This window comes from Pseudomonas sp. USTB-Z (genome assembly GCF_019691255.1).
GTDB lineage: Bacteria > Pseudomonadota > Gammaproteobacteria > Pseudomonadales > Pseudomonadaceae > Aquipseudomonas > Aquipseudomonas alloputida.
The window spans coordinates 1-81797 of sequence record NZ_JAECZP010000027.1; the positions used below are offsets into that span (position 1 = coordinate 1).

The following is an 81797-nucleotide window of genomic DNA, read 5'->3' on the forward strand; positions in this document are numbered from 1 at the left end:
TTACAACCATGACCGCATTAAAATGAAACTCAACGGCCTGAGTCCTGTGGCTTACAGAACTCAAGCTGAGGTAGCCTAGCACCGACCGTCCAACATCTGGGGCGCAGCTCAATATCGCAGAGCCAGAGGGTGGCGCTGGCCCCGTAGGAGCGGGTTTACCCGCGAAGCAGACGACGCGGTTTAGCGGCGTGCGCCACGCACCCCTTCAGCCAATGCCGAGCACAGGCTCAATACATCGGTCACCGCCTGATCGGCGCTTTTGGCCTGGGCGATCTTGTCGACCAGTGCCGAGCCCACCACCACGCCATCGGCCAGGCGGGCAATGTTCGCAGCCTGTTCCGGCGTGCGAATGCCGAAGCCAACGCTGATCGGCAGATCGGTATGCCGGCGCAGGCGGGCAATGGCTTCGGTCACATGCTCGGTGGTCGCCGAACCTGCACCGGTTACACCAGCCACCGACACGTAGTAGACGAACCCGGAGCTGCGCTCCAGCACGCGCGGCAGGCGCGCGTCGTCGGTGGTCGGGGTGGTCAGGCGGATGAAGTCGATGCCTGCAGCCTGGGCCGGGGTAGCCAGTTCGGCGTCGTGCTCTGGCGGAAGGTCGACGATGATCAGGCCATCGACGCCCGCGGCCTTGGCTTCAGCCACGAACGTGTCCACGCCAAAGCGGTGGATAGGGTTGTAGTAGCCCATCAGCACGATCGGCGTGGTCTGGTTATCCACACGGAATTCGCGAACCATCTGCAGGGTCTTGGCCAAGGTCTGACCAGCCTCAAGGGCGCGCAGGGTGGCCAGCTGGATGGCCACGCCATCGGCCATCGGGTCGGTGAACGGCATGCCCAGCTCGATCACGTCGGCGCCAGCAGCCGGCAGGCCCTTGAGGATCTGCAACGAGGCGTCGTAGCCCGGGTCGCCAGCTGTGACGAAGGTGACCAGTGCCGAGCGGCCTTCGGCCTTCAGCTCGGCGAAGCGTTGTTCAAGACGGCTCATGCGTGTTTCTCCTGGGCGGCCATGTGGTTCATGACGGTTTGCATGTCTTTGTCGCCGCGGCCCGACAGGCACACGACCATCAGGTGGTCCTTGGGCAGCTTCGGTGCGCGCTTGATCGCTTCGGCCAAGGCGTGGGAGCTTTCCAGGGCTGGAATGATGCCTTCCAGACGGCAGGTTGCGTGGAACGCATCCAATGCTTCGTCATCGGTGATGCTGACGTACTCGACGCGCTTCACCTCATGCAGATAGGCGTGCTCCGGGCCGATGCCCGGGTAGTCCAGGCCTGCGGAAATCGAGTGGGCATCGGTGATCTGGCCGTCTTGGTCCTGCAGCAGGTAGGTGCGGTTGCCGTGCAATACGCCCGGTACGCCGCCGTTCAGGCTGGCGGCATGCTTGTCGGTGTGTACGCCGTGGCCACCGGCTTCAACGCCGATGATCTGCACGCTCGGCTCTTCGAGGAACTCATGGAACAGGCCCATGGCATTGGAGCCGCCGCCGACGCAGGCAACCAGGCTGTCTGGCAGACGGCCTTCCTTCTCTTGCAACTGGGCACGGGTCTCTTTGCCGATGATCGACTGGAAATCGCGGACCATGGCGGGGTACGGGTGTGGGCCAGCCACGGTGCCGATCAGGTAGAAGGTGTCTTCGACGTTGGTAACCCAGTCACGCAGGGCTTCGTTCATGGCGTCTTTCAGGGTGCCGGTGCCGGCGGTAACCGGCACGATCTCGGCGCCCAGCAGCTTCATGCGGAATACGTTCGCCTGCTGGCGCTCGATGTCGGTGGCGCCCATGTAGATCACGCAAGGCAGGCCGAAGCGCGCGGCGACAGTGGCGGTGGCGACACCGTGCATGCCGGCGCCGGTTTCGGCGATCAGGCGCTTTTTGCCCATGCGCTTGGCCAGCAGCACCTGGCCGATGCAGTTGTTCACCTTGTGCGCGCCGGTATGGTTGAGCTCTTCACGCTTGAAGAAAATCTTCGCTCCGCCGCAATGCTCGGTCAGGCGCTCGGCGAAGTACAGCGGGTTGGGGCGGCCGATGTAGTCGCGCTGAAAATAAGCCAGCTCTTCAAGGAACTTGGGGTCTGCCTTGGCCGCTTCGTATTCGCGGGCCAGGTCCAGCACCAGTGGCATCAGGGTTTCGGCCACGTAGCGGCCGCCGAACGAGCCGAACAGGCCATTGGCGTCGGGGCCGGGGCGGTATTGGGACTGGGTCATGGGGCGCTCCAAGGCGTAGTGAATGAGTGATGGGCTTTACTCTAACCACGGCAAGCTCGGCTGAAAACCGATAAGATTGCGTAAACTTGTCAGAAAAACTCACAGGTAAAATGGCCCACGACCTCCCTCCCCTCAATGCCCTGCGCGCCTTCGAGGCTGCAGCCAGGCTCAACAGCGTCAGCCAGGCGGCGGAAGCGCTGCACGTGACCCACGGCGCTGTCAGCCGGCAGATCAAGGTGCTTGAGGAGCATCTGGGCGTAGCCCTGTTCGTCAAGGACGGGCGTGGCATCAAACTCACAGATGCCGGTGTGCGTCTGCGCGATGCCAGCGGTGAGGCCTTCGACCGGCTGCGCAGCGTGTGTTCCGAGCTCAGCCGTGATGTGAGCGAGGCGCCATTCGTGCTGGGCTGCTCGGGCAGCCTGCTGGCGCGGTGGTTTATCCCGCGGCTGGGGCGGTTGCAGGCGGATTTGCCTGAGCTGCGCTTGCACCTGTCGGCGGGTGAGGGTGACCTTGACCCGCGGCGGCCCGGGCTGGATGCGTTGCTGGTGTATGCCGAGCCACCGTGGCCGGCGGACATGCAGGTGCACGTGCTGGCCGAAGAATGCATCGGGCCGGTGCTCAGCCCACATTTCGCAGGTTTCCAGCGCTTGCAGGGGGCGCCCGCCAAGGCATTGTTGGGCGAAGCCTTGCTGCACACCACTTCACGCCCGCAAGCGTGGCCTACCTGGGCGGTGCAACAGGGCCTGGACCCGACGGCCATTCACTATGGCCAGGCTTTCGAGCACCTGTATTACCTGCTGGAGGCTGCCGTGGCCGGATTGGGCGTGGCGATTGCACCGCAGCCACTGGTCGCCGATGACCTGCGGGCGGGCCGTTTGAGTGCGCCTTGGGGCTTTTCACCTACCCAGGCGGCGCTGGCACTGTGGGTGCCACGGCGCGCCGCAGACGGGCGCGCCGAGCAGTTGGCGCAGTGGTTACGGGCGGAACTTGCGCGGCAGAGCGCTTAGTTTCGCTTGCATATCAGGTAGGCCGCCAGCAGGCCCAGCGCACCAATGGCCACACCGGCGGTGGTGTATGGGTGCTCCTGGGCGTAGTCCCGGGTGGCTATGCCGGTCTGGCGAGTGCGCTGCTTCACTTCCTCATACGCATCGCTCAGTAGGCTGCGCGAATGACGCAGTGCGCTTTCAGCGTTGCTGCGGATTGCCTTCACCGACTTCTGGGACTCTTCCGACGCATCATGCTTGAGGTGTTCCAAGCTTTTCAGAAGGCTCTCGATCTCCGCTTCCATGCTTTCCAGGGATGTTTTACGCAGCGAGTTGCGGTGCATGTTGACTCTCCTTTGCAGTATGGGCTGTAAGGATTGCGACCCTTGGGCTGCGTGAAAGTGCGATCGAACTTTCGCTGACAGTGACCGCTCGCAGGTAAACCAGGCCTGCGCTGCTAGGCTGAATCTCACCGTCAACCATGGAGAGCACTCATGACCGATCATCACACCTACAAGAAAATCGAGCTGGTCGGGTCTTCGCCCACCAGTATCGAAGAGGCGATTAACAATGCTCTGGCCGAAGCCGGTAAAAGCATCAAGCACCTGGAATGGTTCGAAGTGGTCGATACCCGCGGCCATATCCGCGACAACAAAGCGGCGCACTTCCAGGTCACGCTGAAGGTCGGCTTCCGTATCGCCAATAGCTGAAACAACGTTGGGTTGTATGATCCCGGCGTGATGAGGTATTCAGAAAAGGGGCGCCTTGGTGGGGCCCCTTCTGATTTCATCTGCACAAGGAACGCGAGTGATGAACAAACTGATTCTGGCGCTGGGCCTGATGACCCTGGCCGGTGGTGCGCTGGCAGCGGGCAAACCGTGCGAGGAACTGAAGGCGGAAATTGCGGCCAAGCTGGATGCCAAGGGCGTCACTGGCTACAAGCTGGAGATCGTCAAGAAAGGCGACCCGGCGGGCAAGGTCATTGGTAGCTGTGAGGCCGGGACCAAGGAGATTGTTTACCGCCGCGGCTGATGCGTTTGCCCTTTCGCGGACTTGCCCGCTTCCACAGTCAACCTATGGGAGCGGGCGAGCCCGTGTCGAGGGTCACTCGGCCTTGAGGGCCTGCGCCATCAGCTCATATGACCGAATGCGGTCCGCATGCTCATACAGGTCACAGGTAAAGATCAGCTCATCCGCACCCGTCTGTTCCAGCAGCACTTCTACCTTGGCCTTTACCTTCTGCGGGCTGCCGATCATGGCCAGCCCCAGGAAGCTGGCCACCGTCTCCCGTTCATGGGGCAACCACAGCCCATCCATGCTTTCCACGGGTGGCTTCTGCATCAGGCTCTGTCCGCGAATCAGCGCCAGGATGCGCTGGTAGACCGAGGTGGCCAGGTATTCGGCCTTCTCGTCGGTCTGCGCCACCACCATGGGAATGCCCAGCATCACATACGGCTTGTCCAGCGTGGTCGAGGGCTTGAAATGGTTGCGGTACACGCGAATGGCCTCGTGCATGTAGCGTGGCGCGAAATGCGAGGCGAAGGCGTAGGGCATGCCGCGCATGCCCGCCAGCTGGGCACTGAACAGGCTGGATCCCAGCAACCACATCGGCACGTCGGTGTCGTGCCCCGGCACTGCGATCACTTTTTGATCATCAGTGCGTGGCCCGAGGTAGCGCGAAAGCTCCTCGACATCGTCCGGGAAGTCATCTGGGCCGCCAGCGCGGTCGCGTCGCAGGGCATAGGCCGTCATCTGGTCCGAACCCGGCGCGCGGCCCAGGCCAAGGTCGATACGCCCCGGATACAGGCTGGCCAAGGTGCCGAACTGCTCGGCGATCACCAGTGGCGCATGGTTGGGCAGCATCACCCCGCCAGAGCCCACGCGAATACGTGAGGTGCCACCGGCCAGGTAGCCGATCAGCACCGATGTCGCCGAACTGGCGATGCCGTCCATGTTGTGGTGCTCAGCCACCCAGAAGCGGTTATAGCCAAAGCGCTCGACATGCTGCGCCAGGTCCAGCGAGTTGCGCAGCGATTGCGCGGGGCCGGCGTCGGCACGTACGGGCACCAGGTCCAGGGTGGAAATCTTCAGGTCACGCAGCTGCGTCATGGAGCCTCCGCAAAAGTGATTGGCCAGAGGCCTTTTTGATTCTGTATGGGCGCGTTCGTTGGATTCAATGCCTGTAAGCATATTGCGCTGAACTTGCAGCAGGCGGCAGGCCTCTGAACCGTAGGTAAGCAACCCAGTGACCAGGAGGCATCATGAAAAAGACAGCATCGGCGATCTGGCAAGGTGGCCTGAAGGATGGAAAAGGTCTGCTTTCTACCGAAAGCGGTGCACTCAAGCAGAACCCTTATGGCTTCAACACACGTTTCGAGGGCACGCCCGGTACCAACCCGGAGGAGCTGATTGGCGCGGCCCATGCCGGTTGTTTCTCGATGGCGCTATCCATGATGCTCGGCGAGGCGGGGCTGACTGCGGAGCGGATCGACACGGCTGCAGAGGTGACGCTCGACAAGCAAGCTGACGGTTTTGCCATTACCGCTGTGCACTTGGTGCTCAGGGCCAAGGTACCGGGGGCCAGCGAGGCTCAATTCCTGGAGATTGCCAACAAGGCGAAGGAAGGCTGCCCGGTGTCCAAGGTTTTGAATGCGAAGATCAGCCTGGATGCGGCGTTGGTGGGGTGAAACGGTGCAACGGTGGTGGTTTGCTGTAGTCTAAAGAACGTCGGCAGCGCCACTGCCCTTTCCAGGAGCCGTTCCATGATTCGCGTAGCTATCGCTGTGTTGGCTTCCCTTGTCGCCACGTCTGCGCTGGCGGCCGTCAAGCCTTGCGAGGAGCTGAAAACCGAGATCGAGGCCAAGATCCAGGCCCAAGGGGTTTCGTCCTATACGCTGGAGATCGTGCCCAACAGCGAGGTCAAGGACCAGAACATGGTTGTCGGGACCTGCGATGGCGGGACGAAGAAGATCATCTATCAAAAGAATGATCGATAAGCACCAAGGCCCGGGGCTGCAAGGCAGCCCCACATTCACGGTATGCAGAACACTTCGCTAGGCTCGTTCACCACCACCTTGCGGTTGGCGTCATACAGCAGCACCTGCGGCTCCATTACCGGCGCCCGCGCTTCCAGGCGATAGCGTTCGCCGGCCTTGAAGTTGTCAAAGCGTACGGTCAGGTAGCAGGTTCGGTCCCTGGGCTCGGACATGATGCCGCCCGAGTAGATTTCATAATCGAAGCGCACCACCAGTTCGTGCTTGCCCGGCGTCACCTGAAAATATCGGCCATCGTCCAGACGCTTGCCGTCGAGGCGGTCGGCCATGATCACCCGGCCGGGGGTCATGGTGTACAGATCGACCCAGGCCTGCTTGGGGTCGACGGGCGGCAAGGGGCTGGCGCAAGCCCCCAGTGCACTGAGGGCGATCAGCATCATGGGCTGGCGCATGGCAAAACTCCCACTTGCGATTTACAAGTAACAAGCATAGCGCCGTTTGTGCGGTTCAGGTGCGCTGACAACCCGCCGGCAGCCCTTGACCCAGCAGTTTTTGCTGGTGGTCGTAGAGTTTGATCCAAGGGCGGAAGCCAATGCTGCCGGCTTGCAGCTGATAACGCTGCCCGGCGCTGAAGTCCTTGAAGGTCAGCTTGACCTGGCAATCGCGCCACAATGGCTCCTCGACGGGGCCGATATTGCTGGGGTTAACCGGAAACTGATAGCGCACGGTCAGTTCGTGGCTGCCGGGTTGAACCTCGAAATAGCGGCTGTCAGCCCAGTCACGCTCATCTACCTGCACGGCGTCCAGCGACGTATTGTCGTAACGGGTGAGGTCGATCCAGGCCTGGTTCGGGTCTGGGTCTGGCAAGGTTGAACAGGCAGAGATCAACAACAGTGAGCCGGCGACCAACAATGCACGCATGGCGAAACTCCCCCTTGGCGAGATAGTCTTGGAGCGAAATGGTGTTGAGCGAGTCAGACAGTCCCGGATGCTTCGACTTTTTCTTATGCAGCGCTCAGGCCTTGGGGCACTCGACCGCATTTTCACCCGTTTGGTTCCGCTGCTTGCGGCGCTCCTGCTGAACGGTTGCAGCAATGCCGCCTACTACGGGCAGCTGGCGCAGGGCCAGTGGCAGTTGCTGCGGGCGCGGCAGCCTGTAGAGCAGGTATTGGCCGACCCTGCTACCCCTGCACCCTTGCGCGCGCACCTGCAACAGGCCGAACAGGCGCGGCTGTTTGCCAGCCAGCAATTGAAACTGCCAGACAACCGCAGCTACCGGGTATACGCCGACCTTGGACGCCCCTACGTGGTGTGGAACGTGTTCGCCACGCCCGAGTTGTCGTTGCAACCGGTAACGCACTGCTTTCCGATTGCCGGGTGCGTGGCGTACCGCGGCTACTACCAGCAAGGCGCGGCGCGAGGCGCGGCGGCGTTGATGCGTCAGGATGGCCTGGATGTGTACGTGGGTGGCGTGGAAGCTTATTCGACCCTGGGTTGGTTCGATGACCCGATTTTGTCGTCGATGGTGGGCTGGGGCGATGAGCGCCTGGCTACGTTGATCTTTCATGAATTGGCCCACCAGCGCTTCTATGTGCAGGACGATACCGAGTTCAATGAGTCGTTTGCCTCGTTCGTCGAGCAGGAAGGCACGCGGCAATGGCGTGCGGCGCGTGGGCTGACGGCGGTTGGCGGGGATCAGGGAAAGCAGCGCGACCAGTTTATCCGCCTGGTGTTGGCCAGCCGTGAGCGATTGCAGGCGATCTATGCGGAGCCGTTGGATGATGCACACAAGCGCCGGGCCAAGCAGGCCGAGTTTGAGCGTTTGAGGCGTGAATACCGGCAGGTGCGTGATGGCCAGTGGGGCGGTGACAAGCGCTATGACGCCTGGATGTATGGGCCGATGAATAATGCCAAGTTGTTGCCGTTCGGGCTATACGACCAGTGGGTGCCGGCGTTTGCGGCGCTGTTTCGTGAGGTGGGTGGAGATTGGGTTCGGTTCTACGCGCGGGTCGAGCATTTGGGGCGGTTGCCGATTGAAGCAAGGAAGGCGGCGCTGCAGCATCTGATGGTTAGCCGTTGAGATTTTGGGGCCGCTTTTGCGGCCCCTCGCGCCACAAGGCCGACAAAGGCCCTGCGTACGCCGATCGATGTGGGAGGGCCGGCTGCAAAGCGGCCCTGCTGGCCCTCAAGCCTTGCTAAAAGCCTGGTGCAAATCGGCTACCGTGGCGAAGTGGAAAGCGGGTTCTTCTGCCATCAGCTCTTCCCGGCTGCCAAACCCGTACCCCACCGCGACGGCCTGCAGCCCGTTGCTGCGCGCGCCGATCAGGTCATGCTTGCGGTCCCCGATCATCAGGGTGTGCGCCGGGTCCAGCCCTTCTTCATCCAGCAAATGGCGAATCAGCTCGACCTTGTTGGTGCGCGTGCCGTCCAGCTCACTGCCGTAGATCACCTTGAAGTGGTGATCGAAAGCAAAGTGCCGAGCGATTTCGCGGGCGAACTCCCACGGTTTGGAGGTGGCAATGTACAGCGTGCGGCCCTGCCCGTTCAGGGCCTCAAGCAACTCCGGCACACCTTCGAACACGAGGTTTTCGTAAAGACCGGTCACGCGGAAGCGCTCGCGGTAGAAGTTCACCGCATCCCAGGCCTTGGCTTCGTCGAAGCTGTAGAACTGCATGAAAGCCTGCAGCAGGGGTGGGCCGATGAAGTGTTCGAGGCGGGCCAGGTCCGGTTCGTCGATGCCCAGCTTGGCCAGGGCGTACTGGATCGAGCGAGTGATGCCCAGGCGTGGGTCGGTCAGGGTGCCGTCGAGGTCGAAGAGGATGTTTTGCTGGTGCATGTACAGGGTTCCACTTGATTGCTGCGTGGCCTTCTTCGCGGGCATGCCCGCTCCCACAGGTAAAGCGCAGGCCTTGAAGGGGCCACTCAACCTGCGGGGGCGGGCATGCCCGCGAATGCGGTCATTCAGGTTGATCGTAGCCTTCGGCCAGGTGCTGGTCCTTGAGCTTCACGTAGTTGCCGGCGCTGTAGGAGAAAAATGCGCGCTCCTTGTCGTTCAGCAGCCGGGCCTGTTTTACCGGGCTGCCCATGTACAGGTAGCCACTGACCAGGCGTTTGCCCGGCGGCACCAGGCTGCCGGCGCCAATGATCACTTCGTCCTCGACGATGGCACCATCCATGATGGTGCTGCCCATACCCACCAGGATACGGTTGCCCAGGGTGCAGCCATGCAGCATCACCTTGTGCCCGATGGTCACTTCGTCGCCGATGATCAGCGGGAAACCGTCCGGGTTGAAAGGCCCGGCGTGGGTAATGTGCAGCACGCTGCCGTCCTGCACGCTGGTGCGCGCGCCAATGCGGATGCGGTGCATGTCGCCGCGCACCACGGTCAACGGCCAGACCGAACTGTCTTCACCGATCTCCACGTCGCCCAGCACCACCGCCGAACGGTCGACGAAGGCCCTGGGCCCAACTTTCGGAGTGTGTTGCTGGAAGCTGCGAATGGCCATGATAGCGTCTCTCATCTGTGCCGATAGGCAGGCTGCCTGCTGCGGTCGGCGTCGATTGTAATTAAGATGGGGCAGTGTTTCTTCTGCCAAGGTATCCAAACCGTGACTGCGAACAACCCGCTTCTGCAATCCCACGATCTGCCGCCCTTCTCGCAAATTCGTGCCGAACACGTGTTGCCGGCGATCGAAGCGATCCTGGCCGACAACCGTAAAGCCATTGCCGAGATCCTCGAAAAGCAGGGCAAGAACCCTACATGGGCCGGCCTGGTGCTGGCCATGGACGAACTGAACGACCGCCTGGGCGCCGCCTGGAGCCCGGTCAGCCACCTCAATGCGGTGTGCAACAGCGCCGAGCTGCGCGAGGCTTACGAGTCTTGCCTGCCAGCCCTCAGCGCCTACTCTACCGAACTGGGCCAGAACCGCGCGCTGTTCGAAGCCTACCAGGCGCTGATCAACAGCCCTGAGGCTGCCGGCTTCGACGTGGCGCAAAAGACTATCCTCGAGCACGCCCTGCGTGACTTCCGCTTGTCGGGTATCGACCTGCCGGCGGACAAGCAGCAGCGTTACGCCGAAGTGCAGAGCAAGCTCAGCGAGCTGGGCAGCCGTTTTTCCAATCAGCTGCTCGACGCCACCCAGGCATGGACCAAGCATGTTACCGACGAAGCTGCGCTGGCCGGCCTGACCGATTCGGCCAAGGCGCAGATGGCCGCTGCAGCCCAGGCCAAGGGCCTGGACGGCTGGCTGATCACCCTCGAGTTCCCCAGCTACTACGCGGTGATGACCTACGCCAGTGACCGCGCCCTGCGCGAAGAGCTATACGCCGCCTACTGCACCCGCGCCTCCGACCAGGGCCCGAATGCCGGCCAGTTCGACAATGGCCCGGTGATGCGCGAAATCCTCGACCTGCGCCAGGAGCTGGCCGAACTGCTGGGCTACAAGAACTACGCCGAGCTGAGCCTGGCCACCAAGATGGCCGAGTCCAGCGACCAGGTGCTGAGCTTCCTGCGTGACTTGGCCAAGCGTTCCAAGCCGTTCGCCGCCCAGGACCTGCAACAGCTCAAGGCCTACGCTGCCGAACAAGGCTGCCCCGAGCTGGCCAGCTGGGATGCCGGCTACTTTGGCGAGAAGCTGCGCGAGCAGCGCTACAGTGTGTCGCAGGAAGCCCTGCGCGCCTACTTCCCGATCGACAAGGTGCTGGGCGGCCTGTTCAGCATCGTGCAGCGCCTGTATGGCATCGAAATCGCCGAGCTGAAGGGCTTCGACAGCTGGCACCCGGACGTACGCCTGTTCGAGATCAAGGAAAATGGTCAGCACGTTGGCCGTTTCTTCTTCGACCTGTACGCCCGCGCCAACAAGCGTGGGGGCGCCTGGATGGACGGCGCCCGTGACCGTCGCCGCACTGCCGGCGGCCAGCTGCAGAGCCCGGTGGCCAACCTGGTGTGCAACTTCACCCCGGCCGCGCCCGGCAAGCCCGCCTTGCTGACCCATGATGAAGTCACCACCCTGTTCCACGAATTCGGTCACGGCCTGCACCACATGCTGACCCGCATTGAGCATGCCGGCGTGTCCGGCATCAACGGTGTGGCCTGGGATGCGGTCGAGCTGCCCAGCCAGTTCATGGAAAACTGGTGCTGGGAGCCGGAAGGCCTGGCACTGATTTCTGGTCACTACGAAACCGGCGCCGCCCTGCCCCAGGACCTGCTGGACAAGATGCTGGCCGCGAAAAACTTCCAGTCGGGCATGATGATGGTGCGCCAGTTGGAGTTCTCGCTGTTCGATTTCGAGCTGCACGCCAGCCATGGCGACGGCCGCAGCGTATTGCAGGTGCTCGAAGGTGTGCGTGACGAGGTGTCGGTCATGCGCCCGCCGGCTTACAACCGCTTCCCCAACAGCTTTGCGCACATTTTCGCGGGCGGTTACGCGGCGGGCTACTACAGCTACAAGTGGGCCGAAGTGCTGTCGGCTGACGCCTTCTCGCGCTTCGAGGAAGAAGGCGTGCTGAACGCCGAGACCGGCCGCGCCTTCCGCGAGGCGATCCTGGCCCGTGGTGGTTCGCGCGAGCCGATGGAGCTGTTTGTCGACTTCCGTGGCCGTGAGCCTTCCATCGATGCATTGCTGCGCCACAGTGGTCTTACCGAGGACGCTGCAGCATGAGTGAGGTAGCTGTGAACAAGACCAAGAAGCGCTTCATTGCCGGTGCCGTGTGCCCGGCGTGCAGCGAGCCCGACAAGCTGATGATGTGGAACGACGACGGCGTACCGCACCGCGAGTGCGTAGCTTGCGGCTTTACCGACACCCTCAACGAGCAGGGCTTGTCGGTGCCGAAGGAACTCGGCACCCGGGTCAACCACCTGGCGCCGAAAGCAGCGCCGGCCAAGGTGCAGACCGTGCAGTTCTTCCCAAATCCGAAGCTGAAAAAGCCGGCTGAGTAATCCTGTCATGCCGCCCGGGTGCAATGCCCGGGCAGGCATGGACAGGTGTTAGATAGTCAGGCCACCTGGCGCAGGCTGGCCATGCAAGCTCTCTTGCTCATTTCTATCAGCAAGGTGATGCACCATGGCCAACCCTCTTCTGCAAGATAGCCATATCCCCGTCGATTACTCTTCCATCACCCTCGAAAACATGCAGGCGGCATTCGCTCACGTGCTGCAGGCACACGAGAACGGTGTCGAACGCATCATCCGTGATCAACGAACCATGCCCACCTGGGATGACATGGTGCTGGCGTTGGATGGGCTGGATAGCCGGCTGCTGGCAGTGTTGTATGCCGCCTCACCACTGGTCGGCCGGGATACGGCGTGGGCCAACGTCATCATTGATTTCTACCGGAAAGTGACGGCGCGCTTCGAGCAAAAATTCGCCAACACGGGTTTGCATGACCTGTATGCACGCTTGGCCGGCAGTGACATCGGCAAGCAACTGGATGTCGGGAAGCGTGCCACTTTGCGTTGGCACCTGGACAAGTTCGCCGCTAGCGGGGCGTTACTCGACACCGCAGGCAAAGCGCATCTGGCAGACCTTCAAGCGCAGATTGGCACTGCACGCGAGGCGTTCCGCAGCAACATCGACCGGCCTGGGTTGAACATCACCGATGAAGCGGAGCTGAGCGGCATCCCGCAGCGGGTACGTGACGAATTGGCTGCAAGCGCACAGCAAGCAGGTAAGCAAGGGTGGTTGATTGCGTGTGACACGGTGACTACGCGTGAGGTGCTCAAACATGCTGCCAACCGCCAGTTCCGTGAGCGGGTGTACCGGGCTTTTCACGCCCGCGGCGTCAGCCATGATCGGCAACAGGACAATAGCTGGTATCTGCAGCAACTGGCGCAATTGCTTGAGGAGAAGGCCCTCCTGCTCGGTTATTCCGGCCATCTGGAGCAGAGCCTGCAGGTGAAGAGTGCCGGTTCGGTAGACCAGGTGCGGGGCTTTCTCCACGATCTGGCCGATCATGTGCGACCTGCCATGTTGCGGTGGCGTTCGCAGGTGGAGTGTTGGGCTGCCGAGCAGGGCCTGGGCAAACCCCAACCCTGGGATTTCGAGTACCTGCGGTGTGCTTCGCGCAGCGTGTTTCCTGCCGAAGCGCTGCGCGATTACTTCCCGCTGAATACTGTTGTCAGTGCGTTGCAGCAATTGGCGCAGACGTTGTTTGGTGCAGTGCTGCAGCCCAAAGCGCTGCCTGTCTGGGATGACAGCGTGCAGCCGTTCGAGGTGTGGCAGGACAGCGCTTTCATTGGCTTTCTGTATCTGGATGCCGTGCAACACGCAGGCAAGCAGCCAGACGCGGTGTTTACCACCTATGTAAGGAATCGCCGGGTCGATGCAGAGGGTATCTGCCAGGCAGCCTCGGTGGTGGTGTTCAGTGATGTGCCGCAAGCGCTGTCAGGTTCGCAGCCGTTGCTCGATCATTTGTCACTGCGCAAGCTGTTCCATGAATTCGGCCATGCCCTGCACCACCTGCTGGTACGTACGACGAACCACGTCATGTCCAATGTGACTGAGCTGGGCACCGATGGTGTGGAGTTGTTCGGCAAGCTGTTCGAACGTTGGGTCTGGGACGCGGACTACCTGGTAGCGATCTCGGCGCGCACGCACGACGGCCGCCAACTATCCCGCAAGCAAGCCAATGAGTGCCTGCGGCAGCTACGGCAGCAGGGCGTGGAGGAGATCGCGGGTGATCTGTGCCTGGCGCTGTTCGACATGGACCTGCATGGCACACCAAACGATGGCAGGACCTTTGAACAGCGACTGGGTGATGCCCGCGCGCGTTGCGGTTACTGGCCACTCGCTGACTTTGAACATCCGGCGCATGCCTTCGACCACCTTGTGAACGGCTACGATGCGGGTTACTACGCCTACCTGTGGTCGGATGTGCATGCCTTCGATGTGTTCACCCGCTTCGAAGCCGAGGGCCTGTTGAACGGAGCCACGGGGCGGGCACTGCAGGAAGCACTGTTCGCCCCAGGGGCATCGCGCCCATTGCGTGAAGGCATCGAGGCGTTTCTCGGGCGGCAATCGAGCCAGGCAGCGTATCTCAGCTGGCATGGCCTGAGGTAGTCAGACCAGAGGTGCTGGAAAGATCACGGCATGCACGATACTGTATATGAGTACAGTGTTCAGGTGAGCCATGATTCCTCCAGCACCGCAAAAGGGCCGTGGCACGGCGCACAACCCACACAACCGCTTTGCCCCTGGTCATTCGGTGGCGGAAGATGATGGCTGGTATCAGGAAGTGCCGCAAACCCAGGGTACCGAGGTGAGGATCGAGACAGCCAAGTCGGTGATCAGCCGCAACACTTCACCCGACCTCCCTTTCGATCGCTCCATCAACCCCTACCGTGGCTGCGAACATGGCTGTATCTACTGCTATGCCCGCCCCTCACACGCCTACTGGGACCTTTCTCCCGGCCTGGATTTCGAGACCAAACTGATTGCCAAGACCAACGCCGCCGAGGTGCTGGCACAGCAATTGAGCAAACCGGGCTACGTGTGCGCGCCGATCAATCTGGGCTCCAACACCGACCCGTACCAGCCGATTGAGCGGGAACAGTTACTGACCCGGCGCTTGCTCGAAGTGTTACTGCGTTTTCGTCACCCGGTGACCATTGTCACCAAGGGTTCACTGGTACTGCGCGACCTCGACCTGCTGGCCGAGATGGCCCGCCAGCGCCTGGCACGAGTGATGATCAGCCTGACCACGCTGGACGACGGCCTCAAGCGCGTGCTCGAACCCCGAGCGGCCTCACCCGGTGCGAGGTTGAGGGCCATCCGGGTATTGCGTGAAGCGGGCGTACCGGTGGGTGTTTTGTGTTCGCCGATGATTCCGATGATCAACGACAGTGAGCTGGAACGCCTGTTGGAGGCGGCCAAGGAGGCCGGTGCGCAAAGTGCGGCGTACATGATGCTGCGCCTGCCGCTGGAGGTGGCGCCGTTGTTTGAGCAGTGGTTGCAGGACCATTACCCGCAGCGGGCAGCGCATGTGTTGAGCCTGATCCGCCAGAGCCGTGGTGGCGAGCTGTATGACAGCCGGTTCGGTGTGCGCATGCGTGGTGAAGGGGTGTTTGCCGAGTTGCTGGCGCAGCGCTTTGCCAAGGCAATGAAACGGCTGGACTTCGAAGGGCGCGAGGCGCAGGCGCTGGATTGCTCGGCGTTCTGCCCGCCGGGTGGGCAGATGGCGCTGTTCTGACATGAACCCGCCCCACCAAGGGCTGCGCATTGCTCACAACGCAACTAATAACAACCAATAATTGCGCTAATACATATTGGCAGCTGATGTTTTTTTGCTATTATCCAGTTCCCGCCTTTTTCATCTGGAACGCCCGTTCTAGAGCCTTCGAATTAAGTTTCAGTTAAGTTTTCCCCGCTAGCGTAGGTAATAAGTCCACAGCGACTGTGATCTATGGCCCGTGCGTGTCATCTAAAACCCTGCATAGCCTGAATCTTTCACCGGTAAAATGGATTTACCTACACACCGTCAAGAGGATGAATCATGCCCGTCAAGGACCCATCCAAGGTCGTACCGCAGGTCCCCGCGGAAAGCGCCGATGCTGCCCTTAAGCACATCGTCGACGGCTTCCTGCGCTTTCACCATGATGTTTTCCCAGATCAGCAAGAGCTGTTCAAGAAGCTCGCCACCGCGCAAACACCACGCGCCATGTTCATCACCTGTGCCGATTCGCGCATCGTTCCCGAGCTGATCACCCAGAGCTCGCCAGGCGACCTGTTCGTGACCCGTAACGTGGGTAACGTGGTACCGCCTTATGGCCAGATGAACGGCGGCGTTTCCAGCGCCATCGAGTACGCCGTAATGGCGCTTAAAGTTCACCACATCATCATCTGTGGCCACTCCGACTGTGGCGCCATGCGTGCGGTACTCAACCCGCAGTCGCTGACCAAGATGCCTACCGTTGGCGCTTGGTTGCGCCACGCGGAAGTGGCCCGCACCGTGGTCGAGAACAACTGCTCCTGCGGCAGCGAACACGAGACGATGCAAGTGCTGACCAAAGAGAACGTCATCGCCCAGTTGCATCACTTGCGCACCCATCCTTCGGTGGCTTCGCGCCTGGCAGCCGGTGAGCTGTTCATTCATGGTTGGGTGTACGACATCGAGACCAGCAAGATCGAAGCCTACGACGCCGCCAGCGACAGCTTCCTGCCCTTGGCCGCGGGTGAACCCGTTCCCTGCGCCACTCCGAGAGGCCGCTACTAAGCGACCCGTCCGCTGCTAGAACCTTGATAGCCGGCTGCACCCTGCAGGGGTGTGGCACGGCATTCGGCTGCCTTGAATTCCCTGACTGCCCTGCCGGCGTGCTCGCTGGCGGCCCGCGCCTGCGCGCTTGTCAGGGGCAAACGTGCCCACGGCCAGGGGAATGGCCGTGCGACTAGTGAAAGGAGAAACACGGTGAACATTACACAGTTGAAAGCGGCCCTGCCGCGTGAGTTGCTGGCGTCGGTGGTGGTCTTCCTGGTGGCCCTGCCGTTGTGCATGGGCATTGCGATCGCTTCTGGCATGCCGCCGGCAAAAGGCCTGATTACTGGGATTATCGGCGGCATTGTCGTCGGTTTCCTTGCTGGGTCGCCGCTACAGGTCAGCGGCCCCGCTGCCGGTCTGGCGGTACTGGTGTTCGAGCTGGTACGCCAGCACGGCATGGCCATGCTCGGGCCAATCCTGTTGCTGGCCGGCCTGTTGCAGTTGCTGGCCGGTCGCTTGCGTCTGGGCTGCTGGTTCCGCGTGACTGCGCCGGCGGTGGTTTACGGCATGCTCGCCGGGATTGGCGTGTTGATCGTGCTTTCGCAGGTGCATGTGATGTTCGACACCGCGCCGCAACCGTCGGGCCTGCAGAACCTGCTGGCGTTCCCGGCAACGTTGTCGGCAGCCCTGCCACAGGAGAGCACCGGCGCCGGCTGGATGGCCGGTGCGCTGGGCCTGGGGACCATCGCCATCATGTGGGGCTGGGAGCGCTTGCGGCCGCAGCGGCTGCGTTTCGTGCCGGGTGCATTACTCGGCGTGGCCAGCATGACCGCTATCAGCCTGTGGCTGGCCTTGCCGGTGAACCGCGTACAGGTACCGGCCGACCTGTCCGAGGCCATCGACTGGCTTCGTCCGGCGGACCTGATGCAGCTGGCCGACCCTGCTCTGTTGGTCGCCGCTTTTGCCCTGGCGTTCATTGCCAGCGCCGAAACCTTGCTGTCGGCCGCAGCAGTGGACCGCATGCACAGCGGCCAGCGTTCGGACTTCGACCGCGAACTGTCGGCTCAGGGCATCGGCAACATGCTGTGCGGGGTGCTGGGTGCCCTGCCAATGACCGGGGTAATCGTGCGCAGCTCGGCCAACGTCCAGGCCGGGGCGCAAACCCGGGCCTCGGCAATCTTCCATGGCTTGTGGTTGCTGGCCTTCGTGGTGGCGCTGAGCAGCGTGCTGCAGCAGATCCCGGTGGCGAGCTTGGCGGGGGTGTTGGTGTTTACCGGGGTCAAACTGGTCGACTTCAAGGCGTTTCGCGGGCTGGGCCGTTATGGGCGCATGCCGATGTTCACCTACGCGGCGACTGCGCTGGCGATCATCTTTACCGACCTGCTGACCGGTGTGCTGCTGGGCTTTGCCCTGACCTTGCTGAAGCTGGCGTTCAAGGCGGCGCGGCTGAAGATCAACCTGGTGAGCCTGGCCAAGGATGGGCACATGGAACTGCGCCTCAGTGGCGCGGCGACCTTCCTGAAGGTGCCGGCGCTGACCCAGGTGCTGGATACCGTACCGGCGGGCACCACGCTGCATGTGCCGCTGGGGAACTTGAGCTATATCGACCACTCGTGCCTTGAGTTGCTGGAGGACTGGAGCCGCAGCAATTCTGCCAATGGGTCACGGTTGCTGATAGAGCAGCGGCGCCTGAAGCGTCGGATCGAGGGCCGGTTGCGGACTACAGCGGGGGTTGGGGCGTAGGAGCGGGATTACCCGCGAATACGGTAGCGGCGGCAACGGTGATCGGCGGGTGGAGATTGGCCAGCAGGGCTGGCCCTTTCGCGGGTGAACCCGCTCCTACGACGGCCTGCGCCGAACCACCGATGCACCTAGGCCGTTACAGGTCTATCAGGCCGGCTGACCCAGCTCGACACCCAGTTGGCGCGAAAGGCACGGCCAGCGCTTCCACGCCTCGCCAGTTGCCGGGCTGCTCAGCTTCTCTCGATAAGCCTCCACCGATTCAACCGCAAAGCTCTCGTCATTGAGCATTTCGTCGACCGAGTGGTGCACCACTTCATCCAGCTGGTTGGCAAAGCTTTCGCCAATCAACTGGTGGGCAATCAGGTTGGCGACCGTGGTGTCGACCGGGATCAACGGCTGCTGGAAGTGGCGAATGTACAAGTCATTCACCTCTTCCACCAGGCGGTGCGCCAGGTACGCTTCATCCAGCAGGCAGTCCAGGCCTACATGCCCTTGCATCACGCTGGGCGGCTGCAGGAAGTAGGCTTCGGCAATTTTCAGTACAGGTTTGATCTGCGATTCGATCCCGGCTTCGCGGGCGACCTCGTGGGCGGCCTCCAGCAGTTCCGGAACCTGATCGATGTAGGCGCTGACGAAGCGCGCCAAAGTACCCTGGGCGTCCTGCTCAGGCAGTTGGATCGAGGGGTGCAGGTGGGGCAGTTGCAGCTCGAGACGCTGTTTCAATTGGCCGGTCTGGCCTTCATGTTGATGGGCTTGGCTTACCTGCTCGCGTACAGCAGCGATGTTCATGACAACTCCAGGGACATTACGTTTCAAACGGAAGACACTAAATTAGCTCGGTATACAGAATACCTAAGACGTATTTGTTATAAGCCGCGCAAACGTGTGCCATGTCTGGCATAACCAGATGCCATTGTTTCGCCATGACCTCTCAAGCGCGCGGTTTTCGGGCTATCTGGCCATTTCGTGAAGTTCATTTCACAGGCTTCATTGCGTGCCATTGGTCGCTGTCTATACTCCCGGTGAACGTGATTCGTTGATGAGGCCCGACTGCTTTTAGCAGGGGCTCGGTCGTCGAAGCCATGCAGTCTTGACCGCCGTTCCCTCTTGCCGCAGGCCACGCCTCCGGGACAACAAGAATTAGAAGGGGAACCCGCAATGATGCGACATCCACATGTCTGGATGGGCCTCCTGTTGTGGTCGGTTTTTGGCCAGGCAAACGCCGCCTGGACCGTGAACATGCACCCAGGGGCGACGGAAGTCTCCAACGCCGTCTTCGACCTGCACATGACCATCTTCTGGATCTGCGTGATCATTGGCATCGTGGTGTTTGGCGCGATGTTCTGGTCAATGGTCATCCACCGCCGCTCCACCGGCCAGCAGGCTGCGCATTTCCACGAGCACACCTGGGTGGAAATCCTCTGGACGGTAGTTCCCTTCCTGATCCTGGTGGCCATGGCCATCCCGGCCACCAAGACGCTGATCGACATCTACGATGCCAGCGATTCGGACATCGACATCCAGGTCACGGGGTACCAGTGGAAATGGCACTACAAGTACCTGGGCCAGGACGTGGAGTTCTTCAGCAACCTGGCCACGCCCACCGACCAGATCCACAACAAGGCGCCCAAGGATGAGCATTACCTGCTGGAAGTCGACCAGCCGCTGGTGCTGCCGGTGGGCGCGAAAGTGCGCTTTCTGGTCACTGCTGCCGACGTGATCCACTCCTGGTGGGTGCCAGCCTTCGCGGTCAAGCGCGACGCCATCCCAGGCTTTGTCAACGAAGCCTGGACCCGGATCGAAAAGCCAGGCATCTACCGCGGCCAGTGCACCGAGCTGTGCGGCAAAGACCACGGCTTCATGCCGGTGGTGGTCGAGGTCAAGTCCAAGGCCGATTACGACACCTGGCTGGGCGAGCGCAAGGCTGAAGCCGCCAAGCTCAAGGAGCTGACCAGCAAGGAATGGACCCTGGAAGAGCTGGTGGCGCGAGGCGACAAGGTCTACCACACCACCTGCGTGGCCTGTCACCAGGCCGAAGGCCAGGGCCTGCCGCCAATGTTCCCGGCGCTCAAAGGCTCGAAGATTGCCACCGGACCGAAGGAAGACCACCTGAGCATTGTCTTCCATGGCAAGCCCGGCACGGCCATGGCCGCTTTCGGCAAGCAGCTGTCGGAAGTCGACATCGCTGCTGTAGTCACCTACGAGCGCAATGCCTGGGGCAACAACAAAGGCGACATGGTGACGCCGAAGGACGTGCTGGCGCTGAAGCAGGCAGAAGCCAAGTGAACCGGGTTACTCGCGGCAATCAATGGATTGCAGGAGACAGGACATGAGTGCAGTGATCGACGACCACGCCCACGGCCACGACCATGCGCACGGCCCGGCCAAGGGCCTGATGCGCTGGGTGCTGACCACCAACCATAAAGACATCGGCACGATGTACCTGTGGTTCAGTTTCATCATGTTCCTGCTCGGTGGCTCGTTTGCCATGGTGATCCGCGCTGAGCTGTTCCAGCCGGGTTTGCAGATCGTGGAGCCGGCGTTCTTCAACCAGATGACCACCATGCATGGCCTGATCATGGTGTTTGGCGCGGTGATGCCGGCCTTCGTCGGCCTGGCCAACTGGATGATTCCGCTGATGATCGGCGCGCCCGACATGGCACTGCCACGGATGAACAACTTCAGCTTCTGGCTGCTGCCGGCGGCCTTCCTGCTGCTGGTATCGACGCTGTTCAGCCCGGGCGGAGGGCCGAACTTTGGCTGGACGTTCTACGCGCCGCTTTCCACCACCTATGCGCCAGCCAGCGTCACCTTCTTCATCTTCGCCATCCACCTGATGGGTATCAGCTCGATCATGGGGGCGATCAACGTGATTGCCACCATCCTCAACCTGCGTGCCCCCGGCATGACGCTGATGAAAATGCCGCTGTTCGTCTGGACCTGGCTGATTACCGCGTTCCTGCTGATTGCGGTGATGCCAGTACTGGCCGGCGTGGTAACCATGATGCTGATGGATATCCACTTCGGTACCAGCTTTTTCAGTGCCGCAGGTGGCGGTGACCCGGTGCTGTTCCAGCATGTGTTCTGGTTCTTCGGTCACCCTGAGGTGTACATCATGATCCTGCCCGCCTTCGGTGCGGTCAGCTCGATCATCCCGGCGTTCTCGCGCAAGCCGCTGTTCGGTTATACCTCGATGGTGTATGCCACCGGCGCCATTGCCTTCCTGTCATTTATCGTCTGGGCCCACCATATGTTCGTGGTCGGCATCCCGGTGGTCGGCGAGTTGTTCTTCATGTACGCCACCATGCTGATTGCCGTGCCCACCGGGGTGAAGGTATTCAACTGGGTCAGCACCATGTGGGAAGGCTCGCTCACCTTCGAAACGCCGATGCTGTTCGCCATCGCCTTTGTCATCCTGTTCACCATTGGTGGCTTTTCCGGGCTGATGCTGGCGATTGCCCCGGCGGACTTCCAGTACCACGACACTTACTTCGTAGTGGCGCATTTCCATTACGTACTGGTGCCTGGTGCAATTTTCGGCATCTTTGCCTCGGCCTACTACTGGCTGCCGAAATGGACCGGCCACATGTATGACGAAACCCTCGGCAAACTGCACTTCTGGCTGTCGTTCATCGGCATGAACATGGCCTTCTTCCCCATGCACTTCGTAGGCTTGGCCGGCATGCCACGGCGCATCCCCGACTACAACCTGCAGTTCGCCGATTTCAACATGGTGTCGTCGATCGGCGCGTTCATGTTCGGCGCCACGCAGATCTTCTTCCTGTTCATTGTCATCAAGTGCATCCGCGGTGGCGCGCCGGCACCGGCCAAACCCTGGGATGGCGCCGAGGGTCTTGAGTGGTCGATACCCTCGCCTGCGCCCTACCACACCTTCCAGACACCCCCGGAAGTGAAATAGGAACCCGCCATGAACGGCCTGTCGGTGAAACGCCTGGTAACGCGCCTGTTGATGCTGACGGTGGTGATGTTCGCCTTCGGCTTCGCGCTGGTGCCGATCTACGACGTCATGTGCAAAGCGTTCGGTATCAACGGCAAGACCGGCGGCCAATACGAAGGTAGCCAGGTCAGTGACCCGACGCGTGCTGTGCGGGTGCAGTTCATGTCGACCAATGCCAGCGACATGGTCTGGGACTTCTACTCCACTGCCGACCAGCTGGAGGTCAACCCGGGGGCGGTGAACCAGATGATCTTCATTGCCCACAACCCGACCGACCGGCCGATGAGTGCGCAGGCAATACCCAGCATTACCCCGGCCGAGGCCGCGGCCTACTTCCACAAGACCGAGTGCTTCTGCTTTACCCAGCAGGTGCTGCAGCCCGGCGAACGCATCGAGATGCCGGTGCGCTTCATCGTCGACCGCGACCTGCCGGCCAGCGTGAAGCACCTGACACTGGCCTACACCTTGTTCGACATCACCGCTCGCCACCCGCCGGTCGCGCACGTTGCGGCGCAGGACGTCCAGGGCGCCCGTTAAGGGAAGGAGAACAGCAATGGCAAGTCATGAGCACTACTACGTTCCGGCGCAGAGCAAATGGCCGATCATCGCCACCATCGGCATGTTCATCACGGTATTCGGCCTGGGCACCTGGTTCAACGATATGAAGGCGGGCCACCCAGATTCGCACGGGCCGCTGATTTTCTTCGTGGGGGCGTTGTTTCTGGCCTACATGCTGTTCGGCTGGTTTGGGGCAGTGGTCAAGGAGAGCCACGCCGGGTTGTACAGCCCGCAGCTGGACCGCTCGTTCCGCTGGGGCATGAGCTGGTTCATCTTCTCCGAAGTGATGTTCTTCCTGGCCTTCTTCGGTGCGCTGTTCTATGTCCGCGTACTGGCGGGGCCGTGGCTGGGAGGCGAAGGGGCCAAAGGTGTTACGCACATGCTGTGGCCAACGTTCGAATTCACCTGGCCGCTGCTGCACACCCCCGATCCCAAGCTGTTCCCGCCGCCCAAGGAAGTGATCGACCCGTGGCATCTGCCGCTGATCAACACCATCCTGCTGGTCAGTTCCAGTGTGACAATCACCATTGCCCACCACGCCTTGCGCCGTGACCACCGCGGGCCGCTGAAATTCTGGATGGCACTGACCATTGTTCTGGGCATCAGCTTTATCGCGCTGCAGGCCTTCGAGTACCACGAGGCCTATACCAAACTGGGGCTGACATTGGGCTCAGGGATCTACGGTGCGACGTTCTTCATGCTTACCGGGTTTCACGGTGCCCACGTGACATTGGGCACGATCATTCTGATTGTGATGTTCGTGCGTATTCTGCGCGGGCATTTCAACCCGGAAAAACACTTCGGCTTCGAGGCAGCCAGTTGGTACTGGCACTTCGTCGATGTGGTGTGGGTGGGGTTGTTCATCTTTGTCTATGTGTTGTGAATACGAAACCCTGTAGGGGGGAGCGCTTCAGAAAGGGGCGTGGGAGACCAGTTGACCGCTGATCAAGCCCCAGGCGACCAGGCCTATGGTCAAGGCTGCCAGGGTGACCCGTACGGTCAGGGCCTTGAGCAGGCGGGTCGAGTTTTCATCATCCTTGACCAGAAACACCAGGCCACTGAACAGACTGGCAATCGTGGCCAACAGCATCAGGACAATCGCGGCCTTGAGCATGGCGTTACTCCGGGGGGATGCGGTGATGTGGATAAGTATAGCGAGGCGCCCGTGAGGCCGTTTCGCCCAGGCTGGGTACCGACGCTGGTGGTGCTTGCACTGCTGCCAGGGTTGATTGCGCTTGGTTGCTGGCAACTCGGCCGTGCCGAGGAAAAGCGCGTGCTGCTGGCCACCTATGCGGAAAGGCGGATTGAAGCGCCGATCGCCACCGCCCAGCTCCTCTCGAAAGAAGACAACGCCTTCCGCCGTGTGCACCTGTATGGCCGCTTCGACGCCGAGCACAGCGTGCTGCTGGACAACCGCATGCGCGACGGCAAAGCCGGTGTCGAGCTGCTGCAGCCCTTCCACGACCAAGCCAGCGGCCTGTGGTTGCTGATCAATCGTGGCTGGCTGCCATGGCTGGACCGCCGGGTGCCGGTGCACTTCGAAACCCCTGCCCAGGCCTTGGCGCTGGATGCCTCTGTGTATGTCGCGCCCGGTAGCACCTTCCAGCTGCACCCGGACCCCATCGGCGGGCAATGGCCGCATCTGTTGACCGCTATCGATGTCGCGCAGCTATGGCAACAGCTTGATCGCGAAGGCTTTGCCCAGGAATTGCGCCTGGAGCCGGGCCCTGCGAGCTATCGCCTGGACTGGCCGGTTGTCGCCATGAGCCCCGAAAAACACGTCGGCTATGCCGTGCAGTGGTTTGCCCTGGCTACCGCTCTGGTTCTGCTCTACCTCTACTTCGGCTGGCACCAAAACAAGGAGAAACGCCATGGCCACCGCCACTCCACTGGACGCGCCTGAACGTAGCAAACCCAGAGCCCGTGGGCGTTTGCAGCTGTTGCTGATCCTGCTGGTGGTGCTTGGGCCGATGGTTCTGGCCACCAGCATGTACAAGCTCAAATTCTGGGTGCCGGAAGGCCGCAGCTACCATGGCGCCATGATTGGCAATGGGGAAAGCCGTGCCGATCTCGGCGTGGCGGGCCAGGACGAGCGCTGGCAGTTGCTGGTCAGCGCGCCCCAGGCCTGCACCGAAGACTGTCAGCGCCTGGTGTACCTGGCTCGGCAGATTCAGGTCGGGCTGGGGCGTGATGCCAGCCGCGCCAGCCATGCGCTGGCCGCCGCCCAGCCGCTGAGTGCCGACTATCAGGCACTGCTCGGCCGCGAGTACCCGCAGTTGCAGCGCTACCCGCTGGATGCGCAACGTTATCAGCAGAAGGTTGTCGAGCCCGGCCCGCAGCTGTGGATCGTCGACCCGCACGGCAACCTGGTGCTGCGCTACGACGGCAAGGTCAACGGCAAGCATGTGCTGGATGACCTGCGCCACCTGCTCAAGCTGTCCAACATCGGCTAGGAGCCTGCCATGGCCAGACCTGGATTTCGCCTTGCTGTGTTCGCCACCCTGCTGGCACTGCTGGTCGTCCTGCTTGGTGCCTATACCCGCCTGACCCACGCCGGCCTCGGTTGCCCCGACTGGCCGGGGTGCTATGGCTTTATCAGCGTGCCCAAGAGTGAAGCGCAGTTGGCCCATGCCGAGCTGCACTTTCCGGAGCACCCGGTGGAAGCCGCCAAGGGCTGGGCGGAGATGGTCCACCGCTACTTTGCCGGTAGCCTGGCCGTGGTGATCGCCCTGCTCGCGTTCCAGGCAATGCGCCGGCATGCACGCGATGGGCAGCCTTATCGCCTGCCGATGCTGCTACTGGGTGTGGTGTTGGCCCAGGCAGCCTTCGGAATGTGGACGGTCACCCTGAAGCTGTGGCCGCAGGTGGTCACGGCGCACTTGCTGGGTGGCTTTACCACGTTGAGCTTGCTGTTCCTGTTGTCTCTGCGTCTGTCCCGGGCTTTTGCGCCCTTGCCGAAACTGCCGCTGAGCCTGCGCCGGATCGCTGCACTGGCGCTGCTGGTGGTAATCGGCCAGATTGCTCTGGGCGGTTGGGTCAGCGCCAACTACGCAGCCGTGGCCTGCATCGACCTGCCGACCTGCCATGGCCAGTGGTGGCCAGCGGCGGATTTCAGCAACGGCTTCCACCTGACCCAGCATGTCGGCCCCAATTACCTTGGCGGGCAGTTGGACAGTGATGCGCGCACGGCCATCCACATCAGCCACAGGTTGGGCGCGCTGCTGGTGACCTGTGTGCTGTTGATGCTCAGCTGGAAGCTGCACCGCTGTGGTCTCCCCGGCCTGGCGCGGCTGGTGCTGCTGGCGCTGGCCTTGCAAGTGGGCCTGGGCATCAGCAACGTGGTGTTCCACCTGCCGCTGGCGGTGGCTGTTGCGCACAATGCCGGCGGGGCGATGCTGCTGCTGAGCATGGTGCTGGTGAACTACCGCATTCGAGTGGTCGACAAGGTTCGTATGGGTGTCGGCCATGGTTGGCGTCTGCGGCCGGTGGTCGGGGTGGGCATTTCCCATCACATGAGGAACGACTCGTGGCGACGCTTCTAAGCGTACGACGGGCCCGCTGGCGCGATTACCTTGAGCTGACCAAGCCCAAGGTGGTGGTGCTGATGCTGATCACCTCGCTGGCGGGCATGTTCCTGGCCACCCGGGCGGGCGTCAGCTGGAGCGTGCTGTTGTTCGGCAACCTGGGCATCGGCCTGTGCGCGGGTGGCGCAGCGGTGGTCAATCATGTGGTGGATCGGCGCATCGATGCGCTGATGGCACGCACCCACAAACGGCCTTTGGCCCAAGGCCGAGTCGAGCCCCTGCCGGCGCTGTTGTTCGCCTTGGCCCTGGCGCTGCTGGGCATGGTCCTGCTGCTGGTATTCACCAACGCCCTCACCGCCTGGCTGACCCTGGCCTCATTACTCGGTTATGCGGTGCTCTACACCGGCTTTCTCAAGCGCGCCACGCCACAGAACATCGTCATCGGTGGCCTGGCCGGTGCCGCTCCGCCGTTGCTCGGCTGGGTGGCGGTAAGCGGCCATGTCAGCGCCGAACCCTTGCTGCTTGTGCTGATCATTTTCGCCTGGACCCCGCCGCATTTCTGGGCGCTGGCCATCCACCGCAAGGAGGAATACGCCAAGGCCGATATCCCGATGTTGCCGGTGACCCACGGCGAGCGCTACACCAAACTGCATATCCTGCTGTACACCCTGATCCTGCTGGCGGTGAGCCTGCTCCCGTATGCCATCCACATGAGTGGCCCGCTGTACCTGGCCTGTGCCCTGGGCTTGGGCCTGCGCTTCCTGCATTGGGCCTGGGTGTTGTACCGTAGCAGCCGGCCGCACGCGGCGATCGGCACCTTCAAGTACTCTATCGGCTACCTGTTCGCGCTGTTCATCGCGTTGCTCCTTGACCACTACCTGTTGCTGAGCCTATGACCCGAACCCAGAAAACCGTCTTCATCCTCGTTGCCCTGGTCGCGTTGATCCTGGGCCTGACCGTCAACAAGGTGCTTAATGGTCGTGACCAGCCCAACCCTGCCGAGCTGATTGATGCGGGCATCATCCTGCTGCCGCAGAGCCGCGCCGTGGCTGATGTCACCATGACCAATCAGGACGGCCAGCCGGTGCAGATGGATGACCTCAAGGGCAAATGGTCGCTGCTGTTCTTTGGCTACACCTACTGCCCGGACATCTGCCCGACCACCCTGGCCCAGTTGCGCCAGGTGAAGAGCGAGCTGCCCAAGGATACCGTCGACCGGCTGCAGGTGGTGTTGGTGAGTGTGGACCCTAACCGCGATACGCCGAACCAGCTGAAGCAGTATCTGGGCTATTTCGACAAGGACTTTGTCGGCGTGGCGGGGTCGATCGAGGATACCCAGAAGCTGGCCAATGCCTTGAGCATTCCGTTCATTCCGGCGGATACCAGCAAGCCGGGGTATACCGTGGATCACAGCGGTAACCTGGCGATTGTCGGGCCGGATGGGCGACAGCGTGGGTTCATTCGGGCGCCGTTCAACAACCAGAAGCTGGGGGCGCAGTTGCCGGGGCTGGTCAAGCGGGATTGAGAGTGCTGGGCCTCCTGCGCAGGCCTTTCGCGACACAAGGCCGCTCTCACATGGATCGGCGTACGCCTTACTTTGTGGGAGCGGCCTTGCGTCGCGAAAGGGCCGCAAAGCGGCCCCGGGGATGTTGGCTCAGAACGCCGGAACCACAGCGCCTTTGTACTTCTCGATGATGAACTGCTTCACCTCAGGCGAGTGCAGTGCAGCCGCCAGTTTCTTCATGTCGTCCGAGTCCTTGTTGTCCGGGCGGGCAACCAGAATGTTCACGTAAGGCGAGTCGCTGCCCTCGATGGCCAGCGCGTCTTTTTCCGGGTTCAGCTTGGCTTCCAGCGCGTAGTTGGTGTTGATCAGGGCGGCATCTACCTGGGTCAGCACACGCGGGATGGTGGCGGCTTCCAGCTCGCGGAACTTCACGTTTTTCGGGTTCTCGGCAACATCCTTCACGGTCGACAGGATGTTCTTGTTGTCCTTGAGCTTGATCACGCCAGCCTTGTCCAGCAGCAGCAAGGCGCGGCCGCCGTTGGTGGCGTCGTTGGGGATGACCACGGTGGCGCCGGAGGACAGCTCGTCCAGTTTCTTGATCTTGGACGAATACACGCCCAGTGGCTCGATGTGCACGCCTGCCACGCTCACCAGCTGGGTACCCTTGGCCTTGTTGAACTCATCCAGGTAAGGCTGGTGCTGGAAGAAGTTGGCGTCCAGGCGCTTTTCGGCCACCTGCACGTTCGGCTGGATGTAGTCGGTGAATTCCTTGACCTTCAGCTCTACGCCTTCTTTGGCCAGTTGTGGTTTGACGAAGTTGAGGATCTCGGCGTGCGGCACCGGGGTGGCGGCGACGGTAAGGGTATCGGCCTGGGCCGAGAAGGCCGCGACAGCGGCAGCGACAGCAAGCAGCTTCTTCATTGATCACTCCTTGTGAGGGCCGCGACGGCCCCCGAACGGGTCGGCCAGGCCGACCCCATTGGGGTTACTTACGGGAAAAATGCACGACCAGTTTGTCGCCCACGCTCTGCAGGACTTGAACCAGTACCAGCAGCAGTACCACGGTCACTACCATCACATCGGTCTGGAAACGCTGGTAACCGAAGCGGATAGCCAGGTCACCAAGGCCACCGGCACCCACCACACCGGCCATGGCAGTGTAAGAAACCAGGGTGATGGCGGTTACCGTTATGGCCGCGAAGATGCCCGGACGGGCTTCCGGCAGCAGCGCACTGGTGATGATCTGGCGAGTGGTGGCGCCCATCGACTGGGTGGCTTCGATGATGCCGCGGTCCACTTCACGCAAGGCGGTTTCAACCAGGCGCGCAAAGAACGGCGTGGCACCCACCACCAGCGGCGGGATGGCGCCTGCAACGCCCAGGGAGGTACCGGTGATCAGCACGGTGAACGGGATCATCACGATCAGCAAGATGATGAATGGCAGCGAGCGCAGGATGTTGACCACCAGCGACAGCAGCGCATAGACGCCCTTCTGTTCGAACATCTGCTTTGGCCCGCAGAGGAACAGCAGCACGCCCAGTGGCAGGCCCAGCAGCACGGTGAAGAACAGCGAGCCGAACAGCATGATCATGGTATCGACGGTGGCCAGCCAGATTTCGGCCCAGTCGACGTTGGCAAAGAAATTCAGGGCGTCCATCAACGCAGTACCTCCATATGTACGTCAGCTGCCTTGAAGCGGGCGAACGCCGCTTCCATGTCTCCGCCGATCAGGGCGAGAGTGAGCTGGCCATAGGGGACATCCTTGATGCGGTCGATACGCCCGGCGAGGATACTGTAGTCCACACCGGTTTCGCGGGCCACGGTGCCCAGCAGCGGCGCGTAGGTGGCGTCGCCCTGGAAGGTCAGGCGTACGATGCGGCCTGGCACGTGGGCAAAGTCGTCGCGCTGCTCGCCTTCGTCGACCTGCTCGTCTTCCTGGACGAAGCGCTTGGTGGTGGGGTGCTGCGGGTGCAGAAACACCTCGGCCACCGAGCCTTGCTCGACGATCTGACCGGCGTCCATCACGGCCACGCGGTCGCAGACACGGCGGATCACGTCCATCTCGTGGGTAATCAGCACGATGGTCAGCTTCAGTTCACGGTTGATCTCGGCCAGCAGTTGCAGGACCGAGGCCGTGGTTTGCGGGTCGAGGGCACTGGTGGCCTCGTCGCATAGCAGAATCTTTGGGTTGGTGGACAGGGCGCGGGCGATGCCGACGCGCTGCTTCTGGCCGCCGGACAGCTGCGCCGGGTACTTTTTGGCGTGGTCCGACAGGCCAACGTGAGCCAGTAGTTCGGTGACGCGCTTGTCGATTTCGCTGCGCGACAGCTCACCGGCCAGGGTCAGTGGCAGGGCGACGTTGTCGGCGACGGTCTTGGAAGCCAGCAGGTTGAAGTGCTGGAAAATCATCCCGACCTGCTGGCGGAAGCCGCGCAACTGGCTGGCGTTGAACGCGGTGACGTCTTCGCCGTCGACGATGATCGTGCCGCCGGAGGGCTCCTCCAGGCGGTTGATCAGGCGCAGCATGGTGCTTTTGCCAGCGCCGGAATGGCCGATCAGGCCGAACACCTGGCCATCTTCGATGGTCAGGCTGGTCGGATTCAGTGCGGGGATTTCCCTACCGGCAACGCGGTAGGTTTTATGTACCTGTTGGAACTCGATCACGTAGCGAACCTTGTGGGGCGCATTGAAATTTGGGTCAGCGGTTAGCTGGGGTCGCGCATTTTAGCCTTTTCCTATAGCTGTTCTTAGCATTTATTTCGTCATGCACCAATCCATCGGGCATATCGCGACAACCGGTAATCCTGATTGAACGCTCGGCAACGCCCTCCAGTCACTACTTGGACAAGCCCTGAACGGGCACGCCTTAAGACTGATGAGGAGAGCCGATCATGCCCAGCAAGAAAACGGATGCGCCCAAGCACAGCGAGGCCGCCGGTACCCAGACCCCTGACAGGGCCAACACCAATGCCAAGCTGCAGAGCCTGGAGGCCGACCGTAGCGATGCGACCGGGCATGCGCTGCGAACCAACCAAGGCGTGCGCATTGCTGACAACCAGAACTCCCTCAAGGCGGGTGATCGCGGGCCTTCGCTGCTTGAAGACTTCATCATGCGCGAGAAAATCACCCACTTCGACCATGAGCGTATCCCCGAACGCATCGTGCACGCACGCGGTACCGGGGCACACGGGTTTTTCCAGAGCTATGGCAACCACGCCGAGCTGACCAAGGCCGGCTTCCTGCAAGATCCGGAAAAGATCACCCCGGTTTTTGTCCGCTTTTCGACGGTTCAGGGCCCACGCGGTTCTGGCGACACGGTTCGAGATGTACGGGGCTTTGCCGTCAAGTTCTATACAGATGAAGGCAATTTCGACTTGGTCGGTAACAATATGCCGGTGTTTTTCATCCAGGATGCCATCAAGTTCCCCGATTTTGTCCACGCGGTGAAGCCAGAGCCACACAACGAGATACCGACCGGCGGTTCGGCTCACGACACCTTTTGGGATTTCGTCTCGCTGGTGCCGGAGTCGGCCCATATGGTCATGTGGGCCATGTCTGACCGCGCCATCCCGCGCAGCCTTCGAATGATGGAAGGCTTTGGCGTGCATACCTTCCGCCTGATCAATGCCGAGGGCGTGGCCAGCTTCGTAAAGTTTCATTGGAAACCACGCCAGGGCGTGCATTCCCTGCTGTGGGACGAAGCCCAGAAGCTGGCGGGCAAGGACACCGACTTCCAGCGCCGTGACCTATGGGAAGCCATCGAAACCGGTGACTACCCGGAATGGGAACTGGGCGTGCAGATTGTGCCTGAGGCTGACGAACACAAATTCGACTTCGACCTGTTGGACCCGACCAAGATCATCCCGGAGGAACTGGTACCCGTCACGCCGCTGGGCAAGATGGTGCTCAACCGCAACCCGGACAATTTCTTTGCCGAGGTCGAACAGGTGGCGTTCTGCCCAGGCCATATCGTGCCAGGTATCGACTTTACCAACGACCCGCTGCTGCAGGGCCGGCTGTTCTCGTACACCGATACCCAGATCAGCCGCCTGGGTGGGCCGAACTTCCACCAGATCCCGATCAACCGGCCGGTAGCGCCGAACCACAACAACCAGCGTGATGCCCTGCACCAGCACGTCGTGCACAAGGGCCGGGCTTCCTACGAGCCCAACTCGATTGATGGCGGCTGGCCGAAGGAAACCCCGCCTGCGGCGCAGGACGGCGGCTTCGAGAGCTATCAGGAGCGTATCGATGCGCACAAGATTCGCCAGCGCAGTGAGTCGTTCGGCGATCACTTCTCGCAGGCTCGGCTGTTCTTCCAGAGCATGAGCCCGACCGAGCAACAGCACATCATCAAGGCTTACAGCTTCGAGTTGGGCAAAGTGGAGCGTGAACATATCCGCGCCCGGGAAGTGAATGAAATTCTCGCCAACATCGACCTGAAGTTGGCGGCGGCGGTTGCGGCCAACCTGGGCCTTCCTGCGCCGAAAGCGGGTACGGTGAAGGTGAAGGGTAGCCAGCTGGCGCAATCGCCTGCGTTGAGCCAGATGAACCACCCAGGTTCGGTGGGTATCAAGGGGCGCAAGATTGCTGTGCTGGTGGCAGATGGCGTGGACGCTGCCAGCGTGGACAAACTGGTCAAGGCCCTGGAAGCGCACAGTGCCCGGCCGATGCTGCTGGGGCCGACCTCGGCGCCGGTGAAGGCGGCGGATGGCAAACAACTGCCGGTAGCGGCGTCGATGGAGGGGATGCCTTCGATCATGTTCGACGGGATTGTCGTGCCTGCGGGCAAGGCCTCTACGGATGCGCTGGCGGCTAGCGGATTGGCCAAGCACTTCGTGCTGGAGGGCTACAAGCACCTGAAGGCGCTGGTGCTGACCAAGGAATTGGCGAAAGCGTTGGGGCTCAAGGAGGACAAGGGGCTGTTGCTCGGGGATGAGCAGAAGGCAGTGGATGCCTTTGTCAAAGCGGTTGAAGGCCACCGAGTGTGGGAGCGGGAGGCGGCAGCTGAAGCTGTTCCTGCCTGATAAGGCCTTTTTGCGGGTAAACCCGCTCCTGATGTAGGAGCGGGTTTACCCGCGAAGCGTTTACTGCTGATGCGGGACCAGCACCACCTGTGCCGGCAGCGAGCGCTGGATCTGATGCTTCTGCTTCAGCTCGAACCCACTGTCAATCTTGCGCACGCGCTTTTCCAGCAAGGTCTTCAGCCAAGGTGCATCCTCGGTGCGCGGTACCTGGAATACCACTTCGCACTGGTAACTCACCACATCGGCGGCAATGTCGTCCAGTTGGCGGCGCAGCGCGCGGCTGTCAGTGGTCTTCAAGGCCACCACGGTACTGGGCGCTGTCGGGTCGATGATGCGTGCCTTGGGCTTGGCTTCGGCGGCTTTCAGCGCAGCTTCAGCCTTTTCCAGTTCGGCCTTGCGGGCCTGGGTCACGGCATCCCCGCCGGTCACCGCTGGCGCCTGCGGCATCAGTGCCCGGGCACGGGCCAGCGCGGTAGCTGCCGCGTTTACATCGCCCTTCTGCAGAACGATCTGGCTACGTTGCAGGTAAGCTTCGGCCAGTTGGCGCTGGTATTGCTCCAGGCGTGCATCATCCGGCGACTGGGCCTGCAGTGCAGCAAGCTGGTCTTCGGCGGTAGCCAGCTCATTGCTGGCGATGTTCTGTTGCAACTGCTGCCAGGCATCTGCTTGAGCAGGTGCGGTGGCCTGTTCGACCGGCGCATTGGAACAGGCAGCCAGGATCAGGGAAAACGCGGCAACAAGCAGATAACGGGAGGCGAACGGCTTCATTCCTGCGACTCTCTATTTGCGCAAAAAGCGAGCAAGTCTACACCCAGGTGCGCACGCTCGAAAATAGGCCTTACAGACCCTTTACGGGCCGAAGGTTGCAAGGCGTGCCTGCACACGCCTTGCTTTTCAGCGTTTTGGCAGAGCCAGGCTCAGCAAGAATAGCACCGCGGCGCAGACCACGATCGAGGGCCCGGCGGGGGTGTCCTTGAACCAGGACATGGCCAGGCCGCCGCACACTGCGGTGACACCCAGCAGGCTGGCACCCAGGGCCATCTGCTCTGGTGAGCGGGCGTGGCGCTGTGCCGCAGCGGCAGGAATGATCAGCAGTGAGGTAATCAGCAACACGCCAACGATTTTCATGGCAACCGCAATTACCACCGCGATCAGCAGCATCAGCGCCATGCGCAAGCCGGCCACGGGCAGGCCTTCAACCATGGCCAGTTCTTCGTGCACGGTAACCGCCAGCAGCGGCCGCCACAGCACAGCGAGCAGCAGCAGGACCAGTGCACTGCCGCCGAGGATCCAGGCCAGGTCGGTGGTGCTGATGGCCAGCAGATCGCCGAACAGGTAAGCCATTAGGTCAATGCGCACATCGTGCATGAAGCTCAGCACCACCAGGCCCAGCGACAAGGTGCTGGGGGCCAGGATACCCAGGAGGGTGTCGGAGGCCAGCGGCTGGCGTTGCTGCAATGTCACCAGCAGAATCGCCAGCAACAGGCAGCCCACGGTTACCGCCAGCGCCGGGCTGACATCCAGGGCAAAGCCCAGGGCCACACCGAGCAGCGCGGCGTGAGACAGGGTGTCGCCAAAATAGGCCATGCGCCGCCATACCACGAAGGAGCCCAGTGGGCCTGCAACCAGTGCCAGGGACAAGCCGGCAAGCAAGGCGTAGAGAAGAAAATCAGCCATGCTTGCAGTGCTCTCCGTGAACATGGGTGCCAGGGGCGACCACCGAGCCATGCAGGTCGTGGCTGTGGTCGTGATGGTGGTGGTAGATGGCCAGGCTCGGTGCGGTCTTGCCGAACAGCTCGACGAACGCCGGATCACCGCTGACTTGCTCAGGGTGACCCGAGCAGCACACGTGGCGGTTCAGGCACACCACCTGGTCGGTAGCGCTCATGACCAGGTGCAGGTCGTGGGACACCATCAGTACGCCGCAGCCGTGGCGGTCGCGCAGGCGGGTGATGAGGTTGTAAAGCTCGGTCTGGCCGACCACGTCCACACCTTGTACCGGTTCGTCGAGCACCAGCAACTGGGGTTCGCGCAGCAAGGCGCGGGCCAGCAGCACGCGTTGCATTTCGCCGCCGGAAATAGTCTGGATCGGGCTGTCGATGACCTGCTCGGCGCCCACTTCCTGCAGCGCCGACAAGGCTGCCACGCGGTCTACGCCGGGCACCAGGCGCAAGAAGCGCAGCACCGACAGCGGCAGCGTGGCATCAACCTGAATTTTCTGCGGCATGTAGCCAATGCGCAGCTTGGGTTTGCGCCATACCTTGCCGCGATGTGGCTTGAGCAGGCCAAGTACGGCCCGCACCAAGGTCGTCTTACCCGCCCCGTTGGGGCCAATCAGGGTGACGATCTGGCCTGGGGCGACCGACAGGTCGATGCTGTCGAGCACCGCCTCACCGCCAAAGGTGACGCCGACCTGCTCCAGGCGAATCAGGGCGTCGCTCATGCCGCGCTCCGGCAGTTACCGCACAGGCCGACCACTTCCACGGTCTGGGTCTCGACCGTGAAACTCACGCCTTTGGCGCTGTTGATGATGGCCTCGCTGATGCTGCTCTGCTCGAGCTCGATGGCCACATGGCAGGCCCGACAGATCAGGAACTGGCCTTGGTGCACGTGCTCGGGGTGGCTGCAGCCGATGAAGGCGTTGAGCGATGCGATGCGATGTACCAGGCCGTTTTCCAGCAGGAAGTCCAGCGCACGGTACACCGTGGGCGGCGCGGCGCGGCGGCCGTCCTGCTCACTGAGCACAGCGAGGATGTCGTAGGCGCCCAGTGGCTTGTGGCTCTGCCACACCAGCTCCAGCACACGGCGGCGCAGGGCTGTCAGGCGCAGGCCCTGGCGGGTGCACAAGGCGTCGGCTTCAGCCAGTGCGCTGTGTACGCAATGGGAGTGGTCGTGAGGACGGTTGGCCAGCGGTGTGATGGACATGGGCAGCGACGGTTCTGGACAGAGACGTTATTATGTTACCTGTTTCTGAAGATTCGAGTATCCACCGTGTCCCGATTCCTGGCTCTGTTTGTCGCTTTCATCGCATTATCCGCGCAGGCCGACGTGCGTGTGCTCACCAGTATCAAGCCACTGCAGCAGATTGCCGCTGCCGTGCAGGAGGGTGTTGGCAGCCCTGACGTGCTGCTGCCGCCCGGCGCTTCACCCCACCACTATGCGCTGCGCCCCTCGGACGTGCGGCGGGTAGGCGATGCCGACCTGCTTTACTGGATCGGCCCTGACATGGAGAATTTCCTTCCGCGTGTGCTGGGAAGCCGCAGCAAGGCCACAGTGGCTGTGCAGTCGCTGCCGGGCATGAAGCTGCGCCACTTTGGCGAGGACAGCCATTCCCATGAGGAAGCAGACCATGACGATCATGACCACGATCACCGCCCAGGCAGCCTGGATGCGCATTTGTGGCTATCGTCGGTCAATGCGCGAGTAATCGCGGCAAAAATGGCAGCTGACCTGGCCCAGGTCGACCCGGCCAATGCGGCTCGCTATCAGAGCAACCTGAAGGCCTTCGATGAACGCCTGGATGCGTTGGATGGGCGTATCAAGGCGCGCGTGGCCGGTATTGCCGGCAAGCCGTACTTCGTCTTCCACGAAGCTTTCGACTATTTTGAAGCTGAATATGGCTTGAAGCACGCGGGCGTGTTCAGCGTGGCATCCGAGGTGCAGCCTGGGGCGCAGCATGTGGCGGCCATGCGCAAGCGTCTTCAGGAAGTGGGCAAGACCTGCGTGTTCAGCGAGCCGCCACTGCGGCCGCGATTGGCCGAGACCCTGACTGCCGGGTTGCCGGTACGCCTTGCCGAGCTGGATGCCTTGGGTGGCACCGATCCGGTGGATGGCAAAGGGTATGAGCGCTTGCTGGAGAAGTTGGGCGGTGACCTGGCAGGCTGCCTGGAACAGCTGTAAGCCTGTACCGGCCCCTTCGCGGGTGAATCCGTGCCCACAGGTACTGCGCAGGCCTCAAGGCCGTCGCTATCCCTGTGGGAGCGGGTTCACCCGCGAAGAAGCAGACGCGGTCTACAGCGCGAACGGCAGGTGCAAAGCCACCTGCTGGCGCTGCGCCAGACGTACTTCAAACTCGCTCGGATCGTGGATCATCACATCCATCCCGGCAAACGATTCGGCGGCAATCAGGCGCGACAGCCAGAAACGCACGCAGCCTACCCTCAACATTTCCGGCCACAGCTCGGCTTCGGCTGCAGTGAACGGCCGTAGCGCCGCATAGGCTGCCAGCAGCGCCTGGGCGCGTGGTACATCCACCGCTCCCTGCTCATCCAGGCACCAGTCGTTCACGGTGATGGCAATGTCATACAGCATCGGCCCGGAGCAGGCATTGTAGAAGTCGATCACACCGGTCAGGTGGGTGCCTTCGAACATCACGTTGTCGCGGAACAGGTCGGCATGCAGGTTGGCCCGCGGCAAGGCCAGGATCTGCGCCTTATGTGCGCTGATTTCGTCCAGCGCCGGCTGCAGCAATGCGGCTTGCTCCGCAGTCAGGCGTGGCAGTAGCTCGACACCCGAGGCCAGCATCCAGTCCAGGCCGCGGTCGGTGCGGCGCTCGATGATGTGCTCTCGGGTGGCCAGGTGAATGTGTGCCAGTAGCTCGCCGACCTGGGCGCAGTGCTGGTTGTTGGGTGCCTTGATGTGTTTGCCCGACAGCCTGGGCTGCAGCAATGCCGGCTTGCCGCACAGCTCGCGCAGGCCGTTGCCGTCGCGATCACGAATGGCATAGGGCACCGGCATGTCGGCACCGTGCAGGGTATCGAGCAGCTCGATGAAGAACGGCATGTCCTCGCTGGGCCCACGCTCGATCAGCGTCAGGACGAACTCCCCCTGTTCGAGGCTGACGAAGAAATTGCTGTTCTCGGTACCGGCGGCAATGCCCTGGAAGTCGAGCAGACGGCCCAGCTCGTACGGCGCCAGAAAGGTTTCCAGCTCAGGCCGGGTCACGGGGGTGAAGACTGACATGATGAAAAATTGCCCATACGGGCACTTCCGCCGGGAAGTGCCGGGTTGATGTGAACGGTGCGCGTCAGCTTACCACTCGAAGATCTTCCAGGACGGAATCAGCATGTCCGGCTGGTCGGATCGAATGAAATTGGCATCAGTGCCATCAGCGCGTACCAGGAAGTAAGGCTTGCCGTTTTTCGGCGTGATCTTGATCGCATACAGGAAGCCGTTTTGCCGGTATTCCTGGATGGTTTTATCGCCTTCCGTGCGAATGGTCACCTCGGGATCGGCCGAGGGGGCGTCGTCCGCCGCCAGGGTGACGACAGGCGTGGTTGCCAACAGGCCGAGCAGTAACAGGCGATTGAGTGTGCGCATGATAACCTAGTCCCTTTGTCGTCAATGATTCTGGCTATTCTAGCGCCGGACCCGTCGAAAAGGTTGATTCTGCTCATGAGCCAAGCGCCCCTCGTCCTGGTGGACGGTTCCTCCTACCTTTATCGCGCCTTCCACGCGCTGCCACCGCTGACCACGTCCAAGGGCATGCCGACCGGTGCGGTGAAGGGTGTGCTGAACATGCTCAAGAGCCTGCGCAAGCAATATCCCGACAGCCTGTTCGCCGTGGTGTTCGACGCCAAGGGCGGCACTTTCCGCGATGCCATGTTCGCTGAGTACAAGGCCAACCGCCCCAGCATGCCGGATGACCTGCGGGTACAGATCGAGCCGCTGCACGCCAGCGTCAAGGCGCTGGGCTACCCGCTGCTGTGTGTGGAGGGTGTCGAGGCTGACGACGTGATCGGCACCCTGGCGCGCAGCAGTGCCGCCCTGGGTCGCCCGGTGATCATCTCGACCGGTGACAAGGACATGGCGCAGCTGGTGGACGGGCACATTACCTTGGTCAACACCATGACCGGAAGCGTGCTGGACGTGGCTGGCGTGCACGAGAAGTTCGGCGTCGGCCCGGAACACATCATCGACTTCCTGGCCCTGATGGGTGACAAGGTCGACAACATCCCGGGCGTGCCGGGCGTGGGCGAAAAAACGGCGGTGGGGCTGCTGACCGGCATCGGCGGCGGTCTCAGCGACCTTTACGCCAACCTGGACAAGGTGCCAACGCTGGCCATTCGCGGCGCCAAGACCTTGCCGGCCAAGCTGGAGGAGCACCGCGACGCGGCATTCCTGTCCTACGAGCTGGCCACCATCAAGGTTGACGTGCCGCTGGATGTCGAGGTCGAGGCGCTGGTGTGCGGTGAACCTGACCGCGAGGCGTTGCTGGCATTGTACACCGAGATGGAGTTCAAGAGCTGGGTCGCCGAAGTGCAGCGCGATGCGGCCAAGGCTGGTGATGATGTCGGCCCGGCTGTGGAGCCTGCGGCCAAGGTCGAGCCCAAATACGAAACCATCCTCGACCAGGCCCGTTTCGACGCCTGGCTGGAAAAGCTGCGCCAGGCACCGCTGTTCGCCTTCGACACCGAGACCACCGGCCTGGACGCCCAGCAGGCGCAGTTGGTCGGCCTGTCCTTCGCTGTCGAGCCGCACGAAGCAGCCTATGTGCCGCTGGCCCACGATTATGAAGGCGCGCCGGCCCAGCTGGACCGCGAGGCCGTGCTGTTGGCGCTGAAGCCCTTGCTGGAGGACCCGGCCAAGGCCAAGGTCGGGCAGAACGCCAAGTACGACATCAACATCCTCGCCAATGGCTCCCCCGCCATCGAGATGCGCGGTGTGGCCTATGACACCATGCTCGAGTCGTACGTGCTGAACTCCACGGCCACCCGTCATGACATGGACAGCCTGGCGCAGAAGTACCTCGACCACACCACGATCGCCTTCGAGGACATCGCCGGCAAGGGTGCCAAGCAGCTTACCTTCAACCAGATCACTCTGGATAAGGCCGGCCCCTACGCCGCCGAAGACGCCGACATCACCCTGCGCCTGCACCATGCATTGCAGGCCCGCCTGGCACAGACGCCGAGCGTGCAACCGGTGCTGACGGATATCGAGATGCCGCTGGTGCCGGTGCTGGCCAGGATCGAGCGCCAGGGTGCGTTGGTCGATGCCGAGCTGTTGAAAGTACAGAGCGGTGAGCTGGGCGTGAAGATGGCTGAGCTTGAGCTGCGTGCCTACGAGCTCGCCGGTGAGACGTTCAACCTCGGTTCGCCCAAGCAGCTGGGCACGATTCTTTACGACAAGCTGGGCATGCCGGTGCTGAGCAAGACCGCCAAGGGCCAGCCATCCACCGCCGAAGCAGTGCTCGACGAACTGGCCGAACAAGGCTACCCGCTGCCAGAGGTGCTGATGCAGTACCGCAGCCTGAGTAAGCTCAAGAGCACCTACACTGACAAGTTACCGGGGCAGATCAACCCGCGCACCGGGCGCATCCACACCTCCTACCAGCAGGCGGTGGCGGCCACCGGCCGGTTGTCGTCGAGCGACCCGAACCTGCAGAACATTCCGATCCGCACCGCTGAAGGGCGGCGTATTCGCCAGGCGTTCATCGCCAGTCCGGGCTACAAGCTTCTGGCGGCGGACTATTCACAGATCGAGCTGCGCATCATGGCCCACCTGGCCAAGGACGAAGGCCTGCTGCATGCCTTCCGCAATGACCTGGACGTGCATCGCGCCACGGCAGCCGAAGTGTTCGGTGTGGCCCTGGAAGACGTGACCACCGACCAGCGCCGCAGCGCCAAGGCCATCAACTTCGGCCTGATTTACGGCATGAGCGCCTTTGGCCTGGCCAAGCAGATCGGCGTCGACCGCAAGCAGTCACAGGACTACATCGACCGTTATTTTGCCCGCTACCCGGGCGTGCTGGCCTATATGGAGCGCACCCGCGCCCAGGCGGCCGAGCAAGGCTTTGTCGAAACCCTGTTTGGCCGCCGGCTGTACTTGCCAGACATCAATGCCAAGAACCCTGCCCTGCGCAAGGGCGCCGAGCGCACGGCGATCAACGCCCCGATGCAGGGTACTGCTGCCGACATCATCAAGCGGGCCATGGTCAAAGTAGATAACTGGTTGAGCGAGAGCGGGCTGGATGCCCGGGTGATCCTTCAGGTGCACGACGAACTGGTGCTTGAGGTACGCGAGGACCTGGTGGAGCAAGTGAAAGATGAAATTCGCCAGCACATGAGCCAGGCCGCGCAGCTGGATGTGCCGCTGCTTGTCGAAGCAGGCGTTGGTGCGAATTGGGACGAAGCTCACTGATTGAGCAGGTAAAACTGTGTAGGATCTGCGGCGTAGTGACGCGGATCCGAGCACCGCTCAGTGCTGTGGGTGCTTAAGTTTCATGAAACTATCGCAAATAGTTTTGTGGGCTTCGGAACTAAACCGGTGAAGCGGAACTCAGAGTAACTGAATGGCTGGTGAAGCCCTTCGATGCTCCTATGTTGTGTTAAGTGTTGGCAGATATCTGGACCCCGCCCTAGCGGTCCGGACTTGGACCCCGAACTTCCCCCTCCCCATACGAAGTCCGGGGTTTTTTTTGCCCGGAATTTGCCGGATGGCTTGTACTGAGCCTCCGTAGGCGCGGGTTTACCCGCGAATGCGATGTCGAATTCACCGCTGCATTCGCGGGTAAACCCGCTCCTACGGGTCAGGCGCAAAGCATTAAACGACCGGCTTGTCTTCCAGTTCCATCCAGTCCGCCAGCACTCGGTAGGCGTCTTCCACGCCCAGGCGCTTGGGTGCCGAGAACAGCTGGATGGTCACGCCATCCCCCCAGCCCTTGCGGATTTCCGACTGTACTTTCAGCAGTGTGTTCTTGCCCGCGCCGTGGGTCAGCTTGTCGGCCTTGGTCAGCAGGATGTGCATCGGCATGCTGCTGGCCTTGGCCCAGTCGAGCATCATCTTGTCGAAGTCGGTCATCGGGTGACGCACGTCCATCATCAGGATCACGCCACGCAGGCACTCACGGCTGCCCAGGTAGGCTTCCAGGTGTTTCTGCCAGTGCTGCTTGAGCGGAATCGGGACTTTTGCATAACCATAGCCCGGCAGGTCGACCAAACGCCGTTCATCGTCCAGACTGAAGAAATTCAACAGTTGGGTGCGTCCGGGAGTTTTCGAGGTACGCGCCAGGCTGGCATGAGTCAGGGTATTGAGGGCGCTGGATTTGCCGGCGTTGGAACGGCCGGCAAAAGCCACCTCGTAGCCCTGGTCGTCCGGGCATTGTTCGACCTTGGCTGCGCTGAGGGCGAATTTGGCTTTCTGGCAGAGGCCGAGGATGGGGTTCTTGACTTGCATGGGATATCCGATGTGGGTGTTGCCTGACTTTGTAGAGCCAAGCCTGGCAAGCGGTGTCGTTTCCGTTTGGATGGCGGAAGTATATAATGCCCCAGTTTTTGTGTGCTCATTCTCCCAGCGAAGGAGAACGGGCATGGGGTGTCGAACAATAGCTCGCGCAACAGAACGCAGCGCGGCCCCCAACCCTGAAGGTCGTTCCGCATGGCGAAATGGCTGCTTGCTGTCGGTATGTTCCTGCCGTTTTTCAGCGCACAGGCTACACAGGATCCCGAGGTGTTGTACAACCGCACGTGTGCGGCCTGCCACACCGGGCAGTTGCCACAGGCACCCAGACGGGGTGACCGGGCAGCATGGGAGCCAAGGCTGGCGCAAGGCATGGATGTACTGGTGAAGCACGTGACCCAGGGTTTCAAGGCTATGCCGCCGCGTGGATTGTGCATGGACTGCAGTGCCGAGGACTACCGTTTGGTCATCCTTTGGATGAGCGGCAGTCCCGATACATAACATTTCACCCTTAGCCGTGTTGGATTAGCTGATGAACAAACTAGTCGTGAGTCTGCTGTTGACCCTGGGTGTCGCTGGTGCGGCCACTGCTGCGCAACCTATCAAAGGCGATGCCGCCGCTGGCCAGGCCAAGACCGCCGTCTGTGGCGCCTGCCACAATCCTGACGGCAACAGCCTGGCACCGAACTTCCCGAAACTGGCCGGCCAAGGCCAGCGCTATCTCGAAAAACAACTGCACGATATCAAGTCGGGCAAGCGTACCGTGCTGGAAATGACCGGCATGCTGGCCGCATTCAGCGACCAGGATCTGGCCGATATCGCCGCCTACTTCTCCAGCCAGAAAGGCAGCGTGGGTGCCGCCGATCCCAAACTGGTCGAGCGCGGCCGTGCGCTGTTCAATGGTGGCGACCTGGAAAAGGGCATGCCGGCCTGCACTGGCTGCCACTCGCCTAACGGCGCGGGCATCGCCCTGGCTGGCTTCCCGCACCTGGGCGGGCAGCACTCGCAGTACGTGGCCAAGCAGCTCACTGATTTCCGCGAAGGCAACCGCACCAACGATGGCGATGCCATGACCATGCGCACCATCGCTGGCAAGCTGAGCAACCATGACATCGAAGCGTTGGCCAGCTACATCCAGGGCCTGCATTAACTTTCGGTTAATGTTGTAGGCCAATGATGAAAGGGCGGCCGGGCTGCCCTTTTTTCTGCCCGCAGCCGTTACACTACAGAACTCGAGCCCTTCCCGGCCTGTCTCAGTGCAGGTCGCGTCGTGGCGACCCATGACTGCTCAGGAGTAAAGCATGCGTAAACTGATTCTCAGCGCTGCGCTGGTCGCCGCCAGCGTATTCGGTATGACTGCCGTTCAGGCCGCCGAGCCTGTCGCCGGCAAGGAATACATCGAGCTGAGCAACCCTGTTCCGGTTTCCGTGCCTGGCAAGATCGAAGTCGTCGAGCTGTTCTGGTACGGCTGCCCACACTGCTACCACTTCGAGCCGACCATCAACCCTTGGGCTGAAAAGCTGCCGAAGGACGTCAACTTCAAGCGCGTACCGGCCATGTTCGGTGGCCCGTGGGATGCACACGGCCAGATGTTCCTGACCCTCGAAGCCATGGGCGTCGAGCACAAGGTTCATGCTGCGGTGTTCGATGCCATCCAGAACCAGCACAAGCGCCTGACCGACAAGAACGACATGGCCGATTTCCTCGCCACTCAAGGTGTGGACAAGGACAAGTTCCTCGCCACCTTCGACTCGTTCGCCATCAAGGGCCAGGTCAAACAGGCCAAGGAATTGGCGAAGAAGTATGAAATCACCGGCGTACCGAGCATGGTCGTCAACGGCAAGTACCGCTTCGACCTGGGGACTGCCGGCGGACCGGAAGGCGTGCTGAATGTCGCCGACCAGCTGATCGACAAGGAGCGCGCTGCCAAGTAGGCGGCGTCACCCATGCCCCGCTTCAGAGCTACGCGTGGCATTGGCCTGCACGAGCCGCAGGTCAACGAGCATCACCTGCAGGCCCCGGGCCTGCCCGAGGATGGTCGTCTGCGGCTGCTCAGTTTCAACATCCAGGTGGGCATCAGCACCGAGCGCTACCGCCATTACCTGACGCGTAGCTGGCAGCACCTGCTGCCGCATAACGGCCGTGCCGGTAACCTGCAGAAGATCGGCAGGTTGCTGGGCGACTTCGACCTGGTGGCCCTGCAGGAAGCCGATGGTGGCAGCCTGCGCTCGGGCTACGTCAACCAGGTCGAACACCTGGCCCATTTGGGGGCCTTCCCCTATTGGTACCAGCAGCTCAACCGCAACCTTGGGCGTTTTGCCCAGCACAGCAACGGTGTGCTCAGCCGCCTGAAGCCGCAACTGCTCGAAGACCATCCGTTGCCTGGCCCGGCCGGGCGAGGTGCGATTCTGGTGCGGTTTGGCGAAGGCGAAGATGCGCTGATAGTGGTGATGATGCACCTGGCATTGGGGGCCAAGACCCGCGCCCTGCAGCTGGGTTATATCCGCGAGCTGATAGGCGGCTACCGTCACCAGGTGCTGATGGGTGACATGAACACCCATGCCACCGACCTGCTGGAGCATTCGCCACTGCGCGATTTGGGCCTGGTCGCCCCACAAGTCGAGGCCACCTTCCCCAGCTGGCGACCGCAGCGTTGCCTTGATCATATTTTGCTCAGTTCAAGCCTCACGCTGGAGCGTGTCGAGGTGCTGGCGCAGCCAATTTCGGACCACCTTCCCGTTGCTGTCGAGATTCGATTGCCTGATGCATTGACTGTGGATACGCTGCCGGTTTTGAGCTAATTGCCATCACCGTTTGCGGACCCGGGCATGACTGAAGACGCTGAGCGCTGGAAAGAAAAATACCTTAAAAGCATCGAGCAGCAAGAAAAGCTCGAACGCCGTTGGGATGCCCGTCTTGACCTGCTGCGTCGAGGCCTGGTGCGCAGCACCCTGGCTGCTGAAGGCAGTGACAAGGTGGTAGACGCGTGCATGAAGGAAATGCGCGATGTCATTCGCAGCGACAACATGGACGCCGGCCTCGCCGGCTTGATTCCGCGCCTTGAGAAAGCGGTACTGGATTCCGAACAGCGTCGCGAAACCCGCATGAACCAAGTCAGCGATGCGCTGACCGCACTGGTTGGCCAACTGCAAGGCCTGCCCCTGCCCAGTGATATCTCGCGGCCATTGAAAAAACTGGCGAAGAAGCTCGACGGCGGGGTTGCCCAGTCACGCGAGCTGCCGCCGCTGTTGGGCGAGTTGAGCGGCTTGCAGGGGCGCGCGCTGTCGGCCCTTGGCAAGCCGGGTGAAGAAGCCCGACCCGGGTTTCTGCAGCGGTTGTTCGGAAGCCGCGAGGAAGATGCACAGGCAGGAGCAGAGCTTGCGCCGGTGGCGTTGCCTGCTGCCGAGGTTGTGCCCCAGGCAGCCGGCAGTGCCGAGCCCTCGCGGCCCGATGACGTCGATGCGCTACAACCGTTGCCGGCCCCTGCTGCTCCGACTGCCGAGGTGGCCGAAGCGCCCGAGCTTGAGCTGGAGGCATTTGGCCCGGCGCTGATCGAAACGGCCGAAATGGCGCCAGCCCCGTTGCCAAGGGACAAGGCGCCATTGCCGGAAGCTGCAGTTTCCGTCAGCGAGCCGTTGGCTGAGGCAGAACCCTTACATGCCCTTGAAGAAACCTTTGGTGAAGACGGCCCCTATGCCCTGCCCTACGCAGTGGAGCCGCCTTACAGCCAGGTTGCCGCGCACATTGAGCAGACCCTGATCGGTCTGCTTGATGACCTTAGCCTGCCCGAGCGCCACAAGGCTCAGGCGTTGGAAATGCGCGAGCGGGTTGCGCGCGGCTTGAACTGGTATGAGCTGATCCCGGTGCTGGATGACTTGGCAGTCCTCATGCTGGCGATCACCGACAGCGGCCAGCACGAATTCGAAACCTACCTGCAGCAGCTCAATGAACGCCTGGAAGGGTTCCAGAGCCACCTGCACGAGGCCAGTGCCGGTCACGCGGACAACAGCACCGCTGCCCGCGAGCTGGATAGCCAACTGCGTGAGCACGTCGACGGCCTGCAGAGCAGCGTGCAAGGTGCCGCCGATGTAGACAGCCTCAAGCACATTCTGGAAAACCGCCTGGAAGGCTTGCTGCTGACCATGGACGAGCACAAGCACGAGCGTGATCGCCGCGAGCAGGAACTGGCCGGTCGCCTGCAAGGCTTGTCGGAGCGGGTGGCGAGCATGGAGCATGAGGCGCTTGGCTATCGCGAGCACCTGGAAGAACAGCGCCAGAAAGCGCTGCTGGACCCGCTCACCGGCCTGCCCAACCGTGCGGCCTGGAGCGAGCAAGTCGAACGCGAAATGCTTGACTGGCAGGAAAACGGCGGTCATCTGGCGATGGCGATTCTTGACCTGGACCATTTCAAACGCATCAACGACAACTATGGTCATCTGGCTGGGGACAAGGTCCTCAAGATCGTGGCCGACCAGTTGCGCAAGCGCCTGCGGGGCCGGGATTTCATCGCCCGTTTTGGCGGCGAGGAATTCGTCTTGCTGTTGCCGCAGACTACGCCCGCAGTCGCTGCGCAAATGGCCGAGGTGTTGCGCGCCACAGTCGAAGCCTGCCCATTCCACTTCAAGGGTGAACGGGTAGTGATCACCACCTCCATCGGCCTGGGTGCATTCCGTTCTGGCGAACGCAGCGACCAGGTGCTCAAACGAGCCGATGCAGCGCTGTACCGGGCAAAGGAGCAGGGGCGTAATCGCGTCGAGCATGGTTAGCCAGTCGCTGTCCGGCAGGCACAGCGCAGGTGAGCACGTTATACTGTAGCGCTCATACGCTGAGGCCACTGACGTGCTTTCCACGCTTAAAAAAACCCTGATTTCCTTTTTGCTGTTGTCTGTCGCCGGTTGCTCGACGGGCCTGCGCATCGACCGCAGTCACCCTTCGGCCAATCAGGACAACCGCATCCAGTTCGTTGTCCTGCATTACACCAATGCTTCGCTGGAGCGCTCCCTGGCGCTGCTTACCCAGGGTGAAGTCAGCAGCCATTACCTGATCGGCGATGGCCCGGCAACGGTGTATCAGCTGGTGGATGAAAACCGTCGTGCCTGGCATGCCGGTGATAGCCAGTGGCAGGGGCGCACCTGGCTGAACTCCTCGTCCATTGGTATCGAGATCGTCAACCCGGGCTTTACCGACACCCCGAACGGCCGGGTCTGGCACCCTTACAGCGAGGCGCAGATCCAGTCGCTGATCGCGCTGCTCAAGGACATTGTCAAACGCAACAACATCGAACCACGCCATATCATCGGCCACAGTGACATCGCCCCGCTGCGCAAGCTGGACCCGGGGCCATTGTTCCCGTGGAAGCGCCTGGCCGATGCCGGGCTGGGTATCTGGCCGGATGCTAACGCCGTGGCACGGCAGCAAGCCTACTTCAGCGTCAACCCGCCAAGCGTTGGCTGGTACCAGCAGGAGCTGGCACGGTTTGGCTATCAGATCGAGCAGACCGGCGTGCTGGATGTCGCCACACGTCATGTGATTGCCGCCTTCCAGATGCGCTTCCGCCCGCAGCGCTTCGACGGCATGCCGGATGCACAGACAGCAGCGATGCTGCAGGTACTTAACCGCATGCGTTGAGTCGTGGCGGGCGAGGTACTTGTTGCAGCAGCCTTGCGCTACGAAGAGGCGGGTTTGGTCGACGCGGTTTATTAACGTTCTCATCGCAGCCACAAGGCTGCCTCTACAAAGAGCGTGGGTGGATTGCAGCGAAGCGCCAAACGGTGAGGGTGATTATTGATTCCGTTGCTATACCTTGGTTATCAACTGGATGCCTTCGATGTCAGCCTTCATTGCCTTGCTGCGCCAAATTTTTTACCGCCCCTGGATGCTGGCCACTTTGGCAGCGCTGGCCAGCGCCGCGGTGTTGCTCTCTGCCAGCATTGGCATTGCCCTGCAACAAATGAAGCAAAGCGAAAGCGAACAGATGAATGCCCAGGGCGAGCGTTTTCTGGACCGGCTCGAACAGGTGTTCGGCCAGTTGCGCGAAGGGGTCGACCTGCTGCAGGCCCAACCCTTGCGCGGCTGCAGCCCGGCGATGCTGGCAGCCCTGCAACAGGTTGGCCTGAGCTCGCGGTTCATCTATGAAGCGGCTTATGTAGATGACAATGTTGCCTGCTCCAACCGCGGTGATGAGCGAGCGTTCGTTCCCTTGCGGGCGCCAGATATCCAGGGGCCGACGTACAGCTACTGGCTTAACACAACCACCGAGCCGAACGAGAACCTGGCAGCACTGATGCTGGGCCGGGGCAAGTTTCTGGTGTCCACCTCCCGTGGGCATTTGACCGATGTGGTGGACCTGCCCCCGGGCGGCAGCCTGGTCGTGGTGCTGGATAACGGCGCCCGGGCCATTCCGGTGCTTGGCCCGCCACAGGTATGGCCTCCGCCCTCGGCCTGGTCGACCAGCCACAAGTCGCTGCTGGAACTCAGTGATCGGCTGATCTACCGAATGCCGACCAAGTCGCCGGATTACCAGTTGGTGCTGATTGCCCCGAGGGCCAGTCTGCCGCTGAGGATGAACGGCATGCTCTGGTTGCTGTTCCCCGGCAGCGTGCTGGCGGCCTGCTGCATCGGTTGGTTGGTACTGCAGTTGATTCTGCAACGGCGGTCGATGAGCTCAGAGTTGCAGAATGCCTTGCGTCGAGGAGAGCTGCAGGTGCTCTACCAACCCATCATCGAGCTCGACAGCCGGCGCTGTGTGGGCGCCGAGGCCTTGGTGCGCTGGCGCCGCCCGGACGGCACCCTGACCAGCCCGGACCTGTTCATTCCGCTGGCGGAGAATACCGGGCAGATTCGCCAGATCACCGACTTTGTCCTGCAGCGTGTGCTTGAACAGCTTGGCCAGCTATTGCGCTCGCACCCCAAGCTATACATATCGATAAACCTGGCGGCCTGCGATGTGATGGTGCCACGTATTGGCCGGGTGGCGGCGCGTTTGTTGGCTTTGCATCGAGTGGCGCCCAGCCAGATTGCCTTCGAGGTGACCGAGCGCGGCCTGATCGACGTGGTGGTCGCCCGTGACAATCTGCAGGCGCTACGCGCCGTGGGGCACCAGGTGCTGATCGACGACTTTGGTACCGGTTATTGCAGCCTGGCCTACCTGCAAACCCTGCCAGTGGACTGCCTGAAGATCGACAAGGCATTCATCGACGCTCTGGGCCACGATGCCGCCAGTAGCGGCGTGGCCCCGCATATCATCCGCATGGCCCATGACTTGCACTTGCGGGTAATTGCCGAAGGTATCGAGTTCGAGGACCAGGCAGTGCTGCTGAACAGCGAGGGGGTCAATTATGGCCAGGGCTGGTTGTTCGCCCGCCCGCTGAACGCCCGGCAGTTTGCCGAGTTGGTGACTCGCGGGCACCTGCCGCGGCGGGTGTAGGCGCGTTTAAGCAATCAGACCGGCAACGCCATGTAGAACTGTGTCCCCTGCCCCGGCCGGGAAAACACGCCCATACGCCCTCCGTGCAGCTGCACAATCTCCTTGCACAGCGCGAGCCCCAGCCCAGCACCGCCTTTCTTGCGACCTACCTGCACGAAAGGCTCGAAGATGCGCGCTTGCTGCCCATAGGAAATGCCCTCTCCATTGTCCTCGACGCTGATGATCACCCGTTCCGCATGCCGTCGGGCATGCAGGCGAATGCGCCCACCGTTGGCGGTATGGCGGATGGCGTTGTGCAGCAGGTTGTCCAGCACTCGATCCAACTGGGCGACGTCGGCCTGGATGCGCGGTAGCGGCGGGTCCAGTTCCTTGATCAACTCGATCTGCTTGTGCGCAGCGTGTTCGGCAAAGCGCAATTGCGCATGCTCCAGCAGGTCGTCGATGGCACAGGGGGCCAGCTCGAGCTTTTGCAAACCGCTCTGATAACGGGAGAAGTTGAGCAGGTCGTTGATCAGTTGGGTCAGACGCTGCATTTCTTCGCCGATGGTTTCCAGCAGGTCGTTCTCGCGGGCTTCAGGCGGGAACTTGACCCGCTCGCGCAGCAGGCCGAAGGCCATGTGCATGCCGGTCACCGGGGTGCGCAGTTCGTGGGAGGCGCGCAGCACGAATTCGCTGCGCACTCGCTCGAAGGCCCTTTGCTCGGTCACATCGTGCAGCACCATCACTGCGCCGAGGATTGGCCCCTGCGGGTGGCTGACCGGGGTCAGGCTGTAGGTGAGCAGACGTGATTCGTCATCGACCTCCATGTTCAGGTCGTCCGGTGGGCGGTCGAGGCTGCCCCCGCGCAGAACCTGGCGCAGTTGTTGCTCAAGCTCGGGTCGCTGCAGGGCTTCGACCAAGCTGCTGCCCACGCGGCTATCGTTCCAGCCCAGCTGGCGCTGCGCTACCGGGTTGAGGTGCTCGAGGCGGCCCTGGCGGTCGATGATCAGCAGGCCGTCGTCAATGCTGTCGAGTACGGCCTGTAAACGCTGCTGGCCGGCCAGCAGCTCGTCAACGTTGGTGGCCTGGTGCTTGCGCAAGGCATCGGCCATCAGACCAAAACGGCGGGTCAGCTGGTTAAGCTCGGCGGCCTGGGTAACCGGCAACGTAACGTCGAAATTGCCCTTGCCTAGCTGGTCGGCCGCCTTGGCCAAGGCTTCGATCGGCTGGCCGAAACGCCTGGCGATGTTGTGCGCGGTGATAAACCCCAGTACCAACACCACCAACCCCATCAGGCCGAGTACACCACTGACCAGCAAGGCGCGGTCACGGGTGCGCTCCTCGCTACGGGTAATCAGGTCCAATGCCTGCTTGTGGGAATCGATCAGGTCGGTGCGCACCTGATTGAACGCGGCCCCAAGCGGCTGATCGGCACCCATGCTGCGAGCGGGTGTGGCGCTGTCGCGATAGGTCTGGAGGAAGGCCTGGTAGTTGCTGCTGGCCTTGCTGAAACCGGTGCGCTCACCGCCTTGCTCCAGCCCTTGGTTGAGCAGGTCCTGGAAGTTTTCCTGCAGCAGCCGCAGGCTTTCCGGGGCGGTGTCTTCATCGAGAATCAGCATCAGCTGTTCGCCCAGGTTCTGGCGCAACTTCAGCCCCACTTCCAGGACATGGGTGGTATCGCGCACCAGTTGCTGTTGCACTGTAGCCATCTGCAGCATGCTGACCAGACCCAGCAGCAGCCCCAGCAACGCCACCGTGACGAGCGTCGATATGCTGAGGAAAAGCCGCGTCCGCAGCTTCATGGGCGGCCATTTCATAGGTTGTACTGCTTGCGCTTGCGGTACAGGGTAGAAGCATCGATGCCCAAGGTCTTGGCGGCTTGATCAAGGGTATCGCTGGCGGCCAGTACGGCACCGATATGGGCACGCTCCAGCTCATCCAGGCTGAGCGCGGCACCTACGCGCGGGGCATTGCCGGCGGGTTGTTCACCCATGCCCAGGTGGCTGATTTCCACTCTTTCCTGCGGGCAGATGATGCTGGCCCGTTCCACTACGTTGCGCAGTTCGCGAATGTTGCCAGGCCAGCGGTAGTTGAGCAGGGCGGTGCGCGCCTCGTCACTGAAACCGCGGGCGGGGCGGGAGTATTCCTTGACGAAGCGGGCAAGGAAGCGGTCGGCCAGGATGAGGATGTCTTCACTGCGCTCGCGCAGCGGGGGCAGGTGCAGGGTAATCACGTTCAAGCGGTACAGCAGGTCTTCGCGAAAGCGGCTTTCGCGCACCATCTCTTCAAGGTTGAGGTTGGTGGCAGCCAGGATGCGTACATCGGCACGCCGGGTAACCGGGTCGCCGACGCGTTCATATTCCTTGTCCTGGATGAAACGCAGCAGTTTGGGCTGCAAGGTCAGCGGGAAATCGCCGATCTCGTCGAGGAACAATGTGCCCCCGTCAGCCTGGCTGACCCGCCCCAGGGTGCTTTCGCTGGCGCCGGTGAAGGCGCCGCGGGTGTGGCCGAATAGCTCGCTTTCCATCAGCTCGGCGTTGAGCGACGGGCAGTTGATGGTCACGCAGGCTTTGCGTGCACGCTTGCTCCAGCCATGGATGGCCCGTGCCAGTTCGCCCTTGCCGGTACCAGATTCGCCAAGGATGAGGATGTTGGCGTCCGTGATGGCGACTTGGCGGGCGGTTTCCAGCACCGCCATCATGGCCGGGCTATGGGAATCGAGGCCGTCCTTGGGTTTGCGTACTTCACCTTCCAGGGCTTCCAGGCGCGCAGAAAGCTGGCGCACCTCCAGTTGCTTGGCAGTGGCCAGGCGCAACTGGTCGGGGCTGCACGGCTTGACCAGGTAGTCGGCAGCGCCGGCCTGGATGGCATCCACTGCGGTGTCGATCGCTGAGTGCGCGGTGACGATCACCACCCGCATCCACGGGGCCTGGATACGCATCTGTGCCAGCACGTCGAGGCCGTTGTCTTCACCCAGGCGCAAATCGAGGAAGCATAGGTCGAACACCTGGCGCTGCAGTAGGGTTTCTGCCTGAGCGGCGCTGTTGGCCGTGGCCACGCTGTAGCCCTCGTCTTCCAGGCAGTAGCGGAACGTGCGCAGGATCGCGGACTCGTCATCCACCAGTAGAATGCGGCCTTGGTTGTCCTGGGCTGATTCCATTTCCTGTGCTCCTTAGGGAAAGATCTTTATTTAGTGTGGGAAAAATCGGGCAAGTTGCATGGTCAATTCTGAAGGATTCTGTCCTTTGCATGCTAGCCAGTGGCCGAACGATGTCTACAAGCCGTGATTCTTCAATGATTTGCTTAGAGACACGCGCTGGCACATTGGTTGCGATGTTTTTCAGATTTTGCCCACGAAGGAGGCACTGCCATGCCCTTTTCCCTGCGTACCGCCGTTTTGGCCGCCACCCTGCTACCCATGGTTACCCCGGCATTCGCCGACCCTGTGCAGGACGCGCGCCTGGAAGGCGCCCTGCAAACCGCTTTATCACTGAACCGCATGCTTGATTCATTTCGTATCAAGGTTGAAGTGGACGGCAAGCAGGCGCGGCTTTCCGGTGAGGTGGAGAACGAGGTCGAGCGGCAGCTGGCCGAGGACGTGGCCCGCGCTACCCGGGGCATCGAACAGGTGGAGAACCTGCTGCAGGTCAATACCCAACTGGTGGAGCGTCCACTGGAGCTGCGTGCCTACGCCCAGCGCCTGGAGGATGTGACCCTGGCGGCGGTGATCCGTGCTCGGCTGTTGTGGAGCCGTACCACCGAAAAGGCCCCGATAGAAGTACAAAGCAGTGAAGGTGTGGTGACGTTGCGTGGCAAGGTCGACAGTGCCGAAGCCAAGGAGTTGGCGGGCGTGGTAGCGCGTACCACCGACGGCGTGTACTTGGTCAACAACCTGGTCAGCCTCGATACCGCTGCCATGGCCAAGGCGCGAGAAACGCCGGCGGGTGCGCCAACCGGGCCGCAGCCAAGCGACAGCTGGATCGTCGACAAGATCCAGAGCAGCTATCGCTTCAGTCGCAACCTCGATGGCCTGAACCTGAAGGTGGCCAGCGAAGCAGGCATGGTGCGGCTCTCGGGCGAAGTGGTTAGCGCGGAGCAGAAAACCATCGCCGTGGAGATCGCCCGGCAGATCATCGGCGTACGGGGCGTGGACGCTGACCTGCTGAAGGTGGCGACCAAGGTTGAAGGCTGATCGTGCAATTCGCACGACCGTACAGGCGCCATCGTGCAGGATACGTCCTCACGATGCATTCGTTTATTCGTTAAGTCATTGATTTATAAGGATTTTATTTAAATCAAAAGGCTGGCATGCAGGCTGCAATTACCTGTTCAGGTTGAACAAAAATTACAGCAGGAGAGCCAGCATGAACCGCCAATCCGTCAACCGCTCGCAGAGCGCCGCACTGCCTTTGCGCCAGATGCTGACACTCGGCATGGCGATGCTGCTGACCTTGGCCGCTGGCCTCTTCTATTACAGCGTGCAGACGGCGCGTCTGGCTGAGCAAGTGGCAGCTCAGACTGCCCTGTTGACGCAGATTCAGGCAACCCGTGCCAACACCTTGGTCAAGGCTGCTGACTGGCAGCCAGCTGGCCAGGCCATTGCCTCACCGGCCACTGTGGAAAAAGTTGTTCCCCAGGAACGCTGGGTTTTCTGACCAGGCGGCCGGATCGATTCCGCAAAAAGAAAGGAGAACTACCATGCTGAGTTGGGCTATCACTTTCCTCATCATCGCCATTGTCGCCGCCGTATTGGGCTTCGGTGGTATCGCGGGCGCTGCTACAGGTATCGCCAAGATCCTGTTCATTGTCTTCCTGGTATTGTTTGTAGCCTCCTTCTTCTTTGGACGCGGACGAGGTTGAAGATGAGCAGGAAGCTTCGTTCAGCCGTGGTCGCCGCCCTGTTGCTGGGCGGCAGCGCGGCGGCCATGGCGGCCAATGACGGTCAAGTTCGGGTCGACCAGTTGCTCGGGTCGGACCCGGAGTACCGGGAAACCTGGCAGGACACCCTCGAAGGCGAGGAACGCCTGCCCGATTGGGTGGTCAATCTGACCGGCAGTGCCCAGGAGCAGATGTCTGCCGTTACGGAAGACGGCGACAAATACCTGGTCGGCCCGCTGTGCGAAAAACAGGACAACTGTACCTACAAGCGGCTGATCGTGGCGTTCAGTTGGGACAAGGATGATGCCTACGGAATGCTCGTGGAGGTACCCGAAGGTTTGCCGAGCGACAAGTCGCCCACCCGTCATGCGCAGTACCGCTGGCTGGGCAAACCTGACGACGGCATGAAGGCAATGCTGCAGGAGCAGCTCAAACGTGACCCGAACTGGTACTGAGCATTATTGCCGGCACGGATGAAAGGTCACTCACTGTCACGTAATAGAAGCTGAAGCTTTCTATAGTTCAGCCTTCTATGATGCGCCGCCCCGAGGAGGGGTAGCACATGACCAAGGGGTCGGGCTGTTCTGATTGTTGCAGGATCGGAGTGGCCTAGGGGTACAGGGAGTGCCTCCAGTAATGGGCCGGGTCAGGAAAGGCGGAATCGGAAGCCTCAGGTCGGCGGTGTCACAGGGATGCCTTGCCAGACCTGACTTCCGAGGAGCCATGTAGGAAACGTCGCTTCCCTTGCGCGTTTTTTCCCCTGGGACACATTTTGTCTCGACCGTACATCAAATTTTTTTCGACCTTCTTGGTGCTGCTACAAGTGGCATTTACGCCATTCGGATTGTCGAACAGGCCATCTTTCATGTACTACCTGTCCCGCCAAATCTGCCGAAATATGGCGGTTTGGTCTTGTTCGGGATTCCGAATGTTATAAATCAAGCACTTGCGAAGCTGCCGGCTAGGTCGAAAACAGTATGCATAAACGGCATGGGCTATGCGTTTCAGGCATTAGCTTTCGCCCCTTGCCGTCGCAATAGTTGCCGCCTTTTTCGCTGGCCAGAGCGCCCGGTCGCTCGCCTGCGGTGTCCTTACATGACGTCGCCTGACGGAACCCTTACTGCCCGTGACCTTGCCTATGGCGCTGTTACGCGTGTTTCCGCCAGGTGCCATGACCACTAAAACAAAGGGTAAAGACATGAAGAAGGCAAAACTGAGCCTCGCCTGGCAGATCGTCATCGGTCTGGTCCTGGGTGTTGCAATCGGCGCGCTACTGAATCATTTCAGTGCAGAAAAGGCATGGTGGATCAGCAACGTCCTTCAGCCCGCTGGTGACATCTTCATCCGCCTGATCAAGATGATCGTCGTCCCGATCGTGATTTCGTCGCTGATCGTGGGTATCGCCGGTGTTGGCGACGCGAAGAAACTGGGCAGCATCGGCCTGAAGACCATCATCTACTTCGAAGTGGTGACCACGATCGCCATCGTCGTAGGCCTGGTGCTGGCCAACCTGTTCCATCCAGGTGCCGGCATCGACATGAGCACCCTGGGCACGGTGGACATCTCCAAGTACCAGGCGACAGCGGCCGAAGTGCAGCATGAGCACGCGTTCATCGAAACCCTGCTCAACCTGATTCCGTCGAACATCTTCGCAGCGCTGATGCGTGGCGAAATGCTGCCGATCATCTTCTTCTCGGTGATGTTCGGCCTGGGTCTGTCGAGCCTGCAGGCAGAGCTGCGTGACCCGCTGGTTCGTACCTTCCAGGCTGTTTCGGAAACCATGTTCAAGGTCACTCACATGATCATGAACTATGCCCCGATCGGCGTGTTCGCCCTGATTGCCGTGACCGTGGCCAACTTCGGTTTCAGCTCGCTGCTGCCGCTGGCCAAGCTGGTGCTGCTGGTGTACTTCGCCATCGCCTTCTTCGCCTTCATGGTATTGGGCCTGGTTGCCCGCCTGTTCGGCTTCTCGGTGATCAAGATCATGCGCATCATGAAAGATGAGCTGATCCTGGCCTACTCCACCTCCAGCTCGGAAACCGTGCTGCCGCGGGTGATCGAGAAGATGGAGAAGTACGGTGCGCCAAAGTCGATCTGCTCGTTCGTGGTACCGACCGGCTACTCGTTCAACCTCGACGGTTCGACCCTGTATCAGAGCATCGCGGCGATCTTCATTGCCCAGTTGTACGGTATCGACCTGTCGTGGAGCCAGCAGCTGCTGCTGGTACTGACCCTGATGGTCACTTCCAAAGGTATCGCGGGTGTGCCGGGCGTATCGTTCGTGGTACTGCTGGCCACCTTGGGCAGCGTGGGCATTCCGCTGGAAGGCCTGGCCTTCATCGCTGGCGTGGACCGCATCATGGACATGGCCCGAACTGCGCTGAACGTTGTGGGCAACGCCTTGGCTGCATTGGTCATTGCTCGCTGGGAAGGCATGTACGACGCGGTCAAGGGCGAGCAGTACTACGCCTCGCTGCTGGCCGAGAAGCAGGAAGCTGCAGTGGTTGGCGAAACCGCCAAGCGCTGAGCCTGATGGCTGTTTGACCAAGAGCCCCGACTTGTCGGGGCTTTTTGTTATCTGCGAGATCTTGAGCCGCGCCTACAAAGGCTCGCGATCGCCAGTCACAGGCTGCGATACGCTATTATTCGGGCACTTTTCAGGGGGAACATACGGATGCTCAACGGCCTTTGGCTCGGCTTTTTCCTGGTGGCGGCGGTGTCCGCCATGGCCCAATGGCTGGTGGGTGGCAACGCAGGCATCTTCGCGGCAATGGTCGAAAGCATCTTCGCCATGGCCAAGCTGTCGGTCGAGGTGATGGTGCTGCTGTTCGGCACACTGACCCTTTGGCTGGGCTTTCTGAAGATCGCCGAGAAGGCCGGTATCGTCGAGTGGCTGGCCAAGGTGCTAGGCCCGCTGTTCGCCCGCCTGATGCCGGAGGTGCCGCCCGGCCACCCGGCCCTGGGCCTGATTACCATGAACTTCGCCGCCAACGGCCTGGGACTCGACAACGCCGCTACGCCGATTGGCCTGAAGGCCATGCGCGCGCTGCAGGAGCTGAACCCTGGCAGCACCACCGCGAGCAACGCGCAGATCCTGTTCCTGGTGCTCAACGCCTCGTCGCTGACCCTGCTGCCGGTAACCGTCTTCATGTACCGGGCGCAGCAAGGCGCACCAGACCCGACCATGGTGTTTCTGCCAATCCTGCTAGCGACCAGCGTCTCGACCCTGGTAGGTCTGCTGTCGGTGGCAGTGATGCAGCGTTTGCGTCTGTGGGACCCGGTGGTGCTTGCCTACTTCATCCCCGGCGCTTTGCTGCTGGGAGGCTTCATGGCTTTTCTTGGCACCCTGTCGGCCGCCGCGCTGGCCAGTCTGTCGTCGCTCATGGGCAACCTCACGCTGTTTGGCGTGATCATGCTGTTCCTGGTGGTGGGCGCCCTGAAACGGGTGAAGGTGTATGAAGCCTTTGTCGAAGGCGCCACGGAAGGCTTCGATGTGGCCAAGAGCCTGCTGCCCTACCTGGTGGCGATGCTGGTGGCGGTGGGTGTGCTGCGCGCCTCTGGTGCCCTGGAGCTGGCCCTGGACGGTATTCGCCATGCGGTGAACTGGATGGGCCTGGACACGCGCTTCGTCGAGGGCTTGCCCACCGCGCTGGTCAAGCCGTTCTCTGGCAGCGCAGCGCGGGCAATGCTGATCGAGACCATGCAGACCCAGGGCGTGGACAGTTTCCCTGCCTTGGTGGCGGCGACGATTCAGGGCAGCACCGAAACCACCTTCTATGTACTGGCCGTGTACTTTGGTGCCGTGGGCATCCAGCGCGTGCGCCATGCGGTCGGTTGCGCACTGCTGGCCGAGTTTTCAGGGGTGGTCGCGGCGATCTTCGTCTGCTACTGGTTCTTCGCCTGAACCTTCAGCTGTGCCTGGTTGGCCTGGGCAATGGTCCAGCTCACCACCTGCCCCACCAGCTGGTCGCTGGCCTGACCAAAGCCGGCGACTACCGCTGACACTTGCTTGTCGGCAAGCGGCTGGCGAATCTCGAAGCGCTTGCTGGCCTGGATGCGCTGGTCGCGCCCCTTAACCAGACGCGCATCGTAGCGGATCACCACCTCCACCGCCCCGCCCGGGCGGTACTCACTCTGAAACGCCTGCAGCTCGCCAGCCAGCTCGTAGTCGGCTTGCAGGTTACTGTCGTCAGCGCTCAGGCGCTGCACCTGGCCGTCACGCTGGAATCCATCAAGCAGGCGGTTGCGCAGCAGCACCGGAGCCGCATCGCTCCAGCGTGCGCCCTTGTAACTGCTTATCACATCGCCTTGGGGAATGACGGCAATGCGCGGCCCGGCCAACACTTCACTGGCCAGCGGCTTGTTCAGGCGCAATGACCACTCCAGCGGCGGGGCTGTGCGGCTGGGCTGGTTTACCGGCAGGCGATAAAGGTCCACAGGTTCGCTCTTCGGCAGGATCGAGCAGGCACTGACCAGGCTCATCGAGGCCGCCAGGGTCAGCAGGCGCAGCGACAGATTCATGGCTGGAACTCCTTGTTGTTGTCGCGGCCAAGCAGGTAGCCGCTCGGGTCGGCCTCCAGTTGCCGGGAAATGCCTTTGAGCGCGTTAAGGGTTTCGCGCAGTTCACGAATGGCCGGGGCGAGCTGGTTCAGGCTCTGGGCGCCGTCACCGATAGCCTCGCTGTTGTTCTTGAGCAGGCTATTGATGGTTGCCGTGCTTTGGGCCAGTGACTGCATGGCCTGTTCGGCGCTACCGATCGCCTGTTTGCCTTCGCTACCCAGCAGGCCGTTGGCATTGCGCATCAGCGCCTGGGTTTCGGCCAGGGTGGCGCTGGCCTGATTACCCACCTTTACCAGCTGTTCGATGGCCTCGGCGATGCTGCCGTGCTGGCCGGCAAAGGCGCCGGTGGTCTTGTCGAGGTTGGCCAGCGTGTTGCTGAGGTGGCCTATGTTGTCCTCAGAGAACATCTGGTTGGCGTTATGGAGCAGCATGTTGATGTTGGTCACCAGGTCGCTGCTGTCGTTGAGCAGGCGCGAGATTGGCGATGGCGAAGCGATGATCACCGGCAGCTTGCCATCCTTGCCTTTAAGCTCGGGGCTTTGCGGCGTGCCGCCACTGAGCTGGATGAATGAGTTGCCGGTGACGCCGGCCAGGGTCAGCTTGGCCTGGGTGTCTTCCTTCACCGGGGTATCGGCGCTCAGGCGCACCCGTGCCAATACCCGGCGCGGGTCTTTCGGGTCCAGACGCAGGGTCGACACGTCGCCCACCTTGATGCCGTTGTACTGCACCGTGCTGCCTCGGGAAAGGCCAGACACGGCTTCGTTGAACACTACTTCGTAATCCTTGAAGGCGTCGTCGACACTGGACTTGGCCAGCCACAGGCCGAACAGCATGGCCCCGGCCACCACCAGAACGGTGACCAGGCCGATGAGGACGTGATGGGCTCGGGTTTCCATTGCTCAGCGCTCCTGCCCGGCACGGGTGGCAGCCTGTTCGGCGGCGCGCCCGCGAGGGCCGTGAAAGTATTCTTGGATCCAGGTGTCGTTGGTCTTCTCGACCTCGGCCAGCGGGCCGGCCACCAGGACTTTCTTTTGCGACAGCACCGCGATGCGGTCGGTGATGGTGTACAGGGTGTCGAGGTCGTGGGTGATCAGGAACACCGACAGCCCCAGAGCATCGCGCAGGGTAAGGATCAACTGGTCAAATGCCGCGGCACCGATCGGGTCCAGGCCAGCCGTGGGTTCGTCGAGGAACAGGATGTCCGGGTCCAGGGCCAGGGCGCGGGCCAGCGCTGCGCGCTTGATCATGCCCCCCGACAACGAGGCCGGGTACTTGTCGGCAGCCGAGATCGGCAACCCGGCAAGGGCCAGTTTCACCCCGGCCAAGTGCTCGGCATCATTGCGCGACAGCCCGGCGTGCTCGATCAGCGGCAAGGCCACGTTTTCGGTCACCGTCAGCGAAGAGAACAGCGCCCCCTTCTGGAACAGCACGCCAAAGCGCCGCTCGACCAGTGAACGCTGTTCTTCGCGCAGGCCGGTCAGGTCCTGGCCGAGCACCTTGATCTGCCCTTCATTGGGCCGGCGCAGGCCAATGATGCTGCGCAGAAGCACCGACTTGCCGCTGCCTGAGCCGCCTACCACGGCGAGGATTTCGCCGCGGTACAGGTCAAGGTCTAGGTTTTCATGTACCACCTGGCGGCCGAAGCGGTTGCAGATGCCGCGGGCTTCGATTACGCAATCCTGGCCACTCACCAGCCCATCTCCATGAAGAACAGCGCTGCCACCGCATCCAGCACGATGACCACAAAAATCGACTGCACCACTGCCGAGGTGGTGTGTGCCCCCACCGACTCGGCGCTGCCGCTGACCTTGAAGCCTTCCAGGCAGCCGATGGCGGCGATCAGGAAGGCGAAGAACGGTGCCTTGGCCAGGCCTACCAGAAAGTGCTGCACGCCAATGTCGCTTTGCAGCAGCGACAGGAACATGGCCGGCGAAATATCCAGCGTCAGGGCGCATACCACCGCACCGCCAACGATGCCGCAGATCATCGCGACAAAGGTGAGCAACGGTAGCGAAATCAGCAGGGCCAGTACCCGCGGCACCACCAGCAGTTCCATGGGGTTGAGGCCCAGCGTGCGGATGGCGTCAATTTCTTCGTTGGCCTTCATCGAGCCGATCTGCGCGGTGAACGCGCTGGCAGTGCGGCCGGCCATGAGAATGGCGGTCAGCAGCACGGCGAACTCGCGCAGGAACGAGAACGCAACCAGGTCGACGGTGAAAATGGTCGCGCCGAAGTCGGCCAGCACCGTGGCGCCGAGAAAAGCGACTACGGCGCCCACCAGAAAGGTCAGCAACGCAACGATGGGCGCGGCATCCAGGCCGGTCTGTTCAATGTGTGCCACCACAGGAGTGAAGCGCCAGCGATGTGGCTGGAAGGCGCGGCGCAGCAGGGTTTCTAGAATCACACCAACGAAACCAAGCAGTTGCATGCTGTCCTGCCACAGCGTGCCGACGGCGCAGCCGATGCGCTCCAGCAGCAACAACAGCACATTGCGCTCGGGCTCCTTGACCGGGATGCAGTAATCCTGGACCGAACAGTAGACATTCTTCAGCAGCGCCTGGCTGGCTTCAGGCAGCGCGTGGGTGCAGCGCGACAGGCGCTCGGAGCCTAGCAGTTCGGCCAGCAGCGAAGCACCGGCGGTGTCCAGGCGGCCCAGCTGGCTGAGGTCGGCGATCGTGTTGGCAGCGCACTGCGTGCGCAGGCGCTCGCTCTCGCGCTTGAGGTTGGCGTAGTGTGCCAGGGTCCAGTCACCGGTAATACGCAGGCAGGCCGGTTGGCAGCTGGTGTCCAGGGTGGCGCTAGGGGTGGTCATAGGCTCCATGCAATTGACTCGGCGCTAAGGCTTAGGGGCTGATCATAGCGCAGGGGGCATGGGCTGTTTGGTGATTATGTGCTGTGTGTGCGCTTGGTAGCAGTGCCTTGGCGCAGGCTTGTGCTGCGAAGAGCTCGTAAGTGCCCACGGAAGTGGTGTGCTGTACCGGCCCTTTCGCAGCACAAGGCTGCTCATGCGCAAGGCAGGGGGTCAACTACCCGCGGGTGCATCATTGACCACCTTGAAGCGCAGCACGCCAATCACTTGCCCATCCTCGGTCAGCACCCTCACCTGCCACTTGCCTACCGGGTTGGGTGGGAAGTTCTGCTTGTGGGTCCAGGCCCGATAGCCTTCCTTGCGCCCGCCGTGGATGTCCAGGGCAATGCGGTCGACCTCTTGGCCGTCCTTCTGCCACACGTGGTAGATCCGCTCGTTCAGGCCGCGTGGCGCGTTGATGGCGGTGTAGGCATACAGGCCACTGCTGCGAATGCGGCTGGCGGCAATTTCGTCCAGCGAGTCGCCCGGTTGGCGGTTCATGACTTCGGTACTCACCGCCACCTCGGTCATCCACAGGGTTGCCGGCGGTACCCAGGAGCGCAGCAGCCAGCCACCGGCACCGACCGACAGGGTAACCAGCACCAGAGCCACGGCGCGGCGCCAGTTGTTGATCGGGAAGCTGCTGGCCAGGCTGGGGAATGACAGGGCCATGGCTGCGATCAGGGCCAGCTTGAAGCTTTGTGCGGTGGTCAGGTGCAGGATGATCGGTAGCGCGGTCAGCAGAGCGGCAAACAACGTCAGGGTATGCAGCGCCAGGAATAGCCAGCGCCGTGGTGCCAGCCACTTGTAGTACAGCGGGTCGGTGATCGAAACCAGGCCGGCGGCGCCGAGCAAGCCGGTGAACACCAGCTGACCGCTGTTCCAGGTGGTGGTGATGAAAAAGAACGGCAGCACGAAGAACAGCGTTTCCTGGTGGATCATCTGCGTTGCATAGCGCAGCAGCGGCTGAGGGATCTCGCGGTTGAACGTGCGCGCGAACAGCCCGGTGAGGGTGTTCTCCAGCATCAGCCAGACCCAGCTGACCAGCATGAGCACGGCGACCCAGCTGGCCAGGCCAGCCTGGCGGTCGACCAGGATGAAGCTGCCGATACCGGAGAGGAAACCGCCGAGCGCAATGATGCCGGGGTAGCGCTTGAGGAGTTCGATGACGCGCTGGACGATATGGGGGATTTGGGGCATTGGGGGCTACAACAGAAAAGTGAGGTGGCTGTGCCAGCCTCTTCGCGGGCAAGCCTGCGAAAGGGTCGGTACTGGCAAAAGGATACCGCCGATTTACCGCTGCCGTGTAGCACCACTGGGCCGTTCAGGCCCATGCCGCCGCCAGCGCAACAGCCCCGCCGCCAGGCACAGCCCCACAAGCAAGGCCATCAGCCCGTAAAGCTCGTCATAGCCTAGCAACGGCTTTTCGACGCGCACATAGCCATCTTCCTTGAGTAGATCCTTCAGTGCCTCGTTGGCCTGTTCCAGGCTGACCTGGCGCAGCTTGCGCACCGGGCTGGCAAAGCGCCCGTCGGTATAGTCGTTCAGCGCCCCCCAGTAGTAGTCGGCCAAGGCGCTGTTGCCTTGGGTGCTCCAGCTTTCCTTGGCGATGCTGGCTTCCTTGATGCGGGCGAAGGTGTCCGGGTCCAGGCCTTCCTTACGCAGGTGGTCGAACAGGGCCTGCATCACCTTGACAGCCTTGTCGATGTCATCGCGCTCAAGGTCTGCATTGAGGCTGAGCAGGCCGGTGTCGCCAAAGCTTTCACGTTGCACGGAGGGGCCGTAGGACAGCCCGTTGCGCAGACGCAGCTGGTCGTACAGCGCCCAGTCCAGGTAGCGCGAAAGCAGGTCGAGGGTGGCTTGATGGTCGTTGTCCAGCACCGGCTCGATGAACAGCCAGTGCAATTTGACACTATCACCCAGCCAGCCGCGGGTCAGGTTGCGACGCTGTTCGGCCTGTTGGCTGATGCTTTCAAGGTTGCGGCGCTCTTCGGGTTCAGTGGCGGGCAGTTCGCCGAACGACCGCTCCAGATAGGCCGGAAGCAGGCGATCGAGGCCACCGACCATGATCAGGGTCATGTTGTTGGCCGCGTACCAGCGGTCACGCAACGCCTGAACTTGCTCCAAGGTCATGTCGTCGAGGTTGGAGCGCTCCGGGCATTTCAGACCCAGCTCGGTGGCCAGCTGGTCGTTGGCCGGATGGCCGATATCCTGGCGGTCGAGCCAGCGCTGCAGGTGGCCATAGTGGCCGCCATCCTCGCGCTCTATGATGCGCTTGGCGGTGGTCAAGGCCTTGGCGTCGATGGTGGTATCGCGGATGACTGCCAACAGCAGGTCGAGGACCTTGCGCTGGTTGCGCGCCGGGGCCTCGATGACAAAGGTGGTGTCGGCACTGCTGGTATAGGCGTTCCACTCGCCGCCGAGCGCTTGCAGGCGCTCTTCCAGCCCGCCTTCGCCTGTTTCGTCGATGCCACTGAACAACAGGTGCTCAAGCAGGTGTGGCAGCTCTTTCTGCTCGCAGTCGAAATCATCCAGGCCCACGCCGACCACTAGACGAATCGCCACATGGTCCCGTTCGTAGCCGTTTTTCAGGATGACCTGCAGACCATTAGGCAACAGGTAGCCTTCAACCCGCGAGCGGTCGAGGGCGAACGAGGGCAGGCTGCAGATCAGCAGGCAAACGAACATCAGGCAACGCATGGGCGAGCGAGGGTCCTCAGCTAGGAGAAATCACGGCTGGCGGGCTTCATCGGGCACACTGTCGAGCATCAGCCCTCCGGTGTCCGAGCCGCCCAGTACCACATAGGCACTGCTACAGAACAAAGAGTTCAACCGCTTCATGTCGGCGATCAGCTCCAAGTGTAGCGAACTGGTCTCGATACTTTGCACGACCTTGCGCTGCAGGCGGCTGACATGGGCGTGTGCGAGGCGCCGTTCCTGGGCACGGAACCGGCGTTTTTCCCGCAGCAGCAAGCGGGCGCTTTCCGGGTCGGCACTGAGGAACACCGACAGGCCCAGGCGCAGATTGGCCAGCAATTGCTCCTGCAGGCCGGTCAGCTCTTCCAGGCCTACCTGGGAAAATTCCCGACGCTGGCTGGTTTTCTGCTGCTGGACCTTGCGCAGCATGCGTTCGATCAGGTCACAGGCGAGTTTGAGGTTAATTGCCAGCTCGATGATTTCGGCCCAGCGGCGGTTGTCCTGTTCGCTGAGGTCTTCCCGTGACATCTGCGCCAGGTACAGCTTGATTGCGCTGTACAGGGCTTCGGCGTCTTCGCCCAAGGCGCGAACTTGCTGTGGCAAGGCGGTCTGGGTGCCACGCAGGGCTCCAAGCATCGCTTCGAGCAGGCTGTCGACGATATCCCCCAGGCGCAGCGTTTCGCGGGCGGCGTTGGCCAGCGCCAGGCTGGGCGTTTCCAGGGCCGAGGCATCAAGGTGACGGGGGCGGACCTGACCATTGCCGTTTTCCCGTTCAGGCAGCAGGACGTTGCACAGCCGACCCATCGGTTTGACTGTGGGCAGCATGATCAGACAGCGCAGCGTGTTGTAGAGCAGGTGAAAGCCGATGACCAGCTCCTGCGGGCTGAAACTCAGCGAGTCCATCCATGCCACCAGCGGGTGCAGCACAGGGATGATCAGCACCAGGCCGATCAGCTTGTACAGCAGGCTGCCCAAGGCCACCCGACGCCCGGCGGCGTTCTGCATGCTGGTACTGATGAAGGCCAGCAGCCCGCTGCCGATGTTGGCGCCGACCACCAGCCCGATGGCTACCGGCAAGCTGATCAGTTCGGCGCCGGCCAGTGTCGCTGTGAGCAGAACGGCGGCCAGACTGGAATAGGAAATCATGGCGAACATTGCCCCGACCAGAGCGTCGAGCATGATGTCGCCGGTCAGTGAGGCAAACAGCACTTTCACGCCCTGGGCATGGGTGATCGGCGCGGCTGCCTGCACGATAAGCTCAAGTGCCAGGATGATCAGGCCAAGCCCGATGCCTACTCGGCCCAGTTGGCCGGCCCGTGTCTGCTTGCGCGAAAGGAAGAAGATCACGCCAAGGAAGATCAGCAGCGGCGACAGCCAGGACAGGTCGAAGGTCAGTACCCGGGCCATCAGTGCGGTACCCACGTCGGCACCCAGCATGATCGCCAAGGCCGGGGTCATGGCCATCAGGCCTTGGCCGACGAAAGAGGTGACCAGCATGGCCGTGGCGTTACTGCTTTGAACCATGGCTGTGACCAGAATACCGGCGATGAATGCCAGCGGGCGCTTGTCCATGTTCTGGCTGATGATGCGTCGCAGGTTCGAACCGAATACCCGAAGGATGCCGGTACGCACAATGTGGGTACCCCAGACCAGAAGCGTCACGGCCGAGAGCAGGTTGAGCAGGGTCAGCATGGCGAAGGCCCCCTGTTGCATAGGCCCATCGGGCCAAGAAAAGAAACGTGAGCGTTTGAAGAATTTTCGGTGCTCACTCAAAGCTTTAGCTGTTTTGCCAAGCTGTCGCCAGCTTCGCATGGCAGTCATTTATTTGAAACAGATCTTGAAACGAATGACGGCCTGGCGGGGCCGCTTCGCGGGCAAGCCTCCACAGTGACAACGCGCAGGAAAAAACGCACAGAAAAAAGGCATGAAAAAGGGCCCTGCGAAGGGCCCTTGTTGTGCAGCACTTCCTTGGCCTTATTGACCCGGAATGTCCTTGCGCAGTTTCACCGGTTCATGATCTTTGCCTTCCTTGCGGGCCATGGCGGTGCGCATGCGTATGTTGATGGCTTCCACCCCCAGCGAGAAGGCCATGGCGAAGTAGACATAGCCCTTCGGCACATGCACATCGAACGCTTCAGCGATCAGTACAGTACCGACCACGATCAGGAACGACAGCGCGAGCATCTTCAGCGACGGGTGCTTGTCGATGAAATTGCTGATGGCGCCGGCGCACAGCATCATCACCAGCACGGCCACGACGATGGCGGCGATCATCACCGGTACGTGGGAAACCATGCCCACAGCGGTGATCACCGAGTCCAGCGAGAACACGATGTCGATGATGGCGATCTGGATGATGGTGTAGAAGAACTTGCCACCTGCGCCTTTGGGCTCCTCTGCGTTCTCGTCCTCGCCTTCCAGGCCGTGGTAGATCTCTTGCGAGCTCTTCCATAGCAGGAACAGGCCACCGAAGAACAGGATCAGGTCACGCCCGGAGATGCCTTGGCCAAAGACCACGAACAGGTCTGCGGTAAGGCGCATCACCCAGGTAATCGACAGCAGCAGCATGATACGGGTGACCATGGCCAGGGCCAGGCCGAAGATCCGGGTGCGTGGCTGCATGTGCTTGGGCATGCGGCTGACCAGAATCGAGATCATGATGATGTTGTCGATACCGAGGACGATCTCAAGCGCGGTAAGGGTGAAAAAGGCAACCCAGATTTCCGGGCTGGTCAGCCATTCCATGTATTTTCCTTCGAGCGGTAATGGCAACGCGCCCCGGTCAGGGCGCGTCGCGTACGTGATACGGATGTATTAAAGACTACTGAACAGCGGGAAAATCCCCATCAGCAGTGCGCCGAGCATTATGCACAGGCATACCAGCACTGCCCACTTGAGCGTGAAGCGCTGATGATCGCCGAACTCGATACCGGCCAGGGCCACCAGCAGGTAGGTGGAGGGTACCAGCGGGCTGAGCAGGTGTACCGGCTGCCCGACGATCGACGCACGGGCCATTTCCACCGGGGTGATGCCATAGTGGCTGGCGGCCTCGGCCAGCACCGGCAGTACGCCGTAGTAGAACGCGTCGTTGGACATGAAGAAGGTGAACGGCATGCTCACGATCGCAGTGATTACGGCCAAGTATGGGCCCAGTGCCTCGGGGATGACCGCCAGCAGGCTCTTGGACATGGCGTCGACCATGCCGGTGCCGGACAGGATGCCGGTGAAGATGCCGGCGGCGAAGATCAGCCCGGTCACGGCCAGTACGCTGCCGGCGTGGGCGGCGATGCGGTCCTTCTGCTGTTGCAGGCACGGGTAGTTGACGATCATGGCGATACTGAAGGCAATCATGAACAGCACTGGCAGCGGCAGCAGGCCGGCGATCAGCGCGACCATCAGGGCGGCGGTCAGGGCACCGTTGAAGTACAGCAGCTTGGGCCGGCGTGCGTCCGGGTACTGCGAGACGGTGATTTCGCTGTGGTCGATGTCGTCGGTAGGCAGATGCAGTTCGCCCAGGCGGGCACGCTCACGCTTGCCATACATGTAGGCAATGGCCAGGATCGCCAACACACCGAACAGCATGGCCGGGATCATCGGCACGAAGATGTCTGACGGGTCTACGTGCAGGGCGCTGGCAGCACGCGCGGTCGGCCCACCCCAGGGGGTCATGTTCATCACGCCGCCGGCGAGGATGATCAGGCCGGCCATGATCCGCGGGCTCATGCCCAGGCGGCTGTACATCGGCAGCATGGCGGCGCAGCAGATCATGTAGGTGGTGGCTCCGTCACCGTCGAGCGAGACCACCAGGGCCAGTACAGCGGTACCGACCGAGACTTTCAGCGGATCGCCCTTGACCAGCTTGAGGATCTTGCGAACGGCCGGGTCGAACAGGCCGGAATCGATCATCAGGGCGAAATAGAGGATGGCGAACATCAGCATCACGCCGGTAGGTGCGAGCTTGCTGATGCCCTCTAGCATCATGGGGCCGATCTTGGCGGAAAAACCACCGAACAGGGCGAACAGGATCGGTACCAGAATCAGCGCGATCAAGGCCGAAAGGCGCTTGGTCATGATCAGGTACATGAACGTGATGACCATGGCAAAGCCGAGGAAGGTCAGCATGGCAATACTCCAGGCGTGGCGCGGCGAAAGAACAGTCGATTCGGGCGTATCAGCGCGTAGGGCGCTGTGCGGGGAGCATGCGGAGGGGGACTACGAAAAGGCGGGCACAGGAATACATCAGAATCACCATTGTTGTTGTTGATTGGGCCGGGCGCGGTATTGACCGGGTGCCCTGGCTGACCGGTCTTGTGCCGGTAGTGGGCGCTATCCTAAAAGGGCAAGCTTTCAGCCAGCTTTCGCTGAAGCAAAGGTGACGAGAGGTAGGTGATGCAGGATGTAACCGAAGGTGGCTGCCATTGTGGAGCCCTGCGTTATCGACTGGAGGGCAACCTGACGGACATTGCCCACTGTCATTGTTCGATCTGCAGGCGGGTCAGCGGTGGACTGGTGGTCACCTGGCTTACCCTGCCCCGTTCTGGGTTCCAGTGGTTGACGGGCGAGCCGAACTGCTATGTGGCGCCTGCCAGTTGCAGCCGCTACTTCTGTGGGCAGTGTGGGGCGCATGTGGCGCTGGTGACCACGCATAGCCCGCAGACGATCGATGTGACGGTGGCCACGCTGGATCACCCTGAGCGGGTACGAGCCAACCGGCATATCTGGGTGGGCAGCCGGTTGCCCTGGTTGCATCTGGATGAGGATTTGCCCTCGGAAGATGAGGAGCGCCTGTAGGGGGGGCTTGCCCGCGAAAGGGCCAGCCCGTCATCCATCACAACTGCAGGCCACCAGCAGCCTTGTGCAACGCCCGCAAGTGCTCGCCGATCTGCTTCACGTTGGCCTCGACCGCTGCAATTTCCTTGGCTCGCGACGGCTCCAGCAGCGCCCTCACCTCTTTGTCCAGGCTGGTGCTCAAGCGCAACAGCTGTGCCTGCCGCTCTCTGCTCACCTGCTCCAGGTGCTTGCGCTCTTCTGGCTGCGGCAGCCCGTAGCCTTTGGAATCGAGCAGCTCTGCCGGGCGGCTGAGAAAACCGCTGTTGGCAAGCATTTGCTTGAGCGTGGCATCAGCTTTGTTGATGCTGCCATCCTTCAAGGCTGCGGCATTCAGGTAACGCTGCTTGACCTCGTCCTGGGCCAGCAGAAGCTGCCGGCGCAGGCTGGCCTGCTCAAGCAGAAGCAGTGCCGCGCTGGTGCGCAGGTCAGCCTTGGCGAACCAGCTACGGCGCTGCTCGGCATTGAGGGCCAGCCAGTCTTCAACCAGAGCTTGCTTGATTGGCAACTGTTTTCTCAGCACCTCGAACATGGCCTGGTACCGGTCGCGGTAAGAATCGAAGCGGTAGCCCAGGCGTAACGCTTCGCGCGGGTTATCAAGCACGCTGGTATCTGCCAGCCCCCTGCCCTTGAGCACGGCCAGCAAACCGTTGGGCATGATGCTGTCCAGGTCGTTGAGGCGTGGATTGGCGGTGCCGCTGCGCAGCAGCTTCAACGACTCCACTGCACAGTTGTTGGACAGGAACCAGTAGTTGCCGTCATAGCTCCAGTGCATCTCGGCGGCCTGGCGCACCAGGTTCTCGATTTCGTCGCGGTTGAGCTTCAAGGGCACCGAGGCCAGGCTGCGCAGCTCGGTCTTGGTGTATTCGTCGATCACCTGGCCCAGCGGAAGCACGAATAGCCGCGACGGGTAGTTGCCGACCAGGCCGTCCCAGCTGGAGAGTTGCACGTCGTTGACGAAGGCGCGGTACGAAAGCACCAGGCTTTGATCAAGGTCCAGGCGGCAGTCTGGGCCGCGTGGTCGGCCCGGCTTGCAGATCACCAGGCGCAGCATGCTGTGCCCCCAGCGGCTGACCAGGTTCTGATTGGCTTCAGCCAGCAGATAGTCCACTTCGTAGACCCGCTCTGGGTCGATTTCACCTAGCGGCTGGCGGGCGAAGTCGCTGCCGGCATTGATGAATGGCAGGCCTTTGGCACAGGTGTCCTGTTGGGGTGCCCAGCCGAAGTGTTCGCGGAGGTACTGATACAGCGCCGGGCGACGGCAGCTGTAGCTCGGGTCGAGGAGGAAATACTCCATGTTGACCGCGATGTATTCCTTGGGGCTGCTCAACTCATAGCTGTCGGGGCTGCGCACGAATTGGCCATTGTGCTGTTCGCGCTCGCCTCGTCGGCCCACGTACTGCTGCCACCCGGCCAGGTCGAGCAGGCGTGGGTCGTCGCTCAGGGTGAAGCGGCGCTCGGCCTGCCCGCGGCATTCTTCCGGCAGGCCGACCTTGCCCAGCGTGCCTTGCTGGCGCTTGCAGCGTGCAATCAGCGAACTCTCGACGCTGGGCCACAAGCGGGCACGGTCGTAGAGATGGGTGAGCTCGTGCAGCACGGTGGCCAGCAGCTCTTCTCGCACCGTGCCATGTGGGCGGTCGGTGCGCTCAGTGGCGGCGCTGCCATCGGTGAGGCTGGTCAGCAAGCTGCGGTTGAGCTCGAGGGTGGATATCAGTGAAGCCTGCCCATAGGCGTCGGCAGGCATGTTGTCGCTCCAACTGACCCGCACGCGACGGTCCAGCTGTTGCTTGAAGCGCGGTGGCAGCTTACCCATGGCCTCGTTGAGCAGGGCTTGGGAAGCTTGTGCTTGTTGCGGGTCCAGGCCGGACGACTGCAGCTCAAGCTGCAGGTCGGCCAAGGCGGGCGTGCCGAGCAGCGTCAGGGCGCAGCCGAGCAGCCAGGCGCGCACGCGCGTCACAGTGCGAGTATGGCTTCAGCCAGCACCTGGTCGCTGGCGCCTCGCGCTTCCGGTACGCGCTCGCGCAGGGTATTGAAGGCTGCCTCGAGTTGGACGCCGCGGATATCACCGTTGCTGGCGACAAAGCTTGCAGCGTCGTCGTGGGCTTCACGCACCACTTTGGAGTCGCGGATCGAGGTGGTGGTGTCTGAGGTGAAGTCGATCGAACGGCCAAAGGCACGCACGATGATGTTGCTGGTGGCCACCAGGGTCTGTGCCTGGGCCAGGTCGGCCAGCAGCAGCATGCCGAGGGAAGCGGCAATCAGCGGTTTACGCATGGAGCATCTCCGAAAAATACAGGGAGTCAGATGTAGTTATTGGACGAGAATTGCCTGCGCCAGTTCCAGATCGCCGACGGCATGCCGTGCGCAATTGTGGCGTAATGATTCAAGGGCGGCTTCCAGGCGTGCACCACGGATCAGGCCGTCGCTGGCAACGAATGCGGCGGCATCGTCGCGGGCCTGTCTGACCAGTTTGCGGTCGAATGGTGCGGCTGTGACCTGGCTGGTGACATAGCCGGTGATGACCAGGCTTTGTGTGGTCGTATCCATGGCATGGGCGCTGGCCATGCCTGCGGCGGCGAACAGCAACGGCAACAGATAACGCATGAGCTTTCTTGAAGGCTGGAAAAATGAACGGCGAAGCCTACCTCAGGTGCGAGGGCAGAAGCCAACGCACCTGTCTCGCATGGGGTGTATCAGAGTGCCAGGATGGCCTGGGCCAGCTGTGCATCGCTGGCTTGCAGGGCAGGCATGTTCGAACGGATGTGTACAAAGGCGCTTTCCAGTCGGGCGCCGCGGATAGCGCCCTGGGTACCGACGAAGCTGGCTGCGTCATCGCGGGCTGCCTGGACGATCTTGTCGTCGCGGAACGAAGAACTCACGTCGGATGTGGCGTCGGTGGAGGCAGCAACGGCGCCCACTACCGCGTCGGTGGTGACAACGAAACTGGTGGCATTGGCAGTGCCAGCCAGGCCAAGCAGCAGGGCGGCGCCAAGCAGGTGTTTACGGGACATGATCGTGGACTCCTGGGGTAGGGTCAGGTTGGTTCTGCTTTATCGGACGTTTGCAGGGATCGTCACGGTACGTTTCAACAACGGGTTCCAGCAGACGGTTATGCCAAGCGTATCACGCAGTGCTGCGTAGGGATGATAACGAGTGCTACGCCAGGCAACTGTTAAGGCATTTTTTTGTATTTGTAAAACTGTACTGGTCGTGATCTGAAGTGCTCTACAGCGTATCTCTCGGGCAATAAAAAACCCGCTGCAGTTACCTGCAACGGGTTAGGGGAATTCACGGTGCCGGCCGAAGCCGGCAAGCCGGGAGCTTAGCGCCAGAAAGGCTTGCTCAGCTCTTCGTAACGCTGCGACTCGCTGATACCGGCGTCTGCCAGCAGGCGGGAGTCCAGGCGAGCCAGTTGACGACGGCTGGTCATACGGCGCTGCCACAGCAGCAGGGTCGACAATGCGCGCAGCGGCAGCGAGGTGTTGGATTGCTGGGCGTTGCTTTCAAAAACCAGACCGGAACTGAGGGTACGTTCCATGATGCTTCATCCTTCCGCTTATGGCGGCATTAGGTAGTGATTTAACTGATGCCAATGATCCTCCTCTGTCGTCCATAACAGTAGATACAGTTCAGTTGAAAGACGATGGCTCAGTTAACTGTGTAACCCTACTGTTGCACTCGAAATAGGCGCAACTGTACTGGTCCGCACTTCTTTGGTGCGCTTTGATTCGAGAAAGGGGATTTATCAGTCGGGAAGGTCTGAAAACACCAGTACAGTAGTACAGATTGTGCGGCTGATGGCGGAAAGGTGTAATGATAGAAGGGGGTGACTGTTATGGCCCATTCGCGAGCTTGCCCGCTCCCACAGGGAAAGTGCTGCCCTTGAGGGTTGCACATCACCTGTGGGAGCGGGCAAGCCCGCGAAGAGGCCGGAACAGCGGAGGCAGGGCCGCCGTTCCGTACCACATCTGGATCAGCTAGCCAGCATGCGCCCGGTTTCTTCCAGGTTTTCGTGCCAGCTCAAGGCTTCACGCAGGATGTGCGGGGTATGGCCGCCACGCTGGCAGGCGCGGTCGAAGTAGTCGTTCAGCGCAGCGCGATAGTCTGGGTGCACGCAGTTGTCGATGATCGCTCGCGCCCGCTCGCGCGGCGCCAGGCCACGCAGGTCCGCCAGGCCCTGCTCGGTGACCAGGATGTCCACGTCGTGCTCGGTGTGGTCGACATGGCTGACCATTGGCACCACGCTGGAAATCGCCCCGCCTTTGGCAATCGACTTGGTGACGAACACCGCCAGGTGGGCGTTACGGGCGAAGTCGCCGGAGCCACCAATGCCGTTCATCATCCTTGTGCCACAGACGTGGGTGGAGTTGACGTTGCCGTAGATATCGAACTCCAGTGCGGTGTTGATACCGATGATGCCCAGGCGACGTACCACTTCCGGGTGGTTGGAAATTTCCTGCGGGCGTAGCACCAACTTGTCCTTGTAACGCTCCAGGTTGCCGAACACATCGGCATTGCGGCGCGTTGACAGGGTGATCGAGCTGCCCGATGCGAAGCTAAGCTTGCCGGCGTCGATCAGGTCGAAGGTGGAGTCCTGCAGCACTTCGGAGTACATGGTCAGGTCTTCGAACGGCGACTCGATCAGGCCGCACATCACCGCATTGGCAATGCTGCCAATGCCAGCTTGCAGCGGGCCGAGCTTGTTGGTCATACGGCCTGCATCCACTTCCTTCTTGAGGAAGTTGATCAGGTGGTCGGCGATGCCCTGTGTTTCATCATCTGGCGGCAGCACAGTGGACGGCGAGTCTGGCTGGTCGCTGATGACGATACCGACGATCTTGGCGGGGTCGATCGGGATCGCGGTGCTGCCGATACGGTCGTCTACCTTGACCAGCGGGATTGGCGTGCGAGTCGGACGGTAGGTTGGGATATAGATGTCGTGCAGGCCTTCGAGGTTGGTGTTGTGCGAGAGGTTGATCTCCACAATCACCTGCTTGGCGAAGATCGCGAAGCTGGCCGAGTTGCCCACCGAGGTGGTTGGCACGATGTGGCCTTGCTCGGTGATGGCCACAGCTTCGATGACCGCGATGTCCGGCAGCTTCAGCTGCTGGTTGCGCAGTTGCTCGACGGTTTCCGACAGGTGCTGGTCAATGAACATCACCTGGCCGTCATTGATGGCTTTGCGCAGGGTGCTGTCGACCTGGAACGGCATGCGGCGGGCCAACACACCGGCCTCGGTCAGTTGTTTGTCCAGGTCATTGCCCAGGCTGGCGCCGGTCATCAGGCTGATTTTCAGTGGCGATTGCTTGGCGCGTTCGGCCAGTGCATGCGGTACGGCCTTGGCTTCGCCGGCGCGGGTGAAGCCGCTCATGCCGACAGTCATGCCGTCCTCGATCAGACCAGCGGCATCAGCCGCACTCATTACCTTGCTGTGCAGGGAGGACAAGCGGATACGATCACGGTACATGGATTGTTATCTCGGGCTACTGAAACTACTGCAGCGCAGTCTAGAGATTTCGCCCATTGCCGTCCCACGACCATGGTCGTATGAGAAGCCTTGTATTTGAGCCGTTGATCCGGATCAATAAAAGAAAAGCCCCGGCAGATTCTGACCGGGGCCTCCTTTATATCAGCTGGTTTGCAGCGGCGGGTGTCACTCCACTGCCTTGACCATGTCCTCGATGACCTTCTTGGCGTCACCGAACACCATCATGGTCTTGTCCAGATAGAACAGTTCGTTGTCCAGGCCGGCATAGCCGCTGGCCATCGAGCGTTTGTTGACGATGATGGTCTTGGCTTTGAACGCTTCGAGGATCGGCATGCCGGCGATTGGCGACTTGGGATCGTTCTTCGCCGCCGGGTTGACCACGTCGTTGGCGCCCAGCACCAGCACCACGTCGGCCTGGCCGAACTCGGCGTTGATGTCTTCCATCTCGAATACCTGATCGTACGGCACTTCAGCCTCGGCCAGCAGTACGTTCATGTGCCCGGGCATACGGCCCGCCACCGGGTGAATCGCATACTTCACGGTCACGCCGTTGTGGGTCAGCTTCTCGGTCAGCTCTTTCAGCGCGTGTTGTGCGCGGGCCACCGCCAGGCCGTAGCCCGGAACGATGATCACGCTGTCGGCGTTGCTGAGCAGGAAGGTGGCATCGTCAGCCGAACCGGACTTCACCGGCCGCTGTTCTTGCGAACCTTGCGCCGCGCCAGTGTCGGTATCGCCACCGAAGCCGCCAAGGATGACGTTGAAGAACGAGCGGTTCATCGCCTTGCACATGATGTACGAGAGGATGGCACCGGACGAACCTACCAGGGAACCCGCGATGATCAGCATCGAGTTGTTCAGCGAGAAGCCGATGCCGGCCGCTGCCCACCCCGAGTAGCTGTTGAGCATCGACACCACCACTGGCATGTCGGCGCCGCCGATCGGAATAATGATCAGCACACCCATGATGAAGGCCAGGACCAGCATCAGGGTGAAGGCACTGTAGTGGCCAGTGAAAGTGAAAAGCAGGCCAAGGGCGATGGTGGTCAGGCCAAGGATCAGGTTCAGTTTGTGCTGGCCAGCGAACTGTACCGGTGCGCCTTGGAAAAGGCGGAACTTGTACTTGCCCGACAACTTGCCAAAGGCGATCACCGAACCGGAGAAGGTAATGGCACCGATGGCAGCACCGAGGAACAGTTCCAGGCGGTTGCCGGTGGGGATCGGATCGCTGATGGCAGCCACAATGCCCATCGACTGTGGCTCCAGCACGGCGGCGATGGCAATGAACACCGCGGCCAGGCCGATCATGCTGTGCATGAAAGCGACCAGCTCGGGCATTTTGGTCATTTCGACGCGCTTGGCCATGATCGAACCGGCGGTGCCGCCGACCAGCAGGCCGACGATGACATAGCCGATACCGGCTGTGGCAAGTTCAGCCCCAAGCTTATAAATGAGGCCGACCGTCGTGAGGATGGCGAGCCCCATGCCGATCATGCCGAACAGATTGCCGCGCCGCGAGGTAGTCGGGTGCGACAGGCCCTTGAGCGCCTGGATGAAGCACACCGAGGCGACGAGGTAGAGGAGCGTTACCAGATTCATGCTCATGCTTACTTCTTCGCCTCGTTCTTGGTTTTCTTCTTGAACATTTCAAGCATGCGGCGGGTGACCAGGAAGCCACCGAACACGTTGACTGCGGCAAGGGCCACAGCCAGGGTGCCCATCAGCTTGCCGGCCGGGGTCACGGTCAGGGCCGCGGCCAGCATGGCGCCGACGATGACGATTGCCGAGATGGCATTGGTGACCGCCATCAGTGGGGTGTGCAGCGCCGGGGTGACGTTCCACACCACGTGGTAGCCCACATAGATGGCCAGCACGAAAATGATCAGGTTGTAGATGCCGTGGGAAATCAGCATGTCTTCCATTGTCGTGCTCCTTAGCCGTTCTTGCGGACGATCTGACCATCACGGCACATCAGGCAGGCCGCGACGATGTCGTCTTCGAGGTTGATGATCAGCGCGCCATCCTTGTCGAACAGCAGCTTCATGAAGTCCAGCAGGTTGCGTGCATACAGTGCCGAGGCATCGGCACTCACCTGGGCCGGCAGGTTGGTCGGGCCGACGATGGTCACGCCGTTCTCCTGCACCACCTGGTCTGCGACGGTCAGCGGGCAGTTGCCGCCTTGGGCTGCAGCCAGGTCGATGACCACCGAGCCAGGCTTCATCTGCGCCACTGTTTCGGCGCTCAGCAGGGTCGGCGCCTTGCGCCCGGGGATCAGCGCGGTGGTGATGACGATATCGGCCTGCTTGGCGCGCTCGTGCACGGCCTGCGCCTGGCGCTGCATCCAACTGGCCGGCATTGGTCGGGCATAGCCGCCAACACCTTCGGCGCATTCTCGCTCCTCGTCGGTCTCATATGGCACGTCGATGAATTTTGCACCCAGTGATTCGATCTGCTCTTTCACCGCCGGGCGAACGTCGGATGCTTCGATCACCGCACCCAGGCGCTTGGCGGTGGCGATAGCCTGCAAGCCGGCAACGCCAGCGCCCAGTACCAGGACGCGTGCGGCCTTAACGGTACCGGCAGCGGTCATCAGCATTGGCATGAAGCGTGGGTAGTAATGGGCTGCCAGCAACACGGCCTTGTAGCCGGCGATGTTGGCCTGCGACGACAGCACGTCCAGGCTCTGCGCCCGCGAGGTTCGCGGCGCGGCTTCCAGGGCGAAGGCGGTAATACCGCGTTCGGCCATCTTGCCGATCAGTTCACCGTTGAAGGGGTTGAGCATGCCCACCAGAAGGCTGCCGCTGTTGATCAGGGCCAGTTCCTGGTCGTTGGGGGCGACCACTTTGAGTACCAATTGGGCGCCGTAGGCATCGGCGGCGCTTCCAAGGGAAGCACCCACGGCTTCATAGGCACTGTCCGGAATGGCGGCGTTGAGCCCTGCCCCCCGTTGAACGGTGACCTGATGGCCCTGGCCAATCAGTTTCTTGATGGTTTCGGGGGTCGCAGCGACCCTTGTCTCACCGGTCTGCGTCTCGAGAGGAACACCAATGTGCACGACTATTTCTCCTGCGGTGACCTTTTGTCTTTGTAGAAGCCAGCACACTTCGGATGGTGCGCTGGGGCGGCTGTGGAGCGCCAACCCGCCGGATCCCGGGCGGGGCGAAGCATTTTGCAGACGAACCCGAAGGCCTTCAACCGGTTCTGAAGCGAAACGAAGTCAAAACTACAAGTCACCCTGTGACCGCTTGTCGCAGCAATAGGGTTGCAGCCCGTCAAACATGCGCCATTGGCAGATTAGGAGAAAAAATCAAAAAAAAAGCGGCCAATTCGCTTACGACTAGTTGGATGTCGCAAAATAACCCGCAAAGCCGCGTACTGAGCACGGTTAAAGGGTGTTTTTATGCTTGCGTTACAGTTTGCGAATATGCGACATATACATATATCTGTAGGTGTTTAAAATAATTGACTACAGGGTCAATTTGTCGCGCTTGCCCCTGATCTATTCAGGTAGGCCTGAGCCTGGCTTACCAGCCAGTCGCGAAAGGCGCGTAGCGACGCCGACTCCACCTTGCGCTCTGGAATCATCAGATAGTAGGCCTTGTCGCTACTCAGGGCATGCCTGTTAGCGACCACCAGCCGTCCCTCCTCCAACTCCCGCTGGATCAGGAACGGCGGTATCAGGGCAATGCCCATATCGTGCATGGCCGCCTGGGCGAGCATCGAGAATAGTTCATAGCGCGGGCCTGTCATGTCGCGCTCCACATTCATGCCCACACTGCCGAACCATTGCCGCCAGGCATACGGGCGCGTGCTCTGCTGCAGCAGTGGTAGCTGCGCGATGTGGCGTGCCTCGAGCATGCCCTGGCCGTTCAGCAGTGCCGGGCTGCACACGGGTACTGGGTTTTCACCCATCAGTTGGTGCGACTGGGTGCCTGACCAGTCCGCATCACCAAAATAGATGGCGGCATCGAAGGTAGTGTCGGCGAACAGGAATGGCCGGGTGCGGTTGGTGAGGTTGACTGTGACCTCCGGGTGGCGCTGCTGGAAGTCCTTGAGCCGTGGTAGCAGCCATTGAGTGCCAAACGTCGGCACTACCGCCAGCTCGATCACATTGGCGCCTTGCTGGCGCATGACCGACAAGGTATCGCGCTCCACGGCGTCCAGTTGGGCCGCCACCTGGCGACTGTAGGACAGGCCGGCTTCGGTCAGCCTTACGCCGCGGCGCGAGCGACGGAACAGTTCCACATTAAGGAAGGCTTCCAGGCCACCGATCTGCCGACAGACGGCACCCTGGGTCAGCGCGAGTTCCTGGGCAGCCTTGGTAAAGCTCTCGTTACGGGCTGCCGCCTCGAAGCAAATCAGGGCGGCGGTACTGGGGATCTTCCGGCGCATGTACATCAACCTCACTTGTAAGGCTGTCAATAAGGCGTTTTGCCGATTTACGGAGTGACAAAATATCACTAATTGGTGCGCAATCCTCGTTTGTCCCGGCGGCCGATCAGGCCTAGGCTCAAAGGCACAAGAAACTGACCCCTATTTCGAGGATTCGCTCATGGCCGGTAAAGCAAGCTTCAACTGGATCGACCCGTTGCTGCTGGATCAGCAGCTCACTGAAGAAGAGCGCATGGTGCGTGACAGCGCTTATCAGTTCGCCCAGGACAAGCTGGCCCCGCGTGTGCTTGAGGCCTTCCGCCATGAGCAGACCGATCCGGCGATCTTCCGCGAGATGGGTGAAGTCGGCCTGTTGGGTGCAACCATTCCCGAGCAATACGGTGGCAGCGGCCTGAATTATGTGTGCTATGGCCTTATTGCTCGCGAAGTGGAACGTATCGACTCAGGTTACCGCTCGATGATGAGTGTGCAGTCGTCGCTGGTGATGGTGCCGATCAACGAATTTGGCACCGAAGCTCAAAAGCAGAAGTACCTCCCCAAGCTGGCCAGTGGCGAGTGGATCGGTTGCTTCGGTCTGACCGAGCCTAACCATGGCTCCGATCCTGGTTCGATGATTACGCGCGCGAGGAAGGTCGACGGTGGCTACCGGCTGACCGGCAGTAAAATGTGGATCACCAACAGTCCTATCGCCGATGTGTTCGTGGTGTGGGCCAAGGATGATGCGGGCGATATTCGTGGCTTCGTACTGGAAAAAGGCTGGCAAGGCCTCAGTGCCCCGGCAATCCATGGCAAGGTTGGCCTGCGCGCGTCGATCACTGGTGAAATCGTCATGGACAATGTGTTCGTGCCAGAAGAGAACATCTTCCCGGACGTGCGTGGCCTCAAGGGCCCGTTCACCTGCCTGAACTCGGCTCGCTATGGTATTTCTTGGGGGGCGCTGGGTGCCGCTGAAGCCTGCTGGCACACCGCTCGCCAGTACACCCTGGACCGTCAGCAGTTTGGTCGTCCACTGGCCGCCAACCAGTTGATTCAGAAGAAGCTTGCCGACATGCAGACAGAAATCACCCTGGCGCTGCAGGGCTGCCTGCGTCTGGGGCGCATGAAGGATGAAGGGACGGCTGCGGTGGAAATCACCTCCATCATGAAGCGCAATTCCTGCGGCAAGGCGCTGGATATCGCTCGTATGGCGCGTGACATGCTGGGCGGCAACGGCATCTCCGACGAGTTTGGTGTGGCCCGCCATCTGGTTAACCTGGAGGTGGTCAACACCTATGAAGGTACCCATGATGTGCATGCACTTATCCTGGGTCGTGCGCAGACCGGTATCCAGGCGTTCTATTGATAAGGAGCAAACCATGGGCGCGCTATCACATCTGCGGGTGCTAGACCTTTCGCGCGTGTTGGCCGGCCCGTGGTCTGGTCAGATTTTGGCTGACCTTGGCGCTGACGTGATCAAGGTCGAGCGCCCTGGCACTGGCGACGATACCCGCTCATGGGGGCCGCCTTTTCTCAAGGATGTCGAAGGTGAGGACACCAGTGAGGCGGCCTATTACCTGTCGGCCAACCGCAACAAGCGCTCAGTGACCATCGACTTTACCCAGCCGGAGGGACAGCGGCTGGTGCGTGAACTGGCGGCGAAGTGCGACATCGTCATAGAGAACTTCAAGGTAGGTGGGCTGGCTGCGTATGGCCTGGACTACCAGAGCCTGAAGGCGATAAACCCGCAGCTTATCTATTGCTCCATTACCGGCTTCGGTCAGACCGGGCCCTATGCCAAGCGCGCTGGCTATGACTTCATGATCCAGGGCTTGGGTGGGCTGATGAGCCTGACTGGTCGTCCGGAGGGTGAAGAGGGCGCCGGGCCGGTCAAGGTGGGGGTGGCGCTTACCGACATTCTGACCGGGTTGTATTCCACGGTCGCCATGCTGGCTGCCCTCGCCCACCGGGATCAGGCCGGGGTCGGCCAGCATATCGACATGGCATTGCTCGATGTACAGGTGGCCTGCCTGGCGAACCAGGCAATGAACTACCTGACCACGGGCAGCCCTCCTCGTCGGCTGGGTAATGCGCATCCTAATATAGTCCCTTACCAGGACTTTCCGACGGCAGATGGCGATTTCATTCTTACCGTGGGCAATGACAGCCAGTTCCGCAAGTTCGCTGAGGTGGCCGGGCAGCCGCAATGGGCGGAAGACCCTCGATTCATTACCAATAAGCTGCGGGTGGCCAACCGGGCCGAGCTGATTCCATTGATTCGCCAGGCTACGGTGTTCAAGACCACGGCTGAGTGGGTGGCCCAGTTGGAGGCTGCAGGAGTGCCATGTGGGCCTATCAATAACCTGGCGCAGATGTTCCAGGATCCCCAGGTGCTGGCGCGCGGGTTGGCGTTGAATATTCCGCATCCATTGGCGGGTAGTGTGCCGCAAGTTGCGAGCCCGATACGGTTGTCGGAGACGCCAGTGGAGTATCGCCGGGCACCACCCTTGTTAGGCGAGCATACCGAAGCGGTGCTGGGGGAGGTGCTGGGGCTGGATGTCGGCGAGGTGCAGCGCCTTCGTGGTGCTGGTGTGCTCTAGATGAATAGCGGGGAGGCCGTCAGGCCTCCCCGCTTTGTTTTTTCTGCGCTATCAACGGTTATTGAAATTAAAGGTTGACGCCCTCTCGAATCCCCTTATAATGCGCCCCACTTCCAGCGACATCGGAACGAAAAACTCCTTGAGATTCAATGGGTTAAGTAGTGAAGGCAAAAGCTGAAAGGGCTACGATCGAATGATCGAAAGCGGTTGAAAATGGTGGTTGACAGCGCTTCCAAGTGCTGTATGATTCGCCTCCCGCTACGA

82 protein-coding genes are annotated in these 81797 nt (G+C 61.5%); 41 read left to right on the top strand and 41 right to left on the bottom strand.

Annotation, left to right across the window (positions count from 1 at the left end; all coding sequences use genetic code 11):
• Positions 1–79, top strand: a 79-nt coding sequence (locus I8746_RS27680) for an IS3 family transposase (RefSeq protein WP_221100889.1), incomplete at its 5' end; no start/stop codon positions are given.
• A gap of 101 nt (positions 80–180) precedes the next feature.
• Here the strand turns inward: I8746_RS27680 and trpA are convergent.
• Positions 181–990 (bottom strand): tryptophan synthase subunit alpha, encoded by an 810-nt coding sequence (gene trpA / locus I8746_RS23620; RefSeq protein WP_011953131.1) that lies wholly within the window; start codon positions 988–990, stop codon positions 181–183.
• Positions 987–2204 carry a tryptophan synthase subunit beta gene (gene trpB, locus I8746_RS23625; RefSeq protein ID WP_004575268.1) on the bottom strand — a complete coding sequence of 406 codons (1218 nt, stop codon included), beginning with the start codon at positions 2202–2204 and terminating at the stop codon, positions 987–989. The genes trpA and trpB overlap by 4 nt, the downstream gene beginning before the upstream one ends.
• A gap of 110 nt (positions 2205–2314) precedes the next feature.
• On the opposite strand from trpB, the gene I8746_RS23630 reads away from it, so the two are divergent.
• Positions 2315–3211: a LysR family transcriptional regulator gene (locus I8746_RS23630; RefSeq protein ID WP_011953132.1), complete on the top strand. Its 897-nt coding sequence runs from the start codon at positions 2315–2317 to the stop codon at positions 3209–3211.
• On the opposite strand, the gene I8746_RS23635 is transcribed toward I8746_RS23630, so the two are convergent.
• A complete protein-coding gene (locus I8746_RS23635) occupies positions 3208–3531 on the bottom strand; it encodes a YqjD family protein (protein WP_003253078.1) in 324 nt (107 codons plus the stop codon). The genes I8746_RS23630 and I8746_RS23635 overlap by 4 nt on opposite strands.
• A 150-nt stretch (positions 3532–3681) precedes the next feature.
• On the opposite strand from I8746_RS23635, the gene I8746_RS23640 reads away from it, so the two are divergent.
• Positions 3682–3897 (top strand): dodecin, encoded by a 216-nt coding sequence (locus I8746_RS23640; protein ID WP_003253076.1) that lies wholly within the window; start codon positions 3682–3684, stop codon positions 3895–3897.
• Between the two features lie 100 nt (positions 3898–3997).
• Positions 3998–4219, top strand: coding sequence for a DUF1161 domain-containing protein (locus I8746_RS23645; RefSeq protein ID WP_003253075.1), 222 nt, complete (start codon positions 3998–4000; stop codon positions 4217–4219).
• A gap of 72 nt (positions 4220–4291) precedes the next feature.
• Here I8746_RS23645 and I8746_RS23650 read toward each other — a convergent pair whose 3' ends face one another.
• Entirely contained in the window at positions 4292–5296 is a 1005-nt protein-coding gene (locus I8746_RS23650; protein ID WP_014754954.1) for an LLM class flavin-dependent oxidoreductase, read from the bottom strand.
• A gap of 152 nt (positions 5297–5448) precedes the next feature.
• Here I8746_RS23650 and I8746_RS23655 point away from each other — a divergent pair, with 152 nt between their 5' ends.
• On the top strand, positions 5449–5874 hold the full coding sequence (locus tag I8746_RS23655) for an OsmC family protein (protein ID WP_003253070.1): 426 nt from the start codon (positions 5449–5451) through the stop codon (positions 5872–5874).
• Positions 5875–5949: 75 nt separating this feature from the next.
• Positions 5950–6183 carry a DUF1161 domain-containing protein gene (locus I8746_RS23660; protein WP_003253067.1) on the top strand — a complete coding sequence of 78 codons (234 nt, stop codon included), beginning with the start codon at positions 5950–5952 and terminating at the stop codon, positions 6181–6183.
• A 35-nt stretch (positions 6184–6218) separates the two neighbouring features.
• Here the strand turns inward: I8746_RS23660 and I8746_RS23665 are convergent, their stop codons facing one another.
• Both I8746_RS23665 and I8746_RS23670 read right to left on the bottom strand, forming a co-directional pair.
• Positions 6219–6632 (bottom strand): hypothetical protein, encoded by a 414-nt coding sequence (locus I8746_RS23665; protein ID WP_011953134.1) that lies wholly within the window; start codon positions 6630–6632, stop codon positions 6219–6221.
• 55 nt (positions 6633–6687) lie between these two features.
• On the bottom strand, positions 6688–7101 hold the full coding sequence (locus tag I8746_RS23670; RefSeq protein WP_003253063.1) for a hypothetical protein: 414 nt from the start codon (positions 7099–7101) through the stop codon (positions 6688–6690).
• An 85-nt stretch (positions 7102–7186) separates the two neighbouring features.
• Between I8746_RS23670 and I8746_RS23675 the strand changes: the two genes are divergently transcribed.
• Entirely contained in the window at positions 7187–8260 is a 1074-nt protein-coding gene (locus I8746_RS23675; protein ID WP_221101112.1) for an aminopeptidase, read from the top strand.
• A gap of 105 nt (positions 8261–8365) precedes the next feature.
• On the opposite strand, the gene I8746_RS23680 is transcribed toward I8746_RS23675, so the two are convergent.
• A complete protein-coding gene (locus I8746_RS23680) occupies positions 8366–9016 on the bottom strand; it encodes an HAD family hydrolase (RefSeq protein WP_004575264.1) in 651 nt (216 codons plus the stop codon).
• Positions 9017–9137: 121 nt separating this feature from the next.
• Positions 9138–9686: a gamma carbonic anhydrase family protein gene (locus tag I8746_RS23685; RefSeq protein WP_004575263.1), complete on the bottom strand. Its 549-nt coding sequence runs from the start codon at positions 9684–9686 to the stop codon at positions 9138–9140.
• Between the two features lie 66 nt (positions 9687–9752).
• On the opposite strand from I8746_RS23685, the gene prlC reads away from it, so the two are divergent.
• From prlC to I8746_RS23715, 6 genes are all read left to right on the top strand, one after another.
• Entirely contained in the window at positions 9753–11840 is a 2088-nt protein-coding gene (gene prlC / locus I8746_RS23690; RefSeq protein WP_011953137.1) for an oligopeptidase A, read from the top strand.
• Positions 11837–12118 carry a YheV family putative zinc ribbon protein gene (locus I8746_RS23695; protein WP_003253053.1) on the top strand — a complete coding sequence of 94 codons (282 nt, stop codon included), beginning with the start codon at positions 11837–11839 and terminating at the stop codon, positions 12116–12118. The genes prlC and I8746_RS23695 overlap by 4 nt, the downstream gene beginning before the upstream one ends.
• A 124-nt stretch (positions 12119–12242) precedes the next feature.
• Positions 12243–14237: a M3 family metallopeptidase gene (locus I8746_RS23700; RefSeq protein ID WP_014754957.1), complete on the top strand. Its 1995-nt coding sequence runs from the start codon at positions 12243–12245 to the stop codon at positions 14235–14237.
• 70 nt (positions 14238–14307) lie between these two features.
• Complete coding sequence (locus I8746_RS23705; RefSeq protein ID WP_003253048.1) at positions 14308–15366, top strand: PA0069 family radical SAM protein; 1059 nt, start codon at positions 14308–14310, stop codon at positions 15364–15366.
• A 303-nt stretch (positions 15367–15669) separates the two neighbouring features.
• Positions 15670–16389 (top strand): carbonic anhydrase, encoded by a 720-nt coding sequence (locus I8746_RS23710; RefSeq protein WP_003253046.1) that lies wholly within the window; start codon positions 15670–15672, stop codon positions 16387–16389.
• Between the two features lie 192 nt (positions 16390–16581).
• Positions 16582–18114, top strand: a complete 1533-nt coding sequence (locus I8746_RS23715) for a SulP family inorganic anion transporter (RefSeq protein ID WP_004575261.1) — start codon at positions 16582–16584, stop codon at positions 18112–18114.
• 147 nt (positions 18115–18261) lie between these two features.
• On the opposite strand, the gene I8746_RS23720 is transcribed toward I8746_RS23715, so the two are convergent.
• Positions 18262–18903 carry a hypothetical protein gene (locus I8746_RS23720; RefSeq protein ID WP_003253042.1) on the bottom strand — a complete coding sequence of 214 codons (642 nt, stop codon included), beginning with the start codon at positions 18901–18903 and terminating at the stop codon, positions 18262–18264.
• Between the two features lie 369 nt (positions 18904–19272).
• Here I8746_RS23720 and coxB point away from each other — a divergent pair, with 369 nt between their 5' ends.
• Genes coxB through I8746_RS23740 form a run of 4 tightly spaced genes read left to right on the top strand, consistent with a single transcriptional unit; the run spans position 19273 to position 23513 of the window.
• The gene (coxB, locus tag I8746_RS23725) at positions 19273–20400 is read left to right on the top strand and encodes a cytochrome c oxidase subunit II (RefSeq protein ID WP_011953140.1); all 1128 of its coding nucleotides are present in this window, start codon (positions 19273–19275) and stop codon (positions 20398–20400) included.
• Positions 20401–20443: 43 nt separating this feature from the next.
• Complete coding sequence (gene ctaD, locus I8746_RS23730) at positions 20444–22033, top strand: cytochrome c oxidase subunit I (protein ID WP_003253037.1); 1590 nt, start codon at positions 20444–20446, stop codon at positions 22031–22033.
• Positions 22034–22042: 9 nt separating this feature from the next.
• Positions 22043–22609 (top strand): cytochrome c oxidase assembly protein, encoded by a 567-nt coding sequence (locus tag I8746_RS23735; RefSeq protein WP_003253035.1) that lies wholly within the window; start codon positions 22043–22045, stop codon positions 22607–22609.
• 16 nt (positions 22610–22625) lie between these two features.
• A complete protein-coding gene (locus I8746_RS23740; RefSeq protein WP_011953141.1) occupies positions 22626–23513 on the top strand; it encodes a cytochrome c oxidase subunit 3 in 888 nt (295 codons plus the stop codon).
• A 27-nt stretch (positions 23514–23540) separates the two neighbouring features.
• Here I8746_RS23740 and I8746_RS23745 read toward each other — a convergent pair whose 3' ends face one another.
• A complete protein-coding gene (locus I8746_RS23745) occupies positions 23541–23744 on the bottom strand; it encodes a twin transmembrane helix small protein (protein ID WP_003253030.1) in 204 nt (67 codons plus the stop codon).
• A gap of 51 nt (positions 23745–23795) precedes the next feature.
• Here I8746_RS23745 and I8746_RS23750 point away from each other — a divergent pair, with 51 nt between their 5' ends.
• Genes I8746_RS23750 through I8746_RS23770 form a run of 5 tightly spaced genes read left to right on the top strand, consistent with a single transcriptional unit; the run spans position 23796 to position 27679 of the window.
• Positions 23796–24533 (top strand): SURF1 family protein, encoded by a 738-nt coding sequence (locus I8746_RS23750; RefSeq protein ID WP_088512657.1) that lies wholly within the window; start codon positions 23796–23798, stop codon positions 24531–24533.
• Positions 24502–25083, top strand: a complete 582-nt coding sequence (locus I8746_RS23755) for a hypothetical protein (protein WP_017147855.1) — start codon at positions 24502–24504, stop codon at positions 25081–25083. Before I8746_RS23750 ends, I8746_RS23755 begins: the two co-directional genes overlap by 32 nt.
• Before the next feature lie 9 nt (positions 25084–25092).
• Positions 25093–26172, top strand: coding sequence for a heme A synthase (locus I8746_RS23760; protein ID WP_011953144.1), 1080 nt, complete (start codon positions 25093–25095; stop codon positions 26170–26172).
• Complete coding sequence (gene cyoE, locus I8746_RS23765) at positions 26157–27050, top strand: heme o synthase (RefSeq protein WP_004575259.1); 894 nt, start codon at positions 26157–26159, stop codon at positions 27048–27050. Before I8746_RS23760 ends, cyoE begins: the two co-directional genes overlap by 16 nt.
• Positions 27047–27679: an SCO family protein gene (locus I8746_RS23770; protein WP_011953145.1), complete on the top strand. Its 633-nt coding sequence runs from the start codon at positions 27047–27049 to the stop codon at positions 27677–27679. The genes cyoE and I8746_RS23770 overlap by 4 nt, the downstream gene beginning before the upstream one ends.
• Before the next feature lie 129 nt (positions 27680–27808).
• On the opposite strand, the gene I8746_RS23775 is transcribed toward I8746_RS23770, so the two are convergent.
• From I8746_RS23775 to I8746_RS23785, 3 genes are all read right to left on the bottom strand, one after another.
• Positions 27809–28579, bottom strand: a complete 771-nt coding sequence (locus I8746_RS23775; RefSeq protein ID WP_003253017.1) for a MetQ/NlpA family ABC transporter substrate-binding protein — start codon at positions 28577–28579, stop codon at positions 27809–27811.
• 64 nt (positions 28580–28643) lie between these two features.
• Positions 28644–29315, bottom strand: coding sequence for a methionine ABC transporter permease (locus tag I8746_RS23780; RefSeq protein ID WP_010951513.1), 672 nt, complete (start codon positions 29313–29315; stop codon positions 28644–28646).
• Positions 29315–30322 carry a methionine ABC transporter ATP-binding protein gene (locus I8746_RS23785; protein ID WP_221101113.1) on the bottom strand — a complete coding sequence of 336 codons (1008 nt, stop codon included), beginning with the start codon at positions 30320–30322 and terminating at the stop codon, positions 29315–29317. Before I8746_RS23785 ends, I8746_RS23780 begins: the two co-directional genes overlap by 1 nt.
• A gap of 227 nt (positions 30323–30549) precedes the next feature.
• On the opposite strand from I8746_RS23785, the gene katE reads away from it, so the two are divergent.
• Positions 30550–32685: a catalase HPII gene (gene katE, locus I8746_RS23790; protein ID WP_011953147.1), complete on the top strand. Its 2136-nt coding sequence runs from the start codon at positions 30550–30552 to the stop codon at positions 32683–32685.
• 60 nt (positions 32686–32745) lie between these two features.
• On the opposite strand, the gene I8746_RS23795 is transcribed toward katE, so the two are convergent.
• The 4 genes from I8746_RS23795 to zur all read right to left on the bottom strand — a co-directional run bounded on the left by I8746_RS23795 (position 32746) and on the right by zur (position 35610).
• Positions 32746–33453 carry a PA5502 family lipoprotein gene (locus I8746_RS23795; RefSeq protein ID WP_011953148.1) on the bottom strand — a complete coding sequence of 236 codons (708 nt, stop codon included), beginning with the start codon at positions 33451–33453 and terminating at the stop codon, positions 32746–32748.
• Positions 33454–33579: 126 nt separating this feature from the next.
• Entirely contained in the window at positions 33580–34362 is a 783-nt protein-coding gene (gene znuB, locus I8746_RS23800; RefSeq protein ID WP_004575255.1) for a zinc ABC transporter permease subunit ZnuB, read from the bottom strand.
• Complete coding sequence (gene znuC / locus I8746_RS23805) at positions 34355–35128, bottom strand: zinc ABC transporter ATP-binding protein ZnuC (RefSeq protein WP_011953149.1); 774 nt, start codon at positions 35126–35128, stop codon at positions 34355–34357. Before znuC ends, znuB begins: the two co-directional genes overlap by 8 nt.
• The gene (zur, locus tag I8746_RS23810) at positions 35125–35610 is read right to left on the bottom strand and encodes a zinc uptake transcriptional repressor Zur (protein WP_004575253.1); all 486 of its coding nucleotides are present in this window, start codon (positions 35608–35610) and stop codon (positions 35125–35127) included. The genes znuC and zur overlap by 4 nt, the downstream gene beginning before the upstream one ends.
• Before the next feature lie 66 nt (positions 35611–35676).
• Between zur and I8746_RS23815 the strand changes: the two genes are divergently transcribed.
• Positions 35677–36585, top strand: coding sequence for a zinc ABC transporter substrate-binding protein (locus tag I8746_RS23815; protein ID WP_003253000.1), 909 nt, complete (start codon positions 35677–35679; stop codon positions 36583–36585).
• A 111-nt stretch (positions 36586–36696) separates the two neighbouring features.
• On the opposite strand, the gene I8746_RS23820 is transcribed toward I8746_RS23815, so the two are convergent.
• Both I8746_RS23820 and I8746_RS23825 read right to left on the bottom strand, forming a co-directional pair.
• A complete protein-coding gene (locus tag I8746_RS23820; RefSeq protein WP_011953151.1) occupies positions 36697–37647 on the bottom strand; it encodes a homoserine kinase in 951 nt (316 codons plus the stop codon).
• 69 nt (positions 37648–37716) lie between these two features.
• Positions 37717–38004, bottom strand: coding sequence for a DUF2782 domain-containing protein (locus I8746_RS23825; protein ID WP_003252997.1), 288 nt, complete (start codon positions 38002–38004; stop codon positions 37717–37719).
• A gap of 75 nt (positions 38005–38079) precedes the next feature.
• Between I8746_RS23825 and polA the strand changes: the two genes are divergently transcribed.
• Entirely contained in the window at positions 38080–40827 is a 2748-nt protein-coding gene (gene polA / locus I8746_RS23830; RefSeq protein WP_221101114.1) for a DNA polymerase I, read from the top strand.
• A 402-nt stretch (positions 40828–41229) separates the two neighbouring features.
• Here the strand turns inward: polA and yihA are convergent, their stop codons facing one another.
• Positions 41230–41862: a ribosome biogenesis GTP-binding protein YihA/YsxC gene (gene yihA, locus I8746_RS23835; RefSeq protein ID WP_010951522.1), complete on the bottom strand. Its 633-nt coding sequence runs from the start codon at positions 41860–41862 to the stop codon at positions 41230–41232.
• Positions 41863–42063: 201 nt separating this feature from the next.
• Here yihA and I8746_RS23840 point away from each other — a divergent pair, with 201 nt between their 5' ends.
• The 7 genes from I8746_RS23840 to I8746_RS23870 all read left to right on the top strand — a co-directional run bounded on the left by I8746_RS23840 (position 42064) and on the right by I8746_RS23870 (position 49291).
• Positions 42064–42366, top strand: a complete 303-nt coding sequence (locus tag I8746_RS23840; protein ID WP_003252992.1) for a cytochrome c5 family protein — start codon at positions 42064–42066, stop codon at positions 42364–42366.
• Positions 42367–42397: 31 nt separating this feature from the next.
• On the top strand, positions 42398–43015 hold the full coding sequence (locus tag I8746_RS23845; RefSeq protein WP_003252989.1) for a cytochrome c: 618 nt from the start codon (positions 42398–42400) through the stop codon (positions 43013–43015).
• Positions 43016–43166: 151 nt separating this feature from the next.
• Positions 43167–43799, top strand: coding sequence for a thiol:disulfide interchange protein DsbA (dsbA, locus tag I8746_RS23850; protein ID WP_003252987.1), 633 nt, complete (start codon positions 43167–43169; stop codon positions 43797–43799).
• 12 nt (positions 43800–43811) lie between these two features.
• Positions 43812–44666: an endonuclease/exonuclease/phosphatase family protein gene (locus I8746_RS23855; protein ID WP_003252985.1), complete on the top strand. Its 855-nt coding sequence runs from the start codon at positions 43812–43814 to the stop codon at positions 44664–44666.
• Positions 44667–44693: 27 nt separating this feature from the next.
• Positions 44694–46631 carry a GGDEF domain-containing protein gene (locus I8746_RS23860; protein WP_088512663.1) on the top strand — a complete coding sequence of 646 codons (1938 nt, stop codon included), beginning with the start codon at positions 44694–44696 and terminating at the stop codon, positions 46629–46631.
• A 73-nt stretch (positions 46632–46704) separates the two neighbouring features.
• On the top strand, positions 46705–47493 hold the full coding sequence (locus I8746_RS23865; RefSeq protein WP_011953154.1) for an N-acetylmuramoyl-L-alanine amidase: 789 nt from the start codon (positions 46705–46707) through the stop codon (positions 47491–47493).
• 199 nt (positions 47494–47692) lie between these two features.
• Complete coding sequence (locus I8746_RS23870; protein WP_003252978.1) at positions 47693–49291, top strand: EAL domain-containing protein; 1599 nt, start codon at positions 47693–47695, stop codon at positions 49289–49291.
• Positions 49292–49305: 14 nt separating this feature from the next.
• Here I8746_RS23870 and I8746_RS23875 read toward each other — a convergent pair whose 3' ends face one another.
• Both I8746_RS23875 and algB read right to left on the bottom strand, forming a co-directional pair.
• Positions 49306–51087: a KinB sensor domain-containing domain gene (locus tag I8746_RS23875; protein WP_011953156.1), complete on the bottom strand. Its 1782-nt coding sequence runs from the start codon at positions 51085–51087 to the stop codon at positions 49306–49308.
• On the bottom strand, positions 51084–52430 hold the full coding sequence (gene algB / locus I8746_RS23880) for a sigma-54-dependent response regulator transcription factor AlgB (RefSeq protein WP_003252973.1): 1347 nt from the start codon (positions 52428–52430) through the stop codon (positions 51084–51086). Before algB ends, I8746_RS23875 begins: the two co-directional genes overlap by 4 nt.
• Positions 52431–52640: 210 nt before the next feature.
• On the opposite strand from algB, the gene I8746_RS23885 reads away from it, so the two are divergent.
• The 6 genes from I8746_RS23885 to I8746_RS23910 all read left to right on the top strand — a co-directional run bounded on the left by I8746_RS23885 (position 52641) and on the right by I8746_RS23910 (position 58052).
• Entirely contained in the window at positions 52641–53462 is an 822-nt protein-coding gene (locus I8746_RS23885; protein WP_017147859.1) for a BON domain-containing protein, read from the top strand.
• 172 nt (positions 53463–53634) lie between these two features.
• Positions 53635–53925 (top strand): hypothetical protein, encoded by a 291-nt coding sequence (locus I8746_RS23890; RefSeq protein WP_088512664.1) that lies wholly within the window; start codon positions 53635–53637, stop codon positions 53923–53925.
• 43 nt (positions 53926–53968) lie between these two features.
• Complete coding sequence (locus I8746_RS23895) at positions 53969–54130, top strand: DUF1328 domain-containing protein (protein ID WP_003252966.1); 162 nt, start codon at positions 53969–53971, stop codon at positions 54128–54130.
• Positions 54131–54132: 2 nt separating this feature from the next.
• A complete protein-coding gene (locus I8746_RS23900) occupies positions 54133–54603 on the top strand; it encodes an inhibitor of vertebrate lysozyme family protein (RefSeq protein ID WP_004575249.1) in 471 nt (156 codons plus the stop codon).
• A gap of 743 nt (positions 54604–55346) precedes the next feature.
• Complete coding sequence (gltP, locus tag I8746_RS23905) at positions 55347–56675, top strand: glutamate/aspartate:proton symporter GltP (RefSeq protein WP_011953158.1); 1329 nt, start codon at positions 55347–55349, stop codon at positions 56673–56675.
• A 147-nt stretch (positions 56676–56822) separates the two neighbouring features.
• Positions 56823–58052, top strand: coding sequence for a nucleoside recognition domain-containing protein (locus I8746_RS23910; protein WP_014754974.1), 1230 nt, complete (start codon positions 56823–56825; stop codon positions 58050–58052).
• On the opposite strand, the gene I8746_RS23915 is transcribed toward I8746_RS23910, so the two are convergent.
• From I8746_RS23915 to I8746_RS23955, 9 genes are all read right to left on the bottom strand, one after another.
• Positions 58034–58669, bottom strand: coding sequence for an ABC-type transport auxiliary lipoprotein family protein (locus tag I8746_RS23915; protein ID WP_014754975.1), 636 nt, complete (start codon positions 58667–58669; stop codon positions 58034–58036). The two genes, I8746_RS23910 and I8746_RS23915, sit on opposite strands and share 19 nt — an antisense overlap.
• Positions 58666–59604 (bottom strand): MlaD family protein, encoded by a 939-nt coding sequence (locus I8746_RS23920; protein WP_014754976.1) that lies wholly within the window; start codon positions 59602–59604, stop codon positions 58666–58668. The genes I8746_RS23915 and I8746_RS23920 overlap by 4 nt, the downstream gene beginning before the upstream one ends.
• Before the next feature lie 3 nt (positions 59605–59607).
• Positions 59608–60399 (bottom strand): ABC transporter ATP-binding protein, encoded by a 792-nt coding sequence (locus tag I8746_RS23925; protein WP_014754977.1) that lies wholly within the window; start codon positions 60397–60399, stop codon positions 59608–59610.
• Positions 60396–61529 (bottom strand): ABC transporter permease, encoded by a 1134-nt coding sequence (locus I8746_RS23930; protein ID WP_011953163.1) that lies wholly within the window; start codon positions 61527–61529, stop codon positions 60396–60398. Before I8746_RS23930 ends, I8746_RS23925 begins: the two co-directional genes overlap by 4 nt.
• Before the next feature lie 201 nt (positions 61530–61730).
• Positions 61731–62756 (bottom strand): DUF5924 family protein, encoded by a 1026-nt coding sequence (locus I8746_RS23935; protein ID WP_003252945.1) that lies wholly within the window; start codon positions 62754–62756, stop codon positions 61731–61733.
• Positions 62757–62849: 93 nt separating this feature from the next.
• Positions 62850–64256: a pitrilysin family protein gene (locus tag I8746_RS23940; protein WP_011953164.1), complete on the bottom strand. Its 1407-nt coding sequence runs from the start codon at positions 64254–64256 to the stop codon at positions 62850–62852.
• A 30-nt stretch (positions 64257–64286) separates the two neighbouring features.
• Positions 64287–65945: a Na/Pi cotransporter family protein gene (locus I8746_RS23945; protein WP_011953165.1), complete on the bottom strand. Its 1659-nt coding sequence runs from the start codon at positions 65943–65945 to the stop codon at positions 64287–64289.
• Between the two features lie 282 nt (positions 65946–66227).
• The gene (locus I8746_RS23950) at positions 66228–66998 is read right to left on the bottom strand and encodes a TerC family protein (protein ID WP_003252940.1); all 771 of its coding nucleotides are present in this window, start codon (positions 66996–66998) and stop codon (positions 66228–66230) included.
• 69 nt (positions 66999–67067) lie between these two features.
• Positions 67068–68375, bottom strand: coding sequence for a CitMHS family transporter (locus I8746_RS23955; protein WP_010951541.1), 1308 nt, complete (start codon positions 68373–68375; stop codon positions 67068–67070).
• 267 nt (positions 68376–68642) lie between these two features.
• Here I8746_RS23955 and I8746_RS23960 point away from each other — a divergent pair, with 267 nt between their 5' ends.
• Positions 68643–69044 (top strand): GFA family protein, encoded by a 402-nt coding sequence (locus I8746_RS23960; protein ID WP_011953166.1) that lies wholly within the window; start codon positions 68643–68645, stop codon positions 69042–69044.
• Between the two features lie 37 nt (positions 69045–69081).
• Here I8746_RS23960 and I8746_RS23965 read toward each other — a convergent pair whose 3' ends face one another.
• The 10 genes from I8746_RS23965 to I8746_RS24010 all read right to left on the bottom strand — a co-directional run bounded on the left by I8746_RS23965 (position 69082) and on the right by I8746_RS24010 (position 78957).
• Entirely contained in the window at positions 69082–71037 is a 1956-nt protein-coding gene (locus I8746_RS23965) for a DUF4105 domain-containing protein (protein ID WP_221101115.1), read from the bottom strand.
• Positions 71034–71354, bottom strand: coding sequence for a DUF2388 domain-containing protein (locus I8746_RS23970; protein WP_003252932.1), 321 nt, complete (start codon positions 71352–71354; stop codon positions 71034–71036). The genes I8746_RS23965 and I8746_RS23970 overlap by 4 nt, the downstream gene beginning before the upstream one ends.
• Before the next feature lie 36 nt (positions 71355–71390).
• Positions 71391–71684, bottom strand: coding sequence for a DUF2388 domain-containing protein (locus tag I8746_RS23975; RefSeq protein ID WP_011953168.1), 294 nt, complete (start codon positions 71682–71684; stop codon positions 71391–71393).
• 89 nt (positions 71685–71773) lie between these two features.
• Entirely contained in the window at positions 71774–72091 is a 318-nt protein-coding gene (locus I8746_RS23980; protein WP_011953169.1) for a DUF2388 domain-containing protein, read from the bottom strand.
• Between the two features lie 311 nt (positions 72092–72402).
• Entirely contained in the window at positions 72403–72618 is a 216-nt protein-coding gene (locus tag I8746_RS23985) for a DUF1127 domain-containing protein (protein WP_003252924.1), read from the bottom strand.
• 435 nt (positions 72619–73053) lie between these two features.
• Positions 73054–74547, bottom strand: coding sequence for an acetyl-CoA hydrolase/transferase family protein (locus tag I8746_RS23990; RefSeq protein WP_003252922.1), 1494 nt, complete (start codon positions 74545–74547; stop codon positions 73054–73056).
• A gap of 186 nt (positions 74548–74733) precedes the next feature.
• Positions 74734–76170: an NAD(P)(+) transhydrogenase (Re/Si-specific) subunit beta gene (locus I8746_RS23995; RefSeq protein WP_003252919.1), complete on the bottom strand. Its 1437-nt coding sequence runs from the start codon at positions 76168–76170 to the stop codon at positions 74734–74736.
• Between the two features lie 2 nt (positions 76171–76172).
• A complete protein-coding gene (locus I8746_RS24000) occupies positions 76173–76487 on the bottom strand; it encodes an NAD(P) transhydrogenase subunit alpha (RefSeq protein ID WP_003252914.1) in 315 nt (104 codons plus the stop codon).
• Between the two features lie 11 nt (positions 76488–76498).
• On the bottom strand, positions 76499–77620 hold the full coding sequence (locus tag I8746_RS24005; protein ID WP_011953170.1) for a Re/Si-specific NAD(P)(+) transhydrogenase subunit alpha: 1122 nt from the start codon (positions 77618–77620) through the stop codon (positions 76499–76501).
• 419 nt (positions 77621–78039) lie between these two features.
• Positions 78040–78957 carry a LysR family transcriptional regulator gene (locus tag I8746_RS24010; RefSeq protein ID WP_004575245.1) on the bottom strand — a complete coding sequence of 306 codons (918 nt, stop codon included), beginning with the start codon at positions 78955–78957 and terminating at the stop codon, positions 78040–78042.
• A gap of 160 nt (positions 78958–79117) precedes the next feature.
• On the opposite strand from I8746_RS24010, the gene I8746_RS24015 reads away from it, so the two are divergent.
• Positions 79118–80299 carry an acyl-CoA dehydrogenase gene (locus I8746_RS24015; protein WP_003252907.1) on the top strand — a complete coding sequence of 394 codons (1182 nt, stop codon included), beginning with the start codon at positions 79118–79120 and terminating at the stop codon, positions 80297–80299.
• Positions 80300–80312: 13 nt separating this feature from the next.
• Positions 80313–81533, top strand: a complete 1221-nt coding sequence (locus tag I8746_RS24020) for a CaiB/BaiF CoA-transferase family protein (RefSeq protein ID WP_221101116.1) — start codon at positions 80313–80315, stop codon at positions 81531–81533.
• Positions 81534–81797 lie beyond the last annotated feature (264 nt).

What these genes read in the sequence shown, in the direction of transcription:
- trpA (WP_011953131.1), bottom strand. Translation starts at nt 990, where the DNA reads ATGAGCCGTCTTGAACAACGCTTCGCCGAGCTGAAGGCCGAAGGCCGC.
- trpB (WP_004575268.1), bottom strand. Translation starts at nt 2,204, where the DNA reads ATGACCCAGTCCCAATACCGCCCCGGCCCCGACGCCAATGGCCTGTTC.
- I8746_RS23630 (WP_011953132.1), top strand. Translation starts at nt 2,315, where the DNA reads ATGGCCCACGACCTCCCTCCCCTCAATGCCCTGCGCGCCTTCGAGGCT.
- I8746_RS23635 (WP_003253078.1), bottom strand. Translation starts at nt 3,531, where the DNA reads ATGCACCGCAACTCGCTGCGTAAAACATCCCTGGAAAGCATGGAAGCG.
- I8746_RS23640 (WP_003253076.1), top strand. Translation starts at nt 3,682, where the DNA reads ATGACCGATCATCACACCTACAAGAAAATCGAGCTGGTCGGGTCTTCG.
- I8746_RS23645 (WP_003253075.1), top strand. Translation starts at nt 3,998, where the DNA reads ATGAACAAACTGATTCTGGCGCTGGGCCTGATGACCCTGGCCGGTGGT.
- I8746_RS23650 (WP_014754954.1), bottom strand. Translation starts at nt 5,296, where the DNA reads ATGACGCAGCTGCGTGACCTGAAGATTTCCACCCTGGACCTGGTGCCC.
- I8746_RS23655 (WP_003253070.1), top strand. Translation starts at nt 5,449, where the DNA reads ATGAAAAAGACAGCATCGGCGATCTGGCAAGGTGGCCTGAAGGATGGA.
- I8746_RS23660 (WP_003253067.1), top strand. Translation starts at nt 5,950, where the DNA reads ATGATTCGCGTAGCTATCGCTGTGTTGGCTTCCCTTGTCGCCACGTCT.
- I8746_RS23665 (WP_011953134.1), bottom strand. Translation starts at nt 6,632, where the DNA reads ATGCGCCAGCCCATGATGCTGATCGCCCTCAGTGCACTGGGGGCTTGC.
- I8746_RS23670 (WP_003253063.1), bottom strand. Translation starts at nt 7,101, where the DNA reads ATGCGTGCATTGTTGGTCGCCGGCTCACTGTTGTTGATCTCTGCCTGT.
- I8746_RS23675 (WP_221101112.1), top strand. Translation starts at nt 7,187, where the DNA reads ATGCAGCGCTCAGGCCTTGGGGCACTCGACCGCATTTTCACCCGTTTG.
- I8746_RS23680 (WP_004575264.1), bottom strand. Translation starts at nt 9,016, where the DNA reads ATGCACCAGCAAAACATCCTCTTCGACCTCGACGGCACCCTGACCGAC.
- I8746_RS23685 (WP_004575263.1), bottom strand. Translation starts at nt 9,686, where the DNA reads ATGGCCATTCGCAGCTTCCAGCAACACACTCCGAAAGTTGGGCCCAGG.
- prlC (WP_011953137.1), top strand. Translation starts at nt 9,753, where the DNA reads ATGGGGCAGTGTTTCTTCTGCCAAGGTATCCAAACCGTGACTGCGAAC.
- I8746_RS23695 (WP_003253053.1), top strand. Translation starts at nt 11,837, where the DNA reads ATGAGTGAGGTAGCTGTGAACAAGACCAAGAAGCGCTTCATTGCCGGT.
- I8746_RS23700 (WP_014754957.1), top strand. Translation starts at nt 12,243, where the DNA reads ATGGCCAACCCTCTTCTGCAAGATAGCCATATCCCCGTCGATTACTCT.
- I8746_RS23705 (WP_003253048.1), top strand. Translation starts at nt 14,308, where the DNA reads ATGATTCCTCCAGCACCGCAAAAGGGCCGTGGCACGGCGCACAACCCA.
- I8746_RS23710 (WP_003253046.1), top strand. Translation starts at nt 15,670, where the DNA reads ATGCCCGTCAAGGACCCATCCAAGGTCGTACCGCAGGTCCCCGCGGAA.
- I8746_RS23720 (WP_003253042.1), bottom strand. Translation starts at nt 18,903, where the DNA reads ATGAACATCGCTGCTGTACGCGAGCAGGTAAGCCAAGCCCATCAACAT.
- coxB (WP_011953140.1), top strand. Translation starts at nt 19,273, where the DNA reads ATGATGCGACATCCACATGTCTGGATGGGCCTCCTGTTGTGGTCGGTT.
- ctaD (WP_003253037.1), top strand. Translation starts at nt 20,444, where the DNA reads ATGAGTGCAGTGATCGACGACCACGCCCACGGCCACGACCATGCGCAC.
- I8746_RS23735 (WP_003253035.1), top strand. Translation starts at nt 22,043, where the DNA reads ATGAACGGCCTGTCGGTGAAACGCCTGGTAACGCGCCTGTTGATGCTG.
- I8746_RS23740 (WP_011953141.1), top strand. Translation starts at nt 22,626, where the DNA reads ATGGCAAGTCATGAGCACTACTACGTTCCGGCGCAGAGCAAATGGCCG.
- I8746_RS23745 (WP_003253030.1), bottom strand. Translation starts at nt 23,744, where the DNA reads ATGCTCAAGGCCGCGATTGTCCTGATGCTGTTGGCCACGATTGCCAGT.
- I8746_RS23755 (WP_017147855.1), top strand. Translation starts at nt 24,502, where the DNA reads ATGGCCACCGCCACTCCACTGGACGCGCCTGAACGTAGCAAACCCAGA.
- I8746_RS23760 (WP_011953144.1), top strand. Translation starts at nt 25,093, where the DNA reads ATGGCCAGACCTGGATTTCGCCTTGCTGTGTTCGCCACCCTGCTGGCA.
- I8746_RS23770 (WP_011953145.1), top strand. Translation starts at nt 27,047, where the DNA reads ATGACCCGAACCCAGAAAACCGTCTTCATCCTCGTTGCCCTGGTCGCG.
- I8746_RS23775 (WP_003253017.1), bottom strand. Translation starts at nt 28,579, where the DNA reads ATGAAGAAGCTGCTTGCTGTCGCTGCCGCTGTCGCGGCCTTCTCGGCC.
- I8746_RS23780 (WP_010951513.1), bottom strand. Translation starts at nt 29,315, where the DNA reads ATGGACGCCCTGAATTTCTTTGCCAACGTCGACTGGGCCGAAATCTGG.
- katE (WP_011953147.1), top strand. Translation starts at nt 30,550, where the DNA reads ATGCCCAGCAAGAAAACGGATGCGCCCAAGCACAGCGAGGCCGCCGGT.
- I8746_RS23795 (WP_011953148.1), bottom strand. Translation starts at nt 33,453, where the DNA reads ATGAAGCCGTTCGCCTCCCGTTATCTGCTTGTTGCCGCGTTTTCCCTG.
- znuB (WP_004575255.1), bottom strand. Translation starts at nt 34,362, where the DNA reads ATGGCTGATTTTCTTCTCTACGCCTTGCTTGCCGGCTTGTCCCTGGCA.
- znuC (WP_011953149.1), bottom strand. Translation starts at nt 35,128, where the DNA reads ATGAGCGACGCCCTGATTCGCCTGGAGCAGGTCGGCGTCACCTTTGGC.
- zur (WP_004575253.1), bottom strand. Translation starts at nt 35,610, where the DNA reads ATGTCCATCACACCGCTGGCCAACCGTCCTCACGACCACTCCCATTGC.
- I8746_RS23820 (WP_011953151.1), bottom strand. Translation starts at nt 37,647, where the DNA reads ATGTCAGTCTTCACCCCCGTGACCCGGCCTGAGCTGGAAACCTTTCTG.
- I8746_RS23825 (WP_003252997.1), bottom strand. Translation starts at nt 38,004, where the DNA reads ATGCGCACACTCAATCGCCTGTTACTGCTCGGCCTGTTGGCAACCACG.
- polA (WP_221101114.1), top strand. Translation starts at nt 38,080, where the DNA reads ATGAGCCAAGCGCCCCTCGTCCTGGTGGACGGTTCCTCCTACCTTTAT.
- yihA (WP_010951522.1), bottom strand. Translation starts at nt 41,862, where the DNA reads ATGCAAGTCAAGAACCCCATCCTCGGCCTCTGCCAGAAAGCCAAATTC.
- I8746_RS23840 (WP_003252992.1), top strand. Translation starts at nt 42,064, where the DNA reads ATGGCGAAATGGCTGCTTGCTGTCGGTATGTTCCTGCCGTTTTTCAGC.
- I8746_RS23845 (WP_003252989.1), top strand. Translation starts at nt 42,398, where the DNA reads ATGAACAAACTAGTCGTGAGTCTGCTGTTGACCCTGGGTGTCGCTGGT.
- dsbA (WP_003252987.1), top strand. Translation starts at nt 43,167, where the DNA reads ATGCGTAAACTGATTCTCAGCGCTGCGCTGGTCGCCGCCAGCGTATTC.
- I8746_RS23855 (WP_003252985.1), top strand. Translation starts at nt 43,812, where the DNA reads ATGCCCCGCTTCAGAGCTACGCGTGGCATTGGCCTGCACGAGCCGCAG.
- I8746_RS23860 (WP_088512663.1), top strand. Translation starts at nt 44,694, where the DNA reads ATGACTGAAGACGCTGAGCGCTGGAAAGAAAAATACCTTAAAAGCATC.
- I8746_RS23870 (WP_003252978.1), top strand. Translation starts at nt 47,693, where the DNA reads ATGTCAGCCTTCATTGCCTTGCTGCGCCAAATTTTTTACCGCCCCTGG.
- I8746_RS23875 (WP_011953156.1), bottom strand. Translation starts at nt 51,087, where the DNA reads ATGAAATGGCCGCCCATGAAGCTGCGGACGCGGCTTTTCCTCAGCATA.
- algB (WP_003252973.1), bottom strand. Translation starts at nt 52,430, where the DNA reads ATGGAATCAGCCCAGGACAACCAAGGCCGCATTCTACTGGTGGATGAC.
- I8746_RS23885 (WP_017147859.1), top strand. Translation starts at nt 52,641, where the DNA reads ATGCCCTTTTCCCTGCGTACCGCCGTTTTGGCCGCCACCCTGCTACCC.
- I8746_RS23890 (WP_088512664.1), top strand. Translation starts at nt 53,635, where the DNA reads ATGAACCGCCAATCCGTCAACCGCTCGCAGAGCGCCGCACTGCCTTTG.
- I8746_RS23895 (WP_003252966.1), top strand. Translation starts at nt 53,969, where the DNA reads ATGCTGAGTTGGGCTATCACTTTCCTCATCATCGCCATTGTCGCCGCC.
- I8746_RS23900 (WP_004575249.1), top strand. Translation starts at nt 54,133, where the DNA reads ATGAGCAGGAAGCTTCGTTCAGCCGTGGTCGCCGCCCTGTTGCTGGGC.
- gltP (WP_011953158.1), top strand. Translation starts at nt 55,347, where the DNA reads ATGAAGAAGGCAAAACTGAGCCTCGCCTGGCAGATCGTCATCGGTCTG.
- I8746_RS23910 (WP_014754974.1), top strand. Translation starts at nt 56,823, where the DNA reads ATGCTCAACGGCCTTTGGCTCGGCTTTTTCCTGGTGGCGGCGGTGTCC.
- I8746_RS23915 (WP_014754975.1), bottom strand. Translation starts at nt 58,669, where the DNA reads ATGAATCTGTCGCTGCGCCTGCTGACCCTGGCGGCCTCGATGAGCCTG.
- I8746_RS23920 (WP_014754976.1), bottom strand. Translation starts at nt 59,604, where the DNA reads ATGGAAACCCGAGCCCATCACGTCCTCATCGGCCTGGTCACCGTTCTG.
- I8746_RS23930 (WP_011953163.1), bottom strand. Translation starts at nt 61,529, where the DNA reads ATGGAGCCTATGACCACCCCTAGCGCCACCCTGGACACCAGCTGCCAA.
- I8746_RS23935 (WP_003252945.1), bottom strand. Translation starts at nt 62,756, where the DNA reads ATGCCCCAAATCCCCCATATCGTCCAGCGCGTCATCGAACTCCTCAAG.
- I8746_RS23940 (WP_011953164.1), bottom strand. Translation starts at nt 64,256, where the DNA reads ATGCGTTGCCTGATGTTCGTTTGCCTGCTGATCTGCAGCCTGCCCTCG.
- I8746_RS23945 (WP_011953165.1), bottom strand. Translation starts at nt 65,945, where the DNA reads ATGCTGACCCTGCTCAACCTGCTCTCGGCCGTGACGCTTCTGGTCTGG.
- I8746_RS23950 (WP_003252940.1), bottom strand. Translation starts at nt 66,998, where the DNA reads ATGGAATGGCTGACCAGCCCGGAAATCTGGGTTGCCTTTTTCACCCTT.
- I8746_RS23955 (WP_010951541.1), bottom strand. Translation starts at nt 68,375, where the DNA reads ATGCTGACCTTCCTCGGCTTTGCCATGGTCATCACGTTCATGTACCTG.
- I8746_RS23960 (WP_011953166.1), top strand. Translation starts at nt 68,643, where the DNA reads ATGCAGGATGTAACCGAAGGTGGCTGCCATTGTGGAGCCCTGCGTTAT.
- I8746_RS23970 (WP_003252932.1), bottom strand. Translation starts at nt 71,354, where the DNA reads ATGCGTAAACCGCTGATTGCCGCTTCCCTCGGCATGCTGCTGCTGGCC.
- I8746_RS23975 (WP_011953168.1), bottom strand. Translation starts at nt 71,684, where the DNA reads ATGCGTTATCTGTTGCCGTTGCTGTTCGCCGCCGCAGGCATGGCCAGC.
- I8746_RS23980 (WP_011953169.1), bottom strand. Translation starts at nt 72,091, where the DNA reads ATGTCCCGTAAACACCTGCTTGGCGCCGCCCTGCTGCTTGGCCTGGCT.
- I8746_RS23985 (WP_003252924.1), bottom strand. Translation starts at nt 72,618, where the DNA reads ATGGAACGTACCCTCAGTTCCGGTCTGGTTTTTGAAAGCAACGCCCAG.
- I8746_RS23990 (WP_003252922.1), bottom strand. Translation starts at nt 74,547, where the DNA reads ATGTACCGTGATCGTATCCGCTTGTCCTCCCTGCACAGCAAGGTAATG.
- I8746_RS23995 (WP_003252919.1), bottom strand. Translation starts at nt 76,170, where the DNA reads ATGAGCATGAATCTGGTAACGCTCCTCTACCTCGTCGCCTCGGTGTGC.
- I8746_RS24000 (WP_003252914.1), bottom strand. Translation starts at nt 76,487, where the DNA reads ATGGAAGACATGCTGATTTCCCACGGCATCTACAACCTGATCATTTTC.
- I8746_RS24010 (WP_004575245.1), bottom strand. Translation starts at nt 78,957, where the DNA reads ATGCGCCGGAAGATCCCCAGTACCGCCGCCCTGATTTGCTTCGAGGCG.
- I8746_RS24015 (WP_003252907.1), top strand. Translation starts at nt 79,118, where the DNA reads ATGGCCGGTAAAGCAAGCTTCAACTGGATCGACCCGTTGCTGCTGGAT.
- I8746_RS24020 (WP_221101116.1), top strand. Translation starts at nt 80,313, where the DNA reads ATGGGCGCGCTATCACATCTGCGGGTGCTAGACCTTTCGCGCGTGTTG.